The 115,343-nt window shown below is 71.7% G+C and carries 86 protein-coding genes (2 of these 86 cut by a window edge); 35 read left to right on the top strand and 51 right to left on the bottom strand.

The annotated features are described in order from the left end of the window. A protein-coding gene (locus tag AB0K14_RS07730; protein WP_360459619.1) for a peptidoglycan-binding protein crosses the window boundary here: on the top strand, positions 1-123 show its final stretch. The gene continues 468 nt to the left of window position 1, outside the view; 123 of the gene's 591 nt are visible here — the last part of the coding sequence; the start codon falls outside the window, past its left edge; it ends in the stop codon at positions 121-123. Positions 124-205: 82 nt separating this feature from the next. On the opposite strand, the gene AB0K14_RS07725 is transcribed toward AB0K14_RS07730, so the two are convergent. Further along, entirely contained in the window at positions 206-2,488 is a 2,283-nt protein-coding gene (locus AB0K14_RS07725) for an NB-ARC domain-containing protein (protein WP_360459617.1), read from the bottom strand. 132 nt (positions 2,489-2,620) lie between these two features. Between AB0K14_RS07725 and AB0K14_RS07720 the strand changes: the two genes are divergently transcribed. The 7 genes from AB0K14_RS07720 (at position 2,621) to AB0K14_RS07690 (ending at position 11,204) form a co-directional block, all read left to right on the top strand. Beyond that, positions 2,621-3,607: a hypothetical protein gene (locus tag AB0K14_RS07720; RefSeq protein ID WP_360459615.1), complete on the top strand. Its 987-nt coding sequence runs from the start codon at positions 2,621-2,623 to the stop codon at positions 3,605-3,607. 44 nt (positions 3,608-3,651) lie between these two features. Next, positions 3,652-4,911 carry a hypothetical protein gene (locus AB0K14_RS07715; protein ID WP_360459613.1) on the top strand — a complete coding sequence of 420 codons (1,260 nt, stop codon included), beginning with the start codon at positions 3,652-3,654 and terminating at the stop codon, positions 4,909-4,911. A 143-nt stretch (positions 4,912-5,054) separates the two neighbouring features. After that, on the top strand, positions 5,055-6,590 hold the full coding sequence (locus AB0K14_RS07710; RefSeq protein WP_360459222.1) for a right-handed parallel beta-helix repeat-containing protein: 1,536 nt from the start codon (positions 5,055-5,057) through the stop codon (positions 6,588-6,590). Positions 6,591-6,923: 333 nt separating this feature from the next. After that, positions 6,924-7,529 (top strand): toll/interleukin-1 receptor domain-containing protein, encoded by a 606-nt coding sequence (locus AB0K14_RS07705; protein WP_360459220.1) that lies wholly within the window; start codon positions 6,924-6,926, stop codon positions 7,527-7,529. Next, positions 7,526-9,586 carry an AAA family ATPase gene (locus tag AB0K14_RS07700; protein WP_360459218.1) on the top strand — a complete coding sequence of 687 codons (2,061 nt, stop codon included), beginning with the start codon at positions 7,526-7,528 and terminating at the stop codon, positions 9,584-9,586. The genes AB0K14_RS07705 and AB0K14_RS07700 overlap by 4 nt, the downstream gene beginning before the upstream one ends. Next, on the top strand, positions 9,576-10,268 hold the full coding sequence (locus tag AB0K14_RS07695) for a hypothetical protein (protein WP_360459216.1): 693 nt from the start codon (positions 9,576-9,578) through the stop codon (positions 10,266-10,268). Before AB0K14_RS07700 ends, AB0K14_RS07695 begins: the two co-directional genes overlap by 11 nt. A gap of 192 nt (positions 10,269-10,460) precedes the next feature. After that, positions 10,461-11,204 (top strand): cellulose binding domain-containing protein, encoded by a 744-nt coding sequence (locus tag AB0K14_RS07690; RefSeq protein WP_360459214.1) that lies wholly within the window; start codon positions 10,461-10,463, stop codon positions 11,202-11,204. A 153-nt stretch (positions 11,205-11,357) separates the two neighbouring features. On the opposite strand, the gene AB0K14_RS07685 is transcribed toward AB0K14_RS07690, so the two are convergent. Continuing rightward, positions 11,358-11,891, bottom strand: coding sequence for a hypothetical protein (locus tag AB0K14_RS07685; RefSeq protein ID WP_360459212.1), 534 nt, complete (start codon positions 11,889-11,891; stop codon positions 11,358-11,360). Positions 11,892-11,954: 63 nt separating this feature from the next. After that, complete coding sequence (locus AB0K14_RS07680) at positions 11,955-12,653, bottom strand: hypothetical protein (RefSeq protein WP_360459210.1); 699 nt, start codon at positions 12,651-12,653, stop codon at positions 11,955-11,957. A gap of 215 nt (positions 12,654-12,868) precedes the next feature. Between AB0K14_RS07680 and AB0K14_RS07675 the strand changes: the two genes are divergently transcribed. The 3 genes from AB0K14_RS07675 to AB0K14_RS07665 are packed head-to-tail and all read left to right on the top strand — an operon-like array spanning position 12,869 to position 16,279. Beyond that, positions 12,869-14,266 (top strand): ATP-grasp domain-containing protein, encoded by a 1,398-nt coding sequence (locus AB0K14_RS07675; protein ID WP_360459208.1) that lies wholly within the window; start codon positions 12,869-12,871, stop codon positions 14,264-14,266. Continuing rightward, positions 14,263-15,687: an aminotransferase class V-fold PLP-dependent enzyme gene (locus tag AB0K14_RS07670; protein WP_360459207.1), complete on the top strand. Its 1,425-nt coding sequence runs from the start codon at positions 14,263-14,265 to the stop codon at positions 15,685-15,687. Before AB0K14_RS07675 ends, AB0K14_RS07670 begins: the two co-directional genes overlap by 4 nt. A gap of 55 nt (positions 15,688-15,742) precedes the next feature. Further along, positions 15,743-16,279: a hypothetical protein gene (locus AB0K14_RS07665; protein ID WP_360459205.1), complete on the top strand. Its 537-nt coding sequence runs from the start codon at positions 15,743-15,745 to the stop codon at positions 16,277-16,279. Positions 16,280-16,303: 24 nt separating this feature from the next. Here AB0K14_RS07665 and AB0K14_RS07660 read toward each other — a convergent pair whose 3' ends face one another. The 14 genes from AB0K14_RS07660 to AB0K14_RS07595 all read right to left on the bottom strand — a co-directional run bounded on the left by AB0K14_RS07660 (position 16,304) and on the right by AB0K14_RS07595 (position 33,374). Beyond that, on the bottom strand, positions 16,304-18,106 hold the full coding sequence (locus AB0K14_RS07660; RefSeq protein ID WP_360459203.1) for a PQQ-binding-like beta-propeller repeat protein: 1,803 nt from the start codon (positions 18,104-18,106) through the stop codon (positions 16,304-16,306). Positions 18,107-18,403: 297 nt separating this feature from the next. Then, complete coding sequence (locus AB0K14_RS07655) at positions 18,404-19,549, bottom strand: glycosyltransferase (protein WP_360459201.1); 1,146 nt, start codon at positions 19,547-19,549, stop codon at positions 18,404-18,406. A gap of 174 nt (positions 19,550-19,723) precedes the next feature. After that, on the bottom strand, positions 19,724-20,644 hold the full coding sequence (locus AB0K14_RS07650; RefSeq protein WP_360459199.1) for an alpha/beta hydrolase: 921 nt from the start codon (positions 20,642-20,644) through the stop codon (positions 19,724-19,726). Between the two features lie 14 nt (positions 20,645-20,658). After that, positions 20,659-21,627, bottom strand: a complete 969-nt coding sequence (locus AB0K14_RS07645; protein WP_360459197.1) for a transketolase C-terminal domain-containing protein — start codon at positions 21,625-21,627, stop codon at positions 20,659-20,661. Beyond that, a complete protein-coding gene (locus AB0K14_RS07640) occupies positions 21,627-22,610 on the bottom strand; it encodes a thiamine pyrophosphate-dependent dehydrogenase E1 component subunit alpha (RefSeq protein ID WP_360459196.1) in 984 nt (327 codons plus the stop codon). Before AB0K14_RS07640 ends, AB0K14_RS07645 begins: the two co-directional genes overlap by 1 nt. 5 nt (positions 22,611-22,615) lie before the next feature. Continuing rightward, on the bottom strand, positions 22,616-23,530 hold the full coding sequence (locus tag AB0K14_RS07635) for a phytanoyl-CoA dioxygenase family protein (RefSeq protein ID WP_360459194.1): 915 nt from the start codon (positions 23,528-23,530) through the stop codon (positions 22,616-22,618). A gap of 11 nt (positions 23,531-23,541) precedes the next feature. Further along, positions 23,542-24,615: a 4-hydroxyphenylpyruvate dioxygenase gene (hppD, locus tag AB0K14_RS07630; protein WP_360459192.1), complete on the bottom strand. Its 1,074-nt coding sequence runs from the start codon at positions 24,613-24,615 to the stop codon at positions 23,542-23,544. Beyond that, positions 24,596-24,844: a hypothetical protein gene (locus tag AB0K14_RS07625; protein ID WP_360459191.1), complete on the bottom strand. Its 249-nt coding sequence runs from the start codon at positions 24,842-24,844 to the stop codon at positions 24,596-24,598. Before AB0K14_RS07625 ends, hppD begins: the two co-directional genes overlap by 20 nt. Continuing rightward, complete coding sequence (locus AB0K14_RS07620; protein ID WP_360459189.1) at positions 24,841-26,289, bottom strand: fatty acid--CoA ligase family protein; 1,449 nt, start codon at positions 26,287-26,289, stop codon at positions 24,841-24,843. The genes AB0K14_RS07625 and AB0K14_RS07620 overlap by 4 nt, the downstream gene beginning before the upstream one ends. A 49-nt stretch (positions 26,290-26,338) precedes the next feature. Then, positions 26,339-27,703, bottom strand: coding sequence for a PLP-dependent aminotransferase family protein (locus AB0K14_RS07615; RefSeq protein WP_360459187.1), 1,365 nt, complete (start codon positions 27,701-27,703; stop codon positions 26,339-26,341). Further along, complete coding sequence (locus AB0K14_RS07610; protein ID WP_360459185.1) at positions 27,700-29,412, bottom strand: condensation domain-containing protein; 1,713 nt, start codon at positions 29,410-29,412, stop codon at positions 27,700-27,702. The genes AB0K14_RS07615 and AB0K14_RS07610 overlap by 4 nt, the downstream gene beginning before the upstream one ends. A 3-nt stretch (positions 29,413-29,415) precedes the next feature. Continuing rightward, complete coding sequence (locus tag AB0K14_RS07605; RefSeq protein WP_360459183.1) at positions 29,416-31,062, bottom strand: class I adenylate-forming enzyme family protein; 1,647 nt, start codon at positions 31,060-31,062, stop codon at positions 29,416-29,418. Between the two features lie 171 nt (positions 31,063-31,233). Continuing rightward, complete coding sequence (locus AB0K14_RS07600) at positions 31,234-32,235, bottom strand: thioesterase domain-containing protein (RefSeq protein ID WP_360459181.1); 1,002 nt, start codon at positions 32,233-32,235, stop codon at positions 31,234-31,236. Beyond that, entirely contained in the window at positions 32,232-33,374 is a 1,143-nt protein-coding gene (locus AB0K14_RS07595; protein ID WP_360459179.1) for a glycosyltransferase, read from the bottom strand. Before AB0K14_RS07595 ends, AB0K14_RS07600 begins: the two co-directional genes overlap by 4 nt. 57 nt (positions 33,375-33,431) lie before the next feature. Here AB0K14_RS07595 and AB0K14_RS07590 point away from each other — a divergent pair, with 57 nt between their 5' ends. From AB0K14_RS07590 to AB0K14_RS07580, 3 genes are read left to right on the top strand one after another with little or no spacing between them, the layout of a single operon-like run. Then, positions 33,432-34,361, top strand: coding sequence for a 3-oxoacyl-[acyl-carrier-protein] synthase III C-terminal domain-containing protein (locus AB0K14_RS07590; RefSeq protein ID WP_360459177.1), 930 nt, complete (start codon positions 33,432-33,434; stop codon positions 34,359-34,361). 27 nt (positions 34,362-34,388) lie between these two features. Next, positions 34,389-34,670, top strand: coding sequence for a phosphopantetheine-binding protein (locus tag AB0K14_RS07585; protein ID WP_360459175.1), 282 nt, complete (start codon positions 34,389-34,391; stop codon positions 34,668-34,670). Continuing rightward, positions 34,667-35,446, top strand: a complete 780-nt coding sequence (locus AB0K14_RS07580; RefSeq protein WP_360459173.1) for a hypothetical protein — start codon at positions 34,667-34,669, stop codon at positions 35,444-35,446. Before AB0K14_RS07585 ends, AB0K14_RS07580 begins: the two co-directional genes overlap by 4 nt. Before the next feature lie 185 nt (positions 35,447-35,631). Here the strand turns inward: AB0K14_RS07580 and AB0K14_RS07575 are convergent, their stop codons facing one another. From AB0K14_RS07575 to AB0K14_RS07565, 3 genes are read right to left on the bottom strand one after another with little or no spacing between them, the layout of a single operon-like run. Continuing rightward, a complete protein-coding gene (locus tag AB0K14_RS07575) occupies positions 35,632-37,053 on the bottom strand; it encodes a condensation domain-containing protein (RefSeq protein ID WP_360459171.1) in 1,422 nt (473 codons plus the stop codon). Beyond that, the gene (locus tag AB0K14_RS07570; RefSeq protein WP_364337667.1) at positions 37,046-38,263 is read right to left on the bottom strand and encodes a beta-ketoacyl-[acyl-carrier-protein] synthase family protein; all 1,218 of its coding nucleotides are present in this window, start codon (positions 38,261-38,263) and stop codon (positions 37,046-37,048) included. The genes AB0K14_RS07575 and AB0K14_RS07570 overlap by 8 nt, the downstream gene beginning before the upstream one ends. Before the next feature lie 14 nt (positions 38,264-38,277). Next, positions 38,278-38,538 carry an acyl carrier protein gene (locus AB0K14_RS07565; RefSeq protein WP_360459167.1) on the bottom strand — a complete coding sequence of 87 codons (261 nt, stop codon included), beginning with the start codon at positions 38,536-38,538 and terminating at the stop codon, positions 38,278-38,280. Between the two features lie 151 nt (positions 38,539-38,689). Here AB0K14_RS07565 and AB0K14_RS07560 point away from each other — a divergent pair, with 151 nt between their 5' ends. The 6 genes from AB0K14_RS07560 to AB0K14_RS07535 are packed head-to-tail and all read left to right on the top strand — an operon-like array spanning position 38,690 to position 45,533. After that, a complete protein-coding gene (locus AB0K14_RS07560; protein ID WP_364337665.1) occupies positions 38,690-40,108 on the top strand; it encodes an AMP-binding protein in 1,419 nt (472 codons plus the stop codon). Continuing rightward, complete coding sequence (locus AB0K14_RS07555) at positions 40,099-40,875, top strand: hypothetical protein (protein ID WP_360459164.1); 777 nt, start codon at positions 40,099-40,101, stop codon at positions 40,873-40,875. The genes AB0K14_RS07560 and AB0K14_RS07555 overlap by 10 nt, the downstream gene beginning before the upstream one ends. Next, complete coding sequence (locus AB0K14_RS07550; RefSeq protein ID WP_360459162.1) at positions 40,869-41,378, top strand: phosphopantetheine-binding protein; 510 nt, start codon at positions 40,869-40,871, stop codon at positions 41,376-41,378. Before AB0K14_RS07555 ends, AB0K14_RS07550 begins: the two co-directional genes overlap by 7 nt. Before the next feature lie 2 nt (positions 41,379-41,380). Continuing rightward, positions 41,381-42,847: an AMP-binding protein gene (locus AB0K14_RS07545; protein ID WP_360459160.1), complete on the top strand. Its 1,467-nt coding sequence runs from the start codon at positions 41,381-41,383 to the stop codon at positions 42,845-42,847. After that, positions 42,844-43,773: a thioesterase domain-containing protein gene (locus tag AB0K14_RS07540; RefSeq protein WP_360459159.1), complete on the top strand. Its 930-nt coding sequence runs from the start codon at positions 42,844-42,846 to the stop codon at positions 43,771-43,773. The genes AB0K14_RS07545 and AB0K14_RS07540 overlap by 4 nt, the downstream gene beginning before the upstream one ends. Positions 43,774-43,778: 5 nt before the next feature. Next, positions 43,779-45,533: a condensation domain-containing protein gene (locus tag AB0K14_RS07535; protein WP_360459157.1), complete on the top strand. Its 1,755-nt coding sequence runs from the start codon at positions 43,779-43,781 to the stop codon at positions 45,531-45,533. A 302-nt stretch (positions 45,534-45,835) separates the two neighbouring features. Here AB0K14_RS07535 and AB0K14_RS07530 read toward each other — a convergent pair whose 3' ends face one another. Then, positions 45,836-47,026, bottom strand: a complete 1,191-nt coding sequence (locus tag AB0K14_RS07530) for a serine hydrolase domain-containing protein (protein WP_360459155.1) — start codon at positions 47,024-47,026, stop codon at positions 45,836-45,838. Between the two features lie 1,022 nt (positions 47,027-48,048). Here AB0K14_RS07530 and AB0K14_RS07525 point away from each other — a divergent pair. From AB0K14_RS07525 to AB0K14_RS07510, 4 genes are all read left to right on the top strand, one after another. Next, the gene (locus AB0K14_RS07525) at positions 48,049-49,191 is read left to right on the top strand and encodes a glycosyltransferase (RefSeq protein WP_360459153.1); all 1,143 of its coding nucleotides are present in this window, start codon (positions 48,049-48,051) and stop codon (positions 49,189-49,191) included. Between the two features lie 829 nt (positions 49,192-50,020). Beyond that, positions 50,021-52,078, top strand: coding sequence for an ABC transporter ATP-binding protein (locus AB0K14_RS07520; RefSeq protein ID WP_360459152.1), 2,058 nt, complete (start codon positions 50,021-50,023; stop codon positions 52,076-52,078). Next, complete coding sequence (locus AB0K14_RS07515) at positions 52,075-53,862, top strand: ABC transporter ATP-binding protein (protein ID WP_360459150.1); 1,788 nt, start codon at positions 52,075-52,077, stop codon at positions 53,860-53,862. The genes AB0K14_RS07520 and AB0K14_RS07515 overlap by 4 nt, the downstream gene beginning before the upstream one ends. Beyond that, positions 53,855-54,961 (top strand): alpha-hydroxy acid oxidase, encoded by a 1,107-nt coding sequence (locus tag AB0K14_RS07510; protein ID WP_360459148.1) that lies wholly within the window; start codon positions 53,855-53,857, stop codon positions 54,959-54,961. The genes AB0K14_RS07515 and AB0K14_RS07510 overlap by 8 nt, the downstream gene beginning before the upstream one ends. Positions 54,962-55,021: 60 nt before the next feature. On the opposite strand, the gene AB0K14_RS07505 is transcribed toward AB0K14_RS07510, so the two are convergent. Then, the gene (locus tag AB0K14_RS07505) at positions 55,022-57,220 is read right to left on the bottom strand and encodes a hypothetical protein (RefSeq protein WP_360459146.1); all 2,199 of its coding nucleotides are present in this window, start codon (positions 57,218-57,220) and stop codon (positions 55,022-55,024) included. Positions 57,221-57,506: 286 nt separating this feature from the next. Between AB0K14_RS07505 and AB0K14_RS07500 the strand changes: the two genes are divergently transcribed. Then, positions 57,507-57,950, top strand: coding sequence for a hypothetical protein (locus AB0K14_RS07500; protein WP_360459144.1), 444 nt, complete (start codon positions 57,507-57,509; stop codon positions 57,948-57,950). A 456-nt stretch (positions 57,951-58,406) separates the two neighbouring features. Here AB0K14_RS07500 and AB0K14_RS07495 read toward each other — a convergent pair whose 3' ends face one another. Together AB0K14_RS07495 and AB0K14_RS07490 are read right to left on the bottom strand one after the other, a co-directional pair. Further along, entirely contained in the window at positions 58,407-59,276 is an 870-nt protein-coding gene (locus tag AB0K14_RS07495) for a hypothetical protein (protein WP_360459142.1), read from the bottom strand. A 652-nt stretch (positions 59,277-59,928) separates the two neighbouring features. Further along, positions 59,929-60,336, bottom strand: a complete 408-nt coding sequence (locus AB0K14_RS07490; RefSeq protein ID WP_360459140.1) for a hypothetical protein — start codon at positions 60,334-60,336, stop codon at positions 59,929-59,931. A gap of 379 nt (positions 60,337-60,715) precedes the next feature. Between AB0K14_RS07490 and AB0K14_RS07485 the strand changes: the two genes are divergently transcribed. Further along, positions 60,716-61,033 (top strand): hypothetical protein, encoded by a 318-nt coding sequence (locus tag AB0K14_RS07485; RefSeq protein ID WP_360459138.1) that lies wholly within the window; start codon positions 60,716-60,718, stop codon positions 61,031-61,033. 97 nt (positions 61,034-61,130) lie between these two features. Continuing rightward, positions 61,131-61,625, top strand: a complete 495-nt coding sequence (locus AB0K14_RS07480; RefSeq protein ID WP_360459136.1) for a hypothetical protein — start codon at positions 61,131-61,133, stop codon at positions 61,623-61,625. A 74-nt stretch (positions 61,626-61,699) separates the two neighbouring features. On the opposite strand, the gene AB0K14_RS07475 is transcribed toward AB0K14_RS07480, so the two are convergent. The 6 genes from AB0K14_RS07475 to AB0K14_RS07450 form a co-directional block, all read right to left on the bottom strand. Continuing rightward, complete coding sequence (locus AB0K14_RS07475; RefSeq protein WP_360459134.1) at positions 61,700-62,968, bottom strand: hypothetical protein; 1,269 nt, start codon at positions 62,966-62,968, stop codon at positions 61,700-61,702. A gap of 628 nt (positions 62,969-63,596) precedes the next feature. Beyond that, positions 63,597-64,631: an endo-1,4-beta-xylanase gene (locus tag AB0K14_RS07470; protein ID WP_360459133.1), complete on the bottom strand. Its 1,035-nt coding sequence runs from the start codon at positions 64,629-64,631 to the stop codon at positions 63,597-63,599. 224 nt (positions 64,632-64,855) lie between these two features. Continuing rightward, positions 64,856-66,337, bottom strand: a complete 1,482-nt coding sequence (locus AB0K14_RS07465) for a family 43 glycosylhydrolase (protein ID WP_360459131.1) — start codon at positions 66,335-66,337, stop codon at positions 64,856-64,858. Between the two features lie 488 nt (positions 66,338-66,825). Further along, positions 66,826-67,920: a ricin-type beta-trefoil lectin domain protein gene (locus tag AB0K14_RS07460; protein WP_360459129.1), complete on the bottom strand. Its 1,095-nt coding sequence runs from the start codon at positions 67,918-67,920 to the stop codon at positions 66,826-66,828. A gap of 129 nt (positions 67,921-68,049) precedes the next feature. Beyond that, complete coding sequence (locus AB0K14_RS07455; RefSeq protein ID WP_360459127.1) at positions 68,050-69,627, bottom strand: cellulase family glycosylhydrolase; 1,578 nt, start codon at positions 69,625-69,627, stop codon at positions 68,050-68,052. Between the two features lie 458 nt (positions 69,628-70,085). Next, a complete protein-coding gene (locus AB0K14_RS07450) occupies positions 70,086-70,769 on the bottom strand; it encodes a hypothetical protein (RefSeq protein WP_360459125.1) in 684 nt (227 codons plus the stop codon). Positions 70,770-70,911: 142 nt separating this feature from the next. On the opposite strand from AB0K14_RS07450, the gene AB0K14_RS07445 reads away from it, so the two are divergent. Then, the gene (locus AB0K14_RS07445; protein ID WP_360459123.1) at positions 70,912-71,178 is read left to right on the top strand and encodes a zinc-ribbon domain-containing protein; all 267 of its coding nucleotides are present in this window, start codon (positions 70,912-70,914) and stop codon (positions 71,176-71,178) included. Positions 71,179-71,337: 159 nt separating this feature from the next. Here AB0K14_RS07445 and AB0K14_RS07440 read toward each other — a convergent pair whose 3' ends face one another. From AB0K14_RS07440 to AB0K14_RS07415, 6 genes are all read right to left on the bottom strand, one after another. Next, the gene (locus tag AB0K14_RS07440) at positions 71,338-72,084 is read right to left on the bottom strand and encodes an aminoglycoside phosphotransferase family protein (RefSeq protein WP_360459121.1); all 747 of its coding nucleotides are present in this window, start codon (positions 72,082-72,084) and stop codon (positions 71,338-71,340) included. A 220-nt stretch (positions 72,085-72,304) separates the two neighbouring features. Continuing rightward, on the bottom strand, positions 72,305-73,153 hold the full coding sequence (locus tag AB0K14_RS07435) for an alpha/beta hydrolase (protein ID WP_360459119.1): 849 nt from the start codon (positions 73,151-73,153) through the stop codon (positions 72,305-72,307). A gap of 9 nt (positions 73,154-73,162) precedes the next feature. Further along, on the bottom strand, positions 73,163-73,996 hold the full coding sequence (locus tag AB0K14_RS07430; RefSeq protein ID WP_360459117.1) for an alpha/beta hydrolase: 834 nt from the start codon (positions 73,994-73,996) through the stop codon (positions 73,163-73,165). Between the two features lie 80 nt (positions 73,997-74,076). Beyond that, positions 74,077-76,827 carry an AAA family ATPase gene (locus tag AB0K14_RS07425; protein WP_360459115.1) on the bottom strand — a complete coding sequence of 917 codons (2,751 nt, stop codon included), beginning with the start codon at positions 76,825-76,827 and terminating at the stop codon, positions 74,077-74,079. A gap of 301 nt (positions 76,828-77,128) precedes the next feature. Continuing rightward, the gene (locus AB0K14_RS07420; protein WP_360459113.1) at positions 77,129-82,054 is read right to left on the bottom strand and encodes a fibronectin type III domain-containing protein; all 4,926 of its coding nucleotides are present in this window, start codon (positions 82,052-82,054) and stop codon (positions 77,129-77,131) included. 230 nt (positions 82,055-82,284) lie between these two features. Continuing rightward, positions 82,285-83,190: a class I SAM-dependent methyltransferase gene (locus tag AB0K14_RS07415; RefSeq protein ID WP_360459111.1), complete on the bottom strand. Its 906-nt coding sequence runs from the start codon at positions 83,188-83,190 to the stop codon at positions 82,285-82,287. Positions 83,191-83,561: 371 nt separating this feature from the next. Here AB0K14_RS07415 and AB0K14_RS07410 point away from each other — a divergent pair, with 371 nt between their 5' ends. Continuing rightward, positions 83,562-85,472, top strand: coding sequence for a DUF6541 family protein (locus AB0K14_RS07410; RefSeq protein ID WP_360459109.1), 1,911 nt, complete (start codon positions 83,562-83,564; stop codon positions 85,470-85,472). A gap of 95 nt (positions 85,473-85,567) precedes the next feature. Here AB0K14_RS07410 and AB0K14_RS07405 read toward each other — a convergent pair whose 3' ends face one another. After that, complete coding sequence (locus AB0K14_RS07405) at positions 85,568-86,458, bottom strand: aminoglycoside phosphotransferase family protein (protein WP_360459107.1); 891 nt, start codon at positions 86,456-86,458, stop codon at positions 85,568-85,570. Positions 86,459-86,609: 151 nt separating this feature from the next. Further along, complete coding sequence (locus AB0K14_RS07400; protein WP_360459105.1) at positions 86,610-87,962, bottom strand: family 43 glycosylhydrolase; 1,353 nt, start codon at positions 87,960-87,962, stop codon at positions 86,610-86,612. Positions 87,963-88,631: 669 nt separating this feature from the next. Between AB0K14_RS07400 and AB0K14_RS07395 the strand changes: the two genes are divergently transcribed. Together AB0K14_RS07395 and AB0K14_RS07390 are read left to right on the top strand one after the other, a co-directional pair. Next, the gene (locus AB0K14_RS07395) at positions 88,632-90,095 is read left to right on the top strand and encodes a leucine-rich repeat protein (RefSeq protein ID WP_364337653.1); all 1,464 of its coding nucleotides are present in this window, start codon (positions 88,632-88,634) and stop codon (positions 90,093-90,095) included. A 332-nt stretch (positions 90,096-90,427) separates the two neighbouring features. Further along, positions 90,428-91,546, top strand: a complete 1,119-nt coding sequence (locus tag AB0K14_RS07390; RefSeq protein ID WP_360459101.1) for a hypothetical protein — start codon at positions 90,428-90,430, stop codon at positions 91,544-91,546. 78 nt (positions 91,547-91,624) lie between these two features. On the opposite strand, the gene AB0K14_RS07385 is transcribed toward AB0K14_RS07390, so the two are convergent. Beyond that, positions 91,625-93,025, bottom strand: coding sequence for an endo-1,4-beta-xylanase (locus tag AB0K14_RS07385; protein ID WP_360461307.1), 1,401 nt, complete (start codon positions 93,023-93,025; stop codon positions 91,625-91,627). Positions 93,026-93,407: 382 nt separating this feature from the next. Between AB0K14_RS07385 and AB0K14_RS07380 the strand changes: the two genes are divergently transcribed. After that, positions 93,408-94,442 (top strand): LacI family DNA-binding transcriptional regulator, encoded by a 1,035-nt coding sequence (locus AB0K14_RS07380; RefSeq protein WP_360461310.1) that lies wholly within the window; start codon positions 93,408-93,410, stop codon positions 94,440-94,442. Between the two features lie 12 nt (positions 94,443-94,454). Here AB0K14_RS07380 and AB0K14_RS07375 read toward each other — a convergent pair whose 3' ends face one another. The 4 genes from AB0K14_RS07375 to AB0K14_RS07360 form a co-directional block, all read right to left on the bottom strand. Next, positions 94,455-95,321, bottom strand: a complete 867-nt coding sequence (locus AB0K14_RS07375; RefSeq protein ID WP_360461313.1) for an alpha/beta hydrolase — start codon at positions 95,319-95,321, stop codon at positions 94,455-94,457. Between the two features lie 80 nt (positions 95,322-95,401). Continuing rightward, positions 95,402-96,046 (bottom strand): thiopurine S-methyltransferase, encoded by a 645-nt coding sequence (locus tag AB0K14_RS07370; RefSeq protein ID WP_360461316.1) that lies wholly within the window; start codon positions 96,044-96,046, stop codon positions 95,402-95,404. Positions 96,047-96,103: 57 nt separating this feature from the next. Beyond that, a complete protein-coding gene (locus AB0K14_RS07365) occupies positions 96,104-98,770 on the bottom strand; it encodes a hypothetical protein (protein ID WP_360461319.1) in 2,667 nt (888 codons plus the stop codon). Between the two features lie 395 nt (positions 98,771-99,165). Continuing rightward, the gene (locus AB0K14_RS07360; protein WP_360461322.1) at positions 99,166-100,404 is read right to left on the bottom strand and encodes a PQQ-dependent sugar dehydrogenase; all 1,239 of its coding nucleotides are present in this window, start codon (positions 100,402-100,404) and stop codon (positions 99,166-99,168) included. A gap of 291 nt (positions 100,405-100,695) precedes the next feature. Here AB0K14_RS07360 and AB0K14_RS07355 point away from each other — a divergent pair, with 291 nt between their 5' ends. After that, positions 100,696-101,073 carry an STAS domain-containing protein gene (locus tag AB0K14_RS07355; RefSeq protein WP_360461325.1) on the top strand — a complete coding sequence of 126 codons (378 nt, stop codon included), beginning with the start codon at positions 100,696-100,698 and terminating at the stop codon, positions 101,071-101,073. 228 nt (positions 101,074-101,301) lie between these two features. On the opposite strand, the gene AB0K14_RS07350 is transcribed toward AB0K14_RS07355, so the two are convergent. The 3 genes from AB0K14_RS07350 to AB0K14_RS07340 form a co-directional block, all read right to left on the bottom strand. Continuing rightward, entirely contained in the window at positions 101,302-101,700 is a 399-nt protein-coding gene (locus tag AB0K14_RS07350; RefSeq protein ID WP_360461328.1) for an ATP-binding protein, read from the bottom strand. A 221-nt stretch (positions 101,701-101,921) separates the two neighbouring features. Then, complete coding sequence (locus AB0K14_RS07345; protein WP_360461331.1) at positions 101,922-102,749, bottom strand: DUF5995 family protein; 828 nt, start codon at positions 102,747-102,749, stop codon at positions 101,922-101,924. Between the two features lie 234 nt (positions 102,750-102,983). Next, entirely contained in the window at positions 102,984-104,102 is a 1,119-nt protein-coding gene (locus tag AB0K14_RS07340) for a hypothetical protein (protein ID WP_360461334.1), read from the bottom strand. Positions 104,103-104,731: 629 nt separating this feature from the next. Between AB0K14_RS07340 and AB0K14_RS07335 the strand changes: the two genes are divergently transcribed. Together AB0K14_RS07335 and AB0K14_RS07330 are read left to right on the top strand one after the other, a co-directional pair. Beyond that, complete coding sequence (locus tag AB0K14_RS07335) at positions 104,732-105,235, top strand: hypothetical protein (RefSeq protein ID WP_360461337.1); 504 nt, start codon at positions 104,732-104,734, stop codon at positions 105,233-105,235. Positions 105,236-105,395: 160 nt separating this feature from the next. Beyond that, on the top strand, positions 105,396-108,554 hold the full coding sequence (locus AB0K14_RS07330) for a S8 family serine peptidase (protein WP_360461340.1): 3,159 nt from the start codon (positions 105,396-105,398) through the stop codon (positions 108,552-108,554). A gap of 49 nt (positions 108,555-108,603) precedes the next feature. Here the strand turns inward: AB0K14_RS07330 and AB0K14_RS07325 are convergent, their stop codons facing one another. The 5 genes from AB0K14_RS07325 to AB0K14_RS07305 form a co-directional block, all read right to left on the bottom strand. Further along, the gene (locus AB0K14_RS07325; RefSeq protein WP_360461343.1) at positions 108,604-111,318 is read right to left on the bottom strand and encodes an XRE family transcriptional regulator; all 2,715 of its coding nucleotides are present in this window, start codon (positions 111,316-111,318) and stop codon (positions 108,604-108,606) included. A gap of 227 nt (positions 111,319-111,545) precedes the next feature. Next, positions 111,546-112,319 carry a maleylpyruvate isomerase family mycothiol-dependent enzyme gene (locus AB0K14_RS07320; protein ID WP_360461346.1) on the bottom strand — a complete coding sequence of 258 codons (774 nt, stop codon included), beginning with the start codon at positions 112,317-112,319 and terminating at the stop codon, positions 111,546-111,548. A 284-nt stretch (positions 112,320-112,603) separates the two neighbouring features. Beyond that, a complete protein-coding gene (locus tag AB0K14_RS07315; RefSeq protein WP_360461348.1) occupies positions 112,604-113,383 on the bottom strand; it encodes a DJ-1/PfpI family protein in 780 nt (259 codons plus the stop codon). After that, positions 113,380-114,384, bottom strand: a complete 1,005-nt coding sequence (locus AB0K14_RS07310; RefSeq protein ID WP_360461350.1) for a DJ-1/PfpI family protein — start codon at positions 114,382-114,384, stop codon at positions 113,380-113,382. Before AB0K14_RS07310 ends, AB0K14_RS07315 begins: the two co-directional genes overlap by 4 nt. Positions 114,385-114,525: 141 nt before the next feature. Then, a protein-coding gene (locus tag AB0K14_RS07305) for an aldo/keto reductase (RefSeq protein WP_360461353.1) crosses the window boundary here: on the bottom strand, positions 114,526-115,343 show its 3' portion. Its footprint extends 169 nt past the window's final position; only the last 818 of its 987 coding nucleotides appear in the window; its start codon lies beyond the right edge, outside the window; it ends in the stop codon at positions 114,526-114,528.

The raw sequence follows: 115,343 nt of genomic DNA, 5'->3' as shown, positions 1-115,343 counted from the left end.
GACAGCGACAAGTACCACGACGGCGGCGCCTACCACCTCCACAAGGTCATGCAGGGCGACGGCGTCGACGTCTACACCAGCAGCGGCACCCGCATCTTCCACCGCGTCAAGACCATCAGCTAGGCCCGCTGTCCGACGGCATCGCCGGGCCATCGACCGCGACACCGCCGAGCGCCGGCACAGTGGGTCGGGCGAATGGCGTCCTTCACCGGGTTCGGAGGATCTCCGAGGCCAGGGCGTGATTACCGCGGCGCTGGGCGAGGGCCAGTGCGGTGCGCAGCTCGTCGGTCCCCCGCCGCACGTCGCCCATCGACAGCAGCAGGTCGCCGAGGTCGCGGCGGGTGGTGGCCTCGCCCAGGCCGTCACCGATCCGGCCGGTGAGGAGAGCGCTGCGCTCCAGCGCCTCGACGGCCTGCTCCGTCCGGCCGATGTCCGCCCACAGCAGCGCGAGCAGGCGCAGGGCGCCGGCGGTGCCGCGGTCGAACCCCGCGCCCTCGGACAGGGCGAGGCACCGCTCGAAGTGGCCCTCCGCACGAGCGGTGTCGCCGAGCCGGCGCACCAGCATGCCGAGGTTCTCGTGCGCCGCGGCCTCGGCCACCGGGTCGTCCAGCTCGGCGACGATGGCCAGGCCGCGTTCGCCGCGGTCGATCGCGGAGCGGATGTCGCCCTGCGCCTCGAACAGGTGGCACAGGTTGGTCAGGCACATCGCCTGCCCCGCGCGGTGCCCCAGCTCGGCGAACCGGGCGTAGCCGCGCTCCACCAGCTCGATCCCCGCGGCCAACCCGTCACCGGCCCGGTCGCGGCTGACCGTCGCGATCCCGAGGTCCATGACGGCGAGGGCCTCGGCGACCCGGTCGGTTCCCTCCCGTGCCGCGTCACGCGCGATCTCGCACACCCGCACCCAGTCGTCGTCGAGGCCGCGGAACACGTAGAACCCGAACAGGGGCACCGCGAACCGCACCAGCAACTCCCTCGGCACCCCGGCGTCGGCTCGGGCCCGCGACAGCAGGGGGATGAAGGACAGGTGCTCGCGGTGCAGCCACTCCACCGCTTCGCCGGAGTCCCGGAACGGGGGTGACGCGGCCTCCCACCGGTCATCGGCCCACGCCGAGCGAACGCTGAGCGGGTACAGCAGCCGCTGGGCGCGCCACGCCGCGGCGGCGTAGAACTCCAGGAGCCGGATCGTCGCCGCGACCCGCACGTGGTCGTGCGACGGCGTGGACACGACCTCGCGCACGTACACCCGCAGCAGGTCGTGGATCCGGTACCGGCCCGGTTCCCGTGCCTCCACCAGGTGCAGGTCCGCGAGCCGGTCGAGCACCCGCGCGGCCGCGCGGCCGTCGAGGCCGAACAGGTGCCCGACGACGGCGGCGTCCAGTCCAGGCCCTTCCAGCAGGCCGAGCAGCGGGTACGCGTCGGCCGCCTCGCGGTCGCGCGGGTCGGCGCTGGTGGCCAGGTGGTCGACCGATCCACCCACGCGGACGCGGACGGCCACGTCCTCGGCCTCCAGGTGGTCGAGCCGGGTCTCCTCGTCGGCCAGCAGCGCGGCGACGTGCTCCACCGTCCAGGCCGGTCGCGTCGCCAGCCGCGCCCCGACGAGGTGGACCGCCAGCGGCAGTCCGCCACACCGCCGCACGACCGCCGCCGCGGCGTCGGGCTCGGCCTCGACGCGGTGCCTGCCGGCGATCCGGGCGAGCAGCTCGACGCCCTCGGCCCCCGACAGCATGCCGAGGTCCTCGTGCCGCGCGCCGGGGAGGGACACCAGGCTGCGGCGGCTGGTGACCAGCACGGCGGACCCGGCACCGGTCGGCAGCAGCGGCAGGACCTGGGCGGTCGACACGGCGTTGTCCAGCACCAGGAGCACCCGCCGGCCCGCCGTCCCCGACCGGTAGCGGGCCGCGGCCTCCTCGACGTCCTCCACTGGTCCGGCACCGGGGTCGAGCGCGCTCAGGAGGTGCGCCAAGGCCAGTCGCACCGACGGTCCGGTGTCACCCGCGCGCACGTCCCCGCCGAGGTCGACGAACAGGTGCCCGTCGGGGAACTCGGCGGCCACCCGGTACGCGATCTCGACGGCCGCGGCGGTCTTCCCCGCCCCACCCATGCCGGAGACGGCCACCACCGCCACTCCCGTGGACACCACGAGGTGGTCACCGACGGCCGCGAGCAGGTCCGCGCGACCGGTGAAGCCCGGCAGCCGGGGAGGCAGCTGCCGTGGCGCGACCCACCACGTCCGCTGCTCGACCGGGGCGGGCGGCGGCGTGGCGGCACGGCGGGTGGCGGCGGCGACCAGCACGGCCACCTGTTCCTCGGACAGCCGCAACGCGCGGGCGAGCCGCAACACCGTCTCCCGGCGGGGAGACCGGCGATCGCCGCGTTCGAGGGAACCGATGGCCTGCGCGCTGAGCGACGAACGCTCCGCCAGTTCCTCCTGGGTCAGGCCCGCCTCGTGCCGGTGGGCGCGGAGGAGCACGCCGAACGTCCCGTCCACAAGCCCCCCGTCGACCGCGGCCCCGGCTCCCTACCGACGACAACCCCTGAGTGTAGAGGTGGCAGTGGAGGTTGTCGCTGGTCGTTGCCGACGACCGTGGGCAGGGTGCTGCCAACGGACGAGGGGGACGAAATGCGTGGTTGGCGCAGGGTCGGTGTTGCCGCACTGGTGGTGCTGGGTGGACTCGCGGTGCCGTCGGCGCAGGCCGGTGGCACCGAGGATGACGTGGTCGTGACACCGCTCGCGGCGGGCGACAGCGTGCAGCGGACGGCGTCGCGTTCGCGCGACGTGACGGGTGACGGCTGGCCCGACATCGTGGCCAGGCAGCCGGGCATCAACAACGGCGCCCTGTGGGTCTACACCCATTCCGGCAGGTTGCAGGGGATGAGCACCTTCTCGGCGAAGACGCTCGCCGGGACGAATTGGAACATCTACAACTGGATCGGTGTCGCCGAAGTCACCGGCGACGAGAGCGAGGTCGTCGCGGAGGCACCGGCCGACCTGGTCGCGCGCCGGGCGTCCGACGGCGCGCTGCTGGTCTACCCGCACAGCGGCACCTTGAACGGGACCCTCACCTGGGGCACGCCGGTGGTCGTCGGGTCCGGCTGGAACAGCCAGACCAAGATCATCCTGGCGGACGTGTCCGGTGACGGGTACGACGACATCCTGTCCTTCGACGGCTTCGGGAAGTGGTGGGTCTACCCCCACAGCGGGAACTTCGACGCCACGCGGACGTTCCTGCCCCGCGTGCAGGTCGGCCAGGACAGCGTGGGGTGGATCGGGTGGGTGATGGCCACCTCCTGGTACCGGGAGAACCCCGACCGGATCATCACCGTCAACGGCAGCGGCGAGGTCCTCGCCGGGCGGCACTCGCAGAAGTTCAACGGCACCGGCACGTTCGCCGAGGAGGTGCTGCTGTCCGGCGCGGTGTTCAACTGGCAGACCACGACGTCGTTGTCCCTGGTCGACATCAACGGCAACGGCAACGACGACATCGTGAAGCGCCTGCCCGACGGCAAGTTGATGGCCTACCCGTACCTCGGCTGGGGTGCGTCGCCCGCGTTCGGCGCGCCGGTCCAGGTCGGTCAGGGGTGGCAGATCATGGATCTGATCACGTGACCGCTCCGGTGTCGTCCGTTCTCCCCGCCCGAAGAGGTGAGGTCATGATCAAGAAAATCGGCCGGTCCGCGGCGATGTCCGTGCTGGTCCTCGCGGTCCTGGTGACGTCGCCCGGCGCCGTCGTCCACGGCCAGGCCGCGCCACCGGCGACGCAGGAGCAGGCCGCGCAACAGCCGTACGTCACCGAGACGCACGCCGACGACGTGTTCACCGAAGACATCACCCCGGTGACCTTCGACGAGTGCAAGGACCACCCCGCGACGCCCGCCGACACGCACTGGTTCAAGGACCGGTACAACGCGTGTTGGAGCGACCGGTACACCTACGCCTACATGGTGACCAGGAACGGCGTGGAGGTCGAGGTCGGGCGGAGCAACTTCCGGCTCGACTTCGTCGCCACCGCCGTGAACGGCGCCAACCAGGTCGCCTTCGCGCTGAGGGTGGTGCACCTGGAGGACATCAACGTCACCTTCAAGGACACGTTCGGCCTGGCGATCAAGTTGGGTTGCATCAACGCCGACCTGGCGCGGCAGAGCACGTGCGAAACACCGTCGAGCACGGCCATGAAGACCATGCGGCAGTGGGAGGACGAGGGCGAGAACTACCCTGTGACGTTCCTCTCCACCGCGACGACGACCAGTGTGCCCGCGACCGACAAGCACGCGGCGGAGAAGCATGGCTCGTTCGCCTTCAACCTGCTCCTCACCTCGATCAGCCCGGATGGGAAGCTGGGGCTGATCGAGTCGCCGATCGAGACGTTCCGCTGCGACGTGGCCCGGTCGGCCTACGTCGCGGGCAGCCACTGCGTCTTCCCGCGGGTCGTGCCGACACTCGCGCTCGACGCCGGCGACGCGACGTACGGCGAGTCCGCCAACCTCATCCGCAAGGCCCAGATCGACATCGCCCTCACCAGGCCCAACGTGCAGGACAAGAAAGCTCCCGGCCGCAAGGAGGACAACGTCCCGTTGCACCGGTTCTTCGGCGACTACGACCCGAACAACAAGATCCGCGGCTCGCGCCGGAAGACCCAGAACGTCTGCCGCAAGTACTGGGGGGTCGACTACGCCACCTCGGTCGCCGGCACGCCTCGGGAGTGCGACGAGTACCCGTTCGCGACGACCTACGAGAACGCGGCGCTGGTCGACGAGAACACGAGGTGGAACTTCGCCGCGGCAGCGATCAGCAAGTCGCACAACAGGAAGGCGGGCGAGATCTACCAGGCCTTCCTGAGGACCGAGCACCTGCTCGACGGTGACGCGTTCTACGTCCACGTCGACAACCCGCTCGACGTCCACACCGAGTGAGGACGACACTCCACGAGCACCGCGTCGTGCCGGGACGCCAAGAGGGCGGCCCGGCACGACGCGGTCCTCCGCCAGGAGCCCGTGCACACCGGATCGCGTCGACCCTCCTGAGAAGGACCATGAACCACTTGCGCTGTCGCAGCATGATCACGGCCATCACGCTCGCCGCCGGGATGCTCCTCGGGAGCGCCACGAGCCAGGCTGCCCCGTCAGCGGCGGCGACCTGTTCGGGCGTGACCGTCCCCCTCGGCGCCGACATCCAGAGCGCGGTGAACGCGCACCCGGCCGGAACGACCTACTGCCTCGCCGCGGGCCTCTACCGCCTGCCCGCGCCGTTGACGCTCAAGACCGGCGACACCCTGTGGGGTGCGGGGCCGTCACCGACACTGGGGACCATGCTGTCCGGCGCGCGGGTGATGACCGGCTGGGTGGCCTCCGGCGCGAACTGGTACGCCAGCGGGGTCCTGCCGCCGTCGTACGGGGACCCCAACGGCCAGTGCGAGAACCTCTCGACCAACCTCTGCCACAAGTTCGAGGACGTGTTCCGCAACAGCACCCAACTGCTCCGGGTGGCCGGCCTGGACCAGTTGGGACCCGGTGGCTTCTACGCGGACTACGCGGCCAACCGCGTCTACGTGCGGGACAACCCGGTCGGGGCGACCATGCAGATCGGCCGCACCCGGGCGGCGAACACCGTCGGCGGCGCCACCGACGTGGTGATCCGCGATCTCGGCGTGCGGCACTTCGCGTCACCGAGCCAGCTCGGCGCGCTCGAACTCGGCCACCGGTGGAAGGTGTTCAGCGTGGAGACCAGCTACAACCACGCACTCGGGTTCAAGGTGAGCGGCGACGACGCGTCCTTCACCGCCGGTCGGTCGTCCTACAACGGTCAGCTCGGCGGCGGCGTCAACCGCGGTCGCGACTTCACCATCACCGACGTCGAGATCGACCACAACAACTCCCAGGCGCTGTACTGGGTCAGCGACTGGGAGTCCGGTGGCATCAAGGTCACCAACGGGGCGACCGGCGTCGTCGACCGCGCCAACGTGCACGACAACTTCGGCATCGGCCTCTGGGCCGACGGCCAGGCCGGTGACCCGGCAGTGGCGAACTCGTTGCGGTTCCAGAACTCCAGCATCGTCCGCAACTCCGCCGACGGGGTGCGCTTCGAGATCAGCAGCAGCGGCCTGATCTCCGGCAACACGGTCACCGACAACGGCTGTGACCTGCTCGGCCGCCGAGGACCCCAGGCGGTGGCCGGCCTGCCCGACGGCGCCGGCATCGACATCAACTCGTCCGTCCGGGTGGTGGTCTCGAACAACACCGTGAGCCGCAACCACAACGCCATCGGCGGCCAGGAGCGGCGGGGGCGCGAACTCCACCTGCAACACCTCCGCGTGGTCGACAACACCGTCGACCTCACCAGGTGCGCCAACGACTTCGGCCTCGGCCTCGCCGGCGTGGTCAGCGACCAGCGGGCGGACCGACCGCCGTACTGGGGCGGGACCTTCACCGCCGAGGGCGACAACCTGTTCATCGGCAACGACTACCGGATTCCCGCGGCCGACGGCGGCCTGAGCGCCAGGCGATTCGCCTGGAACGGCACCTACCGGCACACCTGGGCCGCGTGGACCGTCTACGGTCAGGACGCGGGCGGAACGGCCGTGGTCATCCCCTGAGAACCGGCACCTGGCGTCGACCGCGCGTGCGTGCGGCCGGGGATGGCTCCGGAGGTTCCGGGTGCCGGGAGGCGACGCCCGGTATTCCACCGGATGGAGAATGGAGTCCGTCGCGCACCCGACCGCCGTCACCGCGACCGGACTCCCCCGCCTGCCCGACCTGCCACAATTTCGCCGTGGACGATCGGGATGGACCACCCGACAGATCCTTCGACGTCGAATGGAACCCGCTACCCGCTCCGGGAGTGATCGCGCTCCGCTATCCTGGCCTTTCGCCGCATCCGGGGAACCGCATCGGTGCCCACCCGGTCGACGTCGAGTGGATGGACGCGAGTGTCGTACGAGTTCGACGTGTTCCTGAGCTACCGGCGGACCAAGTGGTGGCCGGTCTACGTCAGGAAGCTCTTCTTACCCATGCTCGACCACTGGTTGTCCGCGGAGTTGGGCGCCGAGGCGCGGATCTACTTCGACGCCGAGGACATCGAGACGGGCACCGCCTGGCCGCACCGGTTGGCCACCGGTCTCGCGTCCTCGAAGGTGATGCTCTGCCTGTGGTCGCGCGAGTACTTCGCCAGCCCGTGGTGCCGGGCGGAGCTGGGCCACATGCTGGCGCGACGCCGGGCGGCGGGCGGCTCGCGTGAGCCGTTGCCGCTGATCCTGGCCGCGGTCCTGCACGACGGCAAGGACTTCCCCGGCGAGCTGGGCGACATCCAGCACTTCCCGCTCCAGGACTGCGCGAGCCCGTGGATCGCCGAGGGCAGCCCGAAGGCCGAGGTGCTGTCGGACAAGGTGATGAAGCTGGCTGCCGACCTGAGCCACGCCATCGACCGCGCGCCCGCGCACGACCCGAAGTGGCGCGAGTTGGCGATAGACGAGTTCACCGGACTGTTCGAACGCAGCCGGACACCGACGCGACCACCGAGCCTGGGCATCACGTGATCGTCACCTTCTACTCCTACAAGGGCGGCACGGGCCGCACGATGGCGCTGGCCAACATCGCCGTCGTGCTCGCCCGCGCGGGCCACCGGGTGCTGGCGGTCGACTTCGACCTGGAGGCACCCGGCCTGGTGCGGTTCTACGAGGAGCTCGCGCCGGGAGCCACCGCCCACGACGGGCTGATCGACCTGCTGCTGGCGGAGTCGGCCGCGCCGGGTGGGACCGACTGGCGGGACTACGTGGTCACGGTCGACGGCACGCTTTCCCTGATGACCAGCGGGCGCAGTGACCCGGAATACGCCGCGAAGGTCCTCGGCTTCGACTGGGGCGAGTTCTTCGCCGCGAGCGACGGCGCGGAGTTCTTCGAGCGCCTGCGCGCGGACTGGACCGACGAGTACGACTTCGTGCTGGTCGACAGCCGCACCGGGATCACCGACACGGGTGGCATCTGCACCATCACGCTGCCCGACGTCGTGGTGCCGGTGTTCACCGCCAACCACCAGAGCGTGGACGGCGTGGTCGAGGTGGTGGGACGGGCGCAGGCGGGCCGCCAGGCACTGGACTACGACCGACCGCCGCTGGTCGTGCTGCCGCTGCCGTCCCGGTTCGACGGCCGCACCGAGCTGAAGTCGGCGCAGGTGTGGATGGGCCGGTTCGCCGAGGCGTTCAAGCCGTTCTACGCCGACTGGCTGCCGAAGGGCGTGCGGCCGAGGCAGATCCTGGAACGCACGAAGCTGCCCTACGTCGCCTACTTCAGCTTCGGCGAACGCCTGCCCGTGCTGTCCGAGGACACCTCGGACCCGGAGTCCCTGGGCTACGCCCTCCGCACGGTCGCGACGCTGATCGAGGGCCACCTGGCCAACGCCGCCGAAGTGCTGGGCGTGCGGCCGGCGACCGAACCCGTCCGCGAGCGGGTCGAGGAGCCGAGCCTGGCCGTGCACCGCCGCCCCGGGCCGCTGGCCCGGATTCCGCGCACGGCGATCCCGACGGCGGTCGCGGCGCTGCTGGGCGTGGTGTCACTGTTGGTGACGAACACGCTGCTGGTCCCGTTCGCGTCGATCACCTTGCTGCGCGGCGTCGGCACCGGGGTCGAGTTCTTCGCCGACGAGCAGGTGCGGCGCACCCTGATGAGTCACCGCCTCGAGGTGCGGGTCGTCGACGTGGGGAGCAGCCGGCTCGCCGCGTCGGACGTCACCTCGTACGACTTCGTCCTCTCCTCCGGGGAACCCGGGACGGACGCGGTCCGCGAAGCCCTGCGCCAAGCCGGACGCGAGACCCGTTCCACGCCGATGTTCGCCGGCCCGCTGGTGCTCGCCACGACCCGGCCGTACGCCGAGGCGCTGGTCCGGCGGGGAACGGCCGAGGAGATCGGCGAGCCGTACTACCGGGTCGACCTCGCGAAGTTCCTGGCTCTGGCGCAGGAGGGCAGGCGGTGGGCCGACCTGGACGTGCTGGAGGGGCCTGGCAGTTCCGCCCCCATCACGGTCCACGCCCCCGACGTGTGCTCCTCGAACCTCGGCTCGGCCTACCTGGGCCTGCTCGCGACGGCAGGGAACGGTGGACTGGCACCAACCAGGGCAGAGGCGCGGGAGGTCGCCCGCTCGGTCACGCCGTTGCTCGAACCGGCCGAGTCCGGCTCACACCTGACCGACCTGCGCCTGCCGAACGCCCAGCACCCCGTCATGGTGGTCGAGGAGCGCGACTACCTCGGACACCAGTCACGCATCAGGGCATCCACCGGGGACGTCGACCGGGACCTCGTCCTGCTCTACCCGACGCCCGGACTCCTGCGCGAAGTCGAAGTCCTCCCGTTGACCGCCGAGACCGGGCGACTGACGTGGGTGTTGGCGGATCCCGTCCTGCACCGGCGTGCCGCCGAGTTGGGGTACCGCGCGCCGTTTCGGAAAGACGGCGAGTTGCGGAACGTCCTGGAGCAACGGGGAATCCCGGTCGTGCCGGAGCTGTCGGCGTTGCCGGACGAGGTGCCGCTGCCCGAGCCCGAGGCCATGCGGACGCTGACCCAGGCGGTCGGGGACTGCGAGGGTCGCGGTGGACGCTGACCGAGCGCTCTGGTTCAGCGTCTGGTGGCCGTGGCTGGTCCTCTGGACGGTGACGGCCACGTGCCTAAGCACGACCGCCGCGATCCTGTGGGTGGCCAGGCGGAGGTGGCAGAACCCGCGCCGCATCGCGGGCATCTGCTACTACCTCGACGAACACGCCGTGCTGGACCTCTCTGCGGTGTACGGGCCGACGCTGGTCAAGGAGGCGCGGACGACCGAGTACGCGGTCCGGTTGGGTGACCTGAAGACATCCTCCTCCAGGGAGGTCGTCAGGACGTACGTAGCGGTCGCCGAGCCGATCATGGTGGTGAACTCCGTCCTGGAGGCGTTGGAGACGACCGACGGCCTGGTCGAGGTCGACCTGACCGCCGGGACGATGCGGGTGCCCACCTCGTCCCGGCACGGGCGGTCGGCCACGCTGCGGGAGGTGGACGGGTTCGTGTCGGTGGAGGGCTACTTCCGGACCACGTCCCGGTCGGGCGACACCGCAGTGCTCGTCGCGCCCTTCGGCGACCCCGACGACCCGGAGTCCGGGCCGCGGGTCAGCGTGCACTGTGCGGTCGCCCACCTCTTGGTGGACCCGCCGGAGGGCACGTTCGCGGCGCGCTGCCTCGGCCGCGTGCAGGCCTGGGACGCCGAACGCGGTGAGCTGACGATCCGGCCGATCGCGTTGTTCGCCTGACCCGGTCGGTCCGCAGCCGGACGGGGTGTGCACGATGACGGCGAGCACCGGGACGTGCCGGCGGCGTGCGCGGGTGCGGGATCTGTTCGGGGTTGCCCTTGACACGCACCGGGCGCGGTTCCATCGTGTCGAGATATGGTCGTAAGCCGGGAAGTGTTATCGCGGTTCACGTTGTCGGCTCTCCTCGCCGCAGTGGTGGTGATTCTGTCCGGCTTCTCGGCGGGACACGCCCGAGCCGAGTCGCCCGCCGTCGTGGTCGACCACGGCGGTACGAGTTACGCGGTGATGCCTGGATCGGGGAGCGCGGTCGTCCGGCTGTCGCTGTCCAGCCCACCGGCGACCGCGACGACCGTCACCATCGCGTTGGCCGGTACCGGCGCGTCCGGACCGGTGTTCGTGAGCTCGCGCCGCACGTTGACCTTCACACCGGCCGACTGGAACGTGCCGCAGCCGGTCAGGATCATCTCGTTGCGCGACTTCGGCACGGCGGCGTTCAGCGTGACGGGGCCGGGCGTGACCGGCGGCCTGATCCAGGTGTACGCCAGCACGATCCCGTTGCCACCCAACCTGAACCAGAGCTGCCGGATCACCCACTCCACCCACTCGTGGCCCGGAGGCTTCGCGATCACGGCCACCGTGACCAACACCGGCACGGCCCCGATCACCGACTGGACCGTGTCCGCGCTGTTCGGCGGCGACGAGACGGTGGTCGGCTCGTGGCCCGGCCAGTGGGGCCAGTACGGCCGGGGCGCGGCCTTCGCCGCACAACCGGGACAGCGCCTCCTGGCGCCCGGCACATCGGTGACCATCGGCTTCCACGGCCGGTTCACCCACCAGGCGGGCGGGCCGTGGCTGCGATGCACCCCCGAGCCGTACCTCCTGCCGACCACCACCCCTACCCCCAGTCCGACGACCACGCCGGCAGGTTCGGGCTGAGGTCACGCCGGACCTGATCAGGAGCGCGGGCGACCCACCGGACCTCCGCCATCGGAAGCGGACTCGGCACCGTCTCGTCCGTCACCTTCGTCGGCAGACTCCTGAGCACCTGGATCCGCTGCGACCGCGAGATCGCAAGCCCGGGGAACGCCCCTACGTCGAGGTGATCGACAGGACGAGCGTGGAGGTGGTGCTGGAGACGGTGCCCAGTCCGAGGGTGCACAGCAGGATCGGGGCGGATGGGCTGACGGTGGTCGACACGACGCTGTCGCCGGTGAAGAGCCCGGCGGTGACGGTGCCGGTGGTGGTGACGACGTGGGCCGCGCCGACGGTGGCGACGGTCGAGCTGCCGGTGATGGTGCTGCTCTGGCCGGTGTTCCAGGTGATGGTCAGGGTAATGGGGAACCCGGTGAGCAGGTCCAGGCACGACCGGCCCGGGGAGGTGACCTCGACGGAGCGCGCGCCGGAGGTCAGGCCGGGCACCGTCGCGGACACGCAGCTGTACTGGCCCGACGAGTTGACCACGACGGTCTGCGGCGTGGCGGTCAGCGGCGGGGTGTAGGTGTTCACGTTGGTGCTGGGCGGGCCGCAGGTGACGTCCAGGACGCCGGCCGTGGCCGGAGTCACGGTGGCCAGTGGTGCCGCCAAGCCGAAGATCGCGGCGATGAGGACGTGCGGCAGACGCATGAGAACTCCCGTTCCTTGTGCGGTCTCGCTGTTGTCGGATCTCGCCTCAGGGGAGCGCGGACGTCACGGTGTCGAGGTGATGGTGAGCGCGACGAGTGAGTAGATGCTCGGCACCGCTTTCAGTCCCGCGGCGCACAGCAGGATGTCGGCGGATGGTCCGGTGATGGTCTGCAGGACCGAGTCGCCCGCGAACAGTCCGGCGGTGACGTTGCCGGTGATGGTGATGATCACCGCGGTGCCGGCGGAGGTGACGGTCGTGTTGCCGGAGATGGTGGAGGTCTGGCCGGTGTTCCAGGTGATGGTGAAGATCAAGGACGCCGGTTCGAGCAGCTTCAGGCAGGACGCGTCGGGGTAGGGGAAAGTGGCAATGCGGGATCCGGAGGTCAGCCCCGGCACGCTCGCCGAGGTGCACGGCCCGTACTGCGTCGACGAGGTCACCGTCGTCGGTGCGGGGCTCGCGGTCAGCGGCGGGCTGTAGGAGGTGGTCTGGCTGCTGGTCGGCAGGCAGGTCACGTCCAGTGCGCCGGCCGTGGCCGGAGTGGCGGCGGCCGTCAAGCCCAGGACGGTGGCCATCGTGGTGACGAGACCGGCCAGGACGGTGCGTGAACGCATTTGTCGCTCCGGGAAGAGGTGCGGAGGAATCCGGGACGGCACGACGCCGCCTGTCCAGCGGATCGGCCGAACCGACTCGTTCGTTACCGACGGATCGTTTTCCACATTCACATCGGACGCGATGGCGCAAGCGATGTGCGGTCGATCCACCACATGACACTTTGCGTATTACCGACGTCCATCGGGAGGTCGACCTCCTGGCCCTTGACCGCGTGCAAGCGGCCCAAAGGTGGACAATTCAGGACTCGCCGGACGTCGACGACCTCCAGTCATGACGGGTGAGAATTCGACCCGGAAGGATGAAGACCGGAGAATCTGTTTTCTGGCGGTTGCCGACCGGAACGGGCAACAATTACGTTGCGCAAATGGATGAACACCGCCCAGGGGACGAGCCTGTCCGCGTGATGCCGCACGGCGTCGCCGCAGGACGGGGTGCGACCGCGTTGGCGGCGGCGGTCGACGAGGTCGTCTGGTACGACCGGTCGGCGTTCATCACCGCCGCGTGCGGACCGACGATCCCGGGGTTGACCTACCGGCCGCGACCTCGCCGCACCACCGGTCCCGCCGTCGGGCACGACGTTCGCGACAGAGACAGCGACAGCCGCAGCGGCGGTGGCGGTGGCGGTGGACGACGACGGGTGTCGGTCACGTTCGCCCCGGAAGACGACGGTGCCGCGCGGCCGTGGGAGGACGACCCGTCGGCGCCGTTGCTCGCGCCGCCGCGACCGGTGGCCGACCGGGCCGCGGACAAGATCAACGCAGTGTCGATCTTCCGCGCCGCCGGGGTGCGCACCCCGCCGTCCGTGGTGCTCCCGGCCGGCGCGACGACCGTTCCCGACGAGGTGTCGCGCTGGTCGCACGACGGCGCGGTGGTCGTGCAACGGGCCGCCAACAACCTCATCGGCCGCGGCACCAGGCTGTCGCGCACGAGCGACGAGCTGGCAGCGACGTTGGCCGACTGGCCGGGCGAACCGCTGAAGGCTTCACGTCACGTGCCGGGGTTGCCGGTCACGGTGTCCGGGTGCGTCGGCCGCGACGTGACGGTGGTGTCGGGCATCTCGCACCAACTGGTCGGGATCGCCGAGCTGGGGGCGGGTTGGGGCACCCACTGCGGCAACCAACTGCTCGGCGAGGCCGACGTGTCGCCGGAGGTGCTGTCGCGGTGCAGGCAGGCGTGCCACGCGGTGGGCGAGCAGCTGCGGGCACGCGGGTTCCTGGGCGTGTTCGGCATCGACGCCGTGCTCGACCGGGACGATCGGGTGTGGGTCATCGAGATCAACCCGAGGTTCCAGACCGTCGTGTCGCTGCTGCACGCGGCCGAAACCGGTCAAGGGCTGTTGCCGCTGCTGGGCGTGCACGTCCTGGCGAACCTCACTCCCCTCACCCCTGTTCTCACCACGCTCGAACGCGAACCGCCCGTCGCCCCGTTCAGCCAGCTCGTCGTGCACTTCGGCGAAGTCGGCAGCGCCGGCCGGTTACCGGGAACCGGGTGCTACCGGATGGCCGGTCCGGGGGTCGTCCGCCGCGTGGCCGACCGCTCGTTGTCGCAGCTGGGTCCCGACGAAGCGCTGGTGTGGGCGCACGCCGCTGAAGGCGACCAGGTCGAGCCGGGCGACGAGGCGGTGCTCGTGCAGTTCGGGCGTCGGGTGGCCACCGTCGAACACCCTCCTCGCCTCACCTCCGACGCTCGGGCGTGGCTCGACGTGCTGCGCCCCACCGCACGACGATCGCAGCCCGTCGCGCGCCAGGGGCATGACCGGTGATCGGCCGGGACGACGCCGGGGAGCTGCGCCGGCTCGCCCACGCGGTGGCCGACCTCGTCGTGGACCACCACCTCGGGCTGACCGGCTCGTCACCGGGTCGCCGCGCCCGCCCCGAGGACCTGGCGTGGCTCGACGAACCCGCCCCGCGCGGACCCACACCGGCCGACGAGGTGCTGCCGCAGGTCATCGACGGGATCCTCCCCCACCTGCTCCAGGCCGACCACCCGCGCAGCTTCGCCGGCGTGCCCAGCCCGGCGGACCCGGTGGCCGCCCTCGCCGACGCGCTGGCGACCGGGCTGAACCTCACCACGGTCAACTGGTCGCTGGCCGCGGGCCCCTCCCAGGTCGAGCTGGTCACCGCCCGGTGGCTGGCCGCGGCGTTGGGCATGCCCGCGGGCAGCGGGGGCGTGTTCACCTCCGGCGGCTCGGTCGCCAACCTGACCGCCATCGCCGTGGCCCGCGACCGGCTCGGCCCGCCACCCCACGACCGCGCCCCGATCGTCTACCACGGCGACCAGGCCCACCCCAGCGTCGGCCGCGCCCTGCGGGTCCTGGGCTTCACCCCCGACCAGGTCAGGGTGCTGCCCTGCGACGACGACCGCCTCGTTCCCGACGCCGTGCGCGCCGCCGTGGCAGCCGACCGCGCCGCCGGGAGGCGACCGCTGGTGGTCATCGCCACCGCGGGCACCACCAACACCGGCACCGTCGACCCGCTGGCCGAACTGGCCCAGGTGTGCCGGGACGAAGGGCTCTGGTTCCACGTCGACGGCGCGTTCGGCGCCGCCGCGGCCTTCGGCTCCCGGGGAGACCGGTTGCTGCCCGGACTGTCCGAGGCGGACTCGATCACCCTCGACCCGCACAAGTGGCTGTTCCAACCCTTCGGGCTGGGCTGCCTGCTGCTGCGCGAACCCGGCACGCTGGCGGGCACCTTCCACCTCGACTCCGACTACCTCGCCGCGATGCACGGCCCGGGCCAGTCCCGCGACCTGGGCACCAGCGGCATCGAGTACACCCGCCCCTTCCGCGCGTTCAGGCTGTGGTTCACCATCAAGGTCCGCGGCCTGGACGCGCTGCGCGACGCCGTCGACCACGGCGTGGCCCTCGCCTCCCACCTGGCCGCCGAGGTGCGCGGGCGACCGGACCTCGAACTGATCACCGGCCCCCGCCTGGCCGTCGTGTGCTTCACCCACCGCGCCATCGGACGCGACGCGCGGGCGCACCAGCTCATCAGCGACCGGCTCCTCGACCTGACCCCCGGGAACCTCCTGCTGCCCACCCGGGTCGCGGGCCGTCCCTGCTTCCGCGCCTGCACGATCAACCCCCGCACCACCGGGCAGGACCTCGACACCCTGCTCGACCACGTCGAACAACTCGCGGCAACGGAACTGGAACCGCAGGACGGACCACCGTCGACCACCTGAGTTCCCGGGCCCACCACTGATCGATCACCACGCCAACCCCACGGAAGGACGGACGATGTCCGCACTCGGAAAACTGACCACGGCACTGCTGGTCGCACTGCTCTCGGCAACCGCGGTACCCGCTGCCCGGGCACAGCCGGCACCGCACGCCTTCCCGGCGGTCCAAGCGCTGACGTCCTGCGCCGGCACCAACACCGTGCACTTCGACCCGGGCCTGCGGCTGCTGCCGCGACAGGTCGCGATCTCCGGCAACGGCGCCTACAACTGCGTCTCCACCGACCCCGCCATCACCTCGGGGACCTCGGTCGTCACCGGGTCCGGGTCGTTGGGCTGCCTGACCTCCGACGGGAGCACCACGGAGGTCATCACCTGGAACACCGGCGAGAAGAGCAGGCTCGCCTACACCTTCGCCATCATCGTGCAACCCGGCGGTGAGGCGATCGTCGTCGTGGTCGGCACGGTCGAGTCCGGCAAGTTCGCGGGCAGCCCCATCGCCTCCCCCGGCGCCCAGGTCACGCTCAACCCCCTGCAGTGCCTCGGCGGCACCGGCGTGGAACTGATCACCGGACCCTCCACGCTGATCATCGGCTGACCCGCGCGGCCCACCTGACGCCGGTCAACCCTCCAGGCCCACCACCGCCGGATCCGACGTGCTGCTGTTCCAGTCGCGTTCGATCACGATCGCTCCGGGCGCGATGACGAGGTGGACGTCGGGGCCGGAGGGCGACGAGTCCCAGCCGTCCGGGCGGATCGGGGTGTAGGTGGGCGGTGAGCCGTCCAAGGGCTGCGTGACCAGGGTCCACCCGCTTTCGTCGACGCATGCGTTGTAGAACGTGGTGCTCGTCGTGGCGTGCGCCCTGGGAGCCGCGCACTCGTACGAGAACGGCGCGGTTACGCCGGTGTTCGGGTCCACCGCCCGGAGGTGGCTCTCGTTCACCCTCTCCACCAGCGGGGTGACGCCGAACTCGGTGCGCACGTCCGAGGACAGGTCCAGCGGCGCCAACGCCGTGCCGGTCTCGGCGTCCAGCAGGACCCGGGTCACCACCGCGTTGCTCTCGGGGTACATCCCGCCTGGCCGGTGGTCTTCCAACCGCAGCAAGACGGCGGCTCCGCCCGGGAACCCGTCCTCCACCTCTATCTTGTCCAGCCCCGCGCGGGCCGCCTCGATCGCCGTGATCTCGTGCCGCCACCGCTCCTGCCCGGTCACCTCGTCCAGCGCGAGGACGCCCTGGTGGAAGTCGTCGGTGCAGCGCATCGGCACGAGCACCGTCGTGCGGCCCCACGTGTCCTGCAGCCCGTACGTCGAGCAGCCTTCCGGCAGCTCCCACCGCCACCGCGGCTCACCGTCGGCGATGTCGTAGCCGGTGACACCGTTCTCGTCGCGCACGGTCAACGTTCGCGAGCCCGGCCTCAGCGCGTTCTTCCCGTCCAGGGTCGACCGGACCACCCTCTCGAACCGGGGCGCCCCGGTCTCGGCGTCCAGCAGGACCGCCAACTCCAGCGCGGAGCGGTCGTGCCGCGACCCGAACACCACCACCACGGTCCGCCCGTCGGGCGACCCGGCCAACCTCTCCACCACCACCCCGGGTCGCCCGTACCGCCACTCCTCCTGCCCGCCGACGCCGTTCAGCCCCACCACGAACCCGTCGGCGGTGGCCACCGCGACCCCGTGCCCGGCGGCCACGACGTCCACCACATCGGCGGACGACTGCCACGTCCACCACCGCTCCCCAGGCCGCTCCGGCAGGGGCCGGGGCGGGGAGTCCCACGCCTCCCGGACCTCGGAGCGGACCACCACCGCCTCGGCCGCCGTCGGCGCGAACACCGCGGCGACCGCCACCACGACCACCGCCAGCACCCCGAAGGGCCGCGGCCGCCACCGGATCACCGCCCAGACCGGACCGGTCCGCGGCTGTGCCGGGGCGTCGGCGAGTGCTTCCTGCTCGGCCGAGCCTTCGGCGTGCGGCTGCGGCGAGTCCCCGGTCCGGGCCTGCTGCTCCGCCGGGCCCTCGGTCACCTGACCGGCCGAGCCTTCGGCGGGTGGCTGCGGTGCGGGCGAGGTACGGGCCCGGGGTTGCACCGGCTTCCCGACCACCCGGTCCCGGCGTGCGGCCAGGCCGATCACTCCCACCGCGACCGCGAGCGACCCCACCGCCAGCACCGGCAGGTCGTCACCGGGCAAGCCGGTCAGCAGGTCCCGCACCAGCAGCCGGCACGCCTGCACCGCCAGCCCGACTCCCGCCACCGCCGCGACCACCCGCGCCCGGCGCCGGCCGACCACCCCCACCAACGCCACGACCACGACACCGATCACCAGCCAGATCACCGCGGTGTCCGCCTCGACCCGCGACACCCCACCGGACAGGAACGGCGCACCGCTCGCGCACAACGCCCCCGCCAACACCAAGTACCGCAGCATCGATCCCCCTCCGAACGCCTCAGCGCCCGCTCACCGCTTCCCCGCGACCTCCGAGCGGAGCCGGTCGTTCCACGGCGGCCGCCGCGACACTGCGGCGGTCATCAGTGGCGACCGACGTGCGTCAACGGGATGGCCGGACGGTATCCGCGGTCGGGTCGGCGCACTGTGGTGTGTTCGCACCACCGTCACAGGTCGAGGTGAAGTGGACGGCGTTGGGGGCGGACAGGATCGTGCCACCCGGTGCACAAGGCGAGACTCCCTCCCCTCCTGCACCGTCCGGGCGGGCGCGGTGGTCGTTCAGGCGTAGTCGGGCAGCGAGCGGGCCACGTCGTGGGGCGACGGCATGGCGGCCACCTCGGCGGCCATCGCGCGGGCCGCGTCGCGCACGGCCTCGTCGGTGAGCAGGCGCCGTGCCTTGGTCGCGATCGCCTCCGCGGTCGTGTCCTCGGCCAACAGGTGGTCGCCCAGCCCGGCCTCGGTCACCACCTCGGCGTTGTTGAACTGGTCGGCCGCCTGCGGCAGGACGAGCTGCGGCACGCCCGCGCCCAACGTGCCCAGCGTGGTGCCCGCACCGCCGTGGTGGACCACGAGGTCCGCGTGGGGCAGCAAGCCGGCTTGGGCCACCCACGGGAGCACCACGACGTTGTCCGGCAGGTCGGTCAGCGCCTCCGAATCGACCTTCCCCCCGGCGGACACGAGCACCCTCGCGCCCAATGCCGCCAGGCCGTCGATGGCGGTGCGCAGCAGCGCCGCCTCGCTGAACGCGGTGCCCAGGGTCAGGTACACCAAGGGCTCCCGGTGCTCCACGACCCACGACGGCAACTCGCCCGGCGCGGCGAACGCCACCGGCCGCAACGGGATCCGGTGCGCCGACGAGGCCAGGAACTCGGGGTTCTGCACCGAGGGCGGGCAGATGTCGAGGTACGGGTGGCCCAGCGCCATGGAGTCGGTCCGGGGCACCTCGACGCCCAGCTCCGCGCCGAGGGCGGTGAGGTAGTCGCGCGCGGGCTCGGCGAAGTCGGGTTCCTGCCACATCCGACCGTACGAGTGGCACAGCGCCGGCACGCCCGCGACCTTCGCGGCCAGGCCCGCGCCGGGGTTGCCGAACTCGTGCACGACCAGGTCGGGCTTGCGCTCGGCGAGGACCGGCGCGAGGCCGGTGGCGAAGCTGCGCGGCAGCACCGAGGCGAACGTGAACGCGACCCGCTCGGCGTCGACGCCCCTCGGGGTCTCGGGCGTGGCGCCCGCCATCGCGAGCTTGAAGGCCCTGTGCGGCGACATGCCGCCCCTGATGTGCTCGATGCCTTGTGCGGCCAGGACGTCCGCGAAGACCCTGCCGGTGAAGTAGTCGACGTCGTGGCCGAGCTCCCGCGCGGCGACGGCGAGCGGCAGCAGGGGGAAGGTGTGCCCGTACAAGGCGAGGCTGGAGAAGAGGATGCGCACGGGCTCAGAGCCTAGTACTCCGACCCCACTCGGTGACTACGTGAGTTTCCGCCGGCCGTTCTCGATTTTCGTTGGTATGGCGGCATTCCTGGACCGACCGCCGGCTTCCGGCCACGCGAACGAGTGCGCCGTCGGGTGTGCCGGTGGGGCCGGAGTACGGGTGGAACGCAGACGTCACCCACGCAGGTGGGTGCGCAGGAACGCCGCGACCTCGGCTCGCGCCTCACGAGCCGCGTCCACCACGCCCGACATGGCGAAGAAGCCGTGCGCCACCCCGGGATAACGCGTCGCGACCACGGGCACACCGGCCTCGCGCAGTCGTTCGGCGTACTGCTCGCCCTCGTCGCGCAGCGGGTCGCGCTCGGCGGTGACGACGAGTGCCGGCGGCAGGCCGGTCAGGTCCTCGGCGAGCAGGGGTGAGGCCCGCGGGTCGCGGCCGTCGTCCGGGTTCGCCAGGTAGTGGCCCCAGTACCAGGCCACGGATCGGCGGTTGAACGCGGCGGGATCGTCGTTCTCGCGCATGGACGCGGTGTCGCCGCGGTGGTCGGTGTTGGGGTAGACCAGCACCTGGGCGGCCAGCGCGGGCCCGCCGCGGTCGAGGGTCACCACGGCCGCGAGGTTGCCGCCGGCGCTGTCGCCCGCCACGGCGAGTCGGTCGGGGTCGACGCCGAGCTCGGCCGCGTTCGCGGCGATCCAGGCGACGGCCGTGCGGCAGTCGTCCACGGCGGCGGGGAACTTGTGCTCGGGCGCCAGCCGGTAGCCGACGGTGATCACCTGGCACGGCACCGCGTTGGCCAGGGCGCGGCAGATCTCGTCGGAGGTGTCGATGCTGCCCAGCGCCCAACCGCCGCCGAAGAAGTAGACCACGGTGGGCAGGGGCCCGGCCGCGTCCACCGGGCGGTAGACCCGGATCGGCAGGTCACCGCCCGGTCCGGGGAGGTGCCGATCGGTGACGTGGCGCACCGGCTCGCCCGCGCCCGCCGCCGCCCGGATCGCGGCGAGGTCGGCGGCCCGCGCTTGTTCGACCGACAGGGTGTAGAGCGGCGGGGAGGCCGTACTCTCGTGCACCGTCCTGAGCCGCGGTTCCAGTGGCATGCGGGCCTCCGTCGTCACTGCTTGAGCACCTTCCGGATCGCGGCGGTCAGCTGGGCGCGATCGGGTTGCACCGCGAGGTCGAGCCCGAGGGCGAACGGCACCACGGCGCCGTCCGGCCTGGTCACCCTGGCGGGTGGCACGGCCAGGTCGCACCGCTCGGCCGCGGTGGCGATGACCTCGGCCGCGATGCCGCACATGCGGTTGGAGTCGTCGATCACGACCAGCCGACCGGTCTTGGCCAGCGAGGCGGCCAGCCCGTCCCAGTCGAAGGGGTACACCGTGCGCGGGTCGAACACCTCGACCGAGACCTCACCGGCCAACTCCTCGGCGACCGCCAGCGCGTCGTGCACGAGGTGCCCGATCGCCACGACCGTGACGTCCTCGCCCTCGCGGTGGACCCGGCCGACACCGAGCGGGACCGGCGCCAGCCCGTCGTGGTCGAGGTCCACCCGGACACCGAGCGCCGCCGCCGGTGCGAACACCACCACCGGGTCGTCGTCCCGGATCGCCGTGGCGAGCAGACCGTAGGCGTCCTCGGGCGTGGCCGGCACCACCGTCTTCACCCCGGCGTGGGCGAACAGGGCGTACGGGTGGTCGGAGTGCTGCCCGGCCCAGCCCGTCTTCGACCCGGAGCCGGGCACCAGGTACGTCACCGGCACGCGGGTCTGGCCGCCGGTCATCAGCGAGAACTTGTGCGCCTGGTTGACGATCTGCTCGAACGCCAGGTACAGCAGCGCCGGGATCTGGAACTCGATCACCGGCCGCCGTCCGCTCAACGCCGCCCCGGTGGCGAAGCTCGTGAACGCCTGCTCCGACAGCGGCGTGTCCAGCACCCGGTCCGGGCCGAACCGCTTGAGCAGGCCCGCGGTGACGTTGGAGACCGCGACCCGGACGTCCTCGCCCAGCACGAACACCGCCGGGTCCCGGGCCAGTTCGTCGCCCAGCGCGCGGTTCAGCGCCTTCAGGTAGGACAGCCACGGCATCAACCACCACCGCCCGGACGCGCCCTCATCCCGGTGGCGTACAGGTGGTCGAGCGCGCCGACGGGATCGGGGTGCGGGCTGTCGAGCGCGAACGCGACCGCCGCGTCCACGACGGACTCGACCTCCGCGTCGACGCGCGTCCGATCGCCGCCGGTCAGCCGTGCGCCCTGGATCTCCACCGGATCCCTCTCACGTCCACTTCGGACCTCGTCGTCGCCGCGGTAGCGGACCCGCGCTTTGTGCTCCCACGTGTGGTGCGCGTCGAACCGGTAGGTCAGGCACTCGACCAGCGACGGCCCGCCGCCCGCACGGGCGCGGTCCACCGCCTCGCGCGACGCGGCGAGCACCGTGCGCGGGTCCATCCCGTCCACCGTCACCGACGGGATCCCGAACGCCTCGCCACGCCCGGTGATCGTGCCCGCGACCGCGTCGGTGACGGTCAGGGTCGTGGCGTAGCCGTTGTTCTCGCAGACGAACAGCACCGGCAGCCGCCACAGGGCGGCCAGGTTCATGGCCTCCAGCAGCACGCCCTGGTTGACCGCGCCGTCGCCGAAGAAGCTCACCGCGACCCGGTCGCTCCCCTCCTGCCGGGTGGCCCAGGCCGCGCCCGCGGTGATCGCGCCGTTGGCGCCGACGATCGCGTTCGCGCCGAGGATGCCCAACGCGAAGTCCGCGGCGTGCATCGACCCGCCGCGCCCCTTGTTCAGCCCGGTGGCGCGACCGGCCAGCTCGGCGAGCACCCGGGCGGGGTCGGCGCCCTTGGCGAGCACGTGCCCGTGCCCGCGGTGGGTGCTGGTGATCATGTCGTCCACGCGCAGCGCGGCGCACACACCGGCGGCGATGGCCTCCTGGCCCGTGTACGGGTGGATGCCGCCGACGATGTCACCGGAGCGGACGAGTTCGACCGCCCGCTCCTCGAACCGGCGGATCAACCGCACCGTGCGGTACAGGCCGACATCGGTGTCCGGTGCGTGTGCCGTCACGGTGGTCAGGAGCGCCACACGGGCGGGCAGAACTCCGGGTCGGCGTAGTCCGGCTTGCCGTCCGGGGTGCGCCGCACGAGGGAGTCGTGGTTGTAGAAGGCCAGGTCGCCGTCCGACAGGGGGAACTCGCGGTAGGCGTTGTCCCCGTCCTGCAGGTGCAGCGAGATGGCCTGGCGCGGCCGGCTGGAGCGGTTGGGCCCGCTGCCGTGGTAGGTCCGGCAGTGGTGGAAGCTCATGTGCCCCTTGGGGATGATCATGGGGATCTTGGTGACCCGGGTGCCGTTGTGCTCCGCGTTGGCCGTGAGCAGGTTCTCCAGGTGGTCCGGGTCCCGTTCGGCGAAGTGCTTGGTGGCGCTGTCGTCCGAGCCGACCTCCTCCCAGAGGTTGCTGCCGTCGACCATGGTGATCGTGCCCAGTTCCTCGTCGCAGTCGTGGAACGGGATGAACGCGGTGAGCATCCGGTCTGACGAGGACGACGACCAGTAGTGCTTGTCGAAGTGCCAGGGCACGACGTTCGACGGCTCCTCGGCGATCGGCGGCTTGTAGATCAGGGTGGACTGGAACACCCGGATCTCGTCGGCCTCCGCCAGTCGCGCGGCCACCGCGCCGATCAGCGGCTTGAGCAGCGACTTGGCGATCGCGTCGCTCTCGTAGTGCACGTAGTCGTTGTGGCGCTGGACATCGCCGTGCTCGGGCGTCCAGTACGCCAGCCGGGGCGGGCGCGTCGGCAGCAGGCGGCTCCGCTCCCCCGCGTAGTACCGGTCGACCGCCGCGGCCAGCTCGTCCACCTCGCTGTCGGAGAACAGCTTCTTCGACAGGTACCAGCCGTGCTCGGCGAAGAACCGGACGTCGTCGTCGGACGGGAGCAGCGCGCGTTCGTGGTCGGTCAGCGTGAACTCGTTCACCGTGGTCTCCTTCACCGTGGTCTCCTTCACGTGGCCGTCGTGCCGGACAGTTCGCCCTGCTTCGCCTCGTACAGCGCCTTGATGTTCCCGCTGCCGAAGGTCAGCGCGCCCCGGCGCTCGATGACCTCCAGGAACAGCGTCCGGCGCACGTGCATCGACTCGGTGAAGATCTGCAGCAACTGGCCCCAGTGGTCCCGGTCGACCAGCACGCCGAGGCGGCGCAGCTCGTCCAGCGGCGCGTCCAGGTGGCCGACCCGTTCTTCGAGCGTGTCGTAGTAGGCGCCCGGCGTGCCGAGGAACCGCACGCCCTTGTCGCCGAGCGTGCTCACCGCCTTCACGATGTCGTCGGTGCCGAACGCGACGTGCTGGACGCCCGCACCCGCGTGCCAGGTCAGGAAGTTGTCGATCTGCCCGGGCCGGCGGGCGGGGTCCGGTTCGATCAACGTGTAGGTGACGTGCCCGGACGGGCTCTGCACCACCTTGGAGAACATGCCCTGCCCGCCGACCTCGACGTACTCCTCGAAGATCTGCTTGAACCCGAACACGTCGACGTAGTACCGCGCGGTCGGGGCGAGGCCGCCGACCGGCACGCAGATCGCCAGGTGGTCGATCGCGCGCAGCAGCTTGCCGTCGGTGTCCGGCTCGGGGTCGGTCATCTCGAACGCGCCGGGCAGGAACTCGCGCGGCGAGCCGTGCCGCTCGACCAACCGGTGCGTCACGTCGGAGAAGCCGGAGACCTCGGCGACGACGACCCGCTGGTCGTCGTGACCGTGCTCGCGGGGCGGCGAGACCGGTTCGGCGCCGCGTTCGGTGAGGGCGCGGTAGGCGGCACGGGCGTCGTCCACCCCGATCCCGACGACCGCCACGCCGTCACCGTGCCGTCGCACGTACTCGGTCGCCGGGTGGTCGGGGACCAGGCCGGTCGTCAGCACGACCTGGATGTCCCCCTGTCGCAGCAGCAGCGAGCGCCGACCGGGGAGCCCGGTCTCGGGCCCGCCCTGCCCGCAGACCACGAACCCGAAGGCGGTGGTGAGGTAGAACGCCGTCTGCTTCGCGTCACCCACGTATAACTCGATGTGGTCAATCCCGGAAATGTTCATCAGGCATCCCGATCACTTCCCGGAGCACGTCAGCGGCTCCCGAGACGGTGGTCATGCGGCCGTACTGACCGCTGTCGAGTTCCATGCGCACGCCGTAGCGCTGTTCGACCTGGTGCACCAGCCAGGCCAGTTCCATCGATTCGATCAGCTCCGGGACGTCCTGCGCGGGCCTGCCGTCGAGGCTCGCGAGCATCGCCAGGATGTCCTCGCGGTCGGGTGCCGCGCTCATCGCGCCACCCCCTGCGCGGCCTGGCGGAGCACCGAGCGGTCGCGGACCAGTTTTCCCGTGGTGGTGCGCGGCATCGCGTCGAGGACTTGCAGCCGTCGCGGTCTCTTGTAGGCGGCGAGCCGTTCGGCCAGGGCCGCTTGGACGGACGCCGCCGTGGCGGGCGCGTCGAGCTGGGCGTAGGCGGTGATGACGTCGTCGTGCAGCACCACGGCCGCCACCACGCCCGGCAGTTCGGCCAACGTCGCCTCCACCTCGGTCAGGTCGACCTTCAGGCCGCCGACCGACACCTGGGAGTCGAGCCGCCCCTTGACGGTGACGAGCCCGGTGTCCGGGTCGACCGTGCCCGCGTCCCTGGTGCGCAGCCAGCCGTCCGCCCACCGGTCCGGGTCGGACACGCCGACGTAAGGCGATTCCGTGCGGCTCACCAGCAGCTCACCGTCCCGCTCGACGACCGACAGGCCGGGCGCCGGGGTGAGGGCGGGCCGGTGCTCGCCGAACAGGTCGGTGGCGATCACGCCGACCTCGGTCATCCCCCACATGTTGCCCAGCGGCACGCCGTACTTCCCGGTGAAGGCGGCGGCGGTCGCGGCGGGCACCGGTTCACCGCCGGTGGTCATCCGCTTGAGCTGCGGCAGGGACGGCGGGTCCACCACGGACGCGAGCAGTCCGATGTGGAACGGCACGCCCAGCACCGTCGCCGGGGTCGGTTCGGCCGCGACCGCGTCCAGCACGCTGTCGCCGGTGAGCCGGTCGGGCGGCCTGACCTGGACACCGGCGTGCAGGCCGTACAGCAGGGCGCCGACCAGGCCGAGCACGTGCACCATCGAGGCCAGCACGACGATCCGCTCGCCCGGCAGCGGCACGCCGTCGATCCGGGTGTACCGCTCGATCTCGGCGACCAGGTCGGCGGCCGTGCGGCCGATCACCTTGGACGGACCGGTGGAGCCGGAGCTGAACTGGATCACCGCGTGCGGTGTCGCGGCGGGACGGCCGGAGCGGGCCGTGACCGTCTCCTCCACGTCGGCGAAGGCACTGAGCGGGCTGCTCGTGACGCGTCCCGGCTCGACCACCACCTGCGGTGCGAGCCTGCCGAGCGCGAGATCGACCTCGAACGCGGTGAGGCGGTGGTCGAGGAGGCTCACCTGGGCGCCGAGGCGCCACCCGGCGAGCAGGTTCGCGATGTACGCCGTCGACGGCGGCAGCCGCAGCGCGAGCGAACCGCCCGCGCCCAGTCCGGCCGCCGCGAGACGTGCTTGCCGGAGCGCGACCATCCGGCGCAGTCCGCCCCGGTCGATCGGTCCACCCGAATACAGGCAGATATCGTCGTCCGCGCCGCGGAGCAGGATCTCGTCCACCCATTCCGGACTCGTCACGAGTTCGAATCCGGGCGACGCCAGGCCTTTTGTCATCAGGTCTCCCGCCTGGTCGCGCACTTCGCGAAACATTTACGACAGAGTTTTCGATTAACCGCGGACGAGTGCACAGAATAGTACGTCACGGTTCACCGCGGGCACTATCGGCCAATCGGCCGTGACCAATCGTGCCCGCCAGGCCGAGGTGGTCGCCGATCAATGCGGCCAGCCGGTCGAGACCGCGATCGATCTGCTCGACGGAAACGGCGCTGCACGAAAGGCGCAGGGCCCGGACGGCCGTGACGTCGTCGTAGAAATGCCCCATCGGTGTCCACAACACGCCGTAGTCGCGGGCGGAGCGTTCCAGCAGCCGGTCGTCGACCGCGAACGGGACGGTGACCACGACGAAGAACCCGCCGGTCGGCACGGTCCAGGTGATGTCCGACCCGGGCGGGAAGCGCTCCGCCAGCCCGGTCACGAGGTGCCGCAGGTTCCGGTCGTAGAGCCGCCGCTCGGGGGCGGTCGCACCGGCGAGCCGGCAGCCGTGCGCCAACAGCTTGCCGCCGACGACGGCCTGCGCGATCGGCGACGTGTTCACCGTGAGCATGCTCTTGATCTTCGACAGCTGGTCGGCGAACAGGCCGGTCGTGCCGTCGGCGGCGGAGACCCGCTGGTCGGCGACGACGTAGCCGACGCGGGCGCCGGGCAGCACGGACTTGGCGAACGAGCCCAGGTAGACGACGCGATGGTCCGCGTCCAGGGCCTTGAGCGTCGGCACCCGGTCCGCGTCGCCGTGGAACAGCCCGTACGGGTTGTCCTCGATCAGCAGGACGTCCTCGGCCGCCGCGACCTCCAGCAGCCGCTGCCTGGTCGCCAGGTCCAGGCTCAGCCCCGACGGGTTGGCGAAGTCGGGGACGACGTAGCAGGCGCGCGGCCGGCGACCGGCGGCGCGTTCCCGGCGGATCACCGCGACCAGGTCGTCCAGGTCGATCCCGTGCTCCCCGGTGCGGACCGGGCGCACGGGCAGGTCGACCAACCGCGCCGCGCCGGTCAGCCCGACGTACGTGGGCGACACCGCGAGCAGCACGTCGCGTTCGTCGGCACGCAGCGCGCGCAGGACGAGGAACATCGCTTCCTGACAACCGGCGGTGACCACGACCGATTCCGGGTCGACCGCGATGTCCTCGTCCAAGCGGAGGTTTTCCGCGACCAGTTCGTGGATGATTCCCTTGGTCCGACCGTACTGCAATACGGTGCGCCGCACCTGTTCCTCGGTGAGGTGCCGGCCGAGGTGCTCGGAGAAGGTGCGCAGATATCGGTGCACGTCCTCCAGGTCGAAGAACTCCTCGCTCGGTCTCCCGGCGGCCAGCGGTATCGCGTCCGGATAGTGGTTCGCCACCTCGTTCAGGAAATTCATCGAGTTCAGGGCGGGATCCTCCAGCGCGCCGAACAGCGTGCCGGTGTCCAGGTCGGCGATATCTTCGGCGGTGCCGGGAGTCGTGCTCACCTCCCGTCACCCCCGGTGGACCGGCGCAGCTCGCGGGTGGCCTCGACGGCGCGGAGCAGGTCGTCCAGCTCGTCGTCGGACAACTCCGCCAACCGGGCCGCCCGATCGGCCTCCGCCACCCGGTCGGCTCGGGCGGCCTCCAACTCCGCCGACACGAACTCGGCGAGCGCCGCGATGGTCGGCGAGGCGAAGATGCGCGGGAGGGGCAGGGTGACGCCGTAGGTGTCGGCGACGAGTGAGGCGAACCGGACCGCCGTGAGCGATCCCCCACCCAGGCGGAACAGGTTGTCCTGCACGCCGACCTCGTCGAGCCTGTGGAGCAGGTCGGCCCAGGTCTTGGCCATGGTCTGCTCGATCTCGGCCCGCGACGGCACCGGAGTCACGTCCACCTGAGGCTCCGCGGCTTCTGCGGTGGCGGGCTCGACCACGCCATTCGGCGACAGACCGCTCGGCGACAGCCCGTTCGGCGACGACCCGCTCGGCGACGACTCGGTCGCCGCGGACCACGTGGCCTCGGGATCCGGCACCGGCAGCTCCGACACCGCGCTGTCCGCGGTCGCGTGCTCCAGCACCGCCACCACCGACGACAGCAACCAGTCGGCGAACCCCGGGTCGGTGCGGTGCGCCAGGGTCAGTGCGCCGTTCTCGTCCGCACGCAGGTCGAGATCGGCTTCGGCGGCGTCGGTCAGGACGACCCGGCTCCGCACGGTCACGCCGGGGAGGTCCAGCGCGGGCTCGGCAGGCGGCGGGAACGTGAACCGCACCGCGTCGGAGAGGTCGGCCCCCAGTTCCCCGGCCAGCACGCTGAGCGGAACCTCGTCGCGCGACAACGCCTGTGCCGCGGCGTCCCGCACCCGGACGAGCAGGTCGGCGAAGGCCGGTTCACCCGCCAGGGACACCCGGACCGGGACCACGTCGGCGAACGGGCCCGCGATCGACTCCAACTCCACCCGGATGCGACCGCTCACCGGGACCCCGATCACGACATCGGTCCGGCCCGCGTACCGGGACAGCACCACCGCGTACCCGGCCAGGAACGCCGCGGACGGGGTGGCGCCGACACCCTCCGCCACGGCGGCCAGCCGCCGGACCGCGACCGGGTCGACCACCGCGGTCAGCGAAGCGGCACGATGTCCGGCCGGGAGCCGCAGCGGTCCGGGCACGTCGCGCAACACCTCGCGCCAGTGCACCAGCTGACGGGCCAACTCCTCACCGCGCAACCACTCCCGTTGCCACACGGCGTAATCCCCGTAGTCCATCCACGACGGGGACAACGTGGACGAACCGTCGCGGTACGCGGTGGACAGGTCGGCGAGCAGCATCGCCAGCGCCGAACCATCGGCCACGACCCGGTGCGCCACCAACGCGAACAGCCACCGGTCCGCACCGACCTCGACCACCGCGGCCCTCACCGAGGGCTCGCGCGCGAGGTCGAACGGCCGCTCGGCCAGCTCCGCGGCGATCGACTCGGCCCGCTCCACGTCACCGGGCAGCACGACGTGCTCCACCACCACCCGCCCCGTCTCCGCGACGACCTGCTCCCCGGAGGCGGTGACGTGCGTGCGGAGCGTCGAGTGCCGCGCGACCACGACGTCCATCGCCCGTTGCAGCGCGACGGGGTCGACCGGACCGTCCAGCCAGGTCGCGTGGGACAGCGGCGTGGGCAGGGAGCGCGCCCACGCCTGCGCGAACGACAGCGGATACCGCACGAGCTACCTCCCGTGTGGCGCGTCCGCCAGGACCCGTTGGCGCATCAGGAACTTGCGCACCTTCCCGGTCGGCCCGACGGTCAGCTGCCCGTCCGGCACGACGTCGACCCGCCGCACCGTCCGCGCCACCGCCTCGCCGAGCGCGGCCCGCACCGCCTCGCCCCGGTCCAGGTCCGGATCGGCCCCTTCGTGCAGCACCAGCAGCACGTCGGTCACCGGGGTGCCGTCGTCCTGCTTCGACGCGAGCACCGTGCAATCGCGCACGTCCGCGCAACGGGCCAGGACGCGCTCCTCGGACAACGCGGTGTAGAGCCAATCGCCGCCGCCGAGGTCGACCGCGTCGTTGGCCCGGTCGAGGTGGTAGTAGTAGCCCTCCTCGTCCCGGTACATCAGGTCGCCGGTGAGGTAGTAGCCGTTGAGGCGGTTGCGGTAGGTGGCGGTCGAGTCGTTCCAGTAGCCGGGCGCGAGCGTCGGAGACTTGAGCCCGCACTGCCCCACCTGGCCGACCGGCACCTCCTCGCCCGTCGTCACGTCGAGCAACGCCACCTCGGCGAACGAGTACGGCTTGCCGACGCACCGGTCGTAGCGGTCGCTGCCGGGCCGGTGGCTGATGGCGAACGCGCTGTGGCCCATCTCGGTCGAGCCGAGCGTGTCGATGAACTTCGAGCCCGGCTCGTCCACCACGCCGTCCGGCGTCCAGACCGGGTGGCTGCCGACCGCGACCAACCGCCGGATGTGCGCCTCGTGCGCACAGTCACCGGTGCTCGACCAGTTGCGCACCGAGCTCAGGTCACGCTTCGACAGGTCGAACCGCGCCAGCTCGGCCCACGTGACGGCGAAGCCGAACACCCCGGTCGGCCGCCACCGCTCGATGGCATCCAGCACCACCTCGCCGCTGCGTTCGAACGGCCCGCCCTGCGCGGACAGGCACAGCAGCTCGTAGCCGTTGCACAGCGCCTGGTTCACCACGATGATCCCGGCCGCGTGCGCGGCGGGCAGCACGGACAGCTCGCGCACCCGACCGTGCGGCCTGGCTTCGGTGAGCCGCACCGCGCGCACGGCGGCGAACAGGCTGTGGTGCGAGTGGACGACCGGCGTCGGCATCCGGGTCGTGCCGGAGGAGTGCGTGATCGCCACGGGGTCGTCGGCGTGGTGGCGGTAGGGCGGCGGTGCCTGGTCGGGGTCGCCGGTGCCGGTCTCCGACGCGTCACCCAGGACGGGCACGCCGAGTTCGTGGTCCCGCAACGCCGCGTGGTCAGCGTCGAGCAGCACGCCGACGCCGCGCAGCCGGCGGACGAACTCCGCGGCGACCTCGATCGGCATGCTGCCGTTCATCAGCGCCGGGATCGCGCCGAGGTGGTTGAGCGCGAAGAAGTTGAGGAACACGTCGGCCGCCGAGGTGACGAACACCGCGACGGGGTCACGTCGGCCGATCCCCTTGCGGGCGAACCAGGCCGCCCGTGCCGCGACCCGTTCGGTCAGGTCGCGCAGCGACAGCGGGGTCCACGCGGGGATGCCGTCCACGTCGACGTCGAACGTCATCCGCGGGGCGTCGAGGTCGGCGCCGTGCTCCACCAGCATGGGCAGCACGTTGCCCGCGCCGACGCGCATGTCCCGCGCCAACGCGGTGCGCGGGTTCGCCCCGCTCATGAGACCTCCGGTTGCAGAGAACGGTGGACCGCCGAACGATCGCCACCGAGTCGGGTTCCCGCATTTGGTGGCAGGGTGGGTTCGGACGGTGTGCGGTGTCCCGCCGACTGCGACGCCGACTGCCGGTCTCGTGAACCGTGCGAGGGGCGGAAGCGGACTCCTACGCAGAGACTAGGTTCGCGATTCCCCTGTGGCAATAAGGCTTCCCGATGCGCTCCCGGTCGGTTCGGGCGACTTCGGGTTCGCACCGGGGCGGGGCGGGGCGCCGGCACCGAGGCGGGCGGAGATCGCGGCCCCGATCCGGGCGACCGGCACGGGCAGCAGCATGTGTTCGTGCAGGCAGTCCACTTCCACCACGTCGACCGGTCCGCCCACGTGGTCGTCCCACGAGGCCAGCTTCGCCCCGGTGGTCAGCTCGGCCTCGGTGGCGGAGAGGAAGAGCACCGGGCCGCGGACCCGACCGGGGCGATGGCGTTGTGCCAGCGCGAGGTTGTTCCTGATCACGTGCGGCAGCGCGAGCAGCTGGCGGTCCGGCCACTCGTGCAGTCCCAACCCCGGCCGACCGCGGACCACTTCCAGCATCCGGTGCACCGGGTCGGGGTCGTCCGGCTCGACCACCGGCTGGTATCCGAGTTCGCGGAGCACGAAGTCGCACACCAGCCACAGGTCGTCGTCGGCCACGCTGAGGCTGTACGGCAGGCCGGGCATCGAGTCGCCGATGACGAGCAGGCCGACCTCGTGACCGCGCCGCTCCAGTTCCTCGGCGATCGCGTGCGCGATGTTGGCGCCGATCGACCACCCGAACAGGTGGTACGGGCCGTGGGGCTGGGTGAGCCTGATCTGGTCGGCGAAGTCCCGCGCCAGCTCGGCCATGTCGACCGGCAGCGGTTCGGGCCTGCGCAGCCCACGCAGTTGCAGGCCGTACACCGGGTGCTCGGGCGCGAGGTGCGGCAGCAGCGCGAGGTAGCACCAGCTCGCACCGATCAACGGCGGCGCGCAGAACAGCGCGGGGCCGGTACCGCCCTCCCGCAGCGGCAGCACCAGGTCGAGGACGCCACCCGCGCGGCGGATGTCGGCCCGCCGCTGCCTCGCCCACGCGAACTCCTCGGCCGCCGGCAGCGCCTTCACCCCGGACTCGTCCACCAGACCGTCTCCCCGCTCGCGTGTGGTCACGTACCGGACGCCAACTCGACCAGGTGGGCTGCGGCCGCCGCCGCTCCACCGGCGGCGGCGAACTCCGCCCCGATCCGACGGGCGTGGCGCCGGTAGTCCGGTTCGTCGAGCACCGCCCGCACCGCGGCGTCCAGTTCGGCCACCGTCACGTCGAGGATCGACACCTCGATGCCCGCGCCCGACCGGGCGACCTGCCGCGCCAGCGCCGCCTGCTCGGCCCGGACCGGCGCGACGACCATCGGGACCCCGAAGGTGAGCGCTTCGTTGACGGCGCCGCCGGCGTGGCACACCACCGCGTCCAGCTTCGGCATCAGGTCGAGCATCGGCACCAGCTCGGCGGTGATGGCGTTGTCCGGGAAGGACTCCGAGGCCACGCCGGAGGTCACGAAGATCGCCTGCACCTCGTCCGCCATGGGCGCGAGCACCGCGGCGGCCCGGTCGTAGAAGTCGCCGACCATGTGGCCGACCAGCGTGCCGACCGTGACCAGCACGTGCCTTCGGTCCGGATCCCAGAGGTGCCAGGGGAAATCGGGTGCGTTCGGCCTGGCGCCCAGCGCCGCGCCGGTGAACACGCAGCGGTCCGGCAGCACGGCGTCGCCCACGAGCCCGGGTGTCATCAGGGCGATCACCAGGTGCGGCGAGAACCGGGGGTCGATCGGCTCGTCGGACAGGCCCGCCATGGCCACCGCCTGCGCCATCTTGTCGGCCAGGTAGTCCTCGAACCCGACGAGGTCGGCCGGCGGGGTCAGCTCCAGCGTGCCGGTGCACAGGGTCGCCCACGGCACGCCGTGCCGGTGCGCCACCAACGCGCCGGCCAGCGCGTACTGCTCGGTGACCACGACGTCCGGCTTGTGCTCCAGCACCGCCTCGTCGACGGGGCCGAGGGTGAAGCGGGTGAACGGGATCAGGTACCCGTCCCACATCGCCCGCACCCCGGCCATGCCCGTCTCGTCGTAGCGGCGGTAGGCCCGTGCGCCGGTGGCGTGCACCGTCGCACCCGGACCGACCATCGGTCGCAGCACGTCCTCCGGGCCGCACCAGACGACTTCGTGACCCGCGCGGGCGAGTTCCTGCCCGATCGCGAGCATGGGGTAGAGGTGGCCTTGCAGCGGCAGTACGACCAGCAGAAACCGCGACACCGCAACATCGTGGCACACATTGACGTTCCCCGGAACGACGTGGTGGGATCCCGAAGTGTGACCGCTCTCGACGCGGTGTCGGTGTACACACCGGCTTTCCGCGTCCCCATCGAGGACTTGGCCGACCCGCTCGGCCTGACCGACATCCAGGTCAGGCTCTTCCGGCGGTTCCACGGGCTCGACCAGGTCCGGTTCGATCCGGACCGGTCGCCCGACGGGCTGTTGCGCGCCGCCGCCGAAGGGCTCGCCGAGCTGCGCGGTCAGGAGCACCGGGTCCGGTACGTCGTCCACGGGCGGGCGATGCCTGTCGTGGTGCCGTACCCGGTCAACCCGCTGCACGACGTCTGCCGGCAGCTGGGACTCGGTCACGCACTGGCTTTCACCGTCACGCAACAGAGTTGCGCGAGCGGGCTGCTGGCGGTCGACCTGGCCGGCCGGCTGCTCGCCGGCGACCCGGACGAGGACGCCTTGGCGCTGGTGCTGACCGGCGAGAAGGCGTTCACCCGCCACGCGCGGCTGCTGCCGGGCACGTCGCTGTTCGGCGAGGGCGCGTCCGCCTGCCTGGTGAGCGCCAACGGGCCGCGCGACCGGATGCTGTCCTTCGTGTGCGCGCAGCGCGGCGAGTTCGACGGCGAGTTCGGCGATCGCGAGGACGACTTCCAGCGCCAGTACCGCCCGTCGCTGGCCGAGGTGATCAACCGGGCGGTCGCCGACGCGGGGCTCGCCCTGGACGACATCCGGTTGGTCCTGCCGCACAACGTCAACGTCGTGACTTGGCAACGCCTGTGCACGCTCATGGACTTCCCGGTGCGGCGCGTGCTGCTGTCGAACGTGCCCGAGAACGGCCACCTGTTCTGCACCGACGCGTTCGCCAACTACCGCACCGCCCGTGAGCGCGACCTGCTCCGCGAGGGCGACCACTACCTCGTCGCGACCGTCGGCGCCGGAGCCGGGGCGACGTTCTCCGCGATGGTGTTCCAGCACTGATCCCCCGTTCCCACCCAGGAGGCCGACATGACCGCACCCGACGCCCAGGTCGACATCGCATCACGGGACCGCGTGGTCCAGGCCATGACCACTGTCCTCAAGCGGCTGGTCGAGCGCCAGGAGCCGATCACCGAGGACATGCACATGGCCGACGAGCTGGGGGTCAGCTCGTCGCTGGGGTTGGAGCTGCTGCTGGAGGTCGAGGAGCAGCTCGGCATCCAGATCGACGTGGAGCGGATGCGCCCGGACGAGCTGCTGACCGTCGGCCAGCTGGCCACGTTCATCGCCGCCAACAGCCGGCCCTGGTGATGCGCCTGGTCCGCGCCGGGCGCAGGGCTTTCGCCGGGAACGCCGACGTCCTCGCCGACGACGACCACCGCGCGCAGGTGACCGACTACTTCGCGGACCTGGTCCGGCCCTTCGGCGCCGGACCCGTCACCGACCTGTCCGGCCAGTCCTACGGGGAGATGGCGACGGCGTTGGTGGCGGAGGTCGTGCCCGCGGCGGAACCGGTCGACCTGCTGGTGCTGGCGTTCTCGATCCACGACGTGTGGCCGGGTCGGGCGACCGCGACCTACCTCAGCCACGTCTGCCCCGGCACGCCGATGTCGTTCGCCATCTGCGACCAGGGCAGCGCGTCCCCGTTCACCGGTTTGCGCATCATCGGCGACTACGGCGTGCGGCGGGCGTTGCTGGTCGTGGTCGAACAGGCCTCACTGCCCTACGAGTCGGCGGTGGCGACACCGTTGGCGCACCAGGGCGTGGCCATGCTCTACGAGGAGGCGGCGGGCACCCGGGTGACCGAGGTCCGCCAGTACCCCGATGTGCAGTCGGAGGCCGTGCCGGAGGCGGCTCGCCTCGGGGTGGCCGAGCTGTCGGCCCGCCACCCCGGCGCGCGGGTCGTGCTGAGCGACTCGCTCGCCGCGGTGTGGCCGGACCGCCCCGAGCACACCCGCGCACCGGCCGGACAGCCCACGACCGGGGTGTGGTGGCACCTGGCCGGTGCGCGCGAGGGCACGGTGCTGGTGGGCGACTACGACCGGGATCTGCGCTACCTCTGCTTCGCCGTCGTGGCGGCCGGATAGTCCTCAATGGACGGCCGGGCTCGGTCGACCGGGCTGCGACGGGTCTCGCCACAGGTCGCCGGCCGCGCGGTACCGGCCTGTGGTGCGGCGGTCTCGCCACAGGCCGCGAGCCGCACGGTGCCGGCCAGCGGCACCCGGCTCTGCACCACAGCGCCCGATTCGTCGTCGCGGCACCCGGTTCTGCGCTACCCCGGTCCGGCGCCGGTGACGGCCGGTCGGGGTTGTGCGCCGGTTGGCACGTCCGGGCGGAACGCGGCCTCGATGGCCACCTCCTCCACCGCGTGCAGCATCGCTTCCACCTGTTCGGCGGGGAAGACGTCGGTGTCGTTGACCACTTGGAGGTGCACGGTGTCCGGGTGGTCCTCGATGTTGACGAACAGCTGGTCGGTCCACCGGTAGACGAACCTGTGCCACTTGAGGAACGTCTCGGGCAGCGTGGCCCTGATCTCGTCCTCGGTGACGGGCGTGGCGTCCGCCACCGCGTCGGCACGGGTCCTGGTGCTGAACCGCCGGTCGTTGATCCGGCAGGTGATCCGGGCCGGGTAGCCGCGCTCGGCGTCCAGGCGCGCGGTCAGCTCCGCCAACTGGTCGGGGTCGTAGTAGGAGTTCATCAGAGCCGCGGTCGTGGCCTGGCGCGCCTGCGCGAGCACGTCGTCGACCGTGCCGTCGAGGTCGAAGGTGAGCACGGCGTTCTGGACCACCGAGCCGATGACGTCGGCCAACCCGGGTCGGTACCGGTTGCCCGCGGCCACATGCAGGGTCAGCGGGTTGACGCCGGTGGTCCGGGCGATCGCGGTGGCGATCACCGCGAGCAGCACCCGTCCGGTGTCCGTGCGGGTCCGCCGGGCGATCTCGACCACGGCCAGGTACGCGGCCCGCGACTGGAACCGCACGTTGCGGCACCGCCGCCCCGCCTCGTAGTCCGGCGCACCCGACTCGCCGAACGTCAGCGGCGGCAGGGAGCGGAGGTGGCCCTCCCAGTAGCGCATGGCCCGGTCGCTGACCCGCCGCAGCTCCGGCGTCGCCTCGCGGCGGGCGAGGTCGGCGAGCTGCACCGCGTCCGGGTCCACCGGGCGGCCGACCAGCTCGCCGAGGTCGAGGTCGGTCATGAGCAGCAACCCGCCCACGCCGTCGACGACCAGGTGGCCGAGGGTGAGCACCATGTACACGGCTTCGCCCCGGTACTGCATCACGCCCATGCGCAGTGGCCACGGGGTGTGCTCTTCCAGCGGTGCCGCCGTCCACTTGAGCCACAGCCTGTTGCCGTGGTCGATGGCGTCGGAGCGGTCGCGGTGGTCGGCGAAGGTCATGACCTCCAGGTCGATCTCCCCGGACCCGTGCACCACCTGGCACGGCTTGCCCTCGTCGTCGGTGCCGATCCGCGTCCGCAGCGCGGGGTGCTTGCCCATCAGCCGGCTCAGGCGTTCGGCGACGTCGGCGACCGTGAGGCCCTCCGGCAGGTGGTGCGCGCCACTGATGTTGTAGGTCCAGTCGCTGTTGCGCATGTCCTGGAGGATGGTCTTCTGGCCCCAGCTCAGCGGTGCGGTGCCCGCGCCGGGCCCGGAGAACGACACGGTGACGCGGTCGTGGACGATCTTCTCACCCATCGGCGCTCCCGAAGATCACGCTCACGTTGTGCCCGCCGAAGCCGAACGAGTTGGACATGACCGCGTCCACCGCGGCGGGCAGCGCCTCACCGCGGACGTGGTTGAGGTCGCAGGCCGGGTCGGGGTCGTCCAGGTTGTGGGTCGGTGGGAGCAGTCCCTTGCGCATGGCCACCATGGCGATCGCCGCTTCCACCACACCGGACGCGCCGAGCATGTGCCCGGTGACGCCCTTGGTCGAGCTGACCGGCGGCATGGCGTCGCCGTACACGCCCCGGATCGCGGCGGCCTCGGCGGAGTCGCCCGCCTTCGTACCGGTGCCGTGCGCGTTGAGGTAGTCGATGTCGCCTGTGGACAGTCCGGCATCCCGAAGTGCGATCCGCATGCTCTCCGCGGCGCTGGAGCCGTCCGGCCGGGGCGTGGTCGGGTGGTACGCGTCGCTCGTCGCACCCCAGCCGAGCACCTCGGCGTGCACCGCCGCGCCGCGCGCCCGCGCGAAGTCGGGCCGCTCCAGCACGAGCACACCGGCACCCTCGCCGAGCACGAAACCGTTGCGGCGCCGGTCGAACGGGCGGCTCGCGTCGGTCGGGTCGGGCCAGCCGCGGGCGAGGGCGAGCGCGTTGCCGAAGGCGTCGGCGAACGTCGGGAACAGCGGGGCTTCGGTGCACCCGCACACCACCACGTCCGCTTCGCCCGCCCGGAGGATGCGCATCGCCTCGCCGATGGACTGCCCACCGGCGGCGCACGCCGTGCCGGACGACGACGTGTACCCCCGGATGCCGAACTTGATGGCGACCCGCGCCGCCGCCATGTTGGGCAGCACACCGGGCAGCAGGAACGGGCTGACGCCCAGACGGCCGCGCCGGGACCGCTCCACCGCCTGTTCCGCGAGCGTCGCCAGCCCGCCGACCCCGGAGAGCACGACCGCGACGCGGTACGGGTCGACGTCCCGGCCGATCTCGATCCCGGCGTCGGCCAAGGCGTCGTCCGCGGCCCGCACGGCCATCACGATCGAGCGGTCGACGACCCGCGCCTCCTTCGGCGGTATAACGCTTTCCGGGTCGATGAACGGCCCGATCGCGGCCGCGTCGAGCACACCGTGCAGCGGGTGGTCCTCCGGCGGGCGCACGATCGCGGACCGGCCGGCGCACACCGCCTCGAAGACCTCGTCGACCGCGGTGCCGACCGGGCTGACCAGCCCGATCCCCGTCACGGCAACGCTTGCGCTCACGTCGCCGTGGCGGTCTGCGTGCGCCGGGCCACTTCGGCGCAGAACTCGCCGACCGTCATGGCGGCGAACCGCTCAGCCTCGTCCTCGTTGAACCGGACGCCGAAGTGGTCCTCCACCCGCAGCGAGAGCTCGGCCAGGGCGAGCGATTCGAGGTCGGCGCCTGCGGGGCCGAGCACCGTGTCGTCGTCCATGTCGGCGGTGCTGTACTTCATGACCGTCAACGAGTCGAAAAGGAACTGGCGGATCTCAGAGTTCATGGCGGCACGTCCCCTCTCCGGGAGGTCACCGGGAATCTGCACCACCGGGGTCGAGGCCGTCAAGCACCAGCCCGTACCCGAATACGGGCTATGGACCGCGGTCCGGAACAGCCGCAGAATGTGCGCCATGTCCTCGGCGATGCTGGATCTCGTGACGCACGAAGAGGCGCCGCCGCGGTCCCCTGCCGTCCACCTCGTCGGCGGACGGACGCTGTCCTACGGCGACTTGGCCGACCTCGTCGGTGAAGCCGAGCGGTCCCTGCGCCACGACACGAAGGCGTTGGTGCTGTGCGCGGGAGACCGCGACGTGCCCACGCTGCTGGCCTACCTGGCCGCGCTGCGACTCGGCCACACGGTCGCGTTCATGCCCGCCTCGGCCGAGATCCTCTCGGCCTACCAACCCGAATTCGTCGTGCCGGGGCCCGGTGGCGGTTCCGAGCTCGCCGATCTCGACTACGTACCCGCCCACCAGGTGGGAGGTTCGCAAATCTTTCGCAGGCGTTCGGCGGCGCCGGCGGGCGACATCTTCCCGGGCACGGCACTGCTGCTGTCGACTTCCGGAACGACGGGGAGCCCCAAAGCGGTGCGGCTGTCGTACGACGGGTTGGCCGACAACGCCGCCGCCATCGTCCGGGCGTTGGGCGTCACGGCCGCGGAACGCGCGCCGACCACGTTGCCGATTACCCATGCCTATGGCTTATCGGTGGTGAACAGCCACCTGAGTGCGGGCGCGAGTATCGTGCTGACCGACCGGTCGCCGTTGTCGTTGGCGATGTGGGACCACGTGATCAGGGCGGGTGCCACCTCGTTCGCCGCCGTGCCGACGACCTACGCGGCGTTCGGACCGGCGCACGTGAAACTGTTGGAACGCACCGAGATCCGCACGATGACCCAAGCGGGCGCACGCCTCGGCGACGAGCTGACGATGCGACTGGTGCGGATGATGGAGCGGCGGCAGGGCCGGTTCTTCCCCATGTACGGCCAAACCGAGGCCACCTCGCGGATCACGTGCCTCGATCCGGCCGCCCTCCCGGACCGCCTCGGCTCGGTCGGGACGGCGGTGCCCGGCGGCGTCGTCACCATCGCGCCCGTCGAAGCACACGGCCGGGCCGCACCCGGCGAGGGCGCCGTGCACTACCGCGGTCCGGGCGTGATGCTCGGCTACGCGACCGGTCGCGACGACCTCGGCCGAGGGCCCGAGGTGGACGTCCTGGACACGGGCGACCTCGGATACCTGCGCGACGGCTACCTCTACCTCACCGGCCGCACCAAGCGGATCGTCAAGGTGCTCGGCGTCCGCACGAGCCTGGACGACCTGGAGCGGATGGTCGAGCGGTCCGACCACCCGTCCGCCGTGGTGTGCGACGACGACGTGGTGTACCTGTTCGGCGCGGGCGACCCGGATGTGCACGAGCAGCAGCGGCGGCACCTCGCCGAGACGCTGGGGGTGCCGAGCCGGCACGTGGCGGTCCGCCACGTCGATCGCCTGCCGCGGACCCCCGGCGGCAAGGTCGACTACCCGGCGCTGGCGGCGGCCGTGGACACCCAGGAGGTCGGGTCGTGGAACTGACGCACTGGCGACAGCTGTCCGATCGCGGACCGGACCTCGTGCTGTGCCTCGACTTCCCCGGTGGACGGGCCGCGGCGGGGTTCGCGGACCTGGCGTCCGGTGTCCCGGTGGACGCCTGCTTCCTGCACATCGCCCAGCCGGGCTCGGGGTCGCTCGACGCGTGCGTCGACCGCTGGGTGGCAGACGTGGCGGCGACCGGCCGCCCGGTGCGCGCGGTGCTGGGGTACTGCGCCGGGTCGTCGCTGGCCACCTGCGTCGCCGACGCCGTCGCCAAGTCGGCGCCCGCGCCGGTGACCCTGCTCTTCGACGCCGCGGCGACCACGGCCGGTTCGTTCGGCGACCAGTTCGCGTCCACCATCGAGACCTCCGCAGACCACCTGACCGCCGAGGAGCTGGACGACGCGCGCGCCCTGGCGGACGGGCTGGTCGAGGCGCACCCGGACGACCTGCCCCGCATCGCCGCGGCCCTGGTCGACCGGTACGACGCGTTGATGGGCGAGGTCGCCGCCCGGCTGTCGCTCAACCAGTTCTTCCGGCAGCAGCTCACCAGCGGGTTCACCGCCTACGTGGACTACATGCTGCTGGCCGCCCAGGGCCGGTTCGACACGCGCTCCGGGACGCCGTTGTTCGTGTCCTCGAAGGACCACGAGCCGCCCGTGGACGACGTCCGCCGCCTCGAGCTGGACTTCGACCACGCCGACCTGCTGCGCGAGCCCGCGGTGCACGACCTCGTCGCCGAACTGCTGATAGGAGAACGCCCATGGTGACCGTGGCCGAGATAGCCGACGCCCTGTCCGCGCACCCCGGTGTGAGCCGGGCCGGTGTGGCCGTCGTGCGCCACGACGGGCGTGAGGTCACCGTCGCGGCCGTCGAGCTGACCGAGTACCTGAGCGGGCCGGTGCTGCGCAACCACGTGCGGGAGCAGCTCGGCGAGGACTGCGGGCTGAACGGCGTGCTCGTCGTGGACCGGCTCCCGATGGCGGACGGAGCCGTGGACGCCGGGCAGTTGGCGGCGGCCGTCGCCGACGGCCGGTGCACCCTCTTCGAGGACCCGCGTGACGACGTCGAGCGCCGGGTGGCGGCGATCTGGTCGGCGCAGATGGACGTCCGGCCGGTCGGCGCGACCGACGACTTCCTGGAGCTGGGCGGCGACTCGCTGTCCGCGCTCGGCATCATCGCCGCGCTCGAAGCGGAGTTCGACCGGCCGTTGGACGTGTACGAGTTCATGAGCGCGTCCAGCGTCCGGCGGCTGGCCGAGATCCTGCGGTAGCGATGACCCTCCCCGTGCACCGGCGGATCGCCGACATCGCCCGCGCCGAACCCGGTCGGACGGCCCTGATCGGGTTCGACGCCGACCTGGCCGAGCAGACCCTGTCGTGGGGGGAACTCGCCGGGTCGGTTGACGACGCGGTGGCCGCGCTGCGGGCGGCGCTCGACCCGGACATGCCGTCGTGCGTCGTCGTGGAGGCGGCCAACACCCTGGCCGCGGCGACCGGCATCGCGGCGGCGCTCGCGGCCGAGGTGCCCGTCTTCCCGCTGAACCCGGCCACCCCCGCGGCCGAGCGGGACGTCCTGCTCGGGATCCTCGGCCGCCGGTACGGGCACGTGCACCTGATGGACGCCGGTAACCGGCCGGGGCCGGCGATCGTGTCGGCCACACCTCCCTCGACCCGGGACGGCGTGGCCTACCTGCTGGCGACCGGCGCGAGCACGGGCGTGCCGAAGGTCTCGGCGCGACCGGGTCCACTGCGCTACGACCCCGCGCGGACGCCGTCGCTGGTGATCCGGCAGACCGGTTGGCGGACCGGCCAGCGGCAGCTCATCGTCGGTCCGCTGTACCACGCGGCGCCGTTCACCGCGTTCGTGGACGCGCTGCTGGACCTGAACACCGTGGTGCTGCAACCATTCTTCTTGGCGCAGTGGACGGTGGACCTGGTGCGGCAGTACCAGGTCGAGTGGGTGCAGCTGACGCCCACGCACATGCGCGAGATCCTGATGCTCGCCGACGCGGACCCGGCGGCCTTCGACAGCCTGCGTGCGCTCCTGCACACCGCGGCCGCCTGCGACGCGGACACCAAGCGCGGCTGGATCGACCTGCTCGGCCCCGAGCGGGTCTTCGAGCTGTACGGCGCGACCGAGGGCATCGGCGTGACGCTGGCCCGCGGCGACGAGTGGCTGGCCCGGCCGGGCACGGTCGGGCGCGGTGTGCTGACCCAGCTCCGCGTGCTGGACGACGGCGGCGCACCGGTCGTGCCGGGCGAGGCCGGCACCGTGTTCATGCGCACCCCACAGCGGGTGAGCCGGTCCGACTACCTGAACGACCAGGTCGTGCGCACCACCCCGGACGGGTTCGCCACGGTGGGCGACCGCGGCAGGCTCGACCGCGACGGCTACCTCTACCTCGAACCCCGCGACCACGGCACGATCAACGTGGGCGGCGAGAAGGTCGACCCGAACGAGGTCGAGGCCGCGTTGCTGGCCCACCCCGCGGTGGTCGACGCCGTCGCGCTGGCCGTGCCGCACCGGACCCTCGGATCGGTGGTCGGCGTGCAGGTGGTGCTGCGACCCGAGGTGAACGTCCGCAAGGCCGACCTCGCCGCGCACTGCGGGCGGCGGCTGGCCGGCTACAAGATCCCGAAGCACTTCGCGTTCGTCGACCGACTCCCCCGTTCCGCGGCCGGGAAGATCCAACGCTGGCGGCTCGCCGCCGATCACGAAGGCGGTGCACCCACACCATGAACCCGACCGTGGACGACGTGCTCGACACCGGCTACCGGCACCCCCGCGACCCGGTGGAGCTGTGGCTGGCCCGGCAGTGGCAGGAGGTCATCGGGTTCGCCGTCGGCATCCGGGAGAACTTCTTCGAGCTGGGCGGCAACTCGCTGGACGCGGCCCGGGTCGTCAACGCCGTCTTCGAGGAACTGGGCGTCCAGCTGCCCCTGAACGTGATGACCGAGCACCCCACCGTGGAGGGCCTCGCCGCCCGGCTGCGCGACCACAACGGGCAGCTGTCCGACCCGCTGGTCCTGATCCAGCGCGGCGACGGCACCACTCCCCCGTTGTTCCTGGTCCACCCGGCCAACGGGCAGGTCGGCGGGTACGCCGGGCTCGCCGAGGCGCTGGGCGAGGACTTCACCGTGTTCGGGCTCCAGGCGGCCGGGCTCTACTCGGACGTCGACCCGGTCGCCTCGGTGCGGGCCATGGCGCACACCTACGTCGAGGCCGTCCGCGCGGCGCGGCCGACCGGCCCCTACCTGCTCGGCGGCTGTTCGACCGGCGCGTCGGTCGCCCACGAGATGGCCGCCCTGCTCACCGAGGACGGCGCCGAGGTGGGGCTGCTGGCCCTGGTCGACGCCGGGCTCCTGGACACCGGCCCCCGGTTCGACCAGCCGCCCGGCGACCTGGTCGAGGTACTGGACCGGTGGAAAGAACTCGACCTCGTGCCGTCGGACGCGACCCCCGATTTCGTCGGGCGATCGGCGCGCGTGTGGCAGGCGAACGAGGACGCCGTCCGCGACTGGGAACCCCGGCCGTACTCCGGCCCGCTCGACGTCGTCCTCAGCCCCTCGGGCGACCGGCCGGCGTTCGCGGACTGGCCGTCGGCGGTGACGCGCGAGCACACGCCGCAGGACGTGGTCGGCGCGCTGCGCGGGTTGATCGGCTGACCGGGATGAGCACCTCGATCGACACCGGTCAGCGCAGGCGGCGCGTGCGGCTCACGCCCGTCGACGCCATCCAGGTCAGCTCCACGGGATCGCGCGCGGGCGAGGGACCCGTCACCCTCGGCCAGCTCAACACCCTGCAGTGGTTGGGGCGCGACTCCGACCACCCCAACGCGGTCCTGCGCGTCGAACTGCCCGTGCTCGACGGCAGGTCCGTGGACGACGTGGTCGAGACGGCCGCCGTGCTGGTGGCCAGGCACGAATCCCTGCGGACCACCTACGTCCGGGGCGAGCACCCGCGTCAGGTGGTCGCGGCGACGAGCACGTTCACGCTCCACGTGTGCACCCTCGGCGAGGGTCCGTGGGGGCCTCGCGACCGCTCGGCGGTGGCCGGGAGGCTGCTCGTGTGGTTGGGGGAACGGCGCGACACGGCGGCCACCGCGCTGCGGATGGCGGTGGCCACCGACGAGCACGGCACGGTCATCGCCTGCGTCGCGGGGTTCTCGCACCTGGGCGTCGACTTCGGCTCCATCGAGGTGCTCAAGCGCGAGTTCGCCGAGATGCTCGCGCACCCGGACCTCCGGCAGGTGGGCGAGCCCCGCCACCAGCCGCTGGACCAGGCCGAACTGGAGGCGACACCCGCCGAGCGGCGTCGGACCCGGGCGGCGAACGACTACGTGCGGGAGCTGGCGCGGCGGCAACCCCGCTGCCTGCTCGCGCTGCCGGGGGCCACGCGGTCCGGCGAGTCGCTGGCGGTGGAGCTGTCGTCGCCGGGCGCCGCGATGGCGGTGCGACAGGTGGCGGCACGCACCCGGTCCAGCCGGTCCTCCGTCGTGCTCGCCGCGACGTGCGCGGTGCTGGCACGGCGCACCGGCTACCGGGAGCTGGTGTTCCCGTCGCTGTCGAGCAACCGCTTCGACCGCCACCTGGTCGACTTCGTCGGTCCCCTGGCGCAGGGCAACCTCGTCGCCGTCGAGGTCGGCGACCGGAGCTTCGACGCGCTGGTCAAGCACACGTGGGCCGCAGTGCTGGAGGCGAGCAGGCACGCCAGGTACGACGGCGTCGAGCGCGGCGCGTCGGACGAGCGGATCCAGCACGAACGGGGCATGCACTTCCTCTACGACCCGTTGTTCAACAGCCTCGTGCCCGAGTCGTGGTCCGGGGTCACCGCGGGCGTCAAGCACCGGCCGGAGGAGATCACCGCCGCGCTGCGGCAGACGGCGCTGCGGTGGCGTCCGTTGCCCTACAACGCGGCGCCGTTGCGGTTGAACCTGAACGAGGTGGACGGCCGGGTCCTGCTCGACCTGTGGATCGCGGACACCGGACTGGTGCCCCGGGCCGAGACAGAGTCGTTGTTGCTGGCCGTCGAGCGCCTGCTGGTCGGTGCGTCCGAGGGTGACCTCGACGCCTCGCGCACCCGCGAGGTCATCGGCCTGGACCCCGTCACCCGCACCCCGAACTGGGTGCTGGTCGACTCGTGCTGGGTCGACCTCGCCGAGGTTCAACAGCTGCTGGACGAAGCCCTGGCGCCTTCGACGGCCCGCGTCTTCGGCTCGGTCGACGGCCGCGACCTGGTCGCCTACCTGACCGCGACCGACGCCGTGCGGACACCCGAACAGGCCCATGCCCGTTGCCTGGCCGCACTACCCGGCCGTCTCAACGCCCTCGCCCCACGCCACTACGTCCTGTGCCCCACCGCCCCGGCCGACGCGTCGGACCCCGCCGCGTGGCCGACACCCCTCATTACCGGCACCGGGCGTTGACCACTCCGAAGCCCAGCACGGCACCGGCGTCATGCGCGACCTGGAAGACCGGTTCGACATCGAACGCCCCTGTGCGGCATGAAAGTGCGTTGCACGGTCGTATCGGTGAATGGCTCGTGTCGGTGAATGGCCCGGAGTGACGCGGCTTGTCGGTCGATTGACCGTCCGGCCACGCCCACGACACCGGAGTCGGGATGTCGACCACGGTGGCGTGTTGGAGGGGAACGGCTACGCGGTCGTCACGGGCGTACCGGGCTGTGGCCACCGCCGAGTACGACACCGGCTGGGGCGGTGCCCCGCAGTCAGTTCTCGATCGCCTGGTAGACAGCGGTCCAGAGGTCCTTCCACATCGACAACCTCTGGTCACCAGTGTGCGCTCGCTGCATGAAGAAGATCGCCGTCATGTCCTGCGCAGGATCGTTGTACCAGGCGGTGCCGTAGAAGCCGCACCACCCGTAGCTGCCGACCGACTGGCCGAACGGGCTGCGGCGGGACTGGACCGACATCCCGAAACCCCAGCCCATCTCGTTGAAGAACCCCGGGTGGAACCCGGAGACAGCCCGCTGCTCCGAGGTGAGCTGGTCGGTGGTCATCAGCGTGACCGACGGTCGGGAGAGCACCCGCCAGCCGCCGTGGGAGCCGCCGGCCAACAGAGCCGAAGCGAAGGCGAAGTAGTCCTGGGCGGTCGAGACGAGTCCGACGGCACCTGATTCGAACGTCGGCGGCCGGCTCCACTGCCCGTCGGGGCCGTCGTCCACGACCTGCCCGCCGGTGACCGCACTGGCACGTTGGTACGCCGTCGCGAACCGGCCGATGTCCTCGCCGCGCACGCTGAAGGCGGTGTCCTTCATCCCGAGCGGATCGCAGATCCGCTCGCGGAAGGCGTCCCCGAAGGACATGCCGGTGGCCCTGGCGATGAGCACGCCGATCACGTTGGAGGCGGTGTCGTACATCCAGCGCTCACCCGGTTGGTAGGCGAGCGGAAGCGCGCCCAGCCCTCGCATCCACTCGTCCGACGACGTGTAGTCGAGTGCGTTCAGCGCGTCGACGATCGGTACCCTTCCCGGTCTGGTCGGGACCATGCCGATGCCGCAGGTGTACGACAGCAGATCCCACAGCGTGATCGGGCGCTGCGCCGCGACGGTGTCGTCCAGCGGCCCGTGGAAATCGGCGAGCACGGTCATGTCCGCCAGCTCCGGGAGGAGGTCGTCAACCGGCTCATCCAGGCGCAGGGTGCCGTCGTCCACGAGTGTCATCGCGCACGCGGCGACCATCGGCTTGGTCATCGAGGCCGTGCGACAGATCGTGTCGGCCGCCATCGGCGTCCCCGCGCCCGCGCCCTCGAAGGCGATGGTGCCCGCCGCTTCGACGTGCATCTCGCCGTGGCGGCCGAGAACGGCCACCGCACCGGGCACGAAGCCGGACTCGACCTGGCGCTCCAGCAGCTCACGCACCCGAGTCAGCCCTTTCGACGAGAAGCCACCCGTGGTCATTCGCCGCCACCTCATCCCATCCGTGCGCACGTCCCCTGTCGCGCGACGACCGTAACCTCCCGCGACCAGGCCGAGGAGAAGACTTCGTCCCGGCACTACGGCTTGGCGGCACGTTCGGCTGCACGCCCTTCGGCATGTGCGGATGTTCGTCGACATGTCAGGTTCGGTGGCGTGGTCGGACATCCGCTCGATCCGGAATCATCGGCAGATGGGTGCTCGGTGTTGTCGTGTGCTTCAGTTGCGCGGGATGCCCAGCGGGGATCCCCGTGATCCGGGCTTCCGGCGGTTGCAGTACGTCCGCCATGCCGACGACACCCTGCTCGGGTTCGCCGGACCCAAGGATCGGGGGGACGTTCGGCACCCTGGTCGATCACGGGTGCAGCCCTTGGTTGATGATCTTCTTGCGACAGAAGGATCTTCGACCGAGGGCTGCATGATCAGTGTGCACGACCTCGACCCCGAGCAGACGCTCGGGCGGTTACCCGGTTCCGCCGCGAGCTCCACCGGTGCCTGACCCGTCGGGCGGCCGGGCTCTTCGAACTGACCGACGCGGTGCTGTGCGCGGACGGGCCGGTGCGGACCCTGGTCGGGTTGTCGCCGGCGCCGGAGCACCGCCGCGGACACGGCGGGGCTGTACGACGGGGTCAACGACGGCCGGATCGACGTGGAGCGACTGCGGAACGCGCCGGCCAGGCTCCCGCCGGCCCGCGCGGCGGACGAGCCTGGGACCAGCTCGTCCACCCGCCACGGATCATGCCGAGCAGCGCGCCGCAGGGCGGGGTGGGATCGACCAGGTCGGCCAAGCCCCCGAACGCGCCGCCCACTTCGATCCAGCGCACCTGGTCGACCTCACCGGCCGGCCTGCTCGGCGGTTTCGCCGTGGCCGCGGCGGTGCGCACATGGTTGATACCCGCCAGCCGGGACCGACGGGAGTCGGATCGCAGGTTCACGGCCGTATGCGGGAAGGTCCCCAAACGGACAGGTCCACCCGCTGCCGGACATCGCCTGGTTACCCTCGTACCGTGCGGATCCTCTTCTCCAGCCTCGGCCACTACGGGCACACCTACCCCCTGTTGCCGCTCGCGATCGCCGCGAGGGAGCTGGGCCACGACGTCGGCTACTTCACCGGCGCCGCATTCGCGGACACCCTCACCGCGCGCGGCATCGAGCACATCGTCGGCGGCATCGAGGTGCCTGAGGCGTTCGCCATCGCGACCAGGGACGCCCGGCCGACGAGGGCGGAGGACGTCGCCGAGCGGGTCGCGTACACCTTCGCCTCGGTGATGCCGCGCCGCTTCGCCACCGAACTCGCGCCGGTCATCGCCGACCGCAAGCCGGACCTGGTCGTGCACGAGTTCGGCAACCCGGGCGCGGGCCTGGCCGCCGACGTCGCGGACGTGCCCGCGCTGTGCCACTCGTTCGGCCGGATGTGGCAAGAGCCCGACTTCGCCAAGGCCGCGCTCGCCCACCTCACCGACCTCGGTGCGGAGTTGGGCGTCGAGGTCCCGCGGAGCGATCCCCTGGTGCTCGGCCACCCGTACCTCGACATCTGCCCACCGTCGTTGCAGAACCCGGCGTTCCTGACCTCGTCGGTGCACCGAACCCCGCTGCGGCCGGTGCCGTTCACCGAGCCCGCCGAGCTGCCGTCGTGGGTGCTCGAACACCGCGAAACCCTGGTGTACCTGACGCTGGGCACGGCCTTCGGCGTCGTGGAGGTGCTGCGCACCGCCGTGGAGGGTCTGGCCGCGTTGGACGTGAAGGTGCTCGTGGCGACCGGACCGACGGTGGAACCGGACGCGCTCGGCGAACTGCCGGACAACGTCGTGGTGCTCCCGTGGGTCCCGCAGGCCGACCTGCTGCCGCACGTCGACCTCGTGGTGCACCATGGCGGGGCCGGCACGACCATGGGCACGCTGGGCGCGGGCGTGCCGCAACTGGTCATACCGCAGGCGGCGGACCAGTTCAACAACGCCGACATGGTGACCGAGGCCGGGCTCGGCGACCGCGTGCTCGGCGCGGACGTGACCGCCGAGGTGTTCACGGCCAAGGCGAAACGACTGCTCACCGACGACGCCGTGCTCGGCGCGACCCGGGACGTCGCCGCCGAAGTGGCCTCCATGCCGTCACCGCACGACGTGGCCCGCACGCTGCCCGACTACGCCTGACGGGACTGTGAAACGAGCGGCTCGGGCGCACTTCCGGTGGTGGTGTCACCCGAGGAGGGTGCGGTGGCACAACTTCCGCCGGACACACGAGACGCCGTCCGGATCACCGTCCTCAACGAACATCAACGATCCGTCTTCGCGCGCCGCCCGTCCGGTGCCAACGGCGTCTTCCACACCAACGCACCCGGAGTCGCACCTGGCGGTTACGAAATCCGGGTGACCGGAACCCGCCCCGGGTCGCCCATCGCACCCGTCACCACCACGATCCTCATCCGGGGTCCCGCCCGCGCCTTCGTCTGAAGCCGTCGACACGGTATCGACCTCATGCGCGCGACACCCCACTCATCGGCATATGCGGATGTCGGAGCACGACGACGGCGCTATCGGCAGCCGGTTCGAAGAGTTCTTCTTCTCATTGTCGGGAAACGTACGGGAAATACTCGGACGCCCATCGGCCTCGCCAAGTCCCTGGCGTTGACGCGCGACGTCGGGTCGCGCACCGGTGGTACGGGTAATGGTTCGCCCGGGTGACCGGACCCGACCTCTGCCACCAGGTTCGGCCCACGCCGTACTGGCACGGCATGGCGGGCGGGCCGCTGGACCGACCGGAGCAACGTCCGACGAGGTGCGCGAGAAGACCTTGCGGATACACGAAATCACTTTCTTGGAGGTGCTCGCACCCCTGTGCTTGGATGCCCTGGGACGCTTGGCCGACCGGTTGGGGATTGGCGTCCATTCGACGTCACGAAAACCGCGGCGAGGCGCCCGCGGCCGATTCGACGAGCGGTTGGTCGATGAACCGCACCACCAAAGGACTCGCGGGAGCGCCATGACGACCGGAACACCTCCCGCGGCGAGGTTCGCGACGGCCGGGTTGCGCGCCACGTGGGCGAACTGGGTGGACGAGGCGGTGCGGCCGCGGTTGCGGATCGCGCGGTTGTTGCCGTCCGGGGGTGTGGGCCTGGTCGTGTTCCTGGCCGTGCTCAACCTCGTGCTCGGCCTGTTGCCGGTGGCCTTCGTGCTCGCGACGAGCATGCTGATCGGCGAGGTGCCCGCCGCGGTCGGCGGTGGGGTCGGCAGCGCGGCCTGGGACCGGCTCACCTCGATCTTCCTGCTCGCCGCCGCCGCGTTCCTGCTCACCCAGATCCTCACCCCCGTGGGCAACGCCCTGGGCCAGCGGTTGGTGCGACGGGTGGACAGCGCGCTGCGGGACGACGCGATGGCGTTGATGCTGCGGCCGGTCGGCATCGGGCCGTTGGAGGACCAGCGCACGCTGGACGAGCTGAACGAGGCCGTGCGCGCCTTCGAGCGCGACTGGGGCACACCGGGGCAGGCGTGCTTCGGCGTGGTGGCGCTGGTCGCCCGCTACACCCGCCTGGTGGCCCTGGTGGTGGCCATCGCGCTGGCGATCGCCTGGCCCGCGGGGCTCGGGGTGGGTGCGGCGGTGTTGGCGTTCCGCTACGGCCAGCGCGGCGGGTTGCGCAAGTCTTCGCGGGTGGGGCGCGACCTCATCGGCAGGATGCGCGAGATCGGTTACCTGCACGAGCTCACGATGACCGACGTGGCCGCGAAGGAGATCCGGGTGTTCGGCCTCACGGGCTGGCTCGCGGATCGCTACGCGGCCGTGTGGGAGACCGTGCGCAACACCCTCGAACGGGCGCGTCGCCGCGTCTACCTGACCCCGTACCTGCTGCTGACGTCGCTGGGCCTGCTGCTGGCGGGTGGCGCGATGGTGTACGCCGCCCAGCTCGCCGCGACCGGGCGGGTGAGCCTGACCGCGTTGGCGCTCGGGGTGCAGGCGGTCGTGCTGGCGATCTCGCTGGGCGGCTACTACCCCGAGGCCGACACCAGCACCCAGTACGCGATGCTGTCGCTGACGGCCCTGCAACACTTGCGCGACCGGCTGGACGAGCTGGACGAGGGTCAGCCCCCGCCGGGACGGGCCGAGGTCCCACCGGGCACGCCGGCCGCGTCGCTCACGTTCGACCGCGTCGGCTTCCACTACCCCGGTTCGGACCGCACCGTGCTCGACGGCATCGAGCTGGACCTGCCTGCCGGGCGGTGCACGGCCGTGGTCGGCGTCAACGGCGCGGGCAAGACCACGCTGGTGAAGCTGCTCGCGCGGCTGTACGAGCCGACGTCGGGCGCGGTGCGCGCGGACGGCGTGGACATCGCGGAGTTCGACCCGGTGCTCTGGCGGCGTCAGGTCGGCGTGATCTTCCAGGACTTCGTGCGCTACGAGTTGACCGCGGCGGAGAACATCGCGATGGGCGCGGCGCACGTGCCGATCGACCGCGCGGTGGTGCTGCGCGCCGCCGAACGCGCCGGGATCGCCGAAGCGCTGCTCGCCCTGCCCGACGGCCTGGACACGCCGCTCTCGCGGGCCTACCCCGGCGGGACGGACCTGTCCGGCGGGCAGTGGCAGCGCATAGCCATCGCCCGGGCGCTCTACGCGCTGGAGGCAGGTGCCAGGGTCCTGGTGCTGGACGAGCCCACCGCCGCACTGGACGTCCGCGCCGAGGTGGCGTTCTTCGACCGGTTCGTGGAGCTGACGCGCGGGGTGACCTCGCTGCTGATCTCGCACCGATTCTCCAGCGTCCGGCGGGCCGACCACATCGTGGTGGTGGACGGCGGGCACGTGGTCGAGCGCGGCACGCACGACGAGCTGTTCGCGGCGGGCGGGCACTACGCACGCCTGTTCACGTTGCAGGCGAGGCGATTCGCGCACGGCCAGGACGACGAGGACATCGAGGACACCGACGCCGTGGACGACGACGCGCTGGTCGGCGGCACGGCCACCAGGCGTCCGGCGGACCAGCCGGCGGTCGATGGCGCGGCGGCGGACATGGTCGCGGCGGACGCTGTGGTGGAGGGGGTCAGCCGGTGATCGAGGTCGTCCGCGGTGGCTGGGAGCTGTTGCTCATCGCCTGGCAGGAGAGCCGGTACCGCTTGGTGCTGGCCGTCGTGCTCATGATCGCCCAGGCGTCGGCGATGCCGCTGGCCGCGCCCGCCCTGGCCGCGCTCACCGACGCGGCGCTGGCCGGCGACGTCCGCGGTGCGACCGTGGCGGCGGTGCTGGTCGTGGTCGCGGTGATCGCCGCGCTGACCGCCGGGCACTTCGCCCACATCTTCTACTTCGAACTGGGCGACCGCGCCGTGCCGCGCCTGGAGCGCGAGCTGATCGAGATGACCAACGGCTCGGCCGGGCTGGAGCACCACGAGCGGCCCGAGTACGCCGACAAGATCCAGGTGCTGCGCCAGGAACTGCACCGGGCCGGGTGGGGTTCGATGGAGGGCCTGCTGAACAGCCTCGGCCTGCTGGTGGCCATCTCGATCACCGCGGTCCTGCTGGCCCGGCTCAACCCGCTGCTGTTGCTGCTGCCGCTGGCCGCCGTGCCGCCGCTGCTGCTCGGGCGGCGGGCCGAGTCGATCGTCGACGGCGCGCGCGAGCGTTCGGCACCGCCCTCCCGGCACGCCAAGCACCTCTTCGGGCTCGTGGCGAACGCGGCGTCGGCCAAGGAGCTGCGCGTCAGCGGGCTGGAGTCGGAGCTGCGCTCGCGCCAGCGCCGGGCCTGGGACGACGCGTCGGAGGTGCTGTGGCGCGGTGAGCGCCGGGCCGTGGTGCTGCGCACCGGCGGTGAGCTGTTCTTCGCCGTGGCCTACGTGCTGGGCACGCTGCTGGTGCTGCGTGACGCGGTGGCCGGCAGCCGCAGCGTCGGCGACGTGCTGCTCGTGCTGACCCTGGCGTCCCAGGTGAACCTGCAGGTGACCTCGTCCGTGGCCACGTTGCAGGAGATGCAGCGCACCGGGCGGGTCATGGGCAACCTGCGCTGGGTCCGCGCGCTGGTGGCGGACCAGACCCCTCCCCCGCCCGACCGGGACGTGCCCGAGCGCGTCCGGGACGGCATCGAGCTGCGCGGCGTGTCCTTCGCCTACCCCGGCACCGACCGACCGGTGATCGCCGACGTCGACCTCACCCTGCCCGCGGGCAGCACGGTCGCGTTCGTCGGCGAGAACGGCGCCGGGAAGACCACCCTCGTCAAGCTGCTGTGCCGGTTCTACCCGGTCACCACCGGCACGGTCTCGTTGGACGGCACGGACTTCACCCGCTTCCCGGTGGACGGGTGGCGCGCCCGCATCGCCGCCGGGTTCCAGGACTTCGCCCGGTTCGAGCTGCTCGCCCGCGAGAACGTCGGTGTCGGCGAGCTCGCCGAGATCGAATCGGCCGACGCCGTGCACGACGCCCTGCGCCGCGCACGCGCCGAGGACGTCCTGGACCGCCTCGACGACGGTGTGGAGACCCGGCTCGGCAAGACCTACGCCGACGGTGCGGAGCTGTCCGGCGGGCAGTGGCAGAAGCTCGCGCTCGGCCGGGCCATGATGCGCCGCGAGCCGTTGCTGCTCGTCCTCGACGAACCGACCTCGGCGCTCGACGCGCAGGCCGAGCACCGGTTGTTCGAGCGGTACGCGGCCGGCGCGCGTGAGGTCGGCCGGCGGACGGGTGCCATCACCCTGCTCGTCTCGCACCGGTTCTCCACCGTGCGCATGGCCGACCTCATCGTGGTGGTGGCCGACGGGCGCGTCGAAGAACACGGATCGCACGACGAGCTCATGGCCGCGAACGGCCTGTACGCCGAGCTGTACTCGATGCAGGCGGCGTCTTATGCGTGATGTGTGGTCGACGGCCGACATCGAGCGGTTGGCCGCCGAGCGGTCGGCGCCGGACGTGTGGGACTACATCGCGGGCGGCAGCGGTGAGGAGGTCACGCTCGCCGCGAACCGGGCCGCGCTGGACCGGGTCGCGGTCGTGCCGCGGGCGCTGGTGGACGTCTCCGCCTGCGACACCGGCTGCGAGCTGTTCGGTGTCGCGTCGACGCTGCCGCTGGCCGTGGCTCCGATGGCCTACCAGCGGCTGATCCACGACGGTGGGGAGCGTGCGGTCGCGGCCGCCGCGGCGGCGGCCGGTGTGCCGTACGTCGTGAGCACGCTCAGCTCCGACCCGATCGAGGACGTGGCCGCGGCGGGCGGCACGACGTGGTTCCAGCTGTACTGGCTGCGCGACCGCGAGGTGATGGTGAAGCTGCTGCGCCGGGCCGAGGAGGCGGGATGCGGTGCGGTGGTGCTGACGGTCGACGTGCCGGTGCTCGGGCGGCGGCTGCGGGACCTGCGCAACGGGTTCGCGCTGCCGTCGTGGGTCAAGCCGGTGAACACCGACGGCGAGGTCGGCGAACGGGTGCCCGGCGACTCGGCGATCGCCCGCCACACCAGTGCGGTGTTCGACCCGTCGTTGAGCTGGCGCGATCTGGAGTGGATCCGGGAGCACACGAGCCTGCCGTTGGTGCTGAAGGGAATCCTCCACGCGGGGGACGCGGCGCGGGCCGTCGACCTCGGGGTGCAGGGTGTCGTGGTGTCCAACCACGGCGGGCGGCAGTTGGACGGTGCGGTGCCGAGCGCGGTCGCACTGCCGGAGGTCGTCGCCGCGGTGGGCGGTCGGTGCCCGGTGCTGCTGGACAGCGGGGTTCGCAGCGGCGTGGACGTCTTGCGGGCGTTGGCGCTCGGGGCCGCGGCGGTCCTGGTCGGCAGGCCCGTGCTGTGGGGGTTCGCGGCGGGCGGTGAGCAGGGTGTGGCAGCGGTGCTGGACGTGCTGCGGGCCGAGTTCGAGACGGCGCTGCGCCTGGCGGGCTGCCCGGACGTGGCCTCGGCCCGCCACCTGACCGTCGCCGGGAGTCCTGCGTTCACGACGCGAGAGTCCTACGTTCAGAGCACCTGAGGTCAACGCTCACGCCGAGGTCTTCCAGCAGCGCCACCACGGCGTCTCGTCGGTGGTCGGTCAGCTCCGTCGCTCCGCCGGCCAGAAGGACTGAGCCACCGCGGTGAGGGCTTGGCGGAGCAGTGCCGCGCCGGGCGCCGGTGGTTGCGCGCCCAGGTAGTGGCGGAGGGCCGGCCTGCGGGACAGGTAGATGTCCAGCAGCGCCTGTCCTGCCGCGGCACGGGCGGGGTCCGGGTCGCCAGCTAATCGCTGGGCTGCGGTCGACAGCGCGGCACGGAGGTGGCGGACCGTCGGGGTCGACGGGTGGGACAGCAGCGGGCTGTCCGCCAACAGCGCCGGGGTGTGCCAGTGCTTGTAGGCCCGGCCGAGCTGGTGGGTCAGCCGGGCGAGGTCGCCGAGGTCGCCGACCGGCGTGCCGCGGGCGGTCAGGCGGGCCACCCACGGGGCGAGGTCGGCGGGTGCGAGGCGCAGCGTGTGGACCTGGACCGGCCTGCCGCAGCGGAACACGTCCCCCTGCGTCGCGCCCAGGTAGGTGAAGTCCAGGCGGCGGACCAGGCGCTGGTAGGCGGGCCACTGGGTGGCGACGACCACCTGTCCCGAGCTGATGCCGCGCATCAGCACGTCGCGCAGGAGCGCGGCCTGTGAGCGGTTGTCGCGGGCGATGGCCATGCCGACGAACACCCCGCCCGCGTTCGCGACGTCCGGGGCGTGATCCTGCAGGAGCGGCTCGACCAGGTGGTGGGTGCGCGACGCGAGCGGGAGGGCCGTGATAGCGCCGAGGATCTCGCCGTTCGGGTCGGTCGCGATGCGGAAGCCGTCCGGCCTGTCCGCGACGATCGGGCTGAGCACCCGCTCGCTGCTGCGCACGTCCAGTTCACCCCGGCGGGCCCAGCGGTGCAGCAGCCGCATGACTTCGTCGGTGTCGGCGTCGGTGGACGCGCGGACCGCGATCGGCTCGTTGCGGGTCGGGAACAGCGCGTCCCGGATCGTGGGGTCGCCGGTGAGCCACAGGGACTGCTCGGTGCGACGGGCGCGCTGCACGAGGTCCGTGCTGCCGGCGAGGACCTCGCGGTGGTGGACCAGTGCGCGCGCGACCGAGCGGCGGTGGCCCAGCGGTCGTCGCCGGCGGTGCACGTGGTCGAACATCGTCCGGTAGGGCTCGTGGACGTCGAGGCCCTCCTCGGCCGCGTACACGAGGCTCAGCTCGGCGAGCGCGGCGAAGTCGGCGGCCGGGAACAGCTCGTGGTCGGTCTGCCCGGAGCTGGCGAGCAGGGCGAGCGTGGACAGGGCCGATGGCGCGGGCCCTTCCCTGCCGAGCCTGTCCAGCACCTCGGTGACCGCCAGGTCGGCCAGGGCTCCCGGCGCGTCGGTCCTGGCGCCGAGGTGGACCGCGCGGCACAGCCGGTCGACGAGGAGCGGGATGCCGCCCGCCATGGCCACGATCACCGCTCGGTGCTCCGCCCGGGTCACCCCGCTCCGTGCGGCGAGTTCGTCCGCCTCCCGGTCCTGCCACGGCGGTACCGGCACGACCGCGATGTGCGGCAGGAGCGTGCTGGGCGTGCGCGGCCAACCGGACAGCGGCCTGCGGCCGGCCACCACCACCCGGGTGCTGCCACGGCGACCCAGCGCGGAGCACACGGCGGCGAGCGCGGCCGGTGAGTCGGCGTTGTCGACGACGACGTACCCACGCGGGTCGGCCAGCGCGGCGTCCAGGGCTCCGTCCGGGACGCCGGCGGCGAGGTCGACCCGGGTCACGTCACCGGGCAGTGCGGCGAGCGCCGTCGTCTTACCGGAACCGACCGGCCCGACCAGGTTCACCACGCCGTGCGTGCCGCTGTCACCGAGGGCCGCGACCAGTGCGGCGACCGTGCGCGCCTGCGTCTCCGGCCAGGTCTGCCCGGTCTCGGCCCGCCCCGGAGCGGACGCCGCGCGATGGGCGCGGCGCCACCGCGACCGGCCGGCCTCGTCCACGCCGAGTGCGGCGACGATGTCGACGAGCAGCTCGACGTCGATGCGCCTGCGGCCCGGCCGGAAGCACTCGTAGACGGTGACGCGGCCGGGACGCCGCTCCGCCACGGGCAGGCCGCGAGCGGCCCTGATGGCGGCGATGTCCTGGACGATGCGGGTGAACGACGGGCTCCCGGCCCACAGCCGCAGATCCCGCAGCCGAGCACACAGCTCGTCCAGCGTCGACACCCCGGTAGGCGTCGGCGGGTCATCCGGCCCGGTGCGGGCTGACCGGTCCAGCGCGTCCCCCACGTGCGATCTCCCCTCACGCACCCATCCGCGGAAGCGACAATCGGATGGACTGTATCCACGCGGTGCGCGCGGGCAGGGCATGTTCGGTCAAAGAGTCGGACTTCCTTGGCCCCTCCACTGGAACGACCTGGCTCCGCACCACTGATCCGAACGAACCCGAACGCAACGTTCCGGTGGGCCGGGACGAACGCCGCACGAGTCGCGTTCGGAGTTGTTCGGATCCCTACGCGGTGAACGTCGTGGCGAATAGTGTCGAGAGAAATCCACACAGGAATGCTGAGGGGTTATGAGAAACAACTCGACCGTTCGCCGCCTGGCCGTCGGTGTGCTCACCGCGGCCGGCCTGATGGCGACATCCGGCATCGCAACCGCGGCACCCGAAGCGGAATCCGGGAACGTAGGCATCCAGGGCGCCGTGCTGGGCCACATCTGCGACGGGCCGTTCGGGAACATCGAGAAGTTCGTCATCATCTCCGATGGCGGAATTCCCGCGGGCAGCTCGTGGGTGGTCAGCACGAGCCGCAACCCCAGTCCGTACACGTTCAAGGCGGTGCCGGACTCCGCGCTCGTCCAGACGACCCGGATCAGCCAGTCGTCGGTGAAGCTCCTGGCGTTGGCGACGATCCCGGACGGCACGGTCGTGAAGGTGCAACCGACGAACTTCTACACCAATTCCGTGCTCTCGATCTCCGGCTACGGCGGGAGTGACTCCTCCGCCCCGTGGTGCTGATCCGAGTTCGGCTTCGCCCGGGCGGCGAACCCGACGCGACGCCGGAACTGTTCGCCGGTGACGTGCGGACCGGTGGGTTGCAGGACATCCGCAAGACAGGCTGACGAAGCCATCGGCAACATCACCGTCCACTGATCCACACCACGTCACCGCGACGGGTGCCGGCGAGCGAGCAGGACCGTGATCGTCACGGCGCCGCCGGGAAGATGTGCTTGATCGGCACGACCCCCGCCGGTCGTCGCTTGGCGGGGGTCGTGCCGATCGGGTTGCGGTCAGAGGCCGAGCAGGGGGAAGAGGACGGCGCCGGCGGCGCCGAGGATGCCGGCCGCGGTGCCGTTGACGATGCCGATGACGGAGTCGATCAGGCCGCCGATGATGACGATTCCCATGATGCCGTGCTCCTTGTTTTGGTGATTCAGATGGGTGGAACGTCCGGTGTGGTGTCGCCGGGAGCGGTCAGCCGGTGCAGTTGGGGACCGCAGGTGTGCTGCCGACGCAGTTGTTCGCGGTGTTGGCCGTGATGGGAGCGTTGTTGGTGGTCATGGTGCCGCCCTGGCGGTAGACGCCGCCGGAGTTGCCCAGGGTGAGGAGCGCGTGGTTGTCGGTCACGGCGGTCTGGGTGATGGTGGTGGAGGTGGAGGCGATCGCGGAGATGCCGCCACCGCGACCCGCGCTGTTGCCGGTGATGAACAGCGGGCTGCCGGTGACACCGGTGACCGTCAACGTGCCGCGCAGGCCGTTGTAGATGCCGCCGCCGTCGCCGAGCAGGGTGGTGTTGCCGGAGATCGGGCTGCTGGTGAAGGTCGCGGCGGGTGCGGTGCCGGACGGGGTGTCGGCGTTGGCGAGGCCGCCGCCGTTGCCGGAGGCGGTGTTGCCGGTCAGGGTGCTGCCGGTGAGGGTGACCGCGCCGCGGTTGAGGATGCCGCCGCCGTGGCCGACCACGTTACCGCCGGTGAACGCGACCCCGGTGCTGAGCGTCAGACTGCCGGTCGGGCCGACCTCGGCGATCCGGAACAGGCCCAGACCCAGCGGCGAGGCGTTGGTGACGGTGGCCGGACCGATCATCTCGATCGGGGTGGTGATCACCGGCAGCGCGTTCGACGCGCCACCGTGGGCGGTGGTCATGCCGTAGGTGCAGCCACCCGACAGGACGAGGGTGTCCGAGATCGGGGTGGAGTTGGCCAGGTTCACGGCGGCGACCAGGGCGTTCTCGCTGCACGCCACCGGGATGGTGATGGCCTGCGCCGCCGGGGTGAGGGCGATCAGGCCCCCGGCCACGACGGTGGCACCGAACAGTGCTTGAACGATCGTGCGGATACGGCGCATGAGGAATTCATTTCCTGAAAAGGATCGGGGCGACCTGCGCGACGCGCCAGTGCCAGAAATGCACAAAGCGCACACAGGAGCCGGCACGATTCAAGCCGATTGACGCCGTTCTTTCCCGCAAAAAACCTCGGTGGGCGATCCACCTTCGTGATCTACACGTAGGTATCGCGTCACCGAGGTCCGGGGTAACAACCATCAACCTATACCCTCGACCGATTGATCGACACCGAAGTCGCCCGAATGGCCGTATGCGCTCGACTCTTCCGACCAGCGCCGGACCCCGTGCTGCCGCAGTGGTCCCCCGGAGCGTCACGCGCCGCCAACGCCTCGGGAAACATAATCGACCGCACCTGCGCCAAACCCCGCCAAGACCGTTTACGGCAACGACGGGAACGACACCGCCTACATGTGGTTCGAGCGGCGGCGCATGCCGGCTCACGCATGACGGGTCTTTGGCGGCAAGGGGGTCGGGCCGCGAACCGTGATTATCTCTTCGGACCTCTTCGACACCACGCCGCCACCGGGTTCGCGACGCCATGGGCGTTCGTCACCGTCTCCGAGTCACTTCCGGCGCACGTCGATCGGGCACGTCTCCAGGGGCCGTCGAGGCGACGTGAAGCGCCCCGACGACCCCCGCGAGCCTGCCGGACGGCTACGCCTGCGCGCAGGCGACGAGGACGGTAACGGTCGCGCCCGCGGAGGTGGCGTAGGCGGCGGCGCTGGCCGCTGCGGCGGTCGCGGCGGCGGCGCTGAACGCGGCCAGGTTGGCGGCCGCAGCGTTGATGGCGGCGGGCGTGCCGGTGAGCACGCCTTCCGCGAACGCCTTGGCCGCGGCTGCCGCGGCGGCGGAGTCGGCGACGTTGGCGGCGGCCGCGGTGGCCGCGTTGGCGCTGTCGACCGCCGCGGCGATGGCGGTGGCGCACCCGGCCGGCGGCAGGGCCGCCGACACCGGGTTCACCGATGCCCCGCTCTGGGCCGGCACGGCGGCGGCCGGTACCACGGCCAGCGTGGCCAGGGCGCCGGCGGTGAGGATCGAAGCTGCGACACGTCGGACGTTCATGGAGTGACTCCTGTCACGAACAAAGGTGAGCCCCGGCAGGTCCGGCAAAACAGCCGGATCGCAGGAACAAAGTCGACGGAACAGAACCGGCTCATGTACCGAGTATGCCCACCGAAGTCTGACCAATAACGAAAGGCACCCGTACGTGTACGAATTTAAAATGTGATTCGACGGCGATCTTGGAATTCCTTCCGCCATCCGCAGTAACGTTTGCAGGACTGGTCGCGAAATAGACAGCGAAGGCCCTGACAGCCAGTCGTCCCGCTCAGTGGATCACCGAGCGCCTGGTGAGGGAAATTGTGAGCCCACCGTGCCCGTTCTCGGAACGACGAAATTCCTCGGAAACCGAAACCTGAAGAACACCCTCCTGCGGCGAGCCGTGGCCATCGCCGCGGTGCTCGCCGTCCACCTCGCAGGCATGGGGCTCGTCATCGGCGTGGCGAACGCCGCCGGGTTCGGCCAGACCTCGGGGGTGTCGGTGTCGGTCGACGGCACGACCGGCTGGTGGACACCCGCCACTGCGGCGGCACCGGTGACGACGCCTGGTCCGACGACGGCGCCACCCGTGCCGGAGCCGCCGGTCACCACCGCGCCGGACGCGGTGGAGACCAGTACGGCCGTGTCCTCGGTGGTTGGCACCCCATCCGCCCAAGAGCCGACGAGCACCGGCGAACCGGTGCCGACGACCTCTCCCTGACGACCGCGAGCGGGGCACCGCGCCGCTCGTTCGTCACCCCCTCCCACCTCGCGGTGTTCTCACCGCGCGGTTCCCGCTCGACCTCAGGAGAAACGCCATGCGAGTCACCTCGAAGATCAAGCCCGTGATCGTCCTCGCCGCCGTCGGCACGTTGATGGGCGTCACCGGCTTCGCGGTCGCCACGTTCGCCCAGAGCAGCACCGCCGGTCCGGTCGGAGGCTCGACCGAGGCCTTCACCTCCGTCACCGTCACCGGCGCGCAGACCGGCGTCCTGCTGCCCGGCGAGACCGCGTTCGTCACCCTCACCCTCACCAACCCGAACAGCAACGTGAAGGCCAGACTGGCGTCCGTCACCGCGGGCGAGATCGTCATCGACACGATCGGGAACAGCGTCGACACGGCCTACTGCCAGGGCCAGATCGAACTGTCCACCGCAGGCGCCGACCCCCTCTTCCCCACGCTGGCCGTGAGCGAGGCGAACTACCCGTTCAAGCTCACCGACGCGGTGAAGCTCAAGGCCGACACCGACATCCGCTGCCAGGCCATGACCTTCCACACCACCTGGACGGCCGTGTTCGAAGCCGTCCGCTAGGCGATCACGCGACGGGTCGGTGCTCCTGGGATCACCAGGAGCACCGACCCGCGTGACGAGGTCGTCGCTACCGATCAGCAGGTGCAGACGCCACCGTTGTTGTCACCGGCCACGCCACTCGCGCCGACCAGACCGGCCACGCCGTTGGGGTTGGTGATGGTGTTCACGCCGGTGCCGCCGTTGACGGTCCCGACGTTGCCCGTTCCGGCCGCACCCGAGGCGCCCGGCAGGCCGCCCGCGCCGCCGGGACCGGCACACCCGACGCCGCCGTTGCCACCGGCGCCGCCGTTGCCGCCGTTGCCGCCGGTGTTGGTGATGACGTCGTTGTCGGCGTCACCGTTGACGTTCCCGGAGTTGCCGCCGCCACCGGCACCGCCGGCACCGCCGACGCCACCCGCTCCACCGGGCTGCGTGGCGCTCAGGCCGTTGCCGCCCTTGGCGCCGAGGCCACCGGCACCGCCGAGACCGCCCTTCGTCTTCAGGGTGTCCGCCCCGGCACCGCCGTTGACGGTCCCCGAGTTGCCGATACCGCCCGCGCCACCGGCGCCACCCACGCCACCGGCACCGCCGCCGCTGCCACAGCCGCCGACACCGCCGGCGGAACCCGCACCGCCCGCACCGCCGTTGGCGGTGATGTTGTCGACCCCGGAATCCGTGGTACCGCCGTTGACGATCCCGGAGTTGCCGACACCGCCGACGCCCGCGGCGCCACCGATACCACCGGCACCCGCACCGCCCGCCGTGGCCCCACCGTTGCCGCCCAGCCCACCGACACCACCGAGGCCACCCTTGCCACCGGTCACGGTGACGGTGTCAGCGCCGACACCGCCGGTGATGGACCCGACGTTGGCGGCACCACCGACACCGCCGACACCGCCATTGCCACCAGCTCCGCCCGCACCACTGTTCAACCCGGTCCCACCCGGGCCACCACCGCCGCCATTGCCGCCGACACCGCCGGTGACGGTGATCCGGTCGATGCCGTCACCACCGTCGACGATGCCGGTACCGGCGACACCGACGCCGCCGGAGGTTCCGACACCGCCATTGCCACCCGCGGTCCCCGCCGGAGTGCCCGCCGTGCCGTTCGCACCGGGAGGACCCGTCGCCCCGCCGATCCCGGTTGTGCCGGTGATGACGATGGTGTCGTTACCCCCCAACCCCCTGATCGTGCCCGCGACCGAGCCGCCGGTGATCGTGATGGTGTTGGCGTTGGCCGTGCCGTCGAGGACCTGACCGGACGGGACGCCCGCCGTGCAGGTCACGTTCTCACCGGACCAGGTGCACCCGGCCGGGTCGGCGGCGTAGGCGGAACCGGGGGCCACCAGAGCGAATCCCGCCACGGTTCCCAGCCCGATCAGAGCACGTCGGACTCGAACCGCCGTGCTGTTGCGCGTGGTCGATCGCATGACTTTGTCTCCATCTGTTCGCGAAAGGTCGGGTCACTGCTCCGAACCGGAAGAGGTTCGCGGACCCACGGCAACCTTGCGCGCCCCCGGAGACGTTGACAAGGAGATCCGCCGCTTGTCATCCCATTGCGAAGAATCCCGATTAAACGTCGATCTTCCATTTTTCTTTTCTCGGCCTGTTTCGCCGGACGATTCTGCAGGCCGCCGCCGATGGCGCTCTCGGACGACGCGACGGTGATGTCGACCGCAACCGGGCCGAGTGTGTCAACCGTGATGTGGACCGCGTTGACGGTCCGCGACCACCCCGGTATTGCCGGACATCGATCCGCAGACCACGAGTGCCCGCGCCATTCCGAATGGCACCCTCCGCCGACTCCGGGTTGTCCCGGCCATCGGGCCGTCGACGTGGCGACCGCAGCACCGGTGTCGGCGCGCACCGACCGGTCGGGCACGTGCGGGTCAGCGCCGCCAGGGCGGGTTGGTGACGGGGCCGTCCGGGCCCGGCAGGTCGGGCACGCGGAGTTCGCGTGCCCGACCCGTCACGACAGGAGACGCCGGGAGTTCAGCCCCCGATCAGGACCGAGAGCACCGAGTCGTAGGCAGGCTTCTTGGTGTAGTAGCGGTCGAACAGCAACGGGGTCTGGCTGACACGCCACGAGAACTTGTCCGTCACGCCGCTCAATGTGATCACGGTGCAGCGCGACACCGCGAGGCAGGAGCGGACGACCTGGGCGTACGAGTCGGCCTGCGCGGTGCCCGAGCCGGCGATGTCCAGTTCGGTGAGGTGCACGTCGACGCCGAGGTCGGCGAAGCGCTGGAGGTTGGCCCGCATGTCGGCCGGCACGGCGCCGCTGGTCAGGTGCGCCTGGAAGCCGACGCAGTCGATCGGCACGCCGCGCGACTTGAAGTCCTTCACCAAGGCGTAGACGGCGTCGGACTTCGGGTTCTGCCCCTCGATGAAGTAGTCGCTGTAGCAGAGCTTCGCGGTCGGATCGGCCGCCCTGGTGGCGCGGAACGCCTCCTCGATCCAAGCGTCGCCGAGCAGTCGCTGGAACACCGAGTTGCGCCGTGCGGCCCGACTGGTGTCGTCGAACGCCTCGTTGGCCACGTTCCAGTAGGCGACGCGGCCGCTGAAGTGGCTCGCGACGTTGGAGATGTGGTTGTGCACGGCGGTCAGCAGTTGGCCGGGCGAGTTCATGTTCTGCACCCACGCCGGCAGTTGGCTGTGCCAGACCAGCGCGTGGCCGCGCACCGTCATGCCCTGGCTCTCGGCGTGGCTGACGAGGCGGTCCGCGGCGGCGTAGTTGAACAGCCCGCGGTTCGGCTCGATGAAGTCCCACTTCATCTCGTTCTCGGGCGTGAGCTGGTTGAACTCCCGGTTCAGCGTGGCGACGTACTCCGCGTCGCGGAGCAGGTTCGCCGCGGCCGCGGCACCGAACAAGCGCCCGCTGATCGACGCGGCGTCCTTCAGAGTGGCGGCCGTGGTGCTCGCAGGGGTGCTCGCGGCGGCTTGGGCGGTCGCGGCGGCGTTCGGCGCCACCACCAAGGCGGCCACCACAGGAACCATGGCCAGCAAGGCCTCAAGTGACTTCCTCATGCGTCCTCCGTTGATCATCGGTGACCCGGCGGCGGAGTCGAAAGTTTTGTCATCATGACAGCAACTTTCGGAACCGTCACCGCGTTCCGACGAGCGGAGGCCGGCGGCGTCGTACCGCCGGAGGCCATCCGGGTGCGCGTCCACCCTGCCGACGCAGCCACGAGCACGGCACTCAGGGCGACGACCGCCGAGGCGGTGGCGGCCCGGCGAACGGCCCGCGACGGTCAGCCGACCACCCACTGCTGGTTGGCCGCGCCCGTGCAGGTCCACTGCCGGACCTCGGAGCCGGGTTCGGTGCCCCAGCCGTAGTTGTCGAGGCAGAGGTTGCTGTGCCGGTTGACCACGGTCGTGGTGCCGTTGGTGGTGGTCAGCCGCCACTGCTGCTCGGCCGAGCCGTCGCAGGTCCACTGCTGCACGACCGCACCTGCCGCGGTGGCCCCGTCCTTGTTGTCCAGGCACAGGCCGCTGTGGCCGTTGGTGATCCGGTAGTAGCCGTTGTCGGTGGGCGTGAGGGACCAGTCCTGCACCGGCTCCCCGTTGCACGTCCACTGCCGCACTTCCGCCCCCGGCGTGGTGACGAAGTTGTAGTCGTCCAGGCAGAGCTTGCTGTGCTGGTTGCGGATGCGCACGCGGGTGCCGGACCCGCCGGTCTCACCCGAAGGGCCCGCGAGGACCGTGGAGGTGGACACCGGGACGCCGAGGTTCGGTGTGCCGTCGGCGTTCCAGGAGATCTTCTGCACGCGGGTGGTGCGGGTGGTGCCGCAGCCCTGGGAGGCCGAGGAGTTGGCGTGGTAGGCGATCCACGTCTCCGTGCCGTCCGGTGAGGTGAAGAACGAGTGGTGACCGGGACCGTAGACGCCGTTGCCGTTGTGGCGTTGGAAGATCGGGTTGGCGAACTTGGACCAGGACGACGCCGCGAGCGGGTCGCCGCCGCGGTACTCCAGCATGCCCAACTTGTAGTCGGCGGTGCCGCAGTAGCTGGCCGAGTAGGTCAGGAACGTGCGGCCACCCCGCTGCAACGCGAACGACCCCTCGTTGACCGGCTGACCCTGCCGCTCCCACGCCAGCGTCGGGGCCGAGATGCGGGTGCCGCGGGCGGAGACCGCGGTCGGGCTGCTCATCGGCGCGATGTAGAGCGACTGGAGGCCGTCGGCGTGGAACGCCGAGTAGTGGAAGTACAGGGCGCCGTTGAGCTTGAGCACAGCGCCGTCGATGGCCCAGCCGTTGTTCGGCATCAGGTCGAGCACACCCCGGTAGGTGTACGGGCCCGCCGGGTCGTTCGCCGCGCTCTCCAGCACGTGCGTGCGGCGCGACCCGTACCCGGCCCGCGGTTCGACCGAGTAGTAGATGTACCAGCGGTTGTCGATCTGCTCCAGGTGCGGCGCCCACATCGTGCAGCAGCCCTCGTTCTGCGCGGCGCGGAAGATCCGCCGCTCCGGCGCGCTGCGCAGCCCGGCGATGGTGGAGGACTGCCGCATCAGGATGTCGGAGGTCCACGTGGTGGCCACGTAGTAGTACTGGCCGTTGTGCTGCACCAGCGTCGGGTCGGCACTGTTGGGCGCCGGCACGACGGGATTGGTGAACGACGGCCCGGGCGCGGCGTCCGCCCGGTCCTGGCCCACCGCGATCACGGACAGGGCGACGATGATCGCGGCGACGAGCGACAGGGCTCGCCGGCTCGCACCGCGCCGGTGGACGAGCATCATGAGCACTCCTGAGGACGGGGACGAGTGGGTGTCGGACGACCTGCGGCGGGTCGACCGGGTCTTGAACCGAGCGCTCGACCACCGTCGGGGATGCGCTCTGCGCGGCGTTCACGTTATCCGCGTTGACGATTGCGGTTCGGGGGGCCGTTCCGCGCAGCCGACGACAACCCGGGCAGCGGGACACAGCGAACCGCAGCGCGGAGCCTGCCGACCGGAACGGCCTCCCAGGCGATACCCCGGCCCGACGCGGACGACCGGGGTATCGATCCTTCCGGAAGTTAAAACGTTTACACCCGGCGAACCCAGCTTAGAGGATCGCCTATCCCTGTCAACAGTCCTTCCAGCCGCAATCCCTGTGGCCGTTGGACTTGGTTGCTCGGACCGGCTTGCCCGATCCACAGCTGTACGTAGTAAGCGTTTTCATGGCTGTCTACGTACACCGTCAGCCGACGCACCGGCCATCCACCGACCCGAGGTGCGGTACACGGTCAGCGCAGGGCCCACTGCTGGTTCGCCTGGCCACTGCACGACCAGAGGATCAGCTTGGTGCCGTTGGCCGTTGCGCGGCCGGAGGCGTCCAGGCACAGGTTCGACTGGACACCGGTGATGGTGCCGTTCGAGTTCACGTTCCACTGCTGGTTGGTCTGGCCGTTGCAGTCCCAGATGACCACCTTCGTGTCGTTGGTCGTGCCCTTGCCGGACGCGTCGAGGCACTTCCCGCCGGACATCAACTGCTTGCCGGCCGTGTGGGTCCACGACTGGGTCGACTGGCCGTTGCAATCCCACAGCTGGACCTGCGTGCCGTTCGTGGTGTTCCCGTTCGGCACGTCCACGCACCGGCCCGACGCCGCACCGACGATCTGCCGACCGGACGGAACGACCGGGTCGCCGATCGCTCCGGGGACGGACCGCAGCGCCGAGTACCACCTGGCGGCCATCTTGTCGTAGCCGGTGGCCGTCGGGTGGATGCCGTCGGCCAGGTCGGCCGTGGTCAGCGCGGAGTGCATGTCCACCAGGCGCACCCGCTTGCCCGCGTTGACCTTGCTCTGGACCATGCCGGGGATCGCGGCGTTGAAGGTCCGGACGGCGGACTCGCGCGCGGAGTCGGACAGCGGGGTGATCGTCGCGACGAACACGTCGGCGTTCGGCACCGTCGCGGTGATGCGGTCGACGAGCGCCGACAGGCGGGCCGGCGCGTTCGGGAGGTCGCGGTTCTGGATGACGTCGTTGGTGCCGATGTGCAGCAGGACCGTGCGCGGGGTCGTGTTCCTGAGCCAGTTGACGACGTTCGCGTCGATCTGGTCGATGCGCCAGCCCGAGTGACCCTGGTGGTCGTGGTCCCCGAGCGAGGCCGGACCGTTGAACTGCGAACCGACGAAGTCGACCCGGTAGTTGCCCGACCCCAACCGCTGCCACAGCCCGATCCGGTAGCCACCGGGGACGTTGAACCCGTCGGTGATCGAATCACCCAACGGCATGACCCGCACCCCGCCGTTCGATTCCGCGACCGCGGGTCCGGTCGACGACACCACCCCGGCGACCAAGGCCGCGACGGCGACCAACGATCTGACGAGTGTCCGCACTGTTCCTCCTCGTGATCAGGGTTGATGGGCCCCTGTCGGTTCGTCCGTCCGTCGCAGTCCCCCACCGGCAAGCCGGTCTGTGCCGTGGCCCGTCCGATGGAGTCGCTGATGGCGGTGGGGCTGTCGCGGCTACTTGGGTACGAAGGTCCAGACCGTGGTGGTGTCGGTGGAGCCGGTGTTCCACCGCACCTGGCCGGCCGAGGCCGCGTACAGGTAGTCGCTGCCGGTGTTCTGGTTATTGAGGCGGAATCCTCCGGAGGTGACCGGCTCCAGGGTCCAGAGCGCGTCGGCGCCGACACCACCGGTGTTCCAGACGACGGTGTTGCCGGCGGCGGCGGCCAGGTTGAACCGCCCCGTCCGGGCGTTGCGGACCGTCCACGCGCCGGACGTGGTCCGGGCGAGGACCCAGTCCTGGTCGTCGTAGGTGCTCGCGGCGGCCAGGACGACCGCGCCGTTGCCGTCCGAGTCGAGGTAGGTGCCCGTGGCCGAGTTCCTGATCTTGTAAGTGCCTGCCGTCGGCTGGCTCGGGTCCGGGCTGGTGCCGAGGCCGCTCATGATGGCGTTGACCAGGCCCTGCTGGGTCACCGCACGGGAACGCCGGTCGATCAGCCCGAACCCGTACTGCCCGGTGTGGCCGTTGTCCCAGTAGACGGTGGCCGCTCCGTACTTCTTGGCGGTGGCCACGACGGCACGCACGTAGTCCGCGCGATACCGGTTGTTCGACGAGTCCGACGACGACTTGTCGATCGCGCCGTACTCGCCGACGACCACCGGGTACCCGTTCACGACGAACCTGTCGTGCATCTTCTTCATCTGCGCGTCCAGGTGGTCTTCCTGGCCCCAGCTCGACCGCTTGGACGGGTTGGTCGCCGCCCGCCCCCACTGGGTGATGGTGCCGCTCTCCTCGCCCGCGAAGTCCCACGGGTCGTAGTAGTGCACGGAGATCATGATCCGCCGCTCGTTGGCGGGGATGGAGGGTGACCGGTACTGGTCCGTCGGGAGCACGAAACCGTAGTTGCCCGCGGTGTACTCGATGTTGGTGTTCCAACCGGGAACGAGCAGCCACCGCGAGCCGTTGTTCCCGCCGGCCCTCCGCACGGTGTCGACGAAGATCTGGTTGTAGCTGTTGATGTTCGAGTAGCACGGCTGGGTCGGGCGGCCGAACTGCCCGTCGAAGTTCTCGTTCATCGATTCCAGGATCAGCCGCTGGTCGTAGTTCTGGAACCTGGTGGCGATCTGCTGCCAGACCTTCTGGTACTTGGCCCTGATCGTCGTCTGGGACGAGGAGTCGCAGATCAACCAGGAATGCGCGACGGTCTTGTAGCCGTCGCCGTGCATGTTGATCAGGACGTACATGCCCCGGTTGTAGGCGTAGTCGACGACTTGCTGGATCCTGTTCAGCCAGGCGGAGTTGACCGTGTAGTCCGGCCCGGGTCCGATGTTGCGCAAGTAGGAGACCGGTATCCGGATCGTCTTGAACCCCGCCGCCCGCACGCTGTCGACGAGGGCCTGCGTGATGGTCGGCTGACCCCACGCCGTTTCGCCGGGGTACCCGTCGATGTTGGCTTCCAGCTGGTTGCCCAGGTTCCAGCCGGCACCCATGTCAGCCACGATCTGCGAGGCGTTCAGCTGCGCCGTGGTGTCGGCCGACGCCTGGCTCGTCACGCCGGACACCGACGGGGCGACCGCCAGCGCAACGGCGAGCACGATGACTTTCAGCCTTCTTGCTTTTGAGAGCACGGGCATTCCCTCTCTTCGACGCTCACGAACAGGGCCCACCGCGGTGCCGTTGCGGATGGGGGTTACTCGTGTCGAAGTGTTCGATCCCTTATTCGACCTCGTTCGACACGGAATTCGACCTTCCTTCGAAAGGACGACAGGCGACACGGCAGCCGACATCGCCACGACCAGGGCCGACGGTCTGGGGAAGCGGTGTCGCGGCGTTCTTGGAAAGCGCTTACCGGTCGTACCATAGGGCGGCCTTGAGGAAACCGTCAAGCTGCCGGCGTGCGACCATCGCATGAGGACGGCCACCCGAATACGGCGGGTGCGTGATGCGCAACGCCGGACATTCGGCGTCTCTTATGGTGTGGTCGATCCGGGGCGGGTTTCGGATACCGCCGGTGCCCGGGAACGCGTACGTCCGTTTCGTCAGCCGCCGGGGATCAACGCCGGCAGCGGAGGTCGGCGGGCAGGTCGTAGTCGGTCACCTGGCGCCACTCCTCGGCGGTCAGGTCACGGGCGGCGGATCGGCAGGCCAGGTCGAGCCACGCCGCCTCGTTCATCGCCCACCGCGACACGGTGTTCTCCGGTGTCGCCGTCAGCAGCTCGCCGGTGGCGGCGACACCCGTGATCCCGGTGGCCTGCCAGGGTGCGACGGCGCTCGGGGCTCGGGTGATCGGCAGCCGCAGCTCACCGACGGTCGTGCCCGCGTCGACGTCGATCACGACCAGTGCACCGTCGTCGCGGATGCGGCCGATGAACGAGGTGCCCGGCACGGACACGATCTCCTCCTCCTGCGTGTCCGCCACGATCATCCGCACGACGTCGCCTTCGTCCCGGTCGACCCAGGCCGCGTACCGCCCGTCCTCGCTGATGGCGGCCGGCCCGCCGAGGGAGGGCGTCGCGCCGGGGCCGGTCCCCACCTTCCGGGCGTACGTCGCGTCGCCGATGCGGCGCACCGACACGCCGCCGTACTGACCCACGCAGACCAAGTGCCCGTCGGGGGTCAGCCGCGCGGCCCGCTCCCGGTCGCCCTGGGCCTCCAGCACGGTCTCGGTGCGGTTCTCGCGGATCGCGTGCAGACCGCAGCCGACCCGTTCGATCAACGCGGGCGTGCCGTCGGGCAACCAGGCGGGGATGACTTCCGGCTTGGGTCAGGTGGCCGTTCTCGTCCGCTGATCAACCTGATGGCGGAACGAACGGCACAATGGTGTGGGAAACGGGCGGCGGGGAAACCTGCGGCCGGGCGGGTCGGATGAGCTGACGGGAGTGCGCAGCGAAGTGGTGATCTTCGGGTTCCGGACCAAGGTCTTCGTCCTGGCGGTGCTGACGTGGCTGTGCGCCAGGTGCGGGAACCAGGCGGCGCACCCGCTGCACAGAGCGGTCACGAAGTTCACGCTCTTCTTCATCCCGTTGTTCCCGGTCAAGACGAAGTACACGATGCAGTGCACGTTCTGCGGCGCCACCACCCGCCTGTCCAAGGACGAAGCGACCCGCCTGCACCGCGGAGCGCTGGACCAGCGACCGCGGTGGTAGTGGCGTCGCGTGCCAGTACGCCGCACGTCGCGATCCGCGAAGGCGGCACCGACGACGCCTGAGAACGACGACGCCTTGGAACACGGCCCGCGGACGCTCGTCGACGGCGCGGCCGCGGCCCTCGACCGGCAGCAGGCCACGTGACACTCCCCCGGCCACCTAGGGTTCGTGCATCCGGGATCTGAGCACGTCGAACTCGCACCCCGGCGCGTCCGGGTCGAAGCCGTGCTCGATCAGCCAGCGCGACGCCACCAGGCTGCGCAGTGACCACCAGGCGCGGATCACGTCACGGTCGGCGCCTGCGCCGTAACCGGCGAGCAGGTCGTCCAGGCGTTCCTCGTGCCCGAGCGTCAAGGTGGCGAGGTCGAACATGGCGTCACCGGGAGCGGCCTCGGACCAGTCGATGACGCCGGTGACCTCGGCGCCGTCGACGAACACGTGGGTGATCTGCAGGTCCCCGTGGATGAACACCGGTTCCCACGGCCGGAGCGCCGCCTCGGCGATCTCGCGGTTGCGCCGGACCACCTCGGCGGGCAGGACGGCATTGGCGAGCAGCCACGCGCACTCGCTGTCGAGCTCCGCCGCCACGTCGTCGAGCCTCGGACCCGGCCACGGCGGCAACGGCGCATCGTGCAGCCTCCGGATGGCGGCACCCGCCGAGGCCCACGCCGCCGGCGACGCGGCCGACGGTTCGCCGAGCACGCCCAGCGCCTTGCCGGGCACGGCGGCGATCGCGAGCACGGGCGGCTCGTGCCAGAGGACCGCCGGGGTCGGTACCGGCGCCATGGCCATCGCCCGCACCTCGACGTCGGCGTGCGCCGGGTCGCCGTCGACCTTCAGGAACACGTCGCCGACGCGCAGCGTCGCGCGTTGGCGGTGAGCGACGACGACCTCGACCTCTTCCACACCGGCCATCCTGGCGGTGACGTCCGCCGATGTCGCCGGAATTCACGGGTGGCGGGACGCCGCCGGTTCCGTTCGGCTCGGCGGGTCCGGGCGGGGGTCTGGAACATCGCCGCTTCGTCCTGTTCCGGACCGGGGACGCGCTCAGCGCGCCCCACAGCGCACAGCCAGGCAGCCAGCCCGGCTTGCGCGACCTGGAAGTTCACGCAAGCCGGGCGAGAAATCAGCCCGCGGCGCGGACGATCAGCTCGACGACCGTGTCCGGGCGCGAGACCGCCACGGCGTGCGATGCCCTCTCGACGGTCACGGTGGCGCGTGAGCCGGCCCGGTCGGCCATGAACTTCTGGGCCCGCAGGGGGATGTTCTTGTCCGCACCGGCCAGCAGGAACCACGAGGGGATGCCCGACCAGGCGGGTTCGCCGGACGCCTCGTCCAGGGCGACGTCCCGGATGGGGCGCTGGGTGCTCGCCATGAGGGCAGCCTGTCGCGCCGGGACGTCGGCTGCGAATTGCTGCCGGAAGAGCGAGGGCTTGATGTGGAGGTCCTTCGAGCCGTCGGGCAGCAGGACCGGTGCCAGCGTCTCGCCCAGGGTGCTACCGGGGTACTGCCCGGCGAGCCGGGCTGCGGCCTCGCCCTCGGCCGGGGCGAAGGCGGCGACGTACACCAGCGCCTTCACCTGCGGGGACCGTGCCTTCACGTTGGTGATGACGGCACCGCCGTAGGAGTGACCGACGAGCACCACGGGCCCGTCGATGCCGGCGAGACGCGCGTCGAGGGCGGCGGCGTCGGAGTGAACCCCGCGCAGGGGGTTGGCCACGGCGACGGCGGTGAAGCCGCGCCGGTGGAGCCGTTCGATGACGGGGTTCCAGCTGCCGCCGTCGGCGAAGGCGCCGTGGACGAGGACGATCGTGGGCTTCTGCCCGGCTGCCGGGTGGGCGCCAGCCGGGTGGGCGCCAGCCGGGTTGACGGCCACCGCGTTCGACGTGCCGAACAGGGCGAGCCCCGCGGCGGCGACGAGCACGGCCAGCAGAGCGGTGGTGCGTGTGGTGACGCGGTGCGTGAGCGTGTGCATGTCCGGTTCTCAGCCTGCGAGGAAGGCGATCAGGGCGGCGTTGACCTCGGCCGCGTGGGTGAGCAGGAGGCCGTGCGGAGCACCGTCGATCTCGACGTAGCGCGCGTCGGGCAGGCGGCGGCGGAACTCGCGGGCGGTGGCGTCGATCGGCAGGATGCGGTCGGCGGTGCCGTGCAGGATCAGCGACGGCACGTCGATGCGCTCCACGTCGGCCCGGAAGTCCGTCAGCCACGCCGGGACGCACGCGTACGCCGCCACCGGCGCCGAGCTGATGGCGGTGGCCCAGTTCGCCCGGAGCGCGGCCTCGCTGAGACGGGAACCGAGGGTCTCATCGGTGTTGAAGAAGTCGACGAAGAAGTTGTCGTACCAGGCGTAGCGGTCGGCCTCGGCCTGTTCGGCGATGCCGTCGAACACCGACTGCGGCACGCCCGCGGGGTTGTCCTCCGCCTGCAGCAGGAACGGCTGGAGCGCGCCGAGGAACGCCGCCTTCGCCACCCGCTCGGAGCCGTAGGTGCCCAGGTAGCGGGCGACCTCGCCCGAGCCCATCGAGAAGCCGACGAGGACGACGTCACGCAGGTCCAGCCGGGTCAGGACCTGGTCCAGGTCGCCGGCGAAGGTGTCGTAGTCGTAGCCCGTCATGGTCTTGCTCGACCGGCCGAAGCCCCGGCGGTCGTAGGTGACGACCCGGTACCCGGCCTTGACCAGCGCGTCGGTCTGCTTCTCCCACGACTGCCCGTCCAGCGGGTAGCCGTGGATCAGGACGACCGGTTGGCCGGCGCCGTGGTCCTCGTAGTAGAGCTCGATGTCGGTCGAGCCCTCGGTGCCGACGGTGATGGTTCCCATGGTGTGCCTTCCCTCCCGTCCGCCGCGTGCGGACCGGGCATGGCACGAACCTAGGGAGCGAGCGGTATCGGTCGCGTCCGTCAGCCGACGTCTTCGGCGTACGTCATCGTGCTGCGCAGCACCGCCGCGAGCTCGCCGCGCGCCGTCACGCCCAGCTTGGGGAACATCCGCTGGAGGTGGGTGCTCACCGTCCTGGGCGAGACGTAGAGCCGCTCGCCGATCTCCCGGTTCGTCAGCCCCTGCGCGGCGAGCTGGGCGACGTGCAGCTCGGTCGACGTGAGCCGGTCGACGGCGGCCGGGTCCTGGCGGGGGGAGGACGCGCCGGCGGCGCGCAGCTCTTGGCGTGCCCGCTCCGCCCAGGCTGACGCGCCGAGCGCGTCGAAGACCTCGCGCGCGGCCTGCAGGACGACGCGGGACTCCGCGGGCCGCCGGTGCCGCCGCAGCCACGCACCCAGGGCGAGCTGCACCCGCGCCCGTTCGAACGGCCAGTCCACGGGAACGGCGTCGAGGGCCGCCCGGTAGCGCGTTTCGGCGGCGTCCGGCGGGCTGAGCAGGGCGTGGGCGAGCCGCAGCCCGCAGAGCAGGGCGGGGGACGGGGTCAGCTCGCCGATCGGGGTCAGCTCTTCCAGGACGTCCCGTGCCGCCTCCGTGGACTCGCTGCGCACGGCCGCCTCGACCAGCTCGGCGACCCCGTAGAAGCGCAGCCAGGGGTGGAAGGCGGGGTCGGCCGGGTCGAAGACGCGGTGCAGGTGCCCGAAGGCGTCGCCGTAGCGCCCCTCGCACAGGGCGGCCTGACCGCGGGCCATCTGCACGATGGCCAGCGCCGGGCGCGCGCCGCCGGGGAGGGCTGTGCGCTCCGCCTCCGCTGCCCACGCCTCCGCCCGCGGGTCGCCGGACACGGCGGCGAGCTGTGCGCGGATGGCGTGCACCATCGCGTGCACGAGAGGCTGACCGGTCTCGCGGGCCAGCTCGGCGGCCTCCTCGGCGGCGAGGTGACCGGCGCGCACGTCACCGAGCCGTGCGGCGCTGCCCGCCTGGACGCAGAGGGCGCGGGCCAGCATCGACAGACGGCCCTGCGCCCGCAGGGCGTCCAACGACCTCGCGGTCAGCCGGCCCGCCAGGGCGGGAGCACCCACTGTCACCGCGGCACCACCCAGGAGCTGGTCCCCCTCGGCGTCCTCGGACGAGCGCTCCAGCTGATCGGCCAGGGACTCGAAGACGACGTGCCCGCACTCGACCGGCGCGCAGTACGCCCGCAAAGCCACCAGGTCGGCGTTGTCCGCGTCCACGGGCATCCGGTCCGCCGCGGCGGCCACCCGGCGGCGGGCGGCCGGCCCCGGCTCCCCCCAGAAGCAGTGCAGGACCGCACCCCACAGCATCCGCAGCCCCAACCCGGGCTCGCCGCCGGCGGCGATCGCCACGGCCAGCTCCGCCAGCTCGGCGGTCGCGGTGCCCTCGCCCTGCGCCGCCCCCTCGATCAGCGCGATGCCGACCCAGGCCGCACGGCCCTGGTCCCGGACCGAGAGGTCCAGCGAGCGCGCTTGGGCCAGCAGGTGCGCCGCGGCGTCGCACTGGCCCGACTCCAGGGCGAGCTCGGCCGCGCGCAGCAGCCGGTCCGCGCGGGCGGACGGGTCCGCGGACAGTTCCGCCGCTCGCCGCAGCGCGGCCAGGGCCGCGGCGACACCACCCCGTCGCAGGGCCCTGCCGGCGGTGGAGTCCAGGTCGCGCGCCGCGTGCTCGTCGGGACCGGCGGTGGCGGCGGCCCGGTGCCACGCCTGCCGGTCGGGCTGCCCCTGGAGCTCGGCGGCGAGTGCGGCGTGCGCGGCCTGTCGTTCCGCGGCGGTCGCGGCGTGGTGCATCGCCGAGCGGACGAGCGGGTGCCGGAAGACCATCCCCCAGGGCTCGACCAGGCCCGAGTCGACCGCCGGCTCGACGGCGGCGACGTCGACCGCCGTCCCGAGCATCCGGGCCGCGGCGGCGAGGCACTCGTCCATCGTCCCGTCACCGTTGAGGGCCGCGAGGAGCAGGACCGCCCGCGTGTCGACCGGAAGGCGGGAGACCCGGGCCGTGAACGTCCGCTCCAGCCGTTCGGTCAGCGGCAGCGGACCCGGTGTGAGCGCGTACGCCCCACCGACCGACCGCAGCGCGACCGGCAGCTCGGTCAGCGCCAGCGGGTTCCCGGCCGCCTCCTCCAGCAGTCGCCGCCTGACCTGCTGACCCAGGCCGGGTGCCACCGCGTCCAGCAGCTCGCCGGACACGTCGTCCGCCAGCGGGTCCAGGTGCAGCACGGGCAGCCCGGCGCCTCGGAGCCGGTCGTCGAGGCCGCGGGTGACGACGACCAGGGCGAGGGGGTCGGACTCGATCCGACGCGCGACGAACCCGAGCACGTCGAGGCTGGCCCGGTCCATCCAGTGGGCGTCCTCGACGACCACCAGCAGCGGTGCCCTCACGGCCGCGTCCGACAGCAGGGTCAGCGCGGCCAGGCCGACGAGGTAGAGGTCGGGCACGGCCTCGTCGACAAGGCCGACGGCCGCGCGCAGCGCGGCACGTTGCGGTCCGGGCAGGTCGTCGATCCCGTCTCGCAGCTGGTGGACCAGCTGGTGCAGGCCGGCGCAGGGCAGGTCCTCCTCCGACTCCACCCCCACCGCCGTGATCACCCGGGTCCCGCGGTCCGCGGCCCGCGTGGCCGCCTCGGCGACCAGCGCCGACTTGCCGATCCCGGGGGCGCCGAGGACGACCACCGCGCCGCCCGACCCGGAGGCGGTCTGCTCGACCAGGGCAGCCAGGGCGCGGCGCTCCGCCTCACGCCCCAGCAGAGCCCGTCGGTGCATGCCGCGCTCCGTCTCCTCCGTGTGACTCCCAGTGCCCGCAAGGCGCCGCGTCCTCGCCCGACCGGGCGATCCCGGCGTGACTCCGGTGAGCCGACCGGGAGGCCGGGTCGGGGGCGTGATCGGCACTGGCACGCGCGCCGCTTCGAGGGGAAAGATAGTGCTCCAGGGCCTGCGGACATAATCGAGCACCAGTTCGGACAGTCCACGGACTCGCTGCCCGCGGAGGGTGGTGCGCCTCACATTCGGGCCTTGCGGCCACCGCCGGCCGGGCGGCCGTCAACCACGGGGCAGGGGCGCGGGGTCACCTGTGCGGGCAGGAGCGGGTGTTGCCGTAGCTGGGCTTGTAGTGACCCGCCCAGAGGTTCGCCTCGATCTCGAAGTTGTTGAACAGGTAGTCGGTTCCGGTTGCGGCGTGTGACTTCGCCGCTTCCAGCGCGTAGTCGTAGGTGAACTGCGAGTAGATCCAGTAGTTCGAGGCCTGCCACGTGTGCACGGCCTCGTGCTTCAACAGGTCGAGGCCCCTGTCCCGCTCGATGGTCCGGCCGTACTGCCGGCGCAGGTCCAGCCGCTGGTAGGCCTCGCAGGAGACCACCCGGTTCAGGTCGGCCCTGGAGTACGGGAAGAAGAAGTAGTCGCCGATGGTGATCGGCCTGCCGTTCAGCGTCACGCCGAAGCACACCACCTGCCTCATCGCCGTGCTGCAGGACGGGTTCAAGGACGCTATCAACGACAGGGCCGCGGCGTTCGCGCCGTTGAAGGTGTTCCTGCCGCTGTGGCGGAAGTTCCCGGTCCAGACGTTGCCGACCTCCGAGTCGGTCGGCGAGTACGACGAACCCGCCATGTTGGCCACCCTGATGCGGAACTCCCAGACCGAACCACCTGCCGGGTGGTAGAAGTCGTAGCCGGTGCTCCGGGTGGTCGTGCGGGTGTACCAGCCCCACTCGTCGGTCCGGTTGCGGTACTCGACCTCGTACACCGTGCCCGGGGTCGGGCTGGCGCCCCAGGAGAGCCTGATCCAGGCCGAGTCCGCGTCCGCGGTCGCCGTGATCCAGCCCGGTGCCACCGGTATCGGCGGCAGTGGCTTGACGGTCACGGTGTTCGTCGGCCCGGTCTGGCCGGCGGCGTTCGCCGCGGTCACCCGGAACGAGTAGTCGTACCCGTTGAGCAGACCCGTGGCGGTGAAGGAGGTCCCGTACACCGGTTGCCGGTAGTAGTACCACTGGGTGTGGCCCTGGGGTTGGAAGTACACCCAGTAGTAGGCCGCCCCGGAGGAGTTGTTGCCGTTCCAGGCCAGCTGCGCCTTCTGGTCGCCCGCCGTGACGCGGAGGTTCGTCGGGGTCGCGGGCGGCGGCAGGAACGGCTTCGCGGCGACCGTGTTGGACGGTCCGCTCTGGCCACCGAGGTTGGCGGCGGTCACCCGGAACTCGTAGGTGAACCCGTTGAGCAGGCCGGTCGCGGTGGAGGACGTGCCGTTGGCCGGTTTGTCGAAGACGTACCAGCCCGAATGGCCTTGCGGCCGGAAGTAGACCCAGTAGTAGGACGCGCTCGCGCTGCCGGACCACGCCAGCGAGGCGGTGGTGTTGCCCGCGGTCGCCCGCAGGTTCGACGGCGCGGCGGGCACCGGCGGAACCGGGGTCGCCTGCACCGGGTTCGACGGACCGCTCTCCCCGGCGACGTTGCCGGAGATCACGCGGAACTCGTAGCGGTGACCGTTGGCCAACGACCGCACCGTGAACGCCCAGTCGTGCACCGGCGCCCCGAGACGCCGCCACCCCGTCTGCCCGGCCGTGAGATCGCGGTACTCCACCCAGAAGTACGTCGCGTGGGTCACGGCGCTCCACCCCAGACCCACCTCGTGGTTGCCCGCGATCGCCGTGAGGTGCGCCGCCGCCGGGACCGGGGGCAGCGGACGGGCACTGACCACCGGCGTCGCCCTGCTGTCGCCGGACGCGTGGGTCGCCGCGACCTTGAACTCGTAGACGTGCCCGTTGGTCAACGGCGTCATGTCGGCCCTCGGGTTACCGAAGGGGACGTCGAGCTTGCGGAACTGCTCCCCCGCGCTGACATCGCGGTAGTAGACCGAGTACAGGACGTTCGCCGTGGTGCTTGCCGTCCACGTGAGACCGACCCGGCCGTTGCCGGCCGTGGCGATCAGGTTCGTCGGCGCGGCGGGCAGGCCACCCCGCGCGGTCACCCGGACCGTGTTGGACGCGGGGCCGAGACCCGCGATGTTGTCGGCACGGACCTGGAAGTCGTAGACGTGCCCGTCCCGCAGGCCTTCCCAGCTCGCGTAGCTCTTGTCGGTGAAGGAACCGGACTTGGTGTAGGTGGTCTCACCGGCGGTGATGTCCTTGCGGTACAACCAGTAGTACACGCCGGCCCCGGTCGGGTCCCAGGCGAGGTCGACGCCCCCGTCACCGGCCGCCGAGCCGCGGAGGTTGGCCGGCGCGGAAGGCGGTGCGACCCGCGCGGTGGCCCGGACGACCGCGGAGTCCGGGCCGTCACCGGCCAGGTTCGTGGCGGCGACCTTGAAGTCGTACACGTGGTCGTGGGTCAGGAACCCCACCGTGGAACGGGGTTCACCGGCCGGGAAGGACGACTTCTGGAACTGCCCGCCCGCGGTGACGTCGCGGTAGTAGACCCAGTAGTAGACGCTCGGCAACGCGTTCCACGTCAACGTGATCTCGCCGGTGGGTTCCGGCGTCGCGACCAGCCCACCGACCTGTGCGGGCGGCAGGGGCAACGGTTTGCCCGTGACGACGGGGCTCGCCGGGCCTTCGCCGCCGGCGTTGATCGCCGAGACCTTGAACTCGTAGGTGTGCCCGTTCTCCAGCAGCCCGACGGTGGACGACGTGCCATCGGTGATCGGGTACTCCAGGCGGGTGAAGTTGCTGTCCCCGCTGGAGGTGTCGCGTTGGTAGATCCAGTACCAGAGGTCCGGCGCGGGTCCGCTCCAGCTGAGCGTGACCTCCCCGTCCTCGGGTATCGCGGTCAGGTTCGTCGGCGCGGCGGGCAGGACGTAGCGGGCCGTCGCGGTGACGGTCGCGCCGGCCGGCCCTTCGACACCGCCTGGGTTGACGGCCGTCACCTTGAACTCGTAGGTGTGCCCGTTGATCAGCAGGCCGGGCTGGGCCCGGTTCTCGGTGGCCGGGTAGAGCCCCTTGGTGAACGTGGCCTCGTTCGCGGTGACGTCCCGCTGGTACACCCAGTACCAATGACCCTCACCCGGTGCGGTCCACGCCAGCTTCACGCTGCCGTCGCCCTGCGCCTGCGCCGTGAGGCCGGTCGGCTCCGCCGGTGCGTCGTAGCGCGCGGTCGCACTGCGCGTGGCCGACGGCGGGGATTCCAGGTTGGCGCCGTTGACCGCGGTCACCCGGAACTCGTAGACGTGCCCGTTGATCAGCATCCCGGGCTGCGCGGAAGCCTCGGTGGACGGGTAGGCGAGCTGGGTGAAGGCAGGTTCGCCCGCGGTGACGTCACGCTGGTGGACCCAGTACCAGAGGCCTTCACCCGGTGCGGTCCAGGCCAGTTTCACGCTGCCGTCGCCCTGGGCCGTCGCGGTCAGCCCGGTGGGCGCCTGCGGGGGCGCCACCACCGCGGTCGCCTGGACCGCCGCGGAGGGTGCGCTCGTACCTCCGCCGTTCCTGGCCGACACCCGGAACTCGTAGACGTGCCCGCCGGTCAGGTCGGGGACCGTGTGGGAGGTGCTGCTCGGGTGGGGGAACCACACTTCGGCGAACTCGCCCTCGCCCGCCGTGACGTCACGCCGTTCGATCGTGTACTGGACGTTGCCGGTGACCGCGTTCCAGCTCAACGCGATGTCACCGGTAGTGCCCGGCACCGCGCGCAGGTTGGTCGGCGAGTAAGGTGGTACGACGCGGGCCGTCAACGTCACGGTCGTCGAGAACTGCCCCTCACCCGCGGCGTTGTTCGCCGAGACCCGGTACTCGTAGGTGTGCCCGTCACGCAGCCCGCTGAGGTTCTGTGCCGTCGCGGTCGTCGAGTCGGGGAAGCGGGCGAAGTGGGTCTGCCCGGCGGTCACGTCGCGCTGGTGGACGAAGTAGGTCAGACCGGTTCCCGGTGGCGCTGTCCAGGTCAGCTTCCCGGCGCCGTCGTCACCCGCGCTCACGGCCAGGCCCGTCGGTGGCGCGGGCACGGCGGCCGGATCGGGCACCGGTTGCGGCCAGGTGATGTCGACGAACCGCGGCCGGTAGATCCGCGCGTCCCGGTAGTTGTCGTCGCTGTTGAGGCTGTTGTTGTTGTAGGACATCAGCAACGTGCCGGGCGCTGCCTGTTCCTGGTGCAGCTGTGGGTCGTAGCCGAACTGCCAGCCCGCGCTGTTCGCCGCCTCGGGGGCCTTGTGCAGGTAGGTGGGACCGGCGAAGGGCCCGGTCGGCGTTCCCGCGGTGTACGCCACGAACCAGGGGCTGAAGCCGACGTTGCCGTCGTGGGTCACCACCACGACCCGACCGCCGACCCGTGTCACGGAGAACGCCGTGCCACCGCCGGAGAACACGCGGGCCGACTCCGTGTCCGACGCCGACCACCGCGTCCCGGTCCAGAACTCCCAGGCAGCACCCAGGTTCCCGGCGACGGCCCTGGCCACGTGGGCGTACTTGAACCCGTCGACGTCCTCCGTGCCGTAGACGTAGTCGTAGCCGCCGTCGGTGAAGACGGCCGTTCCCCAGCCGACCCGGGCGTCCAGGGGCAAGTCGGTCACCGATGTGACGGTGAGGCCGGGCAAGGCGATGGTGACCAGGGCGGTGCCGATCCGCTGGAAGCCGAGCGGCCCTTCGCCCTGTGCGCGGTACTTGCCGTAGAGGACCTTGAGCTCACCGCCCTGCACGGTCGCCGAGCCCACCCAGTAGAAGTCCTGCGGATCGGCCGCGCTGACCAACGAGGTCGGTGAAGCGGGCGTTCCCCCGTGCACGGTCTGCGCCAGCCGGGTGCCCTGCTGCACCACGAGGGAGTTGCGGATGAAAGGTGTCGACCGCGGTCGCGAGTGGTCCGCGGCGACGGTGCCGAGGAAGGTGTCGGAGAACAGCCAGGCCACGCGTCCGTCGGGCAGTCGGACCGATACCGTGCTGTCCCCGCCGGTCCAGTGCCCGCCCTGGTCGCCGTAGGAGTTCCACAGCGCGGTCAGCGTGCCGGCGGGGGTGTCCGCCCGGGCGTTCGCGACATCGGGCGGCACCGCCAGTGAACCCGCCAACAGCACGAGCGCCCACATACGTCTGACGATCCCCATGACGCCCCCCGGGTCGCACGACGGTGAATCCGCCGACCGTACCGCCGGGTTTCCCGCGCAGGCGGTCCATGGCGTGAAGGGTGGCCGACATGGCGGATTACGCGGACACGACCGGTCGTGCCACGGCACCTGACGGCGCAACGAACGCACCCGGATTGCCCAGTGACGGTAGGCCGGGCCGCGAAACCCACGGGCACCGGTACCGCGACGGGTCACCGGGTGGCGGGCTTGTCCAGCACCAGCGCCGAGTAGCGGCAGGCGGCACCCCACACGAGGTGCGCGCGCACGCTCTCGTCCACGCGCCGCCAGTCGTCACGGGTCAGTTCGCGCAGGCCCGGCCAGCGCAGCCGCAACGCCCGGCGGCCGGCCTCGGTGGACGTCACCCGCAGCGCAGGGCGGGCGAGCCGCATCGGCAGTCCGAGCACCGGGCGCGTCCAGTCGTGCACGGCCCGGACGGTGAACCCGGCGTCGACGGCCTTGTCGGTGTACCGGGCCAGGGGCTCGACCTGCTCGAAGTGCCACGCGGTCCGGACCACGCGGTCCGGGTCCACCGCGTCGATCGTGGTCGGGTCCGGGTCCCGCCAGGTGAAGTCGACCAGCACCAGCCGCCCGCCCGGCCGCAGCAGGCGGAAGCACTCGGCCAGGAACGCCCGCCGCCCGTCCGGCCCGAAGTGGAACGCGGCCTCCAGGCAGTGCACCCGATCGAACGTGCCGTCACCCAGGTCCACGCCGTCCGCGCTCGGCGGCGGCGCGGTGGCGTCGGCGACCGCGAACCGGGTGTTCGGCCTGCTCCCGAACCGGCGACGGGCCTCGGCGACCTGCTCGGGCTGCACGTCCAGCCCCACCGCGTCACAGCCCCGTTCACCCAGCAGCGCGGTGGACAGGCCGCGCCCGCAGCACGCGTCGAGCACCCGGTGCCCCGGCCGCGCGTCCAGCAGCGCCAGCGACCGCCGCAGCAACCTGCGCTGGAACCACCCCACCCCACCCACCAGCAGCGGCAACGTCGGCACGGTGAAGTGGCCGACGTTGACCAGGTCACCCCAGCCGACGTGCCGCAGCACGTGGAACAGCACGTTGGTGTCGCTGTAGGAGTCGGCGATGTCCCGCTCGTCGGTCATGGCGACGCGTCCCCTCTGGGGTTGACCCGATGTGACGGACCTCCAGATCCTCCCCTGGTTCCACCGGAGCCGGGTCCCCGGGCTGCGATGACCTCCAGGACACCGCTTGGTACGGCATCCGCCCGCGTCCGCGAACACCTCGGCGGCTTCCCTCCGAGGTTCACCCCCCTGATAGGCCGTTGGTGTGAACTCCGGACCGATTACCGGGCTCGACCCAACCTGGGCAGGCCTCGAACGACTCTGTAGGCAGGGCCCGCGTCCGGGGACGTCGGGGGACGGCAGAACGCTTCTTCGCGGGCCCGAATTGCGATCTGTTGGGCATCCACGTCGTCGTCGAGGCGTCGCGGTCTGCCATGCGCACGGGGGGTCTTGTGAACTGGGTCGAGGTCGTGCCGGTCGTGCTGGTCACGGTCGCGTGGTTGTGGTTACCGGGTCTACCGGTGACCTTCATGATGGGGTTGAGGGGGATCACGGGGTTCGCGACCGCCCCGCTGGTGGGCATCGCGGTGGTCGCGTCCGCGGCGGTGCTCGCCGAGGCGGGCGGCGTGGACTGGTCGCCCGCGGCGGCGCTGGGACTTGCCGCGATCGTGTGGGCGGTGGCGGGAACCGGCGTGTTCCTGTTGCGCCGCAGGGAATTCCTCGCGGCGCGGCCGGATCCGCGTCGACTGACGGTAGTGGCGGTCGTCGGGTTGTTGCCCGCGCTCGCGTTGGCCGCGTTCGGCGTGGTGCGCGCCGTGGGACCGCCGGACAGCCTCTCCCAGGTGTTCGACACGCCGTTCCACTACAACGCCCTCGCCTACGTCCGTGACACGCACCAGGCGTCGTCGCTGACGATCGGCTCGCTCGGCAACCCCGAGGTGCCCGCCACGTTCTACCCGGCGGCGTGGCACGACTTCGGTTCGCTGGTGATGATGTCCACCGGCACGTCGATCCCCGTCGCGGCCAACGTGCTGTGCGCGGTCGTCACCGTGCTGCTGTGGCCGGCGTCGTGCCTCCTGCTGGCGCGTCAACTGTTCGGCCGCAACAACGCCGCGCTCGCGATCACGGGCGCGTTGAGCGTGGCGTTCCCCGCGTCGCCGTGGGACCTGTTCGGCTGGGGCGTGCTGTGGCCCAACCTGTTCGGGATGGCGATCGCACCCGCGGCGTTCGCGCTCGTGCTGACGGTGACCGGCTGGGTGCGTGACGACGCGATCGGCAGGCCGCGTGCCTGGCTCCTGCTCGGGGTCGCCGTGGTGGCGGCCGGGTTCGCGCACCCCAACGTGCTCTTCTCGCTGATCGTGCTGTCCCTCTTCCCGGTCGGCGCGGCGGTGTTCGCGCGGGCGAGGCGACTGCGCAACCGGCGCGGTGTCGTCGAGTGCGCGGTGTTCGTGGTCGTGGTGCTCGCCGGGTGGTCGTGGTCGGCGACCTCACCGGTGTTCGCGGCCGCCAGGGGGTGGGACTGGAAACCGACCGGGACCCCGGCCCAGGCGGTGGGCGAGGTGTTGCTCAACGCCACCAACCACCGCAACGCACTGTGGCTGCTGTCGGCGGTGGTGGTCGTCGGCATGTGCACCGTCCGCCGGTTCCCCGCGCTGCGGTGGGTCCTGGCGGGGCACCTGGTGACCGGCTTCCTGTACATGCTGGCCGCAGGTCTCAACCGGCCGGACACGCGGCTGCTCACCGGCTACTGGTTCAACGACTCGCACCGGCTCGCGGCCATGCTGCCGATCACCGCCGTGCCGCTCGCCATCGCCGGGATCCTGGCCATCGCCACCGCGTCGCGAGCACGCGTGCCGGCGCCGCACGCCGCCATCGCCGTCGCGCTCACGGTGCTGCTGGCCGTCGCGACCGGCGGTCTCCACCAGGCCGACCGCGAGGGTCGCATCACCGTCACCTACCCGCGCGTCGAGCAGCACAAGTTGGTGACCGACGAGATGCGGGCGTTCTACGCGCGGATCGCCGACGACATCCCGGAGGACACCCGGGTCATCGGCAACCCGTTCGACGGGAGCGTGATGCTGTGGGCGCTGGCGGACCGCGAGGTGCTGTTCCCGCACTTCCTGACCGCCGTCAGCCCCGATCAGGACTACCTCGGCAGGAACCTCGACGACGCGGCCACCGACCCGGAGGTCTGCCGGGTGCTCACGCGCCACCGGGTCGGGTACGTGCTCATCGGCAAGGAGGGCGCGGACACGCTGGGCGGCCGTTACGGCGGCATCCTCGGCGTGCGGGACGCCCGGGGCTTCGAGCTGGTGGACCAGTCGGGGCAAACCCGGCTGTACCGCGTCACCGCCTGCGACTGACACCGGCGCCCGCCGGTCGACCTCGACCGGCGGGCCGCCGCGGGAACGCGGCAGGCCCTCGACCGCAGTCTGGAACAAGTCCGTTGCAGCGCGCGTCAAACGCCCTTCAGCACACGATCAAGTGCCGCCCGGCCCGCGGGTCCCCAGTGCGGCTTGCCGCCGGGGAGGCCGCGGTCTCCGTTCTGCCCCATGAGCATCAGGAAGAGGCTCTTCATGGCGGCCAGCCCGCGGGCGCGCAGGATCGACGCCTCGTCCGCTCGCGCGTAGGTGTCGAAGAACCGCGAGGCCGTGCCCGCGGGTAGCAGCACCCAGGCGGCGGCGAGGTCCCACGCCGGATCGCCGGCGAACATGTCACCGAAGTCGACGACGCCCGAGAGCGTTCCGTCCGAGACGACGACGTTCGCGGGGTGGAGGTCGCCGTGCACCCACACCGGCGGGCCCTCCCACGCGCCGGCGGCAACGGCGTCGTCCCAGACGGTCCGGACGTCGGCAGCGATGTCGTCGGGAGCAACGGCCCGGAAGAAGTCCTCGAAACCGTCCGCGCAGTCCCTGGGATGGGCTCCGCGGTCGGTAGCGATCGGCGCTTCGGCCGGTGCCTCCACGTGGAGCGCCTGGAGGAAGCCCGCCAGCGTGTCGGCCGCATGGGCGCCCCGGCTGATCACGGCGTGGTCCAGGGGCTCGCCGGGAACCCACGTCATCACGGTCCAGTGCTTGGGGAAGCGCTCGGACGGTGCACCGGACCGCACCGGGGTCGGCACCGGCAGCGGCAGGCGCGGGGCCACCACGGGTAGCCACCGCCGCTCCTTGAGCTGGAGCGCCGGGGTCGGGTCCATGCGCTGCATGCGCACGGCCAATTCGTCCCCGAGGCGCCACATCTGGTTGCCCCAGCCGCCCGGCACCTCGCGGATGGTCAGCCCGGCGAGGTCCGGGTGCTGCTCCCGCAACAGGTCGCGGACCAGGTCAGCGGTGATCTCGGTGTCGGCCACGTGAAGTCAGCGTACCGACGCAGCGGGCGCAGCGGCGGGCGAGGTGGTCCTCGAAGCCTTCTGGGACCAAGGCCCTGGCCAGTACCGAGCCCTCCCTTGCGGCTGTGGCGGTTGACCACGAGCAACACGCCACGTCATGTCGACGACACCGCTAGGCAGGCGTCTGACGCCAACGCTGGTTCGCGCTGCCGGTGCAGGTCCACTGGACGAGCCGGGTCCCGCTGGTGGTGGCGGACGAGGGGACGTCGAGGCACTTGCCGCTGGCGCGGTTGACCAGTGACACGGTGGTCGCGTCGACGGTGCGCACGGTCCACTGCTGGTTGGTGCCGCCGTGGCAGCGCCACTGCAGCACGCTCGCGCCGTCCGCGATCGAGCCGCTGGACACGTCCAGGCACGATCCGGTGGCCCGGTTGAGGACCTCGACGTAGCCGCCCGCCTTCGCGCGGAGCTGCCAGTGCTGGGACTCCGCGTTCGACGGGGTCGCCTGCTGGACCGCCGACCCCGAGGTGTCCAGCCGCAGGCCGCTGTGCTGCGCGGTGAAGGTGGCGAACGGGCCCACACCGCCCGCGGTCTGCACCACGGTGCGGATCGTGCCGTCCGGGTTGTGGTGCAGGCGGTCCATCACGACCGACCTCTTGTAGCCGCTGCCGCCCTCACGGGCGTTCTTGTGGTACGCGACGTACCACTGTCCCTGGTACTGGAAGAGCGAGTGGTGGTTGGTGCTGACGTTGACGTAGTCCAGGAGCACGCCGCGGTAGGTGAACGGGCCCAGCGGTGACGAGCCGGTGGCGTAGTGGATCTGGCCCGGCCAGCCGGTCGAGTACGAGAAGTAGTAGGTGTCGCCGACCTTGTGCAGGTGCGGTGCCTCGCCGTACTGGGTCGCACCGGTCACGCCGACGTCGGTGATCGGCCCGACCGTGGACACCATGTCCGCGCCCAGCCGGACCACCTTCGGCGTCCGCGTGCCGAAGTACATGTAGGACGAACCGTCACCGTCGGTGAAGATCATCGGGTCGATGGGCTCGTCGCCCACGTTGGTGTCGCGGGCGCGGTCCACCAGCGCGCTGCCCCGCGCGTCGGTGAACGGACCCGTCGGCGACGACGAGACCGCCACGCCGATCTTCGTCCGGTCCACGGGGAGGTAGAGGTAGTAGCGGCCGTTGCGCTCCGCCGCACCCGGGGCCCACGCGTACCGGCTCGCCCACGAGAAGCCCGCGATCGAGAAGATGTCGCCGTGATCGGTCCAGTCCACCAGGTTCGCCGACGAGTAGGACCGCCACGACGACGAGTCCCAGTAGGTGCCGCTGTTCGTCTGGTCGTCGGTGAGGTACAGGTGCACCCGGCCGTTGAACACGTGCGCGGACGGGTCCGCGACGAACCGGTCGGGGACGATCGGGTTCGCGGCGCTCGCCGACGGCACGCCGATCACCACGGAGCCCACGAGCACACCGACGGCCAGGGCGCCGCGCAGGACACCCCGGCTCGCGCCGCGACGGTTCCCCACCTCGTGCACCGGTCGCGCCGCGAGGTCCGGCCGGCCAACGCGTGAAGTCTCGATGACGATCACTCCCGATCTGCGATGTGCGGGTTGGTGTCCGTTGTGGTCCGGCAGCCGGACTTCTCAGGGCACGCTCGGCACGTGGCGACGTCTCCGTGCCGCCGCGGAGCGGCCGGATCACCGTGGTGAGGAACAGGCTGTCGGGAACGCGGGCCCGGGCGGTTCTCGCGTCGTGGCGTCGTGACGTCCGGACGGGGCTGCTGGTCGAGGTTCGTTAACGCTAACAGGAGATGGCGAGAACCCCAATACCCGTTCCGGGGGACGCGAGGTCGACCGTGACTGTGCCCGTACATCGCCAGGGTCGTTGGCAGCCTGGGAGCTTCCAAGAATCAGGTCGCGTCCGCGTCTGCCGATCAGGGCGGGGGCTGCGCCGACCGCCGACTCACCGGCTCGGATCAGCGTCGATCCATGTGAGCGATAACACCGTCTTGGAAGGTCGGCTGGCGACCAGTGGCGATCCCGACCACGGGGTCGACGGATCGACCGTTGACCGCAGGTGCGACACGTCCTAGGTTTCGCCGGAGCTGTCACTCGCAGGGCCGGCCCTGGCTGTCCCTCGGCGGTGTGCGGCAGACCCGTCCACCCCCACTCCGAAGCGGTGACGCAGACACCGATATGAAGCGCAAAGCCATGCTCGTCGTCGGAACCGTCCTCGCCGTCGCGGGCGCCGGAGCGATCGTCCTCACGTCGGACGGGGACCCCTCCCGGCCACCTGCCGCCGCACACGACCTCGCCACCCCCGGCTCCCCTGTCGCCACCGAAAGCGCACCGACCACCGCGACGACCACGTCGTCACAGGTCTCCGCGACGTCCGCCACTCCCGGTGCGGGGCGGGGATCGGTTCGAGACGCGGGCCTGCGGTACTCGGAAGGAGCGGTACCCGAGGACCCGACCACCGATCCCGGGCCGGATCCGGTGTTCGCGAACGACCCCGACCTGCGCCGCGACGACGGCTACAGCTACCGGACCGGCAGACCCGGTGACCACCGCCTGGCCGAGGGGACCCTCGCGTTCCAGTACGACGTGACCACCAACGCCCTCAAGGCCCGCCTGGCCGAACGCAGGTCGGAACTCGCGGAGGCGACCGGCATCGCCCTGTACCTCACCGGCGGCACGGCGCTCTCCGACGGTGACCTCGCCGCGTTGCAGGGCGTGCACCGCGACCTCGGCCTGGGCAATCTCAGCCGGCTCTACGTCTACAACCTGCGCGCCATCCAGGGCGGCCGGGAGTGCACCCCCGCGTCCCGGCTGCCGTGCGCGGGCCAGCAGGCCCGGGGCGGCAAGTTCCCCTACCTGTGGCACAACGGTTGGTGGGACACCTGGGTCGAGCAGCTCGTCCTCGACGACCTGGTCTCCGTGCCCGACGGCGCGTTCAGCAACCACAAGTTCAGCGAGGTGAGCCTGCGCGGCGCCCGGTCGATCGGCGTCATGGCCTTCGGCCACGCCCCGTACGCCAAGCTCAGCGTCCTGTACCTGCCCAGCGTCGACACCATCGCCCACGACGCCTTCCGCCGCAACCAGTACCTGGTCAAGGTGAACCTGCCGAACGCGACCGAGGTCGATGACTTCGCGTTCGACGACGCCTCCCGCCTCCAGTACCTCACCGCGCCCCAGCTGCGACGGCTCGGTCGCAACGCGGTGAACGACAGCCACGAGCTGGTGTCGGTCAACCTGCCCAGGCTGGAGTACCTGGGCATCAACTGCTTCGACCTGAACCACCGGCTCGTCGGGTTGCGCCTGCCCGCCCTCGTCGAGATGGACAAGAACGCGGTCACCAACTTCTCGAACCTGCGATGGGTCCACGCACCTCGGCTGACCACGGTCCGGCACAACGCCATCACCAACAACGCGAAGCTGACCACGATGGTCATACCGGGCGTCACCCTGCTCGGACCGGGCGCGGTCCAGGGCAACCCCGCCCTGACCGCGGTCTACCTGGGGCCGACACCACCTAGGCAGGAGACCGACGTGTTCACCGGAAGTCCGAAGGCGACGGTCTACCACACCGGCGATCCCGCGGCGTGGGCGACGTTCGAGCCGTCCGGCAACCCCGGGCTCGCGGTCCGCCCCAAGCCCTGATCGGGCGTCCTGAGCCCGGAATCAGTCCTCGCGTCGGTGGCTCGACTGACCGCACGGCACGGCGAGGAGGGATGGTCGCAACCCCACAGTCCCACAGCCCGGCGAACCGGCTCACCGCCCGCACGGCCGGCAGGTCGACCGGACGTGGGCCGTGCGGCAGGGCGGAGTCGGCCACCCGGTCGACCACGTGGCGCGCACCGGTGCTCGACCGGGTCGACAAGCCTTGTGCGGTCAACGCTTCCACCCTGATTCCACTGTCCGGACGACGCCGGCGGAGGGTGCCGGAGACTATCGTTGGATCGATTCAGCGGACATCTCGCAATGGAGCGACCATGCCCCGGTTACACACGCCCGCAGGCGTCCTCGCGCTCGTCGTGGCCCTGCCCCTGGTGGCCGCGCCCGCCGCACAGGCGAGCGCCACCATCACCGAACTGGCCGGCCTGCCCGGACACCCCGTCCACCGCGCGATCGCGGTCAACAACCTCGACCAGGTCGTCGGCGTCGCCGAGGGCAACGGCAAACCGCGTGCCGTGCGGTGGGTGGCGAGCGGCACCGCGGTCACCGACCTCGGCCTCGGCAGGCCCTCCGGGCTCAACCAGGTCGGCCAGGTCCTCATCGAGGAAGGCGTCAGCCTCACCGGCCCCTTCATCCAGCGGCCCCGGATCTGGCAGGACGGCGCGGTCACCGACATCACCCCCGGCGGCGCCGGCGTGGTGATCGCGTCGGCGATCAGCAACAAGGGCGTGGTGCCGATGACGTACTCCACCTCGTCGTCGGGGTACCACCAGGAGAAGGCGGCGGTGTGGCGGGACGGCGGGCACACGTCGTTGCCCTTGGTAGGGCCGCACCTGTGGGCGAGCGCGGTCAACGACGCCGGCGTGGTCGCGGGCTCCAAGGCGCCCATGTTCGGCACCGACGTCCACGCGTTCCTCTGCCCGGACACCACGACGTGCAAGCCGTTGGCGGCCGTGCCGGGGTCGAGCACGTACTCGGTGGAGGCGATCAACGAAGCCGGGGTGGTCGTCGGCAACCGGGACACCAAGGCGTTGCGCTGGGAAGGCGACCAGGTGACCGTGCTGTCCACGTCCGGCGGGGTGGCGAACGGCTCGCAGGCGATCAACGAGCGCGGTGACGTCGTCGGGTGGACCACGGACGCGAGCGGCACGCGGCGGGCGACGCTGTGGCCGGCCGGCGGCAGGCCCGTGACGCTGAACGTGCCCGGCCGGTCCGAGGCGGTCGCGGTCAACGACCGGGGTGACGTGATCGGCTGGACGGGCAGTGCCAGTGCGCCCCGAGGATTCCTGTGGCGCAACGGGAAGGTCGTCTACCTCGGCTCCCTCGGCGGCACCCGCAGCCTGCCGGTGGCGTTGAACGAACGGGGCACGGTCGTCGGCGAGAGCACCACCGGCGACAGCACGGTCAAGGCCGTCAAGTGGACCGTGGTCGGCTGACCCGTCCGACGCGGGTCGCCTGCGTACCCGGGTCTCGCGGAGCGGCGGTGACCGCTCCGCGAGACCTCATCTCCGGGGTCAGGCGGTCGTGCAGGTGACGGTGGCCGGGACCGGGTTGGTGCCGGTCCACGAGCCGAGGAAGCCGAACGAGGTGCTGCCGCCGACGGGGACGGAGCCGTTGTAGCTCGCGTTGCGCACGGAGACGTCCTGGCCGCTGGTGGTCAGCGTGCCGTTCCAGACCTGGTTCACCTTCTGCCCGGCGCCGAGGGTCCACTTCACCGTCCACCCGGACAGGGCGGTCGAGGAGTTGTTGCGGACGGTGATCTCGCCCTGGAACCCGCCGCCCCACTGGCCGGTCACCCGGTAGGTCGCGGTGCAGCCACTGCCGTTGTCACCGGTGGTGGTCGTGGTGGTGGTCGTGGTCGTGGTGCCGCCGAGGGCTTCGTACACGGCCCAGTACGAGGGCTTCTTGGCGAAGTTCTCGTCGTAGATCAAGGCCGCGCCCTCGCCGGGGAACACCGAGGGGATCCAGGAGTAGCCGTCGGAGAAGTCCCACACCGTGATGCCGACGCACCGGGTCACGGCCAGGCAGGCGTTGACCACGGTCCGGTAGTCGGCCGCCTGCTGGGCGTCCTTGGTGGCGTCCCGCGGGGTCCGCATCCGGATGTCCAGTTCGGTGATGGCGACGTCGACGCCGAGGTCGGCGAAGCGCTGGATGTTCTGCTGCAACGTGCTCGGCACCTGGCCGAGGATGAGGTGGGCCTGCAGGCCGACGCCGTCGATGGGGATGCCCTGCTGCTTGAACGACCTCACCAGGTTGTACACGGCGTCGCTCTTGGCGCCGATGCCCTCGATGTTGTAGTCGTTGTAGTAGAGCTTGGCGGTCGGGTCGGCGGCGCGGGCGGCCTTGAACGCCTCGGCGATGTAGCTGTCGCCGAGCTTCTGCTGGAACACCGACTGCCGCCGGGTGCCGTCCTCCTCGAACGCCTCGTTGACCACGTCCCAGTGCACGACCTTGCCCTTGTAGTGACCGGCGACGTTGGCGATGTGGTTGCGCATCACGCCGAGCAGTTCGCCGGTGGGCACGCTGTTGACCCAGTCGGGGAGCTGGTTGTGCCACACGAGCGTGTGACCGCGCACGATCTGGTTGTGCGCCTGCGCGAACGCGACGATCTGGTCGGCCTGGGCGTAGTCGAACCGGCCGCGGCTGGGCTCGGTGTACTGCCACTTCTGCGTGTTGCCGACGGTGATCTGGTTGAACTCGCTGCCCAGCACGGCCGTGTAGGGGGCGTTGTTCAACGTCGGGTTGTCCGTCGCCGAGCCGAAGTAGCGGCCCTTGGCCGCGGCGAGCTGTCCGAGCGTCGGGTCCGCGGCCGCGGTGGACGGCGCGGCGACCGCCATGCCGACTGCGAGCGTCCCGGCGACGGCGACGGCCGTCGCGGCGAGGACGCGGCGCGCGCGTCCTGCTGGTGCTGACATGTGTCTTCTCCTGACATCGGTGTCGGGACCGCCGCACGGGTGCGCCCGATGGGCGGGTGGCGTGCCCGTGCGGCCGGGGGTGAGCGCGCGGGGAAGTCCCGTGCGCCCGGTGTGCCCCCGGTCGGGACGTGGGCCGACCGGGACCTCGACCGGCGGGGACGGTGCGCGCCGATCAGGCCTGCCGCTGTCCGCCGGTGCGGAGCGGTGGGTGGCGGTCCGGGCGGACGAACGGCGCCACACCCAGGGCGGTTCGAAAATTTCGCTGTAGGCTCCGAATGTTAACTCGATCAGACGGTAAGCCGGGCCGTGGCGACCGTCAAGACGTGCTGCCGCAGCGGGTGCGAAACGTTCGACCGCACGGCCGAACCACTAGAATCCCACCATGACGCCGGCCCGACGCCCGTCGACCGACACGGTCGAGCGCGGGGGCGCGACCATCGCCCGCATCGCCGAACTGGCCGGGGTGTCCACGGCCACGGTGTCCAAGGTCGTCAACGGGCGCGCGGAGGTGGCGGCGGAGACCCGGGCCATGGTGGAGCGGGTGATCCGCGAGCACGGTTACCGCAGGCAGAAGAAGCCGAACCGGGCCACCCTGGTCGAACTCGTGCTGCACGAGCTCGAAGGCGCCTACGCCATGGAGGTGATCAAGGGCGTCGAGCGGGTGGCGAGCGAGCACGAGCTCGCCGTGGTGCTCACCGAGCTGCACGGCCGGCACACGCCCGGCCGCACCTGGATCGAAGGCGTCCTGACCCGCAAGCCCGCCGGTGTGATCACCGTGTTCTCCGGCCCCACACCGGCCCAGCAGGAGCAGCTGTCCTCCCGCGGCATCCCGTTCGTCCTGGTCGACCCGACCAGCGTCCCGGAACCCGACTTCCCGTCGGTGGGCACCAACAACTGGAGCGGCGGCCTGACCGCCACCCGCCACCTGCTCGAACTCGGCCACCGGCGCATCGCCGCCATCACCGGCCCGCCGCACGCGCTGTCCAGCCGTGCCCGCCTCGACGGCTACCGCGCCGCGCTGGACGCCGCGAACGTCCCCGTCGACCCGCGGCTGATCCGCGAGGGCGACTTCAACCTCGTCGACGGCCTCGCCCACGGTCGCGACCTGCTACGGCTCGACGTCCCGCCGACCGCCGTCTTCGCCTTCAACGACGCCCAGGCCCTCGGCGTCTACCACGCCGCGCACGAGGCGGGACTGCGCATCCCGCACGACCTGAGCGTGATCGGGTTCGACGACCTGCCGCCCGCCCAGTGGGCCATCCCGGCGCTGACCACCGTCCGCCAGCCGCTCACCGACATGGCCGCCGCCGCCACCGACATGATCGTCACCCTCAGCCAGGGCGAACCCCTCGCCCGGCACCGCCTGACGCTCACCACCGAACTGGTGGTCCGCGCCAGCACGGCGCCGGCGCGGTGATGTCACCGGGTTCTAAGCGCGGTGCGCGTTCTCGACTATCGCGTCGATGACCGTCGGCCACGCGCCGGGCGGGAAATCGTGCCCCATGCCGGGAACGAGCACGAGCCGTGCACCGCTGATCGCGGCCGCCGTCGCCTCGCCACCGGAGTGGTGGCACATGCGGTCCGCCGTCCCGTGGACGACGACCGTCGGAGCCGTGATGCGGGCCAGTTGGTCGGTGCGATCGCCCGCCGCGCGTACTGCCCGGTACTGCCGGCGGCGGCCGTCACGGTGGTCGGGGTCGCGGCGGAACGAGAGCGCGGTCGCCCGCCTGATCTCGTCGACGTCCTGCTCGAAGCCGTGAGAACCGATGGTGTCGAACAGCCGCACGCGCCGCTCGATCGCCTGTTGCTCGGTGCGGGCGCCCCGGGAGAACAGGTGGCGGACCAGCCGCGGCGAGGTGCGGCCCTTGCCGCGGCGGCCGGTGGTGGACATGAGCGACGCCAGGCTCAGCACGCGCGTCGGGTGGAGCGCGGCCGTGACCTGGGCGATCATCCCGCCCATCGACGCACCGACCACGTGGGCGCGGTCGATGCCGAGCGCGTCGAGGAGCCCGATGGTGTCGGCGGCCATGTCGCCCAGCGCGTAGTCGACGCCGGGCAGGTGCGTCGAGCGGCCCGCGTCCCGGTTGTCGAAGCGAACGACGAAGAAGCCGCGCCCGGCGAGCCGCCGGCAGAACTCGTCGGGCCAGTGCACGAGTTGGAACCCCAGGCCCATGATCAGCAGCAGCGCGGGCTGTCGCGGGTCGCCGAAGGTCTCACAGCAGAGCTCGATGCCGTTCGCCGGGACGATCCGCTCCGCAGCGCCGGTCGTGTGGTCCTGCACGGGTCTTTCCGCCATTCGGGATGGGTGCTCTCCGCCGTCGGCGAACCTGCCGCAGGCTATCCGGCGCGCCGTTGCCCGACCAACACCTTTAGCCCCTATCGCGCACGGAGCAGGAAGCCGTGCTCCACGAGGCCGGTCAGGCCGAACTTCTCCACCATCCGGTGGCCCGGCCTGGGCTCCGCGGCCAGGTGCTCGACCTCGAACGCGTGGCCGAAGCGTTCGACGACCTCCTCCGGCCCGACGGCGAACGGCGGCGACGGCAGCCTCGGGTGGTAGTCCAGGGTGTTGATGAAGTACCGGGTGCCGGGCCGCACCAGCCGGGTGATCGCCTCGGCGTAGCGCTGCCGCATGTCGTGCGGGAACGCGATCAGCGCGGCCCGGTCGTACACCAGGTCCACCGGGCCGAGCACCTCCGGCCTCAGCGTGAGGATGTCCTGGCGGCGGATCACGAGGTTGCCGCAGCGGAACACGTCGGGCTCCTCCTCCACCGGGTCCAGGTCGTTCTCGGCGAAGAACTCCGCGACCGCCCTGGGCACCAGCTCGACCCCGATGACCTCCGCCGCCGACTCCTGGAAGAACCGGAGGTCGGCGGTCTTGCCGCACAGCGGCACCAAGACCCTGGCCCCGGCCACCACGCCGAGCCGGTCCAGCAGCAGGGCGTGCTGGTGCACGTCGGGCAGGTGGAAGCTGGTCTTCGTGCCGCCCTGTTCCCAGGAGTCGTACCAGAACTCGGATTCCATGCTGGAGTGGAGGCGCGCGGGGCGTGCTGGAGACGGGTCCGAACGGGTGACGTCCGGTCACGCGCAGGGTTGTCCCGTGGCGGGCTCGTCGGTCCGGTGCGTGGCCCCGGTCTCGAAGACCCGCGCCGGGGCTGGTTTCCCCGCCTTGAAGGCGTCGGGGATGCTCGACACGCACAGCAGCGACAGGTGCTTGTCCTTGGCGACGCCGTTCTGCCCGAAGATCAGCGGGCCGGTGACGCCGAGGTAGGGCTCGGTGGTGCCGCGGACCTGGTCGAAGAGGTCCAGCGGCGAGGGTGCCGTCTTGGTCGACTTGCCCTGCACCAGGTCCTGCGTCGCGCGGACCAGGAGCAGCACCGCGTCGTAGGCCAGGCCGACGCGCTCGCCGACGGGTTCCATCGAATCGGGTTCGCAGCGGTGGTACATGGCGCGGACGTCGGCGAGGAAGTACTGGCGCTCGGAGTCCGCCGCCCTGAGCAGGTTGTCGCAGAACGCCAGCGAACCCTTGGACACGTACGCCATCCTCAGCGACGGCGGCGCCGTCACGCGGTCGCCGGCGTTGGCCATGTAGCGGTTGACCGAGTCGTTGCCGATCAGCACCGGGTGGTCGGCGGTGCACGTGCGGTACAACTCGTCGACGAACTGGGCGAACTCCGAATAGCGCCCGCCGAAGAACACGACGCCGTCCGAGTACTGCTTCCCGCACGCGGTCCGCAACGACTGGCCCGTCCAGAACAGCTCCTCGTACTCCAGGCCGTGTCGTTCCGCCGATGCCCTCAGGTCCTCGCGGAGCGTGTTGACGTAGAGGTCGCCGTCGGCCTGGTCCTTCTTCTTCGGGCCGAACGTATAGTAGTTGAACAGCTTCTTCTTCCGCAGGACGGTCTTGGTGTACTCGACGACCATGTCGGCCTGGTCCTCGTTCGGCGCCGCGATCTGCAGGTAGTGGCTCGACAGCTCGCCGATGCGGTCGGCGGACAACGTGGGCGCGACGATGGGCAGGTCGGTGTTGTCCAGTGCCTCGATCGCCACCTTGGTGGTGGTCCTGCTCTCCACCAGGCCGACGATGCCCAGCACGGTGGGATCGGACGTCCGCAGAGCCAGGAGTTTGTCGGCGACCGTCGGCGCCGCCCGCATGTTCTGCCCGCCGTTGGCGACGACGATCTTCAGGTAGGGCGAGTCGGCGTTGGTGCGTGCCGCGCCGTTGGCGCGCCGCTGGGCGAGGGCCGCGCCTTGGAGCTCCTCGCGCTCGGCGGCGAAGGTATGGTCACCGACGCCGCCGTCCGGTTTCGTGAGGGTGCCGAAGTAGACCAGGGACATGACGGGATGGGTCGGCCTGCCCGCGAGTTCCTCGTCCACGCGTTCGTTCTCCGCGAAGATCACCTCTTGGACCGTCCGCAGTTCCGGGTCGCTGCCGAACAGCTGGCCGCGGTGGTCGCTGTAGCCGACGCACTCGCCGCTGTCGCGGGTGACGTCGACCCGGCCCGTGTCGACGCGCAGCGGTGCGCAGTCCATCACGAAGGCGCGCAGTGCCACCGTGGACAGGCCCACCGCGATCAGCAGGGGAACCAGCAGCAGGGCCACTCGGTGGACGAACCACGGCGGTCGAGGTACCTCACGGCGTGGCACCAAGGCGGTGACCGTGGGCAGGACGGTCTCGTCGAGCGGGTCGACCGCCACCGCGTAGCCGGTGCCGCGCGGGTCCACCCGCCACCGCCGCAGCGCCGCCCGCACCCCGGCGAGTCGGATGCGGATCCGGGAGTACCCGTCCGCGGTGCCCGGCACGTGGTCCTCCACGGGCTCGACGGTGACCAGAGTCAGCGGGTCGACCTGCTCCTGGCGCACCAGCGCCGCGTGCGCCAGGAGCATGCCGCCCGCGTTGGAGTCGGTGGCACCGGCGACGGTGAGCACCGGGCAGGCGGTGCCGCGCCAAGGCTGCACTCGCCACGGCACCCGGCGGAACTGGTCGCGCAGGTCACGCAGGAACGCGTGGACGAGCAGGCGTCGCGCCTCCTCGGACTCGTGCAAGTGGCCGTCGCGGGTCAACGCCGCCGCCAACGACCAGACGTCCGCGACCTGGTGCGAGGCGCCTTTCCGGTGCATCATCCACCGCAGCACGCTGCCGGTTCCGGGCAGCCGCCAGGCGATCAGCCAGCGGAACAGCACGCCCGGCAGCACCGAGGCGGTCAGGGCCAGGGGCAGGCTGGACCAGGTCGGCGTGACGGTCACCTCGGCTCCGCCGAGCTGGGGGATGCTCGCGAAGAACTTCGAGTTGGCCCGCACCAGCCTCGCGATCTCGGCCTTGCGCTCGCGGGTCCCGCTGGTCAGCCGCTGTCGCACGATGAAGTCGATCAACCAGAAGTGGGGGAAGCGCATCCGCAGCCCGCGGCCGAACGAGCCGGTCGCGAACCGGTCGGCGGCATCCGCGAGCAGGCTTCGCAGGTCTTCGGTGGTCGCGGCACGGCCGTCCTGCTCCGCGACGGTCACCTGCACGTGCGGCACCCGGCGGGGGCCGGCCGCACCGAAGCCGTGGGCCAGCAGTGCGAGCAGGTCGGCGGTATCGGCCACGTCCACGACCAGACCGACCAGCGGCCGCTGCCGTGCATTGCCGCGACGGTCGGGCAGCTTCCGCAGTTCGGCGATGAGTTCGGCGAACAGCACCGGTGTGGTGTCCGCGGCCGATGCGGTGTTGCCGGGTAAGTGGCCACCACCCGACGGATTTCCAGTCATGCTCCACCATCGTCAAGGAGTAGGGCCGGTGCGGCCGGGGTCGCGGCGGCACGACAGCCGTCTGAACGTGTACTCCCTGATCGCCACGAAGGACCGCGACGTTTCACCGAAATCACCGATAAATGCAAATCCCGTCCGGCACGTACCGCATTCCGCAGAAGTGCGGTACGTGCCGGTTCGAGCTCACCGGCGGTTTCCGGGCGACGCGACCGGTGGCCCGGATCGCCGAACCTCCGGCCACCCGGTGGAAGCGGGCCGCCAGGGGCTCGGGACGAAGACCCGTCGTGGTGGGCGGCGGTGTTGTCGATCGGACGTCGGAGTGGAGCCGGGGACGGCCGCACGAGCGCGGCCGTCCCCGGAGGTCTTGCGGTTGCGGAGGGATCAACCCCCGGCGTTCAGCGGTTCGCCACCCCGGCGGCGGCCGGCTGGACCCGCTCGAACCGCACCCGGTTCAGCCACCCCGGGAGGTCGCTGAGCACGTACAGCTCACCGTTCACGTCGGTGCCGATCGCGGTCGGCTGGGTGGGGAAGTTGCCGATCGTGGCGGAGTCGTAGCCGCCGTCGAGCCTGGGACGCACGGCGAACACACGGGTCGAGCAGTAGTCGCTCGCGACGTAGGTCCCCCACGCCGCCGGGGTCCGGGACCCCCGGTACACCACGCCACCGGTCACCGAGCAGTTGTCGTTGTAGTGGTCGTACTCGAAGACCGGGTCGGTGTACCGACCGCCCGCCCGGCACTGCTGCGGGTCGAACACCGGGGTGCCCTCCCGGCAGGACCAGCCGAGGTTCGCCCCGCCCTGCCACGGGCGGACGTGGTTGATCTCCTCGACCAGGCCCTGGCCGACGTCACCGATCCACAACGAGCCGTCAACCGGGTCGAGGGAGAACTTCCACGGGTTGCGCAGCCCGTAGACCCAGATCTCCGGCCGCGCGCCCGCCGTGCGGACGAACGGGTTGTTGTAGGGCACGCAGTAGGGCTTCGGCCCGCAGGTGCGGTTGACGTCGATCCGCACGATCTTGCCGAGCAGGGTGCCGAGGTCCTGACCGGCCTTGTACGGGTCGTAGGCGTGGCCGCCGTCGCCGAGGGACCAGTAGAGGTAGCCGTCGCGGCCGAACGCCACCTGTCCGCCGTTGTGGTTGCCGTACTCGGCGTGCTCCTGGGTGAGCAGCACCTGCAGCCGCTCGGGGGCGCCGATGGGCACCCGCGCCAGGGTCAGCTCGCCCGCGGGCAGGCTCGTGTAGGCCACGTAGAGGATCCCGGTCCGCGCGAAGTTCGGCGCGGGCGTGATGCCGAGCAGGCCGCGCTCGTTGTCCGACTCGTCGATCCGGGCGGTCAGGTCGAGCACCGGCTCGGCCGCCAGGCCGGTGTCGGGGCGGTAGGCGCGGACGGTGCCCGCCTTCTCGGCGATCAGCATCCGACCGTCCGGCAGCCCGGTGATCGCGACCGGACGCCGCAGACCGGACGCCACCTGTTCGGACACCACGGTCAACTCGGTGAGCGGCACCGCGCGGGTGCGGGACGTGCCGGCCGCGGCGCCGCCGCTCACCAACACCGAAGGCAACAGGAACGCGGACAGGGCCAGAACGAGCAGGCCGGCCAACAGGGCGGCCGGGCGACTACGCCGTCGCGACATGCTTCAGCTCCTCAAGCAGGGTGAGGGACACATTCTGGGAGCGCTCCCAACGTACCGCGACTCCCAGGCAACTTCCAGCCGCCGTCTTGTCGCCTTCTCCGGTCGCGGACACCATCCCGACAGGTGAACCGGCCGCACCGAGTGGGCTGCCGAGGTTGAGGTTTCACCGGATGTCGCCGTAACGTGGTGGTGCCCGGTGACGACGCGGGCTGTCCGCGGAGCGTTCCCCGAGTTCAGCAGTGTGCTCGGACCACCGTTCCCGCCGTCACGAGGCGAAGGGTGGTCCCGCACGTGGACGACCAACTCATCGACATCGGCCCGTGGGTCGACATCGCGCACACCGAGCAGGACGGCGTGCTGGTCACCAGCGTGACCGGCGAAGTGGACCACGGCAGCGTCGAGCTGATCAGCGCCGAGCTGACCGCCCGGCTGGACCGGCGGCCCGTCGGGCTGGTGGTCGACCTGGAGGGCGTGCGGTTCTTCGGATCGCTGGGCGTCACGGCAATGCTGGAGGCACGTGAGCGCGCAACCCGCCTGGGCGTCGGGTTCGCCGTGGCCGCCGGGCGGCGTCCGGTGCTCAGGACGTTGCAGGTCACGGGGACGGCGGAGGTGCTGCGGGTCCGCCCCACCCTGCGCGAGGCCCTCGACCTCGCCCGAACATCCGCGTAGCGGGCCGCGACCGGCTGTGCGCGACACGTGAGATAGGCGTTTACCGTCACCCGAGCGGGTGTAAACGAGGTGTGTCGTTCCCGGCGCGCGACCGGGGACGGCGGGACCGCGCAAGTGGTGGGCCAGGTTCGGTGCGGTGTCGTTGAGCAACCAGCGCCCACGCCGATCTGGTTGTGCGGTGCGCACCGGGGGTTCGCGAACCCGGTGCGCACCGCGCCCGGCCGGGCGCTACCCGCCGTTGCGGGAGGTCGTGGCCGCCGAGCAGGAGAGCTCGGCCCACACCGTCTTGCCCACCTCCCGCGCGTCGACTCCCCAGTTCTTGGACAATCGCTCCACGATGATCAACCCGCGGCCCCGGCTGCCGCCCAGTCGCGACCGGCCCAGGACGAGCCCATCGGGTGACGCGTCGTCGACCTCGACGCGCACCGCACCCGGCCCCGGCGACCAACGGAGCCGGACGTGGCGCGGACCGTCGGCGTGGTCGAACGCGTTGCTCACCAGCTCGTTCACCACCAGCACGCAGTCGTCCAGGTCGTCCTCGTCCAGACCGGCCAGGACCTCGCCGACCCAGCGACGCACCAGCCCCAGCTGCGGCGATGGGGCGTCGAGATCGAGCGCGAACGACATTCGCCCCACCTCCCCGGTGTCACTGTCGGCCACGCCCTCCACGCTCCTCCGCTGACGAGCCCCGCCCACGCGATCGCCCGGGTGTCGTGCCGGACAATGATGCCCGATCAGCGCGCCGACAGCGGCCATCCTCGCTGCGCGGCGCGGGACCACCGCGCCGGGCGGCCCGTCCCGGCTGGTCGACCGCCGACCACGGCCAACGCCGGGCGGCCTGGTGGGTGTCAGGCGGTTGCCGGGCTCTCCAGGGTGATGCGGCTGTAGTCGTCCTTGCGGATCGCGCGGCCGATGGTGCGGATGGGCAGGGTCCACGCGCTCTGGTCGGCGATCAGCTTGGCCAACTGGGCGGACTCCCAGTTGAGCTTCTGGTGGACCAGGCCGAGCTCTTCCTCGTCCGTGGTGGTCAGGTACGAGATCGCGGACCACCACACGCGTTCCCGGTAGTGCTTCAGGCCGGTGCTGCTCAGCACGATGTCCAGGCCGCGCAGCGTCTTGCGCAGCAGGGTGATACCGCCGCCGTAGTCGCGGGTGAGCGTCTCGGCGATCTGCGGGATCGAGCGGACCAGGATGTTGTTCACCTGGTCGTGGTCGAACTTGCGGCGAGGGAGCAGCAGGTGCCCGGCGTCGTCCCCGTGCTGCCTGAGGTTGAGGAACGTGCCGTAGGCGAGGTCGTAGTTGATGTGCGCGTTCAGCCCGAGCAGCAGGTCTTGGAGGACCGTGGAGGTCCTGTCCTCGGCCATCCGGTGGGCGAGCTTCCAGGCGCGCTCCGACTCCGGGTCCCGGTCGAACGTGGTCAGCGACTGGAAGTACAGCGACGCGAAGTGGCCTGCCTGGGCCCGGACCCAGTCGCCGTCGAAGAAGATGGGGTTCTTGTAGTCGCCACGCCGGTGGACGGCCGCGTGCACGTTCAGCGTGATGATGTAGTACGCCCGCAGGAACACGGCCCGGTGGTCGTTGCGCTCGTGGAAGTACCGGAGCGCAACCTGCATGCAGGGGATCGCCTCTTCGATGGTGGCGGGCCGCTGTGCGGCGATGCTGTCGAAGTCGGTCACGGGGAACTCCTGGGATGAATGCGGCAGACGTGGCGCGGCCCCGCCACGTCCGACGTACAAGATCTGCGGCCGGACCCGCAGATACACCCGGGATGAAGTTCCCTCGGTCGGACCAACGACGTCCGGAACGGCCCGCGCGGCGAAGCCCCTCCGACTCGCGGAAGGGCTTCGCCGTGCCCGTTGTGCGGGTGCCGTCAGGTCACGACCGGGAGCGGTTGGTCCCCGCGGTCGGCGTCATCCGCAGTTCGGGCGGTACACCAGCCGGTTGGCGCAGCTCGCGAGGTTCCAGTTCGTCGCGAGGAACGACCCGGCAGGCGGGGTCGGGTGGAAGTAGTCGTTGACGTTGCAGTCCCAGTAGTAGTCCAGGTTGCCGTTCGGGGACTGGCACACGTTCGAGCGGTAGTTCCCCGAGCGGGGACCGCCGTCCTTGTAGCACATGACGTCGGCGTCGTCGTTGCAGTGACCGGCGCCCGAGCTGTTGGGCGTGTTCGGGAGCACGGCGCCCATCGAGTGCCCCTGCTCGTGCAGCATGTACGTGAAGGGGCACCGCCCGTAGACCACCGCGATGCCGGGCGCGTTGTTGACGCCGTTCTCCACGCCGGGCCGCGTGTCGCCGCTGCCGTAGGCGACGCCGCCGCCGCAACCACCGTCGCCCCAGTACACGACGTTGTCCTGACCGGTCGTCCGCTGACCCTGGCGGGTGACCTCCTGGTCGATTGCGGCGATGTCGCTGTTGTTGTGGCTGCTGCGCAGGACCCGGACGGCGGGCTGGCCCGCGGAGTCGCACGCGACGCGCAGCGACAGGTCCCCGCCGTACTGCGCGGCGCGGTTCGACACCATGTCGTTGGACTGGATGAAGTGCTGCCTGATCAGCGGGACCATCGTCGCCGACGCGTCGCGCCCGCCGGCGGGGATCATGTAGACGAGCTGGATCCGGTACGAGTCCGCAGCGCAGTGGTGGGCACGCGCGGCCAGGGGTGCGACCTCCGCCGAGGTCACCACGTCCCGAATGCCCTTGTCCTTGGGGAGCGGGGCGTCGAAGTGGGTCACCTGGTCACCGTGCACCGTGCGCACCTTGAACTGGCCGTTTCCCATCGCGCACGCGCGGTCGCCCAGCCCTGCCACGGGTGCGAACTCGTCGGCGCGGTGACAAAGGTGCGCCACCGACGTCGACTCCGACGGCCCGTGCGAGTGCGGAGCCGTGCCGTCGGCGTGGACGTGGCCGTCGAGGGCGTGGCCGGCGACGGCGACGTCCGGAACCGGGGCGCTCGCGGCCGCCGCGCCGGGCAGTGCCAGGACGGACGCGACGGTCGCGCCGGACGCGATCACCGCGAGGAGCTTCTTGAGGGACACTCGGACCTCCGAGGATCAACAGGGTTGCGGGTGGGCCCGGCCGGACGGCGACGGCCGGGTGGTGCGGGGTGGAGAGGCGGCACGCCAGGACCACCCGCCGGGACGTTGCGGACGAACGTGCCCGGGGGCCGTCGGGGATCGTGTGCGATGACCGCGCCGCCGAGGAGGTCCGCGGCAGACCTCGGCTCGGCGCCACGCAACCGGCCGCCTGCCGTGAACCGCACGTGCACGTGCTCACGAGAGCCGGTCGCCGTGAGAATGGCCTAGCTCGACTTCTCCGGTTGCCGGGTGCGGAAAATGGTGGAACGCGTCATCGAATCCTCGCTCAAGCGCTGATCGGTCAGTCGGGAGGCGGCGGAGACGCACCGTCCGAATAGGACGTGTCGACCCGACGCCGGCGAGGTGGCCGGTGGCGGGTGCGCTACTCAGCACTGTGGCAGCCGAAAAAAGTTTCGGCAATGCCCCTGGTTGTTTCCACAGTGGATCTGCTCCGGAGAGGCGGGCGGTCCGGTCACGCGCGTCGCCTCGCGAGGGGCTGCTCTGCGGAAAGATTGCGCTGCGGAAAATGCACGGGGAAAGGCTCGTCGTGCCGGTATGGTCCGCACTCCCGGAAGACGTGGAGGGGTTCGTTGATCGGTGATCGTGCGCGGTTCGGAATCGCGGTGGGGCCCGCCGAGGTCGAGCACGCACAGCTGCGTTCCGTCAAGATCTACGTCGGCGGCGAGGACCTCACGTTCGAGGACGACGAGGTGTACGTGCCGAACTTCCTGCTTCGGGTGGAATCGACGCTGCGCGCGCTGGCCGACTGGCCCGACCTGACGTCGCACGCGGCACTGCTCGGCACCGACCCGCGGGCGCTGCACGAGCGCCTGGTCGTCGGGAGCGAGCACGACCCGGTCCTGGCGTCGTGGGACGAGCGGCTGTCGTTCCTGAGGTGGGGCGAGATCACGTTCCCGTTCCACTCGTTGCTGTTCCGGTTCGGTGACCGGATGTGGCTGACCGCCCGACACCGGAAGAGCGGGCTGCGGGTGGCGGAGGTCGGGCCGGCCGAGCTGCGGGACATCGTCGAACGGGCACACCGGCTGGTCGCCGAGGACTACGCGGAACACCGGAAGCGCGCCGGGCTGGGTTGAGCCGTCCGCGTTCGGCCACGACGGTGTTCACAACACGTTGTTCAGCCCGCGCGGAACGGACCTGAACACCTGCTCCGCCGCTTGACTCGGGATCGATACCGGGCCCGTGCCGCGTCCACCGTCCGCGGCACGGGCCCGTCCCCGCGAACAGGGAGATCCCGTGGCACGAAGAGCTGTGGCGCTGGCGCTGGCCGTCGTCCTGGTGGGAGCGGCGGTTCCCGCCCACGCCGCACCGGGCACAACGGCGGGCAGCGCGTCCGAACGCACACCCGGCACGAGCGATCGGAAGGCCGTCACGCTCGTCACCGGAGACCGGGTCGTCCTCGACGGTGACCGGCTCGTCTCGGTCACCCCGGGCACGCGCCGCGAGCACGTCTCGTTCCAGGTCACCCGGCACGGGGGCCGCCTGCGCGTCGTCCCCACCGACGTGGCGGGAGCGCTGGCCGAAGGCCGGGTGGACCAGCGGCTGTTCGACGTGACCGGGCTGGTCGAGGCCGGGTACGACGACGCGCGGCGCGACACCGTGCCGGTGATCGTCTCCGGTGGCCGTCCGCCCTCGGGCGCCGGGGTGGCCGACACCTTGCCCGCCGTGGACGCCGTGGCGGCCGAGGTGCCGAAGTCGACCGGGTGGCTGGAGCTGCCCGAGGGCACCGGCAAGGTCTGGCTGGACGGGATGGCCCGCCCGCTGCTGGACCGCAGCACCACGCAGGTCGGGGCACCGGCGGCGTGGTCGGCGGGACTGACCGGCACGGGCGTGACCGTCGCGGTGGTCGACACGGGCGTGGAGGGCGACCACCCCGACCTGACCGGCAGGGAGGTCGCCGGGCGCGACTTCACCCACGAGCAGGACGGGATCGACCACTTCGGCCACGGCACCCACGTCGCGGCCACGATCGCGGGCCACCGCGCCCCCTACCGCGGGGTCGCCCCGGACGCCCGGCTCCTCGACGCCAAGGTGTGCGACGCGCAGGGGATGTGCCCGGAGTCCGCGATCATCGAGGGGATGCTCTGGGCCGCGGACCAGGGCGCGGACGTGGTGAACATCAGCCTCGGGTTGCTCCCCAGCGACGACGTCGACCCGGTGGAGGCGGCCGTGGAGGCGCTGTCGGCGAGCCACGGCACGCTGTTCGTCGTCTCGGCGGGCAACGCCGGGGACGGTGCGGGCACGGTGCTCTCCCCCGGCACCGCCGACGCCGCGCTGACCGTCGGCGCGGTGGAGCGCGACGACTCGTTGGCGGAGTTCTCCAGCCGGGGCCCGAGGGTGGCCGACGGCGCGGTCAAGCCCGACATCACCGCGCCGGGTGTGGACGTCGTGGCGGCCAGGTCCAGCACCGGCGAACTCCTCGGCACACCGGTCGGCGAGCAGCACATGGCCCTGTCCGGCACGTCGATGGCCGCACCGCACGTCGCGGGCGCCGCGGCGCTGCTGGCCCAGCGGCACCCCGACTGGAACGGCGCACGGCTCAAGGCGGCGCTGACCGCCTCGGCGCGGCCGAACCCGACCGCGGCCGTCCACGACCAGGGCTCGGGTCGTCTCGACATCGCCGCCGCACTGTCCTCGACGGTCACCAGCGAACCGACGTCGGTCGTCCTCGGCAGGCAGGACTGGCCGCACGACGACGACCTGCCCGTGACGAATCCCCTGTCCTACCGCAACGACGGCGCGCAGCCGGTCACGCTGGACCTGGTGGTGCGGGTCCGGGCACCGGACGGCGCGGAGCACCCGGGGTTCTCGGTGTCCCCGTCGCGGGTCACCGTCCCGGCGGGCGGCACCGCCGAGGTCGTCGTGACGGGTGACCCGCGGCCAGGGTCGGCGGACGGCGCCTACTCGGGGTCGGTGGTGGCGTCCGCAGGCGGCTCGGAGGTGCTGCGGACGCCGGTCGGGCTCAACCGGGAGCCGGCGCGCCGGCCCGTCGTGTTCGACTACCCCGGCGCGCCCGCGGGCCGGAAGTCCACGACCTTGGTGAACGTGGCGACCGGCGAGCACACCTACGTGCGGGACGGCACCGCGCGGCTGCCCGAGGGCGACTACCTGGTGCAGGCGCTGCTGGGCCCGGAGGAGGGCCCGCACACCATCATCACCCGGCCGGACCTGCGGGTGGAGGGCGCGACGCGGGTGGTCTTGGACGCGCGGACGGCGGGGCCGCTGGAGGTCGTCGCGCCCGATCCGGCCGCGGTGCCCGGTGAGCACGGCCTGGTGGTCGAGCGCAGGCTCGGGGAGCACACCGCGAGCGTGGCCGTGCACCACCGGGGCGCGTTCCCGGCGGGCACCCGCGTGGGCCACGCGGGGCCGTCGCTGCCCGCCCGTGAGCTGGACGTGTTCGTGACCGGGCAGTCGACGAGCCCGTCGGCGGACTACTGGTTGGGGTGGACCGCACAGGGCCGGGTGCCCGACGGGTTCGTGCGCCGGCCGCGGGAGTCGGACCTGGCGAAGGTGCGCACCACGATCGCGCTCAAGCACCCCGGCGGGTCGCGGACGCTGCTGGGTCAGGTGGTCGCGCCGTCCGGGGCGGTCGGCCCGACCTTCGCCACGGACCTGACCTCGTCGTCCACGGCCACGAGGTACACGACACCGGGCACCGACTGGCAGGCGGTGTTCTTCGACGACGGGGGTCTGATGAGCGGGAACGAGGAGCGGTACGGCGCGGGACGGACCTACGACCGGTCGTTCGGCGCTCCGGTCATCGGTCCGGTGATGTACACCGGCGACTACCCGAACCTGACGCGCGCCGGGAACGAGGTGGCGCTGTCGCTGTCGCTGTTCGGCGACCGGGAGGGGAACTCGGGCTACTCCAGGACCACGTCGGCGCGCACCGCGCTGTACCGCGACGGGAAGCTGGTCGGCGAGAACGACAACAGCGGGCACGGGGTGTTCGCGGTGCCGCCGGGGCCCGCGGTGTTCCGGGCGCGGACCGAGGTGACCCGCGCGCCGGAGGTCTCGGACTTCAGCACGCGCATCGTCGTGGACTGGACGTTCCGCTCCGACACGACGACCCGCGAACGGCGGCTGCCGATGTCGGTGGTGCGGTTCACCCCGGCACTCGACCACACCGGCGGCGCACCGGCGAACCGGCCGTTGACCGTGCCGTTGGTGGTGGACCGGCAGCGCGGGGTGGACAACCCACCGCTGCGCCGCTTCCACGTCGAGGTCTCCTACGACGACGGCGCGAGCTGGGCCGGCCTCCCGGTGCTGGGTCGCGCGGCGCTGGCGGGCAACCGGGCCGCGCCGGGGTCGTTCGTGTCGCTGCGCGTGCACGCCACCGACGGCCGGGGCGGCGAGTTGAGCCAGACCGTGATCCGGGCCTACCGGCTCGTCTGACGGTCCGTGGCAGGCGTCGGGCCGACACCCGCCCGACGACCCGACGCCGTCACGGGCACAGCGGCAGTTCCGACACCCCGGGGAAGTGCGCCGCCCAGTCGACGTCGGCCGGGTCGGCGCACACGTCGCGCACCACGCGGTCGACGTCCACCGCGAGCCGCCACAGCGAACCGCCGCGCGGTTCCAGCAGCAACTCGCCGTCGGCGGGCTCGTAGCGCGCCATGCCGAACTCCACCCCCGGCACGCGCAGCGTCAGCGGTTCCCGTCCGCCGGCCAGGTCCCACAGCCACACCGAGCCGCGGTGCACCGCCGTGACGGCCCGACCGCCGTGCGAGAACTCGACCGAGGCGCCTTCCGGGATCCCGTCCGCCTCCAGGAGCGTCCTGGGCCCGCCCGCGAGGTCCAGCACGGTGAGGTGCGCGCCGTCCAGGTCGGAGACCGCGAGCCGGCCGCCGGGACCGGGCACCAGCCTCAACCGGGCGGAACGGCTGAGCACCGGGGTGACCCGCCCGTCCGGGGACCGCACCTCCACGTCGCGGCGGTCGCCGTCGCGGCGCGCCAGAACCACGCCGGTGCCGTCGTCCAACGGCATGGCGTCCTCGACGCCGTGGCCGGGCAGGCGGGTGCGGGTGGTGTCGCCGGGGCGCCAGTGCACCGCGACGCCGTCCTCGACCGCGGTCAGGATGGTGCCCGCCGCGTCGATGCCCCGGGGGAACGGCCACCCCGTGAGGGTGGCGGTCGGGCGCGGGGCGTCGGGATCGCCGAGGTCCCAGAGTTGGAACTCGCCGGGTCGGACCACCGCGACGGCGGTGCGCCCGTCGGTGCTGAGCAGGTTCAGGAAGCCGCCGGGTGGCAGTGCCACCTCCCCGGCCCGCCGTCGGCCCGGCCCGTCCGCGGCCCAGAGGCGGTAGGTGGTCTCCTGGGACTTCGGGTCGGGACCGTACTCGTGGGTCACGGCGACGCCGCCGGGTATGCGCGCGTAACCCCCGCCCAGCGTGGTGGCCGTGCCCGCGGCCCGGGCGATCAGGAGCGCGTGCCGAGCCTGGGCGGTGGGGGCGACGCGGTAGGCGGCCAGCGCGAGCGCCGCCGCTTCACGCGGACGGTCCAGCAGGCCCAGGGCGGCGTCGGCGGCGCGCAGCGACAGCGCCTGGTTGCGCTCGCGGGTGGCCGCGCGCTGGGCTGTGACCGCGTAGACGACGGTGGAGGCCAGCAGCAGCACGAGCACGGCGAGGCAGGCGACGAGTCGTCGCAGCCGGCGCACCCGCCGCCGACGCGAGGTTTCCCGGTCGCGTTCAGCGGCCAGGCCCGCGTCGACGAACTCGCGTTCAACCTCGTTCAGCAGGGGCGCCAGGCCGCGTGCCTGGTCGAGGTGCACGCCGCGGTAGAGGGCGTCGGGGTCGCGGTCGTGGGCGCGCCAGGCGTCGGCGGCGCCGGTGAGCCTGCGGTGGGCGCGCAGCGAGTCCCGGTCCTCGCCGAGCCAACCCACGAGCCTCGGCCACGCGCGCAGCAGCGCCTCGTGGGTCAGCTCGGCGGTGTCGCGGTCGAGGGTGACCAACCGGGCCGCCGCGAGCCGGTCGAGGAGCGCGTCGCTCGCGTCGAGTTCGGTGCGGGCGACGCGGCGACGGGTGTCCTCGGTGCCGTCGCCGGGTGCGACCAGGCGCTGGAACACCCGGCGCGCCGCCTCCTTCTGCGGTTCGGGGAGCGCGTCGTAGACCTGTTCGGCGGTGCGGGCCAGGGCGTGCTCGACGCCGCCCGCGTCCTCGTAGGCCGCCAGCGTGAGCACGGAGCCGCGGCGTCGGCGCCAGGTCTCGACCAGCACGTGCGAGGCCAGCGGCAACGCGCCCTGATGCGCGGCCACGTCCGCGATCAGCCGCGTCACCAAGGCGTTCTCCAGCGACGCGCCCCGGCGTGCGGCGGGTTCGACGACCGCGCGGCGGAGTTGCTCGGCGCTCATCGGCCCGACGAGCGACTGCGAGCGGTGCAGCGCGTCGAGCAGTTCCGGGTGGCGGGCGCAGTGGCCGTAGAAGTCGGCGCGCACGCCGATGACGACCCGGGCGGCCCCGGCGGCGTGGGTGAGCGCCCGCACCAGCCACCGGCGGTCGGCCTCCCGGCAGAGGGTGAACACCTCCTCGAACTGGTCGACCACCAGCAGCAGGTCGTCGTCGGCGCGTTGGCGCAGCACCACGCGCAGGTTTTCGGGGTCGGCGGCCAGTTCGGACCGGAGGTCGACCGCGGACCGGTCGCCGGCCAGTGCCGCCGCCAGCTCGGTGATCGGGTCCGGACCGGGGGTGATGACCACGTGCTCACCCCACCGGGCGGCCAGACCCGCGCGCAGCAAGGAGGACTTCCCCGCGCCGGACGCGCCGAACACCCCGACGAAGGGCCGTTCGCGCACCAGCGCCAGCAGAGCGCCCACCTCGGCCTCGCGGCCGAAGAACCGGTCGGCGTCGGCGACCTGGTAGGCGGCCAGCCCCACGTAGGGGGCGTCACCGGGTTCCGGGTCCTCCGCGGCCAGCTCCCGCCACCGGGCGGTCCACTGCTCGACGTCTCCCCCGCACGCCCGCACGAACGCCTTCGTCACCGCCAGGCTGGGCAACCTCCGCCCGGCCACCGCCTCGGACAGCGCGGCGGGCGAGTAGTTGGCCAGGCGGCCGAGCTCGCGGTAGGACGGCAACCCCGCGACACGCCGCAACCGCCGCAGGTCGCCCGCGAACTTCAGCACCGGGGTGTCCTCTTCGGCCAGCGGACGTTCCAGACGTGGCACGTTGCCCCCTTCGACACCCCGATTCTCCCCGTGGGGAAGGCGGACGACGGCCGCCGTACGGACCAGGCGGGTCCGACACGGGCCGTCCGGTGGCGTCTACCCGGACCGATTCGTGCACGTGCGGTGTGGGAGGCGTGCGGCCAGCCGCGCGATGTCCGCGACCCCGCGGTCCAGTGGCGCCCGCAAGAGTGCCCGCACAACCGACAGGTGCGTCACCGGTGCCCGTTCTACGCGGTCGGGTCCCAGTCCGCGAGCTGCTCCATCGGCTCGGTGTCGCCGGTGGTCTCCAGGCCGTCGAGCGGGACGCGCGCGTAGAAGTAGAGGACCAGTTCGCTCGCCGCGCCCCGCATCGCCATGTCGCCCGGTTCCGCGTCGGCGGCGAGGTCGTCGCAGCGGACGCCGTGGGCGTCGAGGGTCAGGCGCCAGGAGCGGCCCTCGGTCGCGTGCAGGTCGATGGTCGCCGGCTTGAACGGCCAGGGGACGGTCGTCGCCGAGACGGTCGTCAGGAACTCGTCGACGCCCTCGACCGCGACGTCCGTCGGCAGCGGCCGTGCGGCCCCCAGGGTGAGCTGGGCGTCGTAGGTGTGGACGGCGATCTCCTGGACCTGGTGCCGGGCCACGGCCCCGCTGGTCTGCGGGGCCTGCGAGCGGCCCCACCAGGTCCAGCAGCCGCGGTCCGGGCCGGCCTCGCGCATCGCGTCGAGCATGAGCTCGGTCGACTCGGCGAGCCAGGCGTCCAGGGCTTCGCGGTCGCGGGGCGCGGTCGGGGCGCCCTTCGGGTCCGTCTTCGCCGGGGGCTCCGCGCCCGGGCCCGCCGCGACGATGGCGGCCTGGCGGCGGCGGCCGTCGCCGAGGTGCTGCGCCAGTTCGCGCAACGTCCAGTCCGGGCAGGTCGGGACCTGGACGTCGAGGTCGGGGGCGGACGCGATCGCGGCGCGGAACGCGGCCGAGCGGTCTTCGACCAGCCGCAGGACCTCGGGGAACTCCACAAGTTCTGGCACCTCGGTGATCTACCACGGCGCTCCGGCCGCCGGGTAGCGAATTTGTCGGACGACAGCGTCGACGGCAGGGCGGAGCGCCTCCGCCGAAGCCGTCCCGGAACTCCGCGCAGTGCTCACCGACAGCGACTCCGACCGCTACTGGACCACCGGTCCGGTCAACGGGGCCCGGACGTCGTCGACCACCTCGGGCACCGCCGTCCGGCTGCCGGCACCCATGCGGCGCAACGGTGCCGTGCTGCCCGCCCCTTCCCCGTCTCACGGGCGGCTGCACGGGACTTCCGCGGTCACACCTGGGACTCGGCGAGCAGCCGCAGGGCCAGCGACTTGAGTGCCGCGTCGGCGTGCGCGGCGTTGCCCGAGTCGAACGGAGGTCGCGGGTCGTACTCGACGGCCAGCTGGATCGCCCGCGCCGTGGTCTCCCCCGCCATCAGCGACACCAGGTACAGGGCCATGTCGATGCCCGCCGAGACGCCGGCGGCCGTGATGATCTTCCCGGAGCGCACGTAGCGCTCGGCCCGGTAGGTCACGTCGAACTCGGTGCCCAGGTAGTCGGCCGAGGCCCAGTACGTCGTGGCCTCCCGCCCGTCCAGCAACCCCGCCGCGGCGAGGACGAGCGAGCCGGTGCACACCGAGGTCGTCCAGCTGCTGCGCCGGTGGACCCGGCGGATCCAGTCCAGCAGCGCCGGGTTGCCCATGGCCGCGACCGTGCCCCGTTCCCCCGCACCCGGGACGAGCACCACGTCCAGGTCGTCGACCTCGGCGATCGACCGGTCGGCCACCAGAGCCACGTCCCCCGTGTCGGTGCGCACCGGGCCGCGCCGCTCGGCGACCATGGTCACGGTGGCACCGGGCAGCCGGGCCAGGACCTCGGCGGGGCCGGCCGGGTCGAGCAGGCTGAAGCCTTCGTAGAGCAGGATGCCGATCCGCGGCCCGGCACCGGGCGGACGCCCGGTCGGTGCGGCGTCGGCCCGCGCGGTCCCGGCGTGCGCCGTGCCGGCGGCGGCGAGCGCGGCGGTGGCCGCACCCGCCCGGAGCAGTGTCCTGCGTGTCGTCGATCGCGTCATGGCACCGGAGTGTCGCCACCGGCGGGGACGCGCGCCCGCGGCATGTCCGGCATCCTGCGGATCGTGTCCCCGTTCGCGCCGTAGTGGTCCAGGAACGCCTGCCGCAACGTCTGCGCCGACCGGAACCCGCAGCGGCGGGCGACCGCGTCCAGCGGCAGTCCGCTGGAGCGCACGAGGTGGACCGCCGCCTCCGTGCGCGCCGACCGCACGGCGCGGGCCGGTGTCGTCCCGAGGTGGGAGGCGAACAGGCGGGTCAGGTGCCGGGTGCTCACGCCCGCGCGGGCCGCCAGCGCCGCGGGCGTCAGGTCCTCGGCCAGGTGACCCGCGATGTGGCCGGTGAGGTCCCGGACCAGCCGGTCACCCGGCGGCGGCGCGGCCAGGAACGTGCTGATCTGCGCCTGGTCGGCGGGCCGGTGCAGGTAGGTGACCAGCTCGCGGGCCACGACGCGGGCCAGGGTGGACCCGTGGTCGTCCTCGATGAGCGACAAGGTGAGGTCGAGCGCGCTGGTGACGCCGGCGGAGGTGTAGACGTTGCCGTCGCGGATGTAGAGGGGCCCCACGTCCACCGCGACCGCCGGGTGGCGGGCGGCGAGCCGGTCGCCGTAGCCCCAGTGCGTGGTCACCCTGCGGTCGTCGAGCAACCCGGCGGCGGCCAGCACGTCCGTGCCGGTGCACACCGACGCGACGCGCCTGCTGCGCGCGGCCAACCGCCGCACCTGCGCCACCAGTCGCTCGTCGGTCGCCGCCCGCTCCGACCCCACACCGCCCACGACGACCAGCGTGTCCAGGCGTCCGGTCACCGCCTCCAGCCCGCGCCCGGCGCCCAGCGTGATGCCGACCGAACTCCGGGCCGCCCGACGGCCGAGGGTGCCCAACTCGACCTCGTAGGGCGGGGCCGCGCCACAGCGGTTGGCGATGTCCAAGGCGCCCGCCGGGCAGGCGATGTCGAGGATCTGCGCGTCGTCGTAAGCCACGACGAGGACACGCCGCCGATCGTCCATGGCCTGCATCATCGGGCAACGCGAGCGGTGCCGGGAACCAACAGCACGGCCGCCGACACCGACGACGCCACACCCGACGCCTCCCGGATCACCGACACCGGCCGAGATCGAGCGCGTCCGGTCCGGTCGGGGTCTCCCGGGTCACGGCGCCGCGTCGTCCAGTCCGTCGAGTTCGGCCCACAGCGCCTCCGGGATCACGGCGGTGGCGTGCGCGGTGTTCTCGGCGACTTCGCGCGGGCTTCGGGCGCCGACGACCACGGTGGTCACCGCCGGGTGCCGCAGGGGGAACCGCAGCGCGGCGGCGGCGAGCGCCACGCCGTGCTCGGCGCACCGGGCGGCCAGGGCACGGGCGCGTCGCAACACCTCCTCCGAGGCCGGGAAGTAGTTGTACATCGCCCCCGGGACCGGGTTCGCGAGGATGCCGCTGTTGAAGACGCCGCCGACGATGACACCCACCTGCCGCTTCCCGCACAACGGCAGCAGGTCGTCGGCCGCGCTGCGGTCCAGCAGGGAGTACCGGCCTGCCACGAGCACGCAGTCGACGTCGGTCTCGGCGACGAACCGGCTGAGCATCGCCGTCTGGTTCATCCCCGCCCCGATCGCCCGCACCGCGCCCTCGGCACGCAGCCGCTCCAGCGCCGGGTACGCCCCGGTGACCGCCTCCTCCCAGTGGTCGTCCGGGTCGTGGATCAGCACGATCTCGAAGGAGTCGAGGCCGGACCGCTCCAGGCTCTCGGAGAGCGACCGGTAGACGCCCTCGGCGCTGTAGTCCCGCACCCGGACCACGCCGGGGTCGTCGTAGAAGAAGCCCTCGCCGCCGGGCGGGGTCTCGCCGGGCACCAGCAGCCGACCGACCTTTGTGGACACCGCGACCTCCGCACGGGGGCGACCGGCGAGGAACGTGCCGAGGCGCCGTTCGGCCAGTCCGGCGCCGTAGTGCGGCGCGGTGTCGAAGTACC

The organism is Actinosynnema sp. NPDC050801 (assembly GCF_040673975.1).
GTDB lineage: Bacteria > Actinomycetota > Actinomycetes > Mycobacteriales > Pseudonocardiaceae > Actinosynnema.
The sequence above is the reverse complement of the archived record's forward strand: the minus strand, read 5'-3'. Positions and strand labels throughout refer to the sequence as shown.

What these genes read in the sequence shown, in the direction of transcription:
- AB0K14_RS07720 (WP_360459615.1), top strand. Translation starts at nt 2,621, where the DNA reads ATGCGTGGTTGGCGCAGGGTCGGTGTTGCCGCACTGGTGGTGCTGGGT.
- AB0K14_RS07715 (WP_360459613.1), top strand. Translation starts at nt 3,652, where the DNA reads ATGATCAAGAAAATCGGCCGGTCCGCGGCGATGTCCGTGCTGGTCCTC.
- AB0K14_RS07710 (WP_360459222.1), top strand. Translation starts at nt 5,055, where the DNA reads ATGATCACGGCCATCACGCTCGCCGCCGGGATGCTCCTCGGGAGCGCC.
- AB0K14_RS07685 (WP_360459212.1), bottom strand. Translation starts at nt 11,891, where the DNA reads ATGCGTCTGCCGCACGTCCTCATCGCCGCGATCTTCGGCTTGGCGGCA.
- AB0K14_RS07675 (WP_360459208.1), top strand. Translation starts at nt 12,869, where the DNA reads ATGGATGAACACCGCCCAGGGGACGAGCCTGTCCGCGTGATGCCGCAC.
- AB0K14_RS07665 (WP_360459205.1), top strand. Translation starts at nt 15,743, where the DNA reads ATGTCCGCACTCGGAAAACTGACCACGGCACTGCTGGTCGCACTGCTC.
- AB0K14_RS07660 (WP_360459203.1), bottom strand. Translation starts at nt 18,106, where the DNA reads ATGCTGCGGTACTTGGTGTTGGCGGGGGCGTTGTGCGCGAGCGGTGCG.
- AB0K14_RS07650 (WP_360459199.1), bottom strand. Translation starts at nt 20,644, where the DNA reads ATGCCACTGGAACCGCGGCTCAGGACGGTGCACGAGAGTACGGCCTCC.
- AB0K14_RS07645 (WP_360459197.1), bottom strand. Translation starts at nt 21,627, where the DNA reads ATGCCGTGGCTGTCCTACCTGAAGGCGCTGAACCGCGCGCTGGGCGAC.
- hppD (WP_360459192.1), bottom strand. Translation starts at nt 24,615, where the DNA reads ATGAACATTTCCGGGATTGACCACATCGAGTTATACGTGGGTGACGCG.
- AB0K14_RS07625 (WP_360459191.1), bottom strand. Translation starts at nt 24,844, where the DNA reads ATGAGCGCGGCACCCGACCGCGAGGACATCCTGGCGATGCTCGCGAGC.
- AB0K14_RS07620 (WP_360459189.1), bottom strand. Translation starts at nt 26,289, where the DNA reads ATGTTTCGCGAAGTGCGCGACCAGGCGGGAGACCTGATGACAAAAGGC.
- AB0K14_RS07605 (WP_360459183.1), bottom strand. Translation starts at nt 31,062, where the DNA reads ATGAGCGGGGCGAACCCGCGCACCGCGTTGGCGCGGGACATGCGCGTC.
- AB0K14_RS07585 (WP_360459175.1), top strand. Translation starts at nt 34,389, where the DNA reads ATGACCGCACCCGACGCCCAGGTCGACATCGCATCACGGGACCGCGTG.
- AB0K14_RS07575 (WP_360459171.1), bottom strand. Translation starts at nt 37,053, where the DNA reads ATGGGTGAGAAGATCGTCCACGACCGCGTCACCGTGTCGTTCTCCGGG.
- AB0K14_RS07565 (WP_360459167.1), bottom strand. Translation starts at nt 38,538, where the DNA reads ATGAACTCTGAGATCCGCCAGTTCCTTTTCGACTCGTTGACGGTCATG.
- AB0K14_RS07550 (WP_360459162.1), top strand. Translation starts at nt 40,869, where the DNA reads ATGGTGACCGTGGCCGAGATAGCCGACGCCCTGTCCGCGCACCCCGGT.
- AB0K14_RS07545 (WP_360459160.1), top strand. Translation starts at nt 41,381, where the DNA reads ATGACCCTCCCCGTGCACCGGCGGATCGCCGACATCGCCCGCGCCGAA.
- AB0K14_RS07540 (WP_360459159.1), top strand. Translation starts at nt 42,844, where the DNA reads ATGAACCCGACCGTGGACGACGTGCTCGACACCGGCTACCGGCACCCC.
- AB0K14_RS07535 (WP_360459157.1), top strand. Translation starts at nt 43,779, where the DNA reads ATGAGCACCTCGATCGACACCGGTCAGCGCAGGCGGCGCGTGCGGCTC.
- AB0K14_RS07530 (WP_360459155.1), bottom strand. Translation starts at nt 47,026, where the DNA reads ATGACCACGGGTGGCTTCTCGTCGAAAGGGCTGACTCGGGTGCGTGAG.
- AB0K14_RS07520 (WP_360459152.1), top strand. Translation starts at nt 50,021, where the DNA reads ATGACGACCGGAACACCTCCCGCGGCGAGGTTCGCGACGGCCGGGTTG.
- AB0K14_RS07510 (WP_360459148.1), top strand. Translation starts at nt 53,855, where the DNA reads ATGCGTGATGTGTGGTCGACGGCCGACATCGAGCGGTTGGCCGCCGAG.
- AB0K14_RS07500 (WP_360459144.1), top strand. Translation starts at nt 57,507, where the DNA reads ATGAGAAACAACTCGACCGTTCGCCGCCTGGCCGTCGGTGTGCTCACC.
- AB0K14_RS07495 (WP_360459142.1), bottom strand. Translation starts at nt 59,276, where the DNA reads ATGCGCCGTATCCGCACGATCGTTCAAGCACTGTTCGGTGCCACCGTC.
- AB0K14_RS07490 (WP_360459140.1), bottom strand. Translation starts at nt 60,336, where the DNA reads ATGAACGTCCGACGTGTCGCAGCTTCGATCCTCACCGCCGGCGCCCTG.
- AB0K14_RS07480 (WP_360459136.1), top strand. Translation starts at nt 61,131, where the DNA reads ATGCGAGTCACCTCGAAGATCAAGCCCGTGATCGTCCTCGCCGCCGTC.
- AB0K14_RS07470 (WP_360459133.1), bottom strand. Translation starts at nt 64,631, where the DNA reads ATGAGGAAGTCACTTGAGGCCTTGCTGGCCATGGTTCCTGTGGTGGCC.
- AB0K14_RS07465 (WP_360459131.1), bottom strand. Translation starts at nt 66,337, where the DNA reads ATGATGCTCGTCCACCGGCGCGGTGCGAGCCGGCGAGCCCTGTCGCTC.
- AB0K14_RS07435 (WP_360459119.1), bottom strand. Translation starts at nt 73,153, where the DNA reads ATGCACACGCTCACGCACCGCGTCACCACACGCACCACCGCTCTGCTG.
- AB0K14_RS07430 (WP_360459117.1), bottom strand. Translation starts at nt 73,996, where the DNA reads ATGGGAACCATCACCGTCGGCACCGAGGGCTCGACCGACATCGAGCTC.
- AB0K14_RS07425 (WP_360459115.1), bottom strand. Translation starts at nt 76,827, where the DNA reads ATGCACCGACGGGCTCTGCTGGGGCGTGAGGCGGAGCGCCGCGCCCTG.
- AB0K14_RS07420 (WP_360459113.1), bottom strand. Translation starts at nt 82,054, where the DNA reads ATGTGGGCGCTCGTGCTGTTGGCGGGTTCACTGGCGGTGCCGCCCGAT.
- AB0K14_RS07415 (WP_360459111.1), bottom strand. Translation starts at nt 83,190, where the DNA reads ATGACCGACGAGCGGGACATCGCCGACTCCTACAGCGACACCAACGTG.
- AB0K14_RS07395 (WP_364337653.1), top strand. Translation starts at nt 88,632, where the DNA reads ATGAAGCGCAAAGCCATGCTCGTCGTCGGAACCGTCCTCGCCGTCGCG.
- AB0K14_RS07390 (WP_360459101.1), top strand. Translation starts at nt 90,428, where the DNA reads ATGCCCCGGTTACACACGCCCGCAGGCGTCCTCGCGCTCGTCGTGGCC.
- AB0K14_RS07385 (WP_360461307.1), bottom strand. Translation starts at nt 93,025, where the DNA reads ATGTCAGCACCAGCAGGACGCGCGCGCCGCGTCCTCGCCGCGACGGCC.
- AB0K14_RS07380 (WP_360461310.1), top strand. Translation starts at nt 93,408, where the DNA reads ATGACGCCGGCCCGACGCCCGTCGACCGACACGGTCGAGCGCGGGGGC.
- AB0K14_RS07375 (WP_360461313.1), bottom strand. Translation starts at nt 95,321, where the DNA reads ATGGCGGAAAGACCCGTGCAGGACCACACGACCGGCGCTGCGGAGCGG.
- AB0K14_RS07370 (WP_360461316.1), bottom strand. Translation starts at nt 96,046, where the DNA reads ATGGAATCCGAGTTCTGGTACGACTCCTGGGAACAGGGCGGCACGAAG.
- AB0K14_RS07365 (WP_360461319.1), bottom strand. Translation starts at nt 98,770, where the DNA reads ATGACTGGAAATCCGTCGGGTGGTGGCCACTTACCCGGCAACACCGCA.
- AB0K14_RS07360 (WP_360461322.1), bottom strand. Translation starts at nt 100,404, where the DNA reads ATGTCGCGACGGCGTAGTCGCCCGGCCGCCCTGTTGGCCGGCCTGCTC.
- AB0K14_RS07350 (WP_360461328.1), bottom strand. Translation starts at nt 101,700, where the DNA reads ATGTCGTTCGCGCTCGATCTCGACGCCCCATCGCCGCAGCTGGGGCTG.
- AB0K14_RS07315 (WP_360461348.1), bottom strand. Translation starts at nt 113,383, where the DNA reads ATGACGCGATCGACGACACGCAGGACACTGCTCCGGGCGGGTGCGGCC.
- AB0K14_RS07310 (WP_360461350.1), bottom strand. Translation starts at nt 114,384, where the DNA reads ATGGACGATCGGCGGCGTGTCCTCGTCGTGGCTTACGACGACGCGCAG.